Origin of the sequence: Pediococcus acidilactici (genome assembly GCF_016127815.1) — a bacterium.
Lineage (GTDB): Bacteria > Bacillota > Bacilli > Lactobacillales > Lactobacillaceae > Pediococcus > Pediococcus acidilactici.
Genome location: NZ_CP066046.1, coordinates 519,043 through 634,385 on the forward strand (window position 1 = coordinate 519,043; position 115,343 = coordinate 634,385).

The 115,343-nt window shown below is 41.8% G+C and carries 108 protein-coding genes and 1 tRNA gene (2 of these 109 only partly in view); 96 read left to right on the plus strand and 13 right to left on the minus strand.

Going from position 1 to position 115,343, the window contains the following annotated elements; all coding sequences use genetic code 11:
- Positions 1 to 207 carry the 5' portion of a 30S ribosomal protein S20 gene (rpsT, locus tag I6H64_RS02620; RefSeq protein ID WP_002830471.1) on the minus strand. 48 nt of this gene lie to the left of the window's left edge, so the window shows 207 of its 255 coding nt (coding positions 1-207); the start codon lies at positions 205 to 207; its stop codon lies off the left edge, out of view.
- 203 nt (positions 208 to 410) lie between these two features.
- Between rpsT and rpsO the strand changes: the two genes are divergently transcribed.
- The 8 genes from rpsO to I6H64_RS02660 all read left to right on the plus strand — a co-directional run bounded on the left by rpsO (position 411) and on the right by I6H64_RS02660 (position 8,989).
- Complete coding sequence (rpsO, locus tag I6H64_RS02625) at positions 411 to 680, plus strand: 30S ribosomal protein S15 (RefSeq protein WP_002830470.1); 270 nt, start codon at positions 411 to 413, stop codon at positions 678 to 680.
- A 453-nt stretch (positions 681 to 1,133) separates the two neighbouring features.
- Entirely contained in the window at positions 1,134 to 2,837 is a 1,704-nt protein-coding gene (locus I6H64_RS02630; RefSeq protein ID WP_008841327.1) for a ribonuclease J, read from the plus strand.
- Entirely contained in the window at positions 2,837 to 3,706 is an 870-nt protein-coding gene (locus I6H64_RS02635) for a hypothetical protein (protein WP_008841326.1), read from the plus strand. The genes I6H64_RS02630 and I6H64_RS02635 overlap by 1 nt, the downstream gene beginning before the upstream one ends.
- 182 nt (positions 3,707 to 3,888) lie before the next feature.
- Positions 3,889 to 5,076 carry an elongation factor Tu gene (gene tuf, locus I6H64_RS02640; RefSeq protein WP_002830466.1) on the plus strand — a complete coding sequence of 396 codons (1,188 nt, stop codon included), beginning with the start codon at positions 3,889 to 3,891 and terminating at the stop codon, positions 5,074 to 5,076.
- A gap of 145 nt (positions 5,077 to 5,221) precedes the next feature.
- Entirely contained in the window at positions 5,222 to 6,538 is a 1,317-nt protein-coding gene (gene tig, locus I6H64_RS02645; RefSeq protein WP_008841325.1) for a trigger factor, read from the plus strand.
- A gap of 219 nt (positions 6,539 to 6,757) precedes the next feature.
- Positions 6,758 to 8,014, plus strand: a complete 1,257-nt coding sequence (gene clpX, locus I6H64_RS02650) for an ATP-dependent Clp protease ATP-binding subunit ClpX (protein ID WP_008841324.1) — start codon at positions 6,758 to 6,760, stop codon at positions 8,012 to 8,014.
- 94 nt (positions 8,015 to 8,108) lie between these two features.
- Positions 8,109 to 8,696, plus strand: coding sequence for a ribosome biogenesis GTP-binding protein YihA/YsxC (gene yihA / locus I6H64_RS02655; RefSeq protein WP_002830460.1), 588 nt, complete (start codon positions 8,109 to 8,111; stop codon positions 8,694 to 8,696).
- A 2-nt stretch (positions 8,697 to 8,698) separates the two neighbouring features.
- Positions 8,699 to 8,989 (plus strand): nucleoside triphosphate pyrophosphohydrolase family protein, encoded by a 291-nt coding sequence (locus tag I6H64_RS02660; RefSeq protein ID WP_002830457.1) that lies wholly within the window; start codon positions 8,699 to 8,701, stop codon positions 8,987 to 8,989.
- A 58-nt stretch (positions 8,990 to 9,047) separates the two neighbouring features.
- On the opposite strand, the gene I6H64_RS02665 is transcribed toward I6H64_RS02660, so the two are convergent.
- Positions 9,048 to 9,188 carry an SPJ_0845 family protein gene (locus I6H64_RS02665; protein WP_002831946.1) on the minus strand — a complete coding sequence of 47 codons (141 nt, stop codon included), beginning with the start codon at positions 9,186 to 9,188 and terminating at the stop codon, positions 9,048 to 9,050.
- A gap of 178 nt (positions 9,189 to 9,366) precedes the next feature.
- On the opposite strand from I6H64_RS02665, the gene I6H64_RS02670 reads away from it, so the two are divergent.
- The 4 genes from I6H64_RS02670 (at position 9,367) to obgE (ending at position 14,863) form a co-directional block, all read left to right on the plus strand.
- Entirely contained in the window at positions 9,367 to 10,836 is a 1,470-nt protein-coding gene (locus I6H64_RS02670; protein ID WP_036685251.1) for an ABC transporter substrate-binding protein/permease, read from the plus strand.
- The gene (locus tag I6H64_RS02675; RefSeq protein ID WP_005917362.1) at positions 10,836 to 11,579 is read left to right on the plus strand and encodes an amino acid ABC transporter ATP-binding protein; all 744 of its coding nucleotides are present in this window, start codon (positions 10,836 to 10,838) and stop codon (positions 11,577 to 11,579) included. The genes I6H64_RS02670 and I6H64_RS02675 overlap by 1 nt, the downstream gene beginning before the upstream one ends.
- A 164-nt stretch (positions 11,580 to 11,743) precedes the next feature.
- The gene (uvrC, locus tag I6H64_RS02680) at positions 11,744 to 13,528 is read left to right on the plus strand and encodes an excinuclease ABC subunit UvrC (protein ID WP_036685248.1); all 1,785 of its coding nucleotides are present in this window, start codon (positions 11,744 to 11,746) and stop codon (positions 13,526 to 13,528) included.
- 39 nt (positions 13,529 to 13,567) lie between these two features.
- Positions 13,568 to 14,863 (plus strand): GTPase ObgE, encoded by a 1,296-nt coding sequence (gene obgE / locus I6H64_RS02685; RefSeq protein WP_002831941.1) that lies wholly within the window; start codon positions 13,568 to 13,570, stop codon positions 14,861 to 14,863.
- Positions 14,864 to 14,930: 67 nt separating this feature from the next.
- Here obgE and I6H64_RS02690 read toward each other — a convergent pair whose 3' ends face one another.
- On the minus strand, positions 14,931 to 15,233 hold the full coding sequence (locus I6H64_RS02690; RefSeq protein WP_008841320.1) for a hypothetical protein: 303 nt from the start codon (positions 15,231 to 15,233) through the stop codon (positions 14,931 to 14,933).
- Positions 15,234 to 15,363: 130 nt separating this feature from the next.
- Between I6H64_RS02690 and rnz the strand changes: the two genes are divergently transcribed.
- The 13 genes from rnz (at position 15,364) to I6H64_RS02755 (ending at position 34,961) form a co-directional block, all read left to right on the plus strand.
- The gene (gene rnz / locus I6H64_RS02695; RefSeq protein WP_002830452.1) at positions 15,364 to 16,290 is read left to right on the plus strand and encodes a ribonuclease Z; all 927 of its coding nucleotides are present in this window, start codon (positions 15,364 to 15,366) and stop codon (positions 16,288 to 16,290) included.
- 58 nt (positions 16,291 to 16,348) lie between these two features.
- A complete protein-coding gene (locus tag I6H64_RS02700) occupies positions 16,349 to 17,134 on the plus strand; it encodes an SDR family NAD(P)-dependent oxidoreductase (protein WP_008841319.1) in 786 nt (261 codons plus the stop codon).
- A 17-nt stretch (positions 17,135 to 17,151) separates the two neighbouring features.
- Complete coding sequence (gene recJ, locus I6H64_RS02705) at positions 17,152 to 19,473, plus strand: single-stranded-DNA-specific exonuclease RecJ (RefSeq protein WP_036685244.1); 2,322 nt, start codon at positions 17,152 to 17,154, stop codon at positions 19,471 to 19,473.
- Entirely contained in the window at positions 19,474 to 19,992 is a 519-nt protein-coding gene (locus tag I6H64_RS02710; protein ID WP_008841317.1) for an adenine phosphoribosyltransferase, read from the plus strand.
- 623 nt (positions 19,993 to 20,615) lie between these two features.
- On the plus strand, positions 20,616 to 27,023 hold the full coding sequence (locus I6H64_RS02715) for a mucin-binding protein (protein WP_198458924.1): 6,408 nt from the start codon (positions 20,616 to 20,618) through the stop codon (positions 27,021 to 27,023).
- A gap of 347 nt (positions 27,024 to 27,370) precedes the next feature.
- A complete protein-coding gene (locus I6H64_RS02720) occupies positions 27,371 to 27,565 on the plus strand; it encodes a hypothetical protein (protein ID WP_008841314.1) in 195 nt (64 codons plus the stop codon).
- 1 nt (position 27,566) lies between these two features.
- Entirely contained in the window at positions 27,567 to 28,463 is an 897-nt protein-coding gene (locus tag I6H64_RS02725) for an ABC transporter ATP-binding protein (protein WP_008841313.1), read from the plus strand.
- Entirely contained in the window at positions 28,460 to 29,236 is a 777-nt protein-coding gene (locus tag I6H64_RS02730; protein ID WP_008841312.1) for an ABC superfamily ATP-binding cassette transporter membrane-spanning subunit, read from the plus strand. The genes I6H64_RS02725 and I6H64_RS02730 overlap by 4 nt, the downstream gene beginning before the upstream one ends.
- 183 nt (positions 29,237 to 29,419) lie before the next feature.
- Positions 29,420 to 30,880, plus strand: a complete 1,461-nt coding sequence (locus I6H64_RS02735) for a catalase (protein WP_056984951.1) — start codon at positions 29,420 to 29,422, stop codon at positions 30,878 to 30,880.
- Between the two features lie 212 nt (positions 30,881 to 31,092).
- Positions 31,093 to 31,536, plus strand: a complete 444-nt coding sequence (locus tag I6H64_RS02740; protein ID WP_005917330.1) for a LytTR family DNA-binding domain-containing protein — start codon at positions 31,093 to 31,095, stop codon at positions 31,534 to 31,536.
- Positions 31,533 to 31,949: a hypothetical protein gene (locus I6H64_RS02745; RefSeq protein WP_005917328.1), complete on the plus strand. Its 417-nt coding sequence runs from the start codon at positions 31,533 to 31,535 to the stop codon at positions 31,947 to 31,949. Before I6H64_RS02740 ends, I6H64_RS02745 begins: the two co-directional genes overlap by 4 nt.
- A 105-nt stretch (positions 31,950 to 32,054) precedes the next feature.
- Positions 32,055 to 33,230, plus strand: a complete 1,176-nt coding sequence (locus tag I6H64_RS02750; protein WP_008841309.1) for an ArgE/DapE family deacylase — start codon at positions 32,055 to 32,057, stop codon at positions 33,228 to 33,230.
- Positions 33,231 to 33,635: 405 nt separating this feature from the next.
- Entirely contained in the window at positions 33,636 to 34,961 is a 1,326-nt protein-coding gene (locus I6H64_RS02755) for a Na+/H+ antiporter NhaC family protein (RefSeq protein ID WP_005917323.1), read from the plus strand.
- A 317-nt stretch (positions 34,962 to 35,278) separates the two neighbouring features.
- On the opposite strand, the gene I6H64_RS02760 is transcribed toward I6H64_RS02755, so the two are convergent.
- A complete protein-coding gene (locus I6H64_RS02760) occupies positions 35,279 to 35,875 on the minus strand; it encodes a TMEM175 family protein (RefSeq protein ID WP_008841306.1) in 597 nt (198 codons plus the stop codon).
- Positions 35,876 to 36,083: 208 nt separating this feature from the next.
- Here I6H64_RS02760 and I6H64_RS02765 point away from each other — a divergent pair, with 208 nt between their 5' ends.
- The gene (locus tag I6H64_RS02765; RefSeq protein ID WP_005917319.1) at positions 36,084 to 36,332 is read left to right on the plus strand and encodes a GlsB/YeaQ/YmgE family stress response membrane protein; all 249 of its coding nucleotides are present in this window, start codon (positions 36,084 to 36,086) and stop codon (positions 36,330 to 36,332) included.
- Between the two features lie 228 nt (positions 36,333 to 36,560).
- Positions 36,561 to 36,944: a YxeA family protein gene (locus tag I6H64_RS02770; protein ID WP_008841303.1), complete on the plus strand. Its 384-nt coding sequence runs from the start codon at positions 36,561 to 36,563 to the stop codon at positions 36,942 to 36,944.
- A gap of 232 nt (positions 36,945 to 37,176) precedes the next feature.
- Here I6H64_RS02770 and I6H64_RS02775 read toward each other — a convergent pair whose 3' ends face one another.
- Positions 37,177 to 38,625, minus strand: coding sequence for a BglG family transcription antiterminator (locus I6H64_RS02775; RefSeq protein ID WP_008841302.1), 1,449 nt, complete (start codon positions 38,623 to 38,625; stop codon positions 37,177 to 37,179).
- Positions 38,626 to 39,010: 385 nt separating this feature from the next.
- On the opposite strand from I6H64_RS02775, the gene I6H64_RS02780 reads away from it, so the two are divergent.
- From I6H64_RS02780 to I6H64_RS02790, 3 genes are all read left to right on the plus strand, one after another.
- Positions 39,011 to 39,098 (plus strand) — tRNA-Ser (locus I6H64_RS02780).
- A gap of 382 nt (positions 39,099 to 39,480) precedes the next feature.
- On the plus strand, positions 39,481 to 40,590 hold the full coding sequence (locus tag I6H64_RS02785; RefSeq protein WP_036685243.1) for a lactate oxidase: 1,110 nt from the start codon (positions 39,481 to 39,483) through the stop codon (positions 40,588 to 40,590).
- Between the two features lie 403 nt (positions 40,591 to 40,993).
- Positions 40,994 to 41,632, plus strand: a complete 639-nt coding sequence (locus tag I6H64_RS02790; protein WP_036685241.1) for a carbonic anhydrase family protein — start codon at positions 40,994 to 40,996, stop codon at positions 41,630 to 41,632.
- Positions 41,633 to 41,798: 166 nt separating this feature from the next.
- On the opposite strand, the gene I6H64_RS02795 is transcribed toward I6H64_RS02790, so the two are convergent.
- A complete protein-coding gene (locus tag I6H64_RS02795; RefSeq protein ID WP_002831927.1) occupies positions 41,799 to 42,065 on the minus strand; it encodes a SemiSWEET family transporter in 267 nt (88 codons plus the stop codon).
- Between the two features lie 122 nt (positions 42,066 to 42,187).
- Complete coding sequence (locus tag I6H64_RS02800) at positions 42,188 to 42,697, minus strand: HdeD family acid-resistance protein (RefSeq protein ID WP_002830378.1); 510 nt, start codon at positions 42,695 to 42,697, stop codon at positions 42,188 to 42,190.
- 593 nt (positions 42,698 to 43,290) lie between these two features.
- On the opposite strand from I6H64_RS02800, the gene I6H64_RS02805 reads away from it, so the two are divergent.
- The 7 genes from I6H64_RS02805 (at position 43,291) to rfbB (ending at position 49,039) form a co-directional block, all read left to right on the plus strand.
- Positions 43,291 to 43,668: a KGG domain-containing protein gene (locus I6H64_RS02805; RefSeq protein WP_002830377.1), complete on the plus strand. Its 378-nt coding sequence runs from the start codon at positions 43,291 to 43,293 to the stop codon at positions 43,666 to 43,668.
- A gap of 211 nt (positions 43,669 to 43,879) precedes the next feature.
- Positions 43,880 to 44,617, plus strand: coding sequence for an NADPH-dependent oxidoreductase (locus I6H64_RS02810; RefSeq protein ID WP_008841298.1), 738 nt, complete (start codon positions 43,880 to 43,882; stop codon positions 44,615 to 44,617).
- Positions 44,618 to 44,949: 332 nt separating this feature from the next.
- Positions 44,950 to 46,017, plus strand: coding sequence for an ABC transporter transmembrane domain-containing protein (locus tag I6H64_RS02815; protein WP_008841297.1), 1,068 nt, complete (start codon positions 44,950 to 44,952; stop codon positions 46,015 to 46,017).
- Positions 46,017 to 46,586 carry an ATP-binding cassette domain-containing protein gene (locus I6H64_RS02820; protein WP_232623521.1) on the plus strand — a complete coding sequence of 190 codons (570 nt, stop codon included), beginning with the start codon at positions 46,017 to 46,019 and terminating at the stop codon, positions 46,584 to 46,586. The genes I6H64_RS02815 and I6H64_RS02820 overlap by 1 nt, the downstream gene beginning before the upstream one ends.
- A gap of 102 nt (positions 46,587 to 46,688) precedes the next feature.
- On the plus strand, positions 46,689 to 47,138 hold the full coding sequence (locus tag I6H64_RS02825) for a GNAT family N-acetyltransferase (RefSeq protein WP_008841295.1): 450 nt from the start codon (positions 46,689 to 46,691) through the stop codon (positions 47,136 to 47,138).
- 101 nt (positions 47,139 to 47,239) lie between these two features.
- Positions 47,240 to 47,698 (plus strand): flavodoxin, encoded by a 459-nt coding sequence (locus I6H64_RS02830; protein WP_008841294.1) that lies wholly within the window; start codon positions 47,240 to 47,242, stop codon positions 47,696 to 47,698.
- Positions 47,699 to 48,043: 345 nt separating this feature from the next.
- Complete coding sequence (gene rfbB, locus I6H64_RS02835) at positions 48,044 to 49,039, plus strand: dTDP-glucose 4,6-dehydratase (RefSeq protein WP_008841293.1); 996 nt, start codon at positions 48,044 to 48,046, stop codon at positions 49,037 to 49,039.
- Between the two features lie 233 nt (positions 49,040 to 49,272).
- Here the strand turns inward: rfbB and I6H64_RS02840 are convergent, their stop codons facing one another.
- Complete coding sequence (locus I6H64_RS02840; RefSeq protein ID WP_008841292.1) at positions 49,273 to 50,457, minus strand: aminotransferase class I/II-fold pyridoxal phosphate-dependent enzyme; 1,185 nt, start codon at positions 50,455 to 50,457, stop codon at positions 49,273 to 49,275.
- A gap of 536 nt (positions 50,458 to 50,993) precedes the next feature.
- Between I6H64_RS02840 and I6H64_RS02845 the strand changes: the two genes are divergently transcribed.
- The 10 genes from I6H64_RS02845 to I6H64_RS02890 all read left to right on the plus strand — a co-directional run bounded on the left by I6H64_RS02845 (position 50,994) and on the right by I6H64_RS02890 (position 59,639).
- Positions 50,994 to 51,194 carry a helix-turn-helix transcriptional regulator gene (locus I6H64_RS02845; RefSeq protein WP_002830367.1) on the plus strand — a complete coding sequence of 67 codons (201 nt, stop codon included), beginning with the start codon at positions 50,994 to 50,996 and terminating at the stop codon, positions 51,192 to 51,194.
- Positions 51,191 to 51,655 carry a DUF6773 family protein gene (locus tag I6H64_RS02850; RefSeq protein ID WP_008841291.1) on the plus strand — a complete coding sequence of 155 codons (465 nt, stop codon included), beginning with the start codon at positions 51,191 to 51,193 and terminating at the stop codon, positions 51,653 to 51,655. The genes I6H64_RS02845 and I6H64_RS02850 overlap by 4 nt, the downstream gene beginning before the upstream one ends.
- A gap of 285 nt (positions 51,656 to 51,940) precedes the next feature.
- Positions 51,941 to 52,240, plus strand: a complete 300-nt coding sequence (locus I6H64_RS02855; protein WP_171030834.1) for a hypothetical protein — start codon at positions 51,941 to 51,943, stop codon at positions 52,238 to 52,240.
- A 223-nt stretch (positions 52,241 to 52,463) separates the two neighbouring features.
- On the plus strand, positions 52,464 to 53,762 hold the full coding sequence (locus tag I6H64_RS02860; RefSeq protein ID WP_024862297.1) for a uracil-xanthine permease family protein: 1,299 nt from the start codon (positions 52,464 to 52,466) through the stop codon (positions 53,760 to 53,762).
- 326 nt (positions 53,763 to 54,088) lie between these two features.
- The gene (prmA, locus tag I6H64_RS02865; protein WP_008841288.1) at positions 54,089 to 55,036 is read left to right on the plus strand and encodes a 50S ribosomal protein L11 methyltransferase; all 948 of its coding nucleotides are present in this window, start codon (positions 54,089 to 54,091) and stop codon (positions 55,034 to 55,036) included.
- A gap of 9 nt (positions 55,037 to 55,045) precedes the next feature.
- Complete coding sequence (locus tag I6H64_RS02870; protein WP_008841287.1) at positions 55,046 to 55,783, plus strand: 16S rRNA (uracil(1498)-N(3))-methyltransferase; 738 nt, start codon at positions 55,046 to 55,048, stop codon at positions 55,781 to 55,783.
- 14 nt (positions 55,784 to 55,797) lie between these two features.
- A complete protein-coding gene (locus I6H64_RS02875; protein WP_002830362.1) occupies positions 55,798 to 56,127 on the plus strand; it encodes a hypothetical protein in 330 nt (109 codons plus the stop codon).
- 107 nt (positions 56,128 to 56,234) lie between these two features.
- On the plus strand, positions 56,235 to 58,466 hold the full coding sequence (locus I6H64_RS02880) for a RelA/SpoT family protein (RefSeq protein WP_002830361.1): 2,232 nt from the start codon (positions 56,235 to 56,237) through the stop codon (positions 58,464 to 58,466).
- A 9-nt stretch (positions 58,467 to 58,475) separates the two neighbouring features.
- Positions 58,476 to 58,925, plus strand: a complete 450-nt coding sequence (gene dtd, locus I6H64_RS02885) for a D-aminoacyl-tRNA deacylase (protein ID WP_002830354.1) — start codon at positions 58,476 to 58,478, stop codon at positions 58,923 to 58,925.
- A 90-nt stretch (positions 58,926 to 59,015) separates the two neighbouring features.
- Complete coding sequence (locus tag I6H64_RS02890; RefSeq protein WP_008841285.1) at positions 59,016 to 59,639, plus strand: HAD-IA family hydrolase; 624 nt, start codon at positions 59,016 to 59,018, stop codon at positions 59,637 to 59,639.
- Here I6H64_RS02890 and I6H64_RS02895 read toward each other — a convergent pair.
- A complete protein-coding gene (locus I6H64_RS02895; protein WP_036685239.1) occupies positions 59,624 to 60,493 on the minus strand; it encodes an N-acetylmuramoyl-L-alanine amidase family protein in 870 nt (289 codons plus the stop codon). The two genes, I6H64_RS02890 and I6H64_RS02895, sit on opposite strands and share 16 nt — an antisense overlap.
- A 413-nt stretch (positions 60,494 to 60,906) precedes the next feature.
- On the opposite strand from I6H64_RS02895, the gene hisS reads away from it, so the two are divergent.
- The 6 genes from hisS (at position 60,907) to I6H64_RS02925 (ending at position 68,399) form a co-directional block, all read left to right on the plus strand.
- A complete protein-coding gene (gene hisS, locus I6H64_RS02900; RefSeq protein ID WP_005917130.1) occupies positions 60,907 to 62,181 on the plus strand; it encodes a histidine--tRNA ligase in 1,275 nt (424 codons plus the stop codon).
- 15 nt (positions 62,182 to 62,196) lie between these two features.
- Positions 62,197 to 63,978, plus strand: coding sequence for an aspartate--tRNA ligase (gene aspS / locus I6H64_RS02905; protein ID WP_056984953.1), 1,782 nt, complete (start codon positions 62,197 to 62,199; stop codon positions 63,976 to 63,978).
- 281 nt (positions 63,979 to 64,259) lie between these two features.
- On the plus strand, positions 64,260 to 65,138 hold the full coding sequence (locus I6H64_RS02910) for a YitT family protein (RefSeq protein WP_002830347.1): 879 nt from the start codon (positions 64,260 to 64,262) through the stop codon (positions 65,136 to 65,138).
- A 12-nt stretch (positions 65,139 to 65,150) separates the two neighbouring features.
- Positions 65,151 to 66,308 carry a CDP-glycerol--poly(glycerophosphate) glycerophosphotransferase gene (locus I6H64_RS02915; protein ID WP_008842165.1) on the plus strand — a complete coding sequence of 386 codons (1,158 nt, stop codon included), beginning with the start codon at positions 65,151 to 65,153 and terminating at the stop codon, positions 66,306 to 66,308.
- Positions 66,301 to 67,506: a CDP-glycerol glycerophosphotransferase family protein gene (locus I6H64_RS02920; RefSeq protein WP_005917122.1), complete on the plus strand. Its 1,206-nt coding sequence runs from the start codon at positions 66,301 to 66,303 to the stop codon at positions 67,504 to 67,506. Before I6H64_RS02915 ends, I6H64_RS02920 begins: the two co-directional genes overlap by 8 nt.
- 2 nt (positions 67,507 to 67,508) lie before the next feature.
- Positions 67,509 to 68,399: a deoxyribonuclease IV gene (locus tag I6H64_RS02925; protein WP_036685745.1), complete on the plus strand. Its 891-nt coding sequence runs from the start codon at positions 67,509 to 67,511 to the stop codon at positions 68,397 to 68,399.
- A 230-nt stretch (positions 68,400 to 68,629) separates the two neighbouring features.
- Here I6H64_RS02925 and I6H64_RS02930 read toward each other — a convergent pair whose 3' ends face one another.
- Together I6H64_RS02930 and I6H64_RS02935 are read right to left on the minus strand one after the other, a co-directional pair.
- The gene (locus I6H64_RS02930) at positions 68,630 to 69,034 is read right to left on the minus strand and encodes a hypothetical protein (RefSeq protein WP_005917118.1); all 405 of its coding nucleotides are present in this window, start codon (positions 69,032 to 69,034) and stop codon (positions 68,630 to 68,632) included.
- A 22-nt stretch (positions 69,035 to 69,056) separates the two neighbouring features.
- Positions 69,057 to 69,866: a pyruvate, water dikinase regulatory protein gene (locus tag I6H64_RS02935; protein WP_024862306.1), complete on the minus strand. Its 810-nt coding sequence runs from the start codon at positions 69,864 to 69,866 to the stop codon at positions 69,057 to 69,059.
- 199 nt (positions 69,867 to 70,065) lie between these two features.
- On the opposite strand from I6H64_RS02935, the gene rpsU reads away from it, so the two are divergent.
- From rpsU to clpB, 14 genes are all read left to right on the plus strand, one after another.
- Positions 70,066 to 70,251: a 30S ribosomal protein S21 gene (gene rpsU / locus I6H64_RS02940; protein ID WP_002830340.1), complete on the plus strand. Its 186-nt coding sequence runs from the start codon at positions 70,066 to 70,068 to the stop codon at positions 70,249 to 70,251.
- A gap of 58 nt (positions 70,252 to 70,309) precedes the next feature.
- Positions 70,310 to 70,753 carry a GatB/YqeY domain-containing protein gene (locus I6H64_RS02945; protein WP_002830339.1) on the plus strand — a complete coding sequence of 148 codons (444 nt, stop codon included), beginning with the start codon at positions 70,310 to 70,312 and terminating at the stop codon, positions 70,751 to 70,753.
- An 11-nt stretch (positions 70,754 to 70,764) separates the two neighbouring features.
- A complete protein-coding gene (locus I6H64_RS02950) occupies positions 70,765 to 71,733 on the plus strand; it encodes a PhoH family protein (RefSeq protein ID WP_002831901.1) in 969 nt (322 codons plus the stop codon).
- A gap of 4 nt (positions 71,734 to 71,737) precedes the next feature.
- Positions 71,738 to 72,208: an rRNA maturation RNase YbeY gene (gene ybeY, locus I6H64_RS02955; RefSeq protein WP_005917107.1), complete on the plus strand. Its 471-nt coding sequence runs from the start codon at positions 71,738 to 71,740 to the stop codon at positions 72,206 to 72,208.
- Positions 72,192 to 72,575: a diacylglycerol kinase family protein gene (locus tag I6H64_RS02960; RefSeq protein WP_056984955.1), complete on the plus strand. Its 384-nt coding sequence runs from the start codon at positions 72,192 to 72,194 to the stop codon at positions 72,573 to 72,575. The genes ybeY and I6H64_RS02960 overlap by 17 nt, the downstream gene beginning before the upstream one ends.
- 24 nt (positions 72,576 to 72,599) lie before the next feature.
- Positions 72,600 to 73,514, plus strand: a complete 915-nt coding sequence (era, locus tag I6H64_RS02965; protein ID WP_002830335.1) for a GTPase Era — start codon at positions 72,600 to 72,602, stop codon at positions 73,512 to 73,514.
- A 2-nt stretch (positions 73,515 to 73,516) separates the two neighbouring features.
- Positions 73,517 to 74,278, plus strand: coding sequence for a DNA repair protein RecO (gene recO, locus I6H64_RS02970; protein WP_002830334.1), 762 nt, complete (start codon positions 73,517 to 73,519; stop codon positions 74,276 to 74,278).
- A gap of 285 nt (positions 74,279 to 74,563) precedes the next feature.
- The gene (glyQ, locus tag I6H64_RS02975; protein WP_002830333.1) at positions 74,564 to 75,463 is read left to right on the plus strand and encodes a glycine--tRNA ligase subunit alpha; all 900 of its coding nucleotides are present in this window, start codon (positions 74,564 to 74,566) and stop codon (positions 75,461 to 75,463) included.
- Complete coding sequence (gene glyS / locus I6H64_RS02980; RefSeq protein ID WP_008842155.1) at positions 75,463 to 77,535, plus strand: glycine--tRNA ligase subunit beta; 2,073 nt, start codon at positions 75,463 to 75,465, stop codon at positions 77,533 to 77,535. The genes glyQ and glyS overlap by 1 nt, the downstream gene beginning before the upstream one ends.
- A gap of 345 nt (positions 77,536 to 77,880) precedes the next feature.
- Positions 77,881 to 79,737, plus strand: coding sequence for a DNA primase (dnaG, locus tag I6H64_RS02985; RefSeq protein ID WP_056984957.1), 1,857 nt, complete (start codon positions 77,881 to 77,883; stop codon positions 79,735 to 79,737).
- Between the two features lie 17 nt (positions 79,738 to 79,754).
- On the plus strand, positions 79,755 to 80,894 hold the full coding sequence (gene rpoD / locus I6H64_RS02990; protein ID WP_002830329.1) for an RNA polymerase sigma factor RpoD: 1,140 nt from the start codon (positions 79,755 to 79,757) through the stop codon (positions 80,892 to 80,894).
- 95 nt (positions 80,895 to 80,989) lie between these two features.
- On the plus strand, positions 80,990 to 81,700 hold the full coding sequence (locus tag I6H64_RS02995; RefSeq protein WP_008842152.1) for a tRNA (adenine(22)-N(1))-methyltransferase: 711 nt from the start codon (positions 80,990 to 80,992) through the stop codon (positions 81,698 to 81,700).
- The gene (locus I6H64_RS03000) at positions 81,678 to 82,469 is read left to right on the plus strand and encodes a Nif3-like dinuclear metal center hexameric protein (protein WP_008842151.1); all 792 of its coding nucleotides are present in this window, start codon (positions 81,678 to 81,680) and stop codon (positions 82,467 to 82,469) included. Before I6H64_RS02995 ends, I6H64_RS03000 begins: the two co-directional genes overlap by 23 nt.
- A gap of 11 nt (positions 82,470 to 82,480) precedes the next feature.
- Positions 82,481 to 85,084: an ATP-dependent chaperone ClpB gene (gene clpB / locus I6H64_RS03005; RefSeq protein WP_002830326.1), complete on the plus strand. Its 2,604-nt coding sequence runs from the start codon at positions 82,481 to 82,483 to the stop codon at positions 85,082 to 85,084.
- Positions 85,085 to 85,191: 107 nt separating this feature from the next.
- On the opposite strand, the gene I6H64_RS03010 is transcribed toward clpB, so the two are convergent.
- On the minus strand, positions 85,192 to 85,368 hold the full coding sequence (locus I6H64_RS03010) for a YjzD family protein (RefSeq protein WP_002831889.1): 177 nt from the start codon (positions 85,366 to 85,368) through the stop codon (positions 85,192 to 85,194).
- A 126-nt stretch (positions 85,369 to 85,494) separates the two neighbouring features.
- Between I6H64_RS03010 and dnaE the strand changes: the two genes are divergently transcribed.
- The 20 genes from dnaE (at position 85,495) to I6H64_RS03110 (ending at position 106,011) form a co-directional block, all read left to right on the plus strand.
- On the plus strand, positions 85,495 to 88,830 hold the full coding sequence (gene dnaE, locus I6H64_RS03015; protein WP_056984959.1) for a DNA polymerase III subunit alpha: 3,336 nt from the start codon (positions 85,495 to 85,497) through the stop codon (positions 88,828 to 88,830).
- Between the two features lie 123 nt (positions 88,831 to 88,953).
- Positions 88,954 to 89,922: a 6-phosphofructokinase gene (gene pfkA / locus I6H64_RS03020; RefSeq protein WP_002830324.1), complete on the plus strand. Its 969-nt coding sequence runs from the start codon at positions 88,954 to 88,956 to the stop codon at positions 89,920 to 89,922.
- A 76-nt stretch (positions 89,923 to 89,998) separates the two neighbouring features.
- Complete coding sequence (gene pyk, locus I6H64_RS03025) at positions 89,999 to 91,762, plus strand: pyruvate kinase (protein ID WP_008842147.1); 1,764 nt, start codon at positions 89,999 to 90,001, stop codon at positions 91,760 to 91,762.
- A gap of 301 nt (positions 91,763 to 92,063) precedes the next feature.
- Positions 92,064 to 92,522: a DUF441 domain-containing protein gene (locus I6H64_RS03030; protein ID WP_005917085.1), complete on the plus strand. Its 459-nt coding sequence runs from the start codon at positions 92,064 to 92,066 to the stop codon at positions 92,520 to 92,522.
- Between the two features lie 12 nt (positions 92,523 to 92,534).
- Positions 92,535 to 93,401 (plus strand): CvfB family protein, encoded by an 867-nt coding sequence (locus I6H64_RS03035; RefSeq protein WP_005917083.1) that lies wholly within the window; start codon positions 92,535 to 92,537, stop codon positions 93,399 to 93,401.
- Positions 93,402 to 93,404: 3 nt separating this feature from the next.
- Positions 93,405 to 94,292 (plus strand): site-specific tyrosine recombinase XerD, encoded by an 888-nt coding sequence (xerD, locus tag I6H64_RS03040; RefSeq protein ID WP_036685743.1) that lies wholly within the window; start codon positions 93,405 to 93,407, stop codon positions 94,290 to 94,292.
- 15 nt (positions 94,293 to 94,307) lie between these two features.
- Positions 94,308 to 94,667, plus strand: coding sequence for a hypothetical protein (locus tag I6H64_RS03045; protein WP_002830319.1), 360 nt, complete (start codon positions 94,308 to 94,310; stop codon positions 94,665 to 94,667).
- A complete protein-coding gene (locus tag I6H64_RS03050; protein WP_005917079.1) occupies positions 94,657 to 95,409 on the plus strand; it encodes a segregation/condensation protein A in 753 nt (250 codons plus the stop codon). Before I6H64_RS03045 ends, I6H64_RS03050 begins: the two co-directional genes overlap by 11 nt.
- Positions 95,387 to 95,977, plus strand: a complete 591-nt coding sequence (gene scpB, locus I6H64_RS03055; protein WP_005917076.1) for an SMC-Scp complex subunit ScpB — start codon at positions 95,387 to 95,389, stop codon at positions 95,975 to 95,977. The genes I6H64_RS03050 and scpB overlap by 23 nt, the downstream gene beginning before the upstream one ends.
- Positions 95,978 to 95,979: 2 nt before the next feature.
- Positions 95,980 to 96,693, plus strand: a complete 714-nt coding sequence (locus I6H64_RS03060; RefSeq protein WP_002830316.1) for a pseudouridine synthase — start codon at positions 95,980 to 95,982, stop codon at positions 96,691 to 96,693.
- Positions 96,694 to 96,701: 8 nt separating this feature from the next.
- Positions 96,702 to 97,715 (plus strand): helix-turn-helix domain-containing protein, encoded by a 1,014-nt coding sequence (locus I6H64_RS03065; RefSeq protein WP_008841063.1) that lies wholly within the window; start codon positions 96,702 to 96,704, stop codon positions 97,713 to 97,715.
- Positions 97,712 to 99,136 carry a RecQ family ATP-dependent DNA helicase gene (locus tag I6H64_RS03070; RefSeq protein ID WP_005917070.1) on the plus strand — a complete coding sequence of 475 codons (1,425 nt, stop codon included), beginning with the start codon at positions 97,712 to 97,714 and terminating at the stop codon, positions 99,134 to 99,136. Before I6H64_RS03065 ends, I6H64_RS03070 begins: the two co-directional genes overlap by 4 nt.
- Positions 99,137 to 99,209: 73 nt before the next feature.
- Positions 99,210 to 99,938 (plus strand): LysM peptidoglycan-binding domain-containing protein, encoded by a 729-nt coding sequence (locus I6H64_RS03075; RefSeq protein ID WP_008841062.1) that lies wholly within the window; start codon positions 99,210 to 99,212, stop codon positions 99,936 to 99,938.
- 15 nt (positions 99,939 to 99,953) lie between these two features.
- On the plus strand, positions 99,954 to 100,634 hold the full coding sequence (cmk, locus tag I6H64_RS03080; RefSeq protein ID WP_005917065.1) for a (d)CMP kinase: 681 nt from the start codon (positions 99,954 to 99,956) through the stop codon (positions 100,632 to 100,634).
- Between the two features lie 74 nt (positions 100,635 to 100,708).
- Entirely contained in the window at positions 100,709 to 101,920 is a 1,212-nt protein-coding gene (rpsA, locus tag I6H64_RS03085) for a 30S ribosomal protein S1 (RefSeq protein ID WP_005917063.1), read from the plus strand.
- 139 nt (positions 101,921 to 102,059) lie between these two features.
- A complete protein-coding gene (der, locus tag I6H64_RS03090; protein ID WP_008841061.1) occupies positions 102,060 to 103,367 on the plus strand; it encodes a ribosome biogenesis GTPase Der in 1,308 nt (435 codons plus the stop codon).
- Between the two features lie 184 nt (positions 103,368 to 103,551).
- Positions 103,552 to 103,827 (plus strand): HU family DNA-binding protein, encoded by a 276-nt coding sequence (locus tag I6H64_RS03095; protein WP_002830307.1) that lies wholly within the window; start codon positions 103,552 to 103,554, stop codon positions 103,825 to 103,827.
- A gap of 65 nt (positions 103,828 to 103,892) precedes the next feature.
- Positions 103,893 to 105,164: a tetratricopeptide repeat protein gene (locus I6H64_RS03100; protein WP_036685121.1), complete on the plus strand. Its 1,272-nt coding sequence runs from the start codon at positions 103,893 to 103,895 to the stop codon at positions 105,162 to 105,164.
- A 67-nt stretch (positions 105,165 to 105,231) separates the two neighbouring features.
- The gene (locus I6H64_RS03105; RefSeq protein WP_002831868.1) at positions 105,232 to 105,483 is read left to right on the plus strand and encodes a hypothetical protein; all 252 of its coding nucleotides are present in this window, start codon (positions 105,232 to 105,234) and stop codon (positions 105,481 to 105,483) included.
- A 57-nt stretch (positions 105,484 to 105,540) separates the two neighbouring features.
- Complete coding sequence (locus I6H64_RS03110) at positions 105,541 to 106,011, plus strand: nucleoside 2-deoxyribosyltransferase (protein WP_002830304.1); 471 nt, start codon at positions 105,541 to 105,543, stop codon at positions 106,009 to 106,011.
- A gap of 62 nt (positions 106,012 to 106,073) precedes the next feature.
- On the opposite strand, the gene I6H64_RS03115 is transcribed toward I6H64_RS03110, so the two are convergent.
- On the minus strand, positions 106,074 to 106,943 hold the full coding sequence (locus I6H64_RS03115; protein WP_008841059.1) for a YitT family protein: 870 nt from the start codon (positions 106,941 to 106,943) through the stop codon (positions 106,074 to 106,076).
- A gap of 115 nt (positions 106,944 to 107,058) precedes the next feature.
- Between I6H64_RS03115 and I6H64_RS03120 the strand changes: the two genes are divergently transcribed.
- From I6H64_RS03120 to I6H64_RS03165, 9 genes are all read left to right on the plus strand, one after another.
- A complete protein-coding gene (locus tag I6H64_RS03120; RefSeq protein ID WP_008841058.1) occupies positions 107,059 to 108,267 on the plus strand; it encodes a CCA tRNA nucleotidyltransferase in 1,209 nt (402 codons plus the stop codon).
- Between the two features lie 2 nt (positions 108,268 to 108,269).
- Complete coding sequence (locus I6H64_RS03125) at positions 108,270 to 110,165, plus strand: ABC-F family ATP-binding cassette domain-containing protein (RefSeq protein WP_008841057.1); 1,896 nt, start codon at positions 108,270 to 108,272, stop codon at positions 110,163 to 110,165.
- Between the two features lie 4 nt (positions 110,166 to 110,169).
- Positions 110,170 to 111,120, plus strand: a complete 951-nt coding sequence (locus I6H64_RS03130) for a thymidylate synthase (RefSeq protein WP_005917050.1) — start codon at positions 110,170 to 110,172, stop codon at positions 111,118 to 111,120.
- A 17-nt stretch (positions 111,121 to 111,137) separates the two neighbouring features.
- Entirely contained in the window at positions 111,138 to 111,620 is a 483-nt protein-coding gene (locus I6H64_RS03135) for a dihydrofolate reductase (RefSeq protein WP_008841056.1), read from the plus strand.
- A gap of 396 nt (positions 111,621 to 112,016) precedes the next feature.
- Positions 112,017 to 112,862, plus strand: a complete 846-nt coding sequence (locus I6H64_RS03145; RefSeq protein ID WP_008841054.1) for a DegV family protein — start codon at positions 112,017 to 112,019, stop codon at positions 112,860 to 112,862.
- Positions 112,863 to 112,923: 61 nt separating this feature from the next.
- Complete coding sequence (locus I6H64_RS03150; protein WP_056984961.1) at positions 112,924 to 113,874, plus strand: SGNH/GDSL hydrolase family protein; 951 nt, start codon at positions 112,924 to 112,926, stop codon at positions 113,872 to 113,874.
- A 9-nt stretch (positions 113,875 to 113,883) separates the two neighbouring features.
- Positions 113,884 to 114,474 carry a YpmS family protein gene (locus I6H64_RS03155; RefSeq protein ID WP_008841050.1) on the plus strand — a complete coding sequence of 197 codons (591 nt, stop codon included), beginning with the start codon at positions 113,884 to 113,886 and terminating at the stop codon, positions 114,472 to 114,474.
- A gap of 58 nt (positions 114,475 to 114,532) precedes the next feature.
- Positions 114,533 to 114,730: a YozE family protein gene (locus I6H64_RS03160; protein WP_008841049.1), complete on the plus strand. Its 198-nt coding sequence runs from the start codon at positions 114,533 to 114,535 to the stop codon at positions 114,728 to 114,730.
- On the plus strand, positions 114,730 to 115,343 hold the 5' end (the start) of the coding sequence (locus I6H64_RS03165; protein ID WP_056984964.1) for a S41 family peptidase. The gene runs 805 nt beyond the window's last position; only the first 614 of its 1,419 coding nucleotides appear in the window; the start codon lies at positions 114,730 to 114,732; its stop codon lies beyond the right edge, outside the window. Before I6H64_RS03160 ends, I6H64_RS03165 begins: the two co-directional genes overlap by 1 nt.

Here is a 115,343-nt window from a genome sequence, read left to right on the forward strand (position 1 = left end):
GTTAGCCTTGATAAGACCCTTTGTTTTAGCACGGTCAATACGGCTGTAAGCTGTGTTTAAAAGTTCATTAGCGTTTTCAGCGTTGTTCTTAGCAGCAATTTCAAATGCTTTGATGCTGGTACGCATTGCGCTCAATTGCGAACGGTTGCGAGCAGCAGCTTTTTCGTTTGTACGAACACGTTTCATTGCAGATTTGATAACTGGCATATTATTCACCTCCAGAGTATGCTTAATACAACAGTAGTATTATACAGAAAGTACGTTATTAATGCAATGCTCGAATAAACTTGAAAAAAGTTTTGAGTTTCGGTAAACTAGGATGTGCTTATAAAAGCAAACCCATTACTTAGTCTATCGATCTGCCGACGATTTACTCAGTCTTGGGCAATTTAAAGAATGAGGTGGATAAAATGGCAATTTCACAAGCAAAGAAGAACGAAATTATTGCAAAATACGCTCGTCACGAAGGCGATACAGGTTCTGCAGAAGTACAAATCGCAGTTTTGACAGCAGACATTAACGAAATCAACGAACACATCCGTGTTCACCGGAAAGACTTCCATTCACAACGTGGATTGATGAAGAAGATCGGTCATCGTCGTAACTTACTTGCTTACCTACGTAAGACAGACGTACAACGTTACCGTGAATTAATCAAGAGTCTTGGCCTTCGTCGTTAAGATTGGTCAGATAAAGCCCTCTGCATCTCGATGCGGGGCTTTTTTGTTTGCCTTAAAAAAATACGAGGGAGTTCTGCTTAATAATTAAGTTGACTTAATCAGCTGGTTAATAAATTATTGAAATCCTAAAATAGTTAGTTAAATTGGAGCAGTCTCCAGAGCGCGAGACTGCTTTTTATTTGGAAGCGAAAAGTAAATTTTTAAATAAAAAACCTCCTAATTGCTAAATGAGCGGCATTAAAAATGGGGGGTGTTTTACTAATGTGTTAACGGCAGACCAAGCACTGGCCGTAGTCAATTTAGAGAAATTTGTTAGATAAATTTTACCGTATAGATAAAGTGAACGCCAAAGTCTTCCTGCGTGCTTTTTGTTTTTGACAATTAATCTATGCTAAAATTAAAGCAGTATATAAATTGTGCGGAAACTAAAGAATATTTAATGTAGGTGAAAAAATGAGTGATGTTATAAAAATCATTCCGTTTGGCGGCGTTCGCGAAAACGGAAAAAATATGTATGCAGTTGAAATCCATAATGATATTTATATTTTGGATTGTGGGCTTAAGTACCCAGAAAACGAGTTATTGGGAATTGACATAGTAATTCCGGATTTCTCGTATCTAGTTGAAAATAAAGACCGAATTGTCGGGGTGTTCTTGACCCACGGCCATGCGGATGCCATTGGAGCATTACCTTACTTTTTGAAGGAAATTGAGGTGCCGGTATTCGGTTCGGAAATGACAATTGCGTTGGCAAAAATTACGGTCAATGATGACCCCGACTTACGCAAATTTAAAAACTTCCACGTGGTGGACGAGAAGAAGGAAATTGATTTTGGGGACGTGACGGTCTCGTTTTTCAAAACTACGCATACCATTCCAGATTCATTAGGAATCGTCTTGGATTGTGATGAAGGACGAATCGTATACACCGGAGATTTCAAGTTTGATCAAACCGCTACAGATGGATACGCGACTGATTTTGGACGGTTAGCCCAAATTGGTACTAAGAAGGTAATTGCGTTATTGAGTGATTCAGCTAACGCAGAAAACTTTGAACGGCCTTCTAACGAAACCGAAATTGCAGCAAGCATCGCTGAAATCATCAAGTATCACGAAGGCCGGGTAGTGGTCGCTTCCGTAGCATCGAATATTTTACGAATTCAGCAAGTAATCGACGCGGCTGTTCAGTCGGGACGCAAAGTTGTTTTGACGGGTCACGATTTAGAAAAAATCGTTAATACGGCGATTAAATTGAATAAGATTAATATTCCAGACGATGACTTAATCGTTCCGTTAAATAAACTTGATAAGCTTGCTCCAGAAGAAACCATCGTTTTAGAAACGGGTAAGTTAGGCGAGCCAATCAAAGCCTTACAAAAAATGGCTTCTCGTCGTCGAGGAAAATTACGAATTGAGCAGGGTGATTTAGTTTTAATTGCTACCAACCCTTCCCACGCAATGGAAACAACCTTTGCGAAGACTAAGGATATGCTCTACCGGGCGGGAGCCGAAGTTAAGTCGATTTCTGACCGCGCTAATGCAAACGGGCACGCAAGTCGTAACGATTTACAGTTGATGCTGAATTTAATTAAGCCCCAGATTTTGATTCCAATTCAGGGTGAGTACCGTTTGTTGGCGGCTCACCAAGAACTAGCTGAACAGGTTGGAATGAAACCAGAACAAATTTTCATCGTCAATAAAGGTGACGTTTTAGAGTACCAGGATGGTGAAATGTTCCATGGTAAGGGTATTGAAGTTGGCAATACAATGATCGATGGAATCGGGGTCGGTGACATTGGTAACATTGTGCTAAGGGACCGAAAAATCCTTTCCGAAGATGGAGTGTTTGTTGCGGTAGTTACCATTGATCGGAAGAAGAAAATTATTATTAAGGAACCTAAGATCACTTCAAAAGGGTTTGTGTATGTTAAAGCAAGCGGCGATCTAATTGAAGAAAGTTCTAAACTGGTTAAGAAAACCGTGCAAGCTAACTTAGATAACAAAGAATTTGATTGGGGGCATTTGAAACAAGATGTCCGCGACAAATTAGGTAAGTACCTTTACGACCAAACTAAGCGGCGTCCGGTAATTTTGCCAGTGATTATGGAAGTTAATCAGCACCATAAAAAAGCTAAAAAGGTTAGTAAGAAAAAATAATGAAGGAAATTGATGAACAACTCACCCAGGCTAAAGAACTCTGGGATGATGGTAAACAAGCCCAAGCGATCCAAATTTTGGAAGAACTTGACGAAAAGACGCCTACCACCCAGGTTGCGGAATTATTAAACCATTTTTACGTTGCTAATCAACAATATTCTGAAGCATTACAATTGGTCGCAAATCAGTCGACCAATTTTTTGCATCATCCGGGAGTTTTTGCGGATTATTTAGGGGCGTTAATTGCTACTAATAATTTCATTGTGGCGTGGAAAACTTTAGCGTCAGCCGATCAGCAGATGAAAATACCGGCGATGGTGACGCGCCTCGAAGAAGCCGAAGTCCGCTATCAGGAAGATTTTCCGCAAAGCGTGCGGGCCGATGAACGCCATTTTTATCATCTCGGTGATCGTCAATTAGCGGATCAGATAAAAGCAATTAAGCAAGCATACCACTTGCCACAAAAAAACTATATTCGGGCAGCAAGTTTTAACTTAGTCGACCCGTACTTAAACCAACTTACCCGCGTTTCAATTCTAAAAGACCTGGTTGATTTACGGGTTGAACGCGAATTAGATTTTATTTGGCTTGACGAAAAAAGCTATCGGGTGGTCCCAGCCCAAATTGATGTCGGTCGTTTACGTAAAGAACTTATGCGATTAATTGAACAAAGTGCAGATCCGGTTCAGGCAGAGTTATTGATTCAGCAAGCGGGGCTAATGTACGATTTAGCATTTCCCTTTCCAGAGCGGGTTTTTGCCACGGCTACGGGATGGCTGGCGGCATTGCAGGCCCAGTTTCTGGCTGGAAAAGAGGTGAAACAATTTCACAGCTTAAACAAAATCATGAACAGTATTATGACTAGTTAATAAAAAAGCCAAATAATTATAATATTTTAGTTTACAAAATAAAGGCGATTATTATACAATACTAGAGGATTCTCTGAGGGTGCTTTGCCTTTCGTGGAGGATGTAGTATAATATTTTTTAAAGGATCCAGTTATTCATTTGAATGCTGAGTGATTCTTACGACATACAGGAGGTTCGTATTAATGGCAAAAGAACATTACGAAAGAACAAAACCCCATGTAAATATTGGTACAATTGGCCACGTTGACCATGGGAAGACTACTTTGACAGCTGCTATTACAAAAGTGTTGTCAGAAAAGGGATTAGCTCAAGCTTCAGATTACGCTGATATTGATGCTGCTCCTGAAGAAAAGGAACGTGGGATTACAATCAACACAGCTCACGTTGAATACGAAACAGAAAAGCGTCACTACGCTCATATTGACGCCCCAGGACATGCTGACTACGTTAAGAACATGATCACTGGTGCTGCTCAAATGGATGGTGCTATCTTGGTTGTTGCTGCAACTGATGGTCCTATGCCACAAACTCGTGAACACATTCTTCTTGCTCACCAAGTTGGTGTTGACTACATCGTTGTATTCTTGAACAAGACTGACCTTGTTGATGACGACGAATTGGTTGACCTTGTTGAAATGGAAGTTCGTGAACTTCTATCTGAATATGATTTCCCTGGTGACGATGTTCCTGTTCTCCGCGGTTCAGCTTTGAAGGCTCTTGAAGGCGACCCAGAACAAGAAAAAGTTATCATGGAACTTATGGACACAATTGATGAATACATTCCAACACCAGAACGTTCAACTGACAAGCCATTCTTGATGCCTGTTGAAGACGTATTTACGATTACTGGTCGTGGTACAGTTGCTTCAGGTCGTATCGACCGTGGTGAAGTTAAAGTTGGTGACGAAGTAGAAATCATCGGTCTTAAGGATGACGTTAAGAAGACTACAATTACTGGTCTTGAAATGTTCCGTAAGACTCTTGACGTTGGTGAAGCCGGCGATAACGTTGGTGCACTTCTACGTGGTATCAACCGTGACGAAGTTGTTCGTGGTCAAGTATTGGCTGCTCCTGGCTCAATCCAAACTCACAAGAAGTTCAAGGGTGAAGTTTATGTTCTATCAAAAGAAGAAGGTGGACGTCATACTCCATTCTTCTCAAACTACCGCCCACAATTCTACTTCCATACAACTGACGTAACAGGTGTTATCGAATTGCCTGACAACGTTGAAATGGTTATGCCTGGTGATAACGTTACATTTACTGTAGAACTTATCGAACCAGTTGCTATTGAAAAAGGTACTAAGTTCACTGTTCGTGAAGGTGGACACACTGTTGGTGCCGGTGTTGTATCAGAAATCGACGACTAATATTTACATTAGTCCCGCGAAAAACCCGCTATTTGCGGGTTTTTTTGTTATATTCATATTTACTTTTTGAATTATATACGTTAAGATTATAAGCGTATGCAATCCAGAATTGTAATGAAATAAATCATTTGTCGGAGGGAACACAATGACTGCAAAGTGGGAAAAAACAGGTACTAACGAAGGTAAATTAACTTTCGAAGTTGGTACTGATATGATTAAAGAAGGCGTTGACAAAGCATTTCAACGTACTAAGAAGAGTTTAAATGTTCCAGGATTCCGTAAGGGACATGTACCACGCCAAATTTTTAATAAACTTTATGGTGAAGAAGCTTTATACCAAGATGCTTTAAACATCGTATTGCCAGATGCTTATTCAGCAGCAATTAAGGAAGCTGGTATTGAACCAGTTTACCAACCACAAGTTGACGTTGAAAAGCTTGAAAAGGGCGAACCTTGGGTATTGAGCGCAATTGTTACCGTTAAGCCAGAAGTTAAGCTTGGTGAATACAAGGGTGTTAAGGTAATCAAGCAAAGCACTCGCGTAACTTCAAAAGAAGTTGACGAAGAAATTGAAAAGAAACGTGAACAACAAGCTGAATTAGTCTTAAAAGAAGGCAAACCAGCTGAAAAGGGCGACACAGTGACTATCGACTTTGATGGTTCAATTGACGGCGTACCTTTTGATGGCGGTAAGGCCACTAACTACGACTTAGAACTTGGTTCAAACTCCTTTATCCCAGGTTTTGAAGATCAATTAATTGGTCACAACACGGATGACGACGTTGACGTTAAGGTAACCTTCCCAGAAGATTACCAAGCTGAAGAACTTCAAGGTAAGGAAGCGCTATTCAAGGTTAAGATTCACGAAATCAAGACTAAGGAACTTCCCGAACTTGACGATGAATTCGCTAAGGACGTTGATGAAGACGTAGATTCACTTGAAGAATTGAAGGCTAAAACTAAGGACCAAATCAAGGAACGTAAGATTCAAGCAGCTGACGAAGCTAAGGAAAGCGAAGCAATCCAAGCAGCCGTTGACAATGCTGAAATCAAAGAAATTCCTGAAGCAATGCTTCGTGAAGACGTTGACCGTCAAGTTAACCAATATCTTGCAAACATGCAACAACAAGGTATTAGCCCAGACATGTACTTCCAATTAACTGGTTCATCAGAAGACCAACTTCGCCAACAACTTAGTGAAGGTGCTGAAAACCGGGTTAAGACAACCTTAGTTCTTGAAGCAATCGTTGAAGCTGAAAAGATCGATCCTTCTGACGAAGAATTGGATGCTGAATACAAGAGCTTAGCTGAACAATACAACATGGAAGAAAAAGCAGTTCGCTCTGCATTGACTGCTGACATGGTTAAACATGATGTAGCAATTAAGCAAGCTGTTGACTTGATTAAGGATTCTGCAATTGAAGAACCTAAGTCAAAAGCTAAGAAGAGTGCTAAGAAATAATCGAATTTTTTAAAGTAGGAAGTAACCAAGTTGGCTACGAATTGTCCGCCGGTAATTTAAAGAGTTAACGGTGGTACTAGAGAGGTTGGAAAAGGTAATTTTCCAGCCTCTTTCTACTTATTTAGGATAAATGCGCCATCAGCTAGCAAAACGTTTAAATTGGCGTATCCTTAGCGATTCTGCTATGATGGTTGTATAAATATTTGAGAGGTGACAGGATTGTATGATGATCAACAGACATCTGACCAAATTGTTTGCTCTTTTTGTGGTAAAACGCAAGATCAAGTAAAAAAGATTATTGCTGGTCCAGATGTATATATCTGTAATGAATGTGTTGACCTATGTAAAGAAATCATTGACGAAGAACTTGCTTCGGAAAAGAAACCCACTGAAATCACTAACATCCCGACTCCTGCGGAAATTGTTGATTACCTCGACCAATACGTAATTGGTCAAGAAGAGGCTAAAAAGACGTTATCCGTAGCGGTATATAACCACTACAAACGGATTAACAAAATGGCCCAGGCGGATGCTAAGGATGATGGTCCTGAATTACAAAAAAGTAATATCAGTTTAATTGGACCAACTGGTTCCGGAAAAACTTTCTTGGCTCAAAGTTTGGCTAAAATCTTGAACGTGCCGTTTGCAATCGCGGATGCGACTACCTTAACCGAAGCAGGGTACGTGGGAGAAGATGTTGAGAACATCTTGCTCAAGCTTTTGCAAAATGCCGATTATGACGTTGAAGCAGCCGAACACGGGATTATCTACATCGATGAAATTGATAAAATCGCTAAGAAGAGCGAAAATGTTTCAATTACCCGGGATGTTTCGGGTGAAGGTGTCCAACAAGCTTTACTAAAGATTTTGGAAGGCACGATTGCTAACGTTCCTCCTCAGGGTGGACGGAAACATCCTCAACAAGAATTCATTCAAATTAACACTACCAACATCTTATTCATTGTCGGGGGTGCGTTTGACGGAATTGAAACAATCGTAAAGAATCGCTTAGGCGATAAGACGATTGGGTTTGGAACGAATGCAAGCACTTCGTTAGATGAAAGTAAGAGCTTGATGCAACAAGTAATCCCTGAAGACTTGTTAAAATTTGGTTTGATTCCCGAATTTATCGGTCGTTTACCAATTTTAACTGCTTTAGAAAAATTAACTGAAGAAGACTTAGTCCGGATTTTAACCGAGCCTAAGAACGCCTTAGTTAAGCAATATAAAGCCTTGCTTGCCCTTGATGGGGTTGAATTGAAGTTTACCCCACAAGCCTTGCACGCGATTGCTGAACAAGCAATCAGCCGAAATACGGGGGCGCGGGGACTGCGGTCGATTATTGAAAACGTGATGCGGGACATCATGTTTGAAATTCCGTCCCGAGATAACGTTGCTAAAGTTACGGTTAACAAGAAAACGGTGGTTGACGGCGTAGAACCAGAAGTGGAACTAACCAACGAACAAGCATCGTAATTTCAAAAATTGGAACTAGGTGAATTACTTAAGCCTGGTTCTTTTTTTTGAATCCGTGTTATGATTAAAGGCGGAATTGGAAGGTGGGAATTTAATGGAAGTCCATAATGTAGAGTTACAAATTAGTGCTGTAAAGCCTGAACAGTATCCCGAACAAGGCTACCCCGAAATTGCCTTGGTAGGGCGTTCTAACGTGGGAAAATCTTCGTTGACCAACACGTTGATCAACCGGAAGTCGTACGCGCGGACGTCTTCACAACCAGGAAAGACACAGACACTAAATTTCTACCGGGTCGAAGATCAACTCTTTTTTGTTGACGTACCCGGATACGGATATGCAAAAGTATCCCAAAAGGAACGGGAAAAATGGGGTCGGATGATTGAAAAATATTTGACTTCTCGCAAGGAACTTAAGGGAGTAATTTCACTGGTGGATGCTCGGCATGATCCAACTGATGATGATATTTCCATGTATCAATACTTACGCTACTATGATATTCCGGTATTAGTGGTTGCTACTAAGAGTGATAAAATTGCCCGCGGAAAATGGAACCAGCATGAAAGCCGGATAAAAAAAGTCCTTAATTTTGATCAGCAAGACGCGTTTCAAATGTTTTCTGCGCAAACTAAGTTTGGCAAGGACGCAATTTGGCAATGGATTGAAGATAGGATGGGTGATTAGAAATGGAATTTAACGAGTATCAAAAGAAAGCTAATAAAACCCTTTTAGGCAATGAACAAGTATTAACGAATTGTGCTTTGGGGCTAGCGGGTGAAAGCGGCCAGGTAGTTAATTTAGTTAAAAACTATACTTTCCGGGGCGCTGATTTAGATAAGGAACAGTTAACCAAGGAAATGGGCGACGTACTTTGGTATTTATCCCAAGTCGCACAGTGGGCAGACATTCCTTTTGAAGAGGTTGCCCAAAAAAACATTAAAGACTTAGCAAAACGGTACCCGCACAGCTTTAAATAAAAAATAAAAAACCATCGTACCAATGGCCTCGTGAAATGAAGCAAGTTGGTAACGATGGTTATTTTTTTTGTCCTTTTTTGTCTTTATCTTTAGCTAAAAATTTATCTTTCTTCTTTTTTTCCTCAGCGGTGGTTGCCGGATTAGTAAATTGCCCCAGCATTTTTTCTAAATCGGTCGTTCTTTTTACGGTTAATCCCATTTGATAATCACTCCCTTGCGCATATCATACCAAAAATATTAGTAATTGTCAGAAATATACATTTCCATAACTAATATTCAGATTATTATGAATAATAATTCAAAATAACGCAAACGGTCTTCCTAAATGAGTATTCATAGTGTATATTAATAAACATTACATGAATAAGGAGATTGCGATGAGAAAAGAGAAGACATTTTTTAATTGGTTATTCATTATATTTTCATTATGTTTGGTTAGTACGGGAGTTGTCATAGCGGACACGGTGCACGCTACGACGAAAGACCCCACTTATCAACGAATTAGAGAGCGGGGATATATCGTTTTGGGAACGAGCCCAGATTACGCGCCTTATGAGTTTCAAACTTCTAGTAATGGAAAAAGTAAGGACGTGGGAATGGATATCAGCGTTGCTAAAGATATTGCCCACGATCTAGGAGTAAAACTAAAAATTAAAAACATGGATTTTGATTCCTTACTAGTAGGATTACAAACTGGCAAGGTTGATATGGTTCTTTCGGGAATGAATCCTAGTGCAGCTCGGCGGAAATCGGTTGATTTTTCTAACGTTTATTATCAAGGCGGTCAAAGTATTATTATCAATCAAAAGGACGGGCATTTATTTAAGGATAAAAACTCGTTTCATCAACGGAAGGTGGCTGCCCAAACGGGGTCAATCCAATATAACCTCGCCAAAAAGCAAATTAAGGGGGCTTCGGTAAGGGGAATTGAAAAGGGAACTGATTTGATTTTGGCCTTGCAAACTAATAAGGTCGATGGAATCGTAATGGAAAAGCCCACCGCGGAGGCCTACGCCGCGAATAACCGGGGATTAAAGATTCTCAACGCCCATTTTAAATTGAATGATGACGAAACTAGCACATCAGTAGCCTTACCTAAGGACTCTCCAGTTTTAAAAGCTAAAATTAACCAGACCATTGCGCGGATAAAAAAACAAAAACGGTTACCAGAATACTTAAAAACGGCGGGAACTTATTTAAAAGGCAATACTGTAGACACCTCCATGATCCATTATTGGAAGTACTTTGCACTTGGAGTGGGATACACGATCTTAATTTCGTTAGTGGGCGTTTGTTTTGGTTCAATAATCGGAGCGCTGCTAGCCTTAATGCGCTTAAGTCGACACACTAGCCTGCGGGCAATTGCGCTGGCTTATGTAGAATTTGTTCGGGGAACTCCGCTAATGGTGCAACTGATGTTGGTTTACTTTGGTCTGGGAATTGTAGTGAATTTACCGGCGCTGACTGCTGGGATGATCGCAGTTTCCTTAAATAGCGCGGCTTACGTTGCCGAAGTGATTCGGGGAGGAATTAATTCGGTTGATGAAGGACAGGTCGAAGCTGCCCAAAGTTTAGGACTAAATTATCAAGACCGGTTGCGTTTCGTAGTTTTACCACAGGCCTTAAAAAATATTTGGCCAGCGCTTGGCAATGAATTTATTTCCCTAATCAAGGAAAGCTCGATTGTTTCCATTATTGGGGTGACGGACCTAATTTACCAGCTAAAAATTGTCCAATCGGATACTTATCGAGGCGTTGCACCAATTTTAGTAGCGATGGTCCTTTACTTCGTTTTAACTTTCTCGCTATCGCGGTTATTAAAATTTTACGAAGGGAAGTTTAACTAATGACGAAAACTATTTTTAAGATTGAAAACTTAACTAAATCGTTTGCGCAGAACGTGATTTTAAAAGACGTTTCGGCGGAGGTGAAGGAAGGTGAGGTGATTAGTGTGATTGGTCCTTCGGGAGCTGGGAAAAGCACTTTCTTGCGTTGTTTAACCTTGTTAGAAAGGCCGACTGCGGGCGCGGTGGTTTTTGAAGGACAGAACCTAGTAGAAAAAAGCTTACGTGAAATTGAAGAAGTGCGGCAAAAGGTGGGCATGGTTTTTCAAAACTTTAATTTATTTCCTAACCTTACGGTGTTGGAAAACATTACATTAGCACCACGACGGGTAAAGGAAATTCCTGAAGAAGAAGCCCGGGGCCAGGCTCAAAAACTGCTAGAAAAGGTGGGCTTGGCAGATAAAGCGGATGCGTACCCGGGAAATCTGTCAGGCGGACAAAAGCAACGGGTTGCCATCGCTCGCGCGTTAGCGATGGAACCGGCTGTAATGTTATTCGATGAACCCACTTCGGCGTTAGATCCGGAAATGGTTGGCGAAGTTTTAACAGTTATGCGGGATTTAGCCCAATCCGGTATGACAATGGTAGTGGTTACTCACGAAATGCAATTTGCTAAATCGGTCTCGGACCAGATTTGGTTTATGGATGCAGCTAATATTCAAGAAAAGGGAACTCCCGATAGCTTTTTTGCTCAGCCACAAACTAGCCGGGCCCAGGATTTTCTCTCGAAAATTAACTTGCAATAAACTAATTGGCCCGACTAATTTTTAAACCCCCAAAGTGATTTTTGCGATTAACGGCGGGGGTTTTACTATGTAATGGGAATGGTTCCTTTTGATTGATAATTATGGTTAAATCAGAGTATAATGTTATGAGTTACGAGTAATTATGTAAACTAGGAGGCAGTGATTTGGCGTCAGAGCATATTGAGCATAAATTGGCTTTGTTACCGGACAAACCCGGCTGTTACCAGATGAAAAATTTGAATAGTCAAATTATTTACGTCGGTAAGGCGAAGAATCTAAAAAACCGGGTGCGCTCGTACTTTAAAAGCAGTCATGAAGGTAAAACGGCTAAATTAGTAAGTGAAATTGCTGATTTCGACTACATCGTCACCGCCAGTGATAAGGAAGCATTTTTACTAGAAATTACGTTAATCAAGAAGTACCAGCCCTATTACAACATCAAGTTGAAAAAGGGAACCGGATATCCTTACATTAAAATTACAAATGAAAAGGATCCGCGGATGCAAATTGTTTCTAACGTCCGGCGTGATGGGGGATACTACTTTGGACCGTACCCGAATATTTACGCAGCTGAAGAAACGCTTCATTTTTTAGAAAAGGTTTATCCCTTACGGCGTTGTAATGGATATCAAGGACGGCCCTGTCTGTATTACCACATGGGGCAATGCCTGGGGGCCTGCTTTAAAGAGGTTCCTAAAGAAGAATATGACCAACAGATTGCTAAAATTAAGTCCTTTTTGCGAGGAAACGTTGCTAAGGTTAAAAAGTCGTTGCAGGCAAAAATGCAACAAGCTTCTGAGACAATGGAATTCGAACGGGCTGCTGAAATTAGGGATCAGATTCACTACATTGAAGTTACCGTTGAAAAGCAGCGGATCATTTCTAACGACCGCACCCCCCGGGACCTGTTCAACTTTTATTTGGATAAGGGATGGTTATCCATTCAGATTTTCTTCATCCGTCAATCCCGGTTGATGAAGCGCGAGAAACGGTTGTTTCCAATTGCTTCGGATGTGGCTGACGAATTTTCTTCGTTCATTTTGCAATTTTACAATAATAAAAATAAAGTGTTGCCTAATGAAATTTTGGTACCAGAAGGATTGGACAATCAAATTATTAGCGAAATTTTAGGAGTGCCGGTCCGCACGCCTAAACGAGGGGAAAAGCGGGACTTAATGAATTTGGCTCGCGAGAATGCCCAAATTACGTTAGAAGAAAAGTTCCGTTTGTTAGAGCTTGACGAAAGCAAAACCGTGGGAGCCATGAAGGAAATTACCGATGCCCTGGGAATCCCCGAGGGTCACCGGATCGAGGCTTTTGACCATTCACATATTCAAGGAGCCGATTTAGTTTCGGCGATGGTGGTCTTTACCGACGGCAAACCCGACAAGAAGATGTATCGCAAGTTTAAGCTGAATACTGTTGATCACGCGGATGAAGCTGCCAGTACCCGGGAGGTAATTCGGCGTCGGTATGTTAGACTATTAAAGGAACACCAATCGCTGCCTGATTTGATTTTAATGGATGGCGGAGATGTACAGTTAAATGCCGCGCGCGATGTGTTGGTGAATGAGCTTAGTTTGCACATTCCGGTTGCTGGAATGGTAAAGAATGATAAGCATAAAACCGCAGATTTAATCTTTGGTGATCAAGACCAGCGGGTACAGCTTGATCCTAAGAGTCAGGGATTTTACCTAGTCCAACGGATTCAAGACGAAGTGCACCGGTTTGCGATTACTTTCCACCGGCAAATGCACGCCAAAAACTCGTTATCATCGCAACTAGATTCGATTAACGGGGTTGGACCAAAAACACGTAACAAGCTTTTACGGGAATTTGGGTCACTGAATAAGATTCGGGACGCTAAAATTGAAGAAATCGAAGCATTGGGAATCTCTGCGAAGGTTGCTAAAACGATTAAAATTTCGCTAAGTGCGGTGAAGCGGTGACTAACGGTTAACGCAGTTAAAAAAGATTAGGAGAAAAACATGTTTGTAGATCAAGTTAAAATAAATATTAAGGCCGGTAACGGGGGAAACGGAATCGTTGCCTTTCGGCGTGAAAAGTACGTTCCTAATGGTGGACCTGCCGGTGGCGATGGGGGTCGCGGCGGAGACGTAATCTTAAAGGTTGATCCGGGTTTGCGCACCTTAATGGATTTCCGTTACCGTCACAAGTTTAAGGCCGAATCCGGGAAAAACGGGATGAATAAGCAAATGACCGGACGGAGTGCTGAAGATTTAGTAATTATGGTTCCGGGTGGGACAATCGTTCGGGATTTAACTACTGGCCGAGTAATCGGGGATTTAACAGAAAATGGTCAAGAACTAGTAGTTGCCAAAGGTGGCCGGGGTGGCCGGGGTAATATGCATTTTGCTAACCCACGGAATCCGGCACCAGAAATTGCCGAAAATGGTGAACCGGGCGAAGAACTGGAATTGCAGTTAGAATTGAAAGTTTTGGCAGACGTTGGACTGCTTGGCTTCCCATCAGTGGGCAAATCAACGCTGTTATCAGTAGTTACTAGTGCAAAACCTAAGATCGCTGAATACCACTTTACTACCTTAGTACCTAACTTAGGGATGGTTCAGTTAGATGACGGACGTGACTTTGTTATTGCTGATATTCCAGGACTAATTGAAGGAGCTTCTCAGGGCGTGGGGCTCGGGTTTGAATTCCTACGACACGTAGAACGAACTCGGGTGTTGCTTCACCTGGTAGATATGAGTGGGCTTACCGAAGCAGATCCGTTTACTAATTTTGAACAGATTAACGCGGAGTTAGAAAAATACAACCCCGATTTAATTAAGCGGCGGCAAATTATTGTGCCAACCAAGATGGATTTGCCGGGTGCGGACGAGCAATTAGCTGAATTCGAGAAAAAGGTTCGGGCCGATGAACGTTACCGTGATTTTGAGATCTTCCCAATTTCTTCGATTACGCATGAAGGCCTTAGCAAGCTGATTTCTCGGACAGCTGATGTCTTAGAATCGACGCCTCAGCCAACGGTAGTTAAGGATAATTCAGCCGATTCGACCGATAAGACCTACGAATTTAACGCGGACAAGGACTTTGAAATCGACAACGAAGACGGTGTCTGGGTAATTAAGGGAGCTAAAATTGAAAAGCTCTTTAAGATGACGGATACCACCCATGACGAAAGTTTGTTGCGCTTTGCACGGCAAATGCGAGGTATGGGAATCGATGATGAACTACGGCGCTTAGGTGCTCGAAATGGGGACAGCGTACAGATTTTAGACTTTGTATTTGAATTTGTAGAATAGCAAAAATCAGTGATTGAATACCATCACAAATTAACAAAACATTTGTGCGGGGTTAATCACTGATTTTTCACTTGAGAATTAAAAATTGTTTACGCAGGTAATAGCCAAAGAGGGGACTGGTTAGTCCGCTTGTGGGATTTACCAGCCAAAGCTTGGCTTGAGGCTGAGCCAACCGGGTTTGGGCGCGTAATTGGCCTAAGGTTAAGCCGGAATGACTTGACGGTCGGTTAGCCACGTGCAGTAAAATGGTTTGACCGTCATTGGTGAGGGTTAGCTTGGTGATTATGGAAACAACCTTTTGTTGTTCGCCCTTGAGAATCAGGTTGGAATGAAGTTCCACGGTGGATTTGATAAAGTTACTTAAATTCATTAGTGAAACCCTCCTCAATATTCTTTAAGCGGTTCTGCTAAAATAAGAATAGCTTAAAAGAAAAATGGATGCTAGTGATACAATTAAATTAAGTAAAAAATGGATGTTAAGGCAGTGTATAGGTGAAAGTATGCAACTTGAATTTTTAGGAACGGGAGCGGGAAGCCCCGGTCGTTTTAGAAACGTCACGAGTGTGGCATTGAAATTATTAGATGAAAGTAACGAAGTTTGGCTATTTGACTGTGGGGAAGCAACCCAACACCAAATTTTAAAAACTAATATCCGTCCGCGAAAGATTGACAAAATTTTTATTAGCCATTTGCATGGAGACCATATTTTTGGATTGCCTGGTTTTTTGAGTAGTCGCTCAAATCAAGGTGGCGATTCTGAATTAACCATTTATGGGCCAGCGGGGATTAAGGATTTTGTGATGACGGCGCTACGGATTTCGGAAACTAAACTGGCTTATCGCATCCGGTTTGTCGAAATTACGAAGGGTGGCAAGCTCTTTGAAGATGCGAACTACGTTGTAGAAGTTGCTGAACTAGATCACCGGATTAAAAGCTACGGATTCCGGGTTCGCGAAAAGGACCATCCCGGAGAACTATTGGTGGATAAGCTAAAGGAAATGGCAATTCCTGCTGGACCGATTTACGGGGAAATTAAGCAGGGTAAACAGGTTACTTTACCGGACGGAAAAGTAATTGATGGCAAAGATTTCATCGGCAAGCCGCAACCTGGTCGGGTAGTCACCATTCTTGGTGATACGCGTCAGACGGCCAATATTGAAAAATTAGCTTATCACGCCGACGTTTTGGTGCACGAAAGTACGTTTGGCAAGCAGGAGGGTAGTTTGGCAAGGAAATATTACCATTCGACCAATATGCAAGCCGCCCGAATTGCTCAAAAGTGTCGGGTAAAAAAACTATTGTTAACGCACATTTCAGCTCGTTACACTGGTAAACTCGCTAAACAGCTAGAAAAAGATGCTTGTACAATTTTTGCCAATACTAAAGTGGTTCAAGATTTTGATGAAATTGACGTTCCACTTCCGTAAAGGCCTGAGGTGGCCTATTTGGTAGGAAGTTAGGAAAAATAAAGGAGGATGATCTTTGATGAAAACTGCGGTAATTACGGGTGCTGGAAGTGGTTTGGGCCGGCAAATTGCGATTTTGAACTGCCCTTATTACGATAACTTGGTCCTTTTAGGGCGAAATTCAGATAGGTTGAAGCAAACCGCGCAGGACTGTTTCAAATGTGGCGCCCGGCAAGTATTTACGTTATCTTGTGATTTAACCCAAGAAGCGCAAATCGAAGCAACGGGGCGTTGGATTCGTAGCCATTTAGGCTCTGTGGACCTGTTGGTTAATAATGCTGGATTAGGTTATTTTAAAACGTTGTTGAATCAAGATTTTTCCGAAATTGACCGAACGTTGAGCACTGATTTAGCGGGAACCATTAAGCTAACGCGGGCGTTGCTACCGCTGATGGTTGACCACGTCGGTGAGGCGGCAGACATCGTTAACGTTGCCTCGATTGCTGGAAAAGTTGCTACCGCTAAGACCACCACTTATGCTGCGGCGAAGTTTGGACTAGTGGGCTTTTCGAACGCGTTACGCTTGGAATTAAAACGGCGGAACGTGCGGGTGCACACGATTAATCCGGGTCCAATGGATACGAACTTTTTTAACATTGCTGATCCAAGCGGTAAGTATCTTAAAGGCGTGCAAAACTTCGTCATTAGTTCTGACCGGGTTGCGTGGCTAACTCGTAGAGCAATTGAACAAAATCTGCGCGAAGTAAACGTTCCTAAGGTAATGGCTTTAGGAGCAGTATTTTATCAAATCTTTCCGCGTTTAGGTGACGGACTGGTTAACAGTCCAATCATTAACCGGAAATAACTGGAGTATGTTACTTAATGAAAGATAGTCGATTTAATTGGCAGGTACCTTCACTGCCGGATGTGGATATTGCGGGGTTAGCTAAAGCAACCCAGCTGGATCCAATCATTGTAAGAATCCTAGTTGCCCGGGGTTTCCGGACTGCCGACGAAATGACCAATTTTTTGGCAATGGATCAAAGTGTGGTACACGACCCGTTTTTACTGCACGACATGCAAAAAGCTGTCGAACGGATCATGTCCGCAATTGAAGCCAACGAAAAGATTTTGGTCTATGGAGACTACGATGCTGACGGGGTGACGAGTACGACCGTCATGTATGAAACCCTTGCTCAGTTAGGTGCGGACGTAAATTATTTTGTACCGAACCGTTTTAAGGATGGATACGGTCCAAACTTAGCGGAGTACCAGCATTTTATTAACGATGAGCAGGTTCAACTAATTGTGACGGTTGATAACGGGGTTGCGGGCAACGAAGCCATTAGTTACGCGCAAGAGCACGGTGTGGACGTGGTGGTAACTGATCACCACGAAATGCCCGATCAATTGCCTAACGCATACGCAATTGTCCATCCCCGACATCCAGAAGGAGAATATCCCTTTGGAGATTTATCTGGCGTGGGAGTTGCGTTTAAGGTGGCTTGTGCGCTATTAGAAGAAGTTCCCGAAGAGTTTTTGGACTTATACGCAATCGGTACAATTGCGGACTTAGTTTCGATGACCGACGAGAATCGCCTCTTAGTTAAGCTAGGATTGCAGCTAATCCCAGAAACGTCCCGAATCGGGTTGCAAAAATTAATCGCGGTGGCGGGCGTTGAAACTAGCCAGATTGATGAAGAAACAATCGGCTTTACCGTGGCACCCCGAATTAATGCCGTTGGTCGCTTGGGAGACGCTAGCCAAGCCGTGGAATTATTGACGACCTTTGACGAGGAACAAGCTACCGCGATTGCTAAGGACATTAACGCCACCAATACCAAACGCCAAGGGTTAGTTAACGAGATTTATGAGGTGGCGGCAGAAATTGCTAAAGATGAAGACCATCGCGATTTACAGACCTTAGTAATTAGCGGCCACGATTGGCATCAGGGAGTGCTGGGGATTGTTGCGAGCCGCTTAGTCGAACTGACTAACAAACCAACCATCGTGTTAAGCGATCAAAACCAGGATGGCGTATATAAAGGTTCCGGGCGTAGCGTGGCCAATTTAAACCTTTTTGAAGCCTTGAATCCGGCGCGTGAGCATTTTGAAGGTTTTGGCGGTCATCACATGGCAATTGGGATCACCGTTAAAGAGGCTAATTTGCCAGTTTTAGCGGACCAACTTGAAAAGGCTGCGGAACAAGCCCAACTCGATTTTCGGCAACGGCCGCAGTTGAATTTAGATGCTACGGTTGCAATTAGCGAGCTTTCCACGGACTTAGTACCCAAAATTAAGCAATTAGGTCCGTTTGGAATGGATAATCCGGTGCCTAAATTGGCAATTACCAACGTACGGGTTACCGATGTGAAGGCAATTGGTCAAAACCAAGCTCACTTAAAATTCACGGCAAATCAAGCTGGCCAACAATTAGCAGCCATTGCATTCCAACGCGGGGAGATCGCGGATAAATTAAGTCACTTATCCAACACCATTGACCTTGCCGGAACGTTGAGCATTAACGAGTGGCGGGGGAATGTAACACTACAATTAATGACCGAGGATTTGAAAATTAACGGATTGCAGGTGGTTGATCAGCGAACCACTAATTTAGCTAAGAATCTGTTCCGTGATGAGCAACAGTACATCTTTTTCAATCCCAAACTATTAAGTTTAATTGAAAAACAAAACTTGGGCCGTCAGCTTTATCTTTACGATTCCCCGGCGATTCAGGCCCATCAAGCCGTAGTACTGGTTGATTGTCCGCCTAGTTTAAAAGTTCTACGACAGGCTTTGCAAAAGTGGCAACCAACTCAAATTACAACTTACTTTTTCCACCAAACTGATTACTACGCAAGTGGGATGCCAAGTCGTACTGAATTTGCGACAGTTTTTGCGGCGGTCAAACGGCAACCATTAACTAAAGCGGCATTGTTACAGCTAGGAAAACAATTAAAAATTGACCAAGAAAAGGTTAATTTTATGGTAAAAGTATTCTTTGAACTAAATTTTGTTAAAATGGAACAAGGAAAGCTTTTGATAAATGACGAAGTTCAAACTCACCAATTATCTGAAGCTCCAATCTACCAAAAGCGTTTGGATTTAATTCAAACGCAGGAAAAACTACTTTATAGTAACGGTGATCAATTGGCAACCATGCTAACCCAGTTACTAAACGTTGAGAATGAGGGAGTGTCTTAAATGGCATTGGATTTACATGATTACATCGCAAGTATTCCGGATTTTCCAGAAAAGGGAGTTATTTTTCGGGATATTTCACCTTTAATGGGAAACGGAGAAGCTTTCCGAGAAGCTACTAATCAAATCATTGACTTTGCTAAAGAAAAAAAGGTTGAAATGGTTGTAGGACCCGAAGCACGCGGTTTTATTGTTGGCTGCCCAGTCGCGTACGCCTTGGGGGTGGGCTTTGCTCCCGCACGGAAGAAGGGTAAATTGCCAACTGAAACGGTTAAAGCTTCCTACGGACTTGAATACGGAAAGTCGTCGTTATATTTGGAAAAATCTGCCATCAAACCAGGGCAACGGGTTTTAATTACCGATGATTTACTAGCCACCGGCGGAACTATTGCCGCAACCATCAAGCTAGTTGAACAGCTTGGCGGGGTAATAGTCGGCACTGCCTTCTTAATTGAACTTAAAGACTTGCATGGACGCGAAAAGATTCGTGATTACGACATGCTTAGTTTAATGGAGTACTAAAGAACTTAGAATAAATAAACTTAGCTTACAAGAGTATTGAATTTGCTTTAATAAATGTTAAAACAAAGCGCCTACGGAGAAAAATCCGTAGGCGCTTTGTTGTGTTTAAAAAATATCAGATGCTAAGACGGTAAGCAAAATGCAATAAGTAAAGATCGATCAGCTAAGTAATGCGATGGTATAGGGCTTGAATAAAGAGGCCAAAATAGTTTTTATCCGAAATAGTGTTTTTTTAAAGTAGACCCTAAAAATACATTATTTATTGTATACGCCCTAATAATTTTACCATATTTTAAGTAACGAGTATAAATTAATTTCACGGTGAAAACAAGCTCAGAAGTACTGGTTTTAGTGCTTTTTTATGTAAAAGCATCGCGTTCTGCAAAAATATTTTTTTCACGTAACAGTACCTATATCCTTAATAATTTCCTTAAAAATTGATGTTTTTTTAGAGTCTACCTTAAAAATACATTTTCTCAATAAGTAATGGGGTTTAAATTTTCAATTTAAAATATAAATTCGTGGTTAGAAGTATGCGTGTACTTATCTGACTTATAAAAAAATAGCTACAACTAGAGAGCGGAGATTAAGTAACAGCGGAAATTTTTTGGAGGATTAAGCTAATGAAGTACGAAGTCAAGCAACATTATAAAATGTATAAAGATGGCAAATTCTGGGTTTTTAGCGGATTAGCTATTGTGGGATTAGTGGCTGGTTTGAATGTTACGGCACCAAGTGCATCTGCAGACACAACGGCTCAATCATCCGCTCTGACACCGGCCGTTACCAAGGAAGTCAAATCTCGACCAAGTGATGCAGTACAAAGTCCGGAGAAGGCAGTAACTACTAAAAGTCAAGTAACCGAAAATCAAACGGGAACCCAACCTTCGCGGGTGACTAGCAGTGATGTAACGACAAAATCGGTTAAGCAGACTGAGGCTGATGCGCAAACAAACTTAGACAGCGATTCGAAAGCGGATACAAAAGCGGTCAATTCAGATGCAACATCAGAAACAAAAACGGATTCGAAAGCCATTCCAAATTCAAAAGTATCGGATAGCTCAAAAAAGCAGGCAGACACTCCCACCACAGCCGATAACACGGTTAACAAGTCCAATTCGACGGGGCATGTAACTACTCCGGATTCTAGTTCGAATAATAAAGTGACCAGTTCAGAAAACACTTTAAGCAAGGATGAAAAACAAGTTAATTCAGTCACAAAAACCAAGACGCCTGGTGATAATCGACAATCGCCAAAAAGGGATGTGAAGAAAGAACCTAAAAATGTTAGCAGCAACGTCGCTAGCGGAACCTTTGGTACAAGCGCTTGGTATATCGATGCGGATGGTATGCTACATTTTGGTGAGGGCGAATTTGATTCAACCAATAATCGGTCGATGTGGCTTGACTATAAGGACAACATCACTAACATTTCATTTGATGGTAAAGTTAAGGCTAACAAAGAAGTTGGTCATTTATTTGGCGGTTTAACTAAGCTAAAAAATGTATACAAAATTGAAAATTTTGATGTATCGAACGCTAACAATTTTAGCTATATGTTCTCAAAGGATAGTTCATTAGAAAGCATTGGCGACGTTTCCGGCTGGAATACGGCCAATGTAAACAAAGCGGAATCAATGTTTGAAGGATGTATTCGTTTAAAAAAAATTGATGTTTCTAAATGGAATACGTCTAATATGGCTAGCATGAAACGGATGTTTGATTTTTGTAACGATCTCACGGAGCTTGACGTTTCCCATTGGGATGTATCAAGTGCTACTACTTTAGAAAGTATGTTTGATAGTTGCGCAAATTTAAAAAACTTGGATTTATCGCATTGGAACACGTCCAACGTAACTAACATGAATTATATGTTTGAAGCTTGTGGAGTTTCAAGATTAGATCTTTCACATATTGATATGTCTAATGTTACTAGATACGATAGAATGCTTACCGCTATGTCTAACTTGAGAGTACTGGTTTTAGGCAAGAAGACTAAAATTGCCGGTGCACATTTAAGTGAGCCCTCTTTTATATATACTTTTAACCGGTGGGTCGCGGTCGCCGGGGGAACAGAAGATAATCCTCTAGGTAAGCAACAATATACATCACACGAATTGATGGATCTTTATAATCCAAGCATGGCAGATACGTACGTAATTAGGCCATTTAAAACAATCAATGAAGACCAAGACGTTACCCAGACCATCCATTACGTAAACAAAAATGGCGGCCAGATGCTTCCAGACCATACCGAGACTCGGCATTACAGTCGGAAAGGACATCAAAATCCGGATACTGGTGAAATTTATTGGGAACCGTGGAAAATTGCTGATGGCGAAAATACTTATTTTGACCCAGTATATTCTCCTAAAATTTCCGGTTATACACCCGATATTAGGGTGGTTGATAAAACAATCATCGACGACGAACTCAGAGAAAAGGGCGGAATTGAAGTGACGGTGACGTACTCACCCAATGCTTTAACGGGTTCGGTCACCTATTGGGATGATGAAGATAATAAGAAAGTTAGTACGGGTAGCCTAAACGGTTCTACTGACGAAGACGGCAATTTTGTAATCAATGTGCCAGCACATTATGAAATCGATCCGGAAAATAATCCGAATGGGTACGTTGATGGGCAAACGGTTCATTTTACTTGGTCGGCTAAAGATGGTGCTAATGACTTTACGATTTATTTGAGACATAAACACCGGACGGTCAATGAAACGGTGCATTACATAGACAATCAAGGGAAAACTGTTTACCCGGATACCAGTGCGACGTTAACATACCACCGTGAAGTGGTAATTGATGAAGTGAACAACTCTGTAATTTCACGAGGTGAATGGCAACCAGACACCAGCAATAAATTTGTGGAATTCGACACCCCCATAGTTGATGGTTACGTGGCTGATCACGCGCACATTGAAGCACAAACCGTTGCTAAACCAGGGGAACCGAATCAAGACATTACCTTGACGGTGGTTTATTATCCAAGTGACGTAGATGTCGATCCAGAATATCCAATTGTGCCAGGCACACCGGTTGATCCGGTAAATCCAGATAGTCCAGAATATCCTGCTGGCATGGACGTTAACGATTTAAATAAGGATCTTACGGAGACTATCCATTACGTAGACAAGGATGGCAAACAAGTAGCTCCAGATCGGACGATTATGGTGCATTACACGCGGAAAGGTCATGTGCACTTTAACCAGGATGGTACGGCAACGATTAGCTACGATCCATGGAAAGCTGACGGAAACTATCCAGCGGTAGATTCACCGGTAATTGACGGGATGGTTCCGGATAAGCCAACGGTTGCGGAAGTCGATGGCAATAGTAAAGATGACGACTTTGAAGTGAAAGTAACTTACTATCCATCTGACGTGGATGTCGACCCAGACAATCCGATTGCACCCGATACACCGGTCGATCCGGATAATCCAAATAGTCCAGATTATCCAAGTGGTATGGACGCAAATAATTTGAATAAGGACGTTACCGAAACGATTCACTACGTGGATAAGGACGGTAAGCAAGTGGCACCGGATAAAACCGTCACGGTACATTACACCCGTAAAGGCCATATTCACTTCAATCAAGATGGGTCGGCTAAAATATCATATGATCCATGGGTAGCTGATGAAAATTACCCAGCGGTAGATTCGCCAGTAATTGACGATATGTTCCCCGATAAACCAACGGTTGCGGAAGTTGATGGTAATAGTAAGGCTGACGATTTTGAAGAAACAGTAACTTACTATCCATCTGACGTGGATGTCAATCCAGACCATCCAATTGCGCCAGATACTCCGGTAGATCCAGCAAATCCGGATAGTCCAGATTATCCAGCTGGCGTGAATGTAAACAACTTGAATAAAGACGTCACTGAAACCATCCATTACGTAGACAAGGATGGTAAACAAGTGGCACCCGACCAGACAATCACGGTGCATTACAAGCGGAAAGGCCATGTCCACTTTAACCAAGATGGTACGGCAGAAGTAATCTATGATCCATGGGAAGCTGACGGAAACTATCCAGCGGTAGACTCGCCAGTAATCGATGGGATGGTTCCCGATAAACCAACGGTTAAAGAAGTCGATGGAAACAGCGTGAAGGGTGATTTTGAGGCAACGGTAACTTACTATCCATCTGACGTGGACGTCGACCCGGATCATCCAATATCTCCAGATACACCGGTTGATCCGTCTAATCCAGATAGCCCAGATTATCCAAGTGGCGTAGATGTGGACGACTTAAATAAAGACGTCACCGAAACGATCCACTACGTGGATAAAGAGGGCAAACAGGTAGCACCTGATAAGACGGTTACGATCCATTACACCCGGAAAGCGCACGTGCACTTTAGCCAAGATGGTACGGCAGAAGTAACTTATGACTCATGGAAAGCTGACGGAAACTATCCAGCGATAGACTCACCGGTAATTGACGGGATGGTTCCGGATAAGCCAACGGTTGCGGAAGTCGACGGCAATAGTAAGAATGACGACTTTGAAGTGAAAGTAACTTACTATCCATCTGACGTGGATGTCGACCCAGATCATCCGATTGCACCGGATACACCAGTCGATCCATCAGATCCAGATAGTCCAGATTATCCAAGCGGTATGGATGTGGATGACTTGAACAAGGACGTCACCGAAACGATCCACTACGTGGATAAAGATGGTAAGCAAGTTGCCCCGGATAAGACGGTCACAGTGCATTACACCCGGAAAGGCCACGTGCACTTCAACCAAGATGGTACGGCGACGGTAACTTATGATCCATGGGAAGCTGATAGTGACTACCCAGCAGTGGACTCGCCAGTAGTTGATGGGATGGTACCGGATACGCCAACGGTTAAAGAAGTTGACGGAGACAGTGTGAGTGCTGATTTTGAAGTCACAGTAATTTACCATGGTTCCGATATTGATGTCGACCCAGACCATCCGATCACACCAGATACACCAGTCGATCCATCAGATCCAGATAGTCCGGATTATCCAAGTGGCGTAGATGTGGACGACTTGAATAAAGACATTACCGAAACGATTCATTATGTGGATAAGAACGGTAAGCAAGTTGCTCCGGATAAGACGGTCACAGTGCATTACACCCGGAAAGGCCACGTGCACTTTAACCAAGATGGTACGGCGACGGTAACTTATGATCCATGGAAAGCTGACAGTGACTACCCAGCAGTGGACTCGCCAGTAGTTGATGGGATGGTACCGGATTTGCCAACGGTTAAAGAAGTTGATGGAGACAGTGTGAGTGCTGATTTTGAAGTCACAGTAATTTACCATGGTTCCGATATTGATGTCGACCCATCGAACCCGGTATCTCCAGATACACCGGTCGATCCATCTGACCCAGACAGTCCAGATTATCCAAGCGGTGTGGATGTGGATGACTTAAACAAGGACGTCACCGAAACGATTCATTACGTGGATAAGAATGGTAAGCAAGTATCTCCAGATCAAACGGTCACAGTGCATTACACCCGGAAGGGCCACGTGCACTTCAACCAAGATGGTACAGCGACGGTAACTTACGATCCGTGGAAGGCGGATGGTGATTATCCGGCAGTGGATTCACCAGTGATTGATGGCATGGTTCCAGATACGTCAACGGTTCCAGGCGTCAAGGGAAATGATGTGACAAAAGACTTTGATGTGACGGTCATTTACCATGCTTCGGATATTGATATTGATCCGGATCATCCATACGAACCAGATACACCAGTGGATCCATCTGACCCAGACAGTCCAGATTACCCAGCTGGGGTAGACGTAAACGACTTGAACAAGGACGTCACCGAAACAATTCATTACGTGGATAAGAACGGTAAGCAAGTTGCCCCGGATAAGACGGTCACGGTGCATTACACCCGGAAAGGCCACGTGCACTTTAACCAAGATGGTACGGCAGAAGTAACTTACGATCCGTGGAAAGCGGATGGTGATTATCCGGCAGTGGATTCGCCGGTAGTTGATGGCATGGTACCTGATGAGTCAACAGTTGCCGAAGTTGACGGGGACAGCGTGAGTGCTGATTTTGAAATTACGGTTATTTACCACGATTCTAATTATGATATAGATCCATCAAATCCGGCATCACCGGATACGCCAGTGGATCCATCTGACCCAGATAGCCCCGACTATCCAGCGGGAGTGGACGTAAACGATTTGAATAGGGACGTCACCGAAACCATCCATTACGTGGATGAAGATGGTAAGCAAGTTGCCCCGGATAAGACGGTCACAGTGCATTACACCCGGAAAGGCCACGTGCACTTCAACCAAGATGGTACGACAACGATAACCTATGATCCTTGGGTAGCGGATGGAAACTTCCCTGAAGTGGATTCGCCAGTGGTTGATGGCTACGAACCAGATCAGCCAGAAGTTCCAGCGATGGATGCGAATAGTGTTGGAAATGATTTTGTTGTCAACGTTATTTATCACGTAACTGACGACGATCATCAAGTGACACCACCAGACGATGATCATGATAATCCGACACCAGATCATCCAGAAACTCCGGATGATAATAACAACGATAGCCAAGTTCCAGTCGATCCGGAAACTCCAGATGATGACAATAATAACCAGGTTCCAGCTAACCCAGAAGTTCCAAATGGTGATAATGGAAATTCAGTGCCAAATCAGCCAGAAATTCCAAATGGTGATCATAATGAAAACCAGGGCTCGGAAGATCCAGTGCTTCCTGCGGATAACAGCGGAGAAGTTGACGGGACAGCGGCTACTCCAGACACTTCGAATGGATATAATAAGAGTGATCAATTTCCAGGTGAACCAGTCAGCGCGGTGAGAACCAATGAGGATAACCAGATATCGGCTAAGGAACGGACGACGCTTGTGAAACGTGGTCGGTTACCACAAACTAACGAAGCAGATTCTAATATTATGAGTGAAGTTGGGGTACTTAGTTTGCTGACAATTTTGTTTGGATTCTTCGGATGGGGTAGAAAACGGAAGCGTGATGGCGAAGAGTAATTTATTTACGCATCTAATTTGATTACGAATCAAAAATAATTAGTGCTTCGCTTATTAATGATATTTTCTGGTCCCTTACACGTAGAGTTAAAAATGAATAACTAGTCACGCCGTTTAAACCGAAAAGACCATTATGCCAAATTCAGGCATAGTGGTCTTTTTAGTTAATATCCAAAAACGAGCTGCCTTTTGGCGCACTTTCTGGTTTGGTTTAAGAACGACTTAACGCCTTTTTTGGAGAAAAAACAGTTGAATAGTATTTTTTGAGTAAAAATGTTTGCTAACAACCCAACGTCATCATTTATAAAGGAGGTAGGCAATTAGTTTTAGGAAAAGGAGAACCAATAATGGCTTATTTAAAGATTATTGTTCCGCTAATTTTAGTTGGTGGGATTTATCTGTTTTGGACAATTAATGATATTTGTCGGATTTCACGAACGCATTACTTACCTAAATGGGGTTGGATAGTGGCGACATTGTTAGCAATTCCGGTAGGCGGGATCGCATATTATCTATTAGAGCGACGGGAAGGGAGTTGGTAGAATGGGTAATTTAGTAGAAATTCATGATTTAACGGTCCGCTTCAAGGATTTCGCAGCTTTAAAAAAGGTGAACGGTAAAATTACTAACCGACCGGGAGTGGTGGGTCTGATTGGGCCAAATGGAGCAGGAAAAACAACCCTCATCCACGCTATTTTTGGTCAAGAACCAGTAGGGCATGGACAAATCTTAATCGACCAGATGGCAAAATTGGCATATTGCCCAGATACTCCCGAGTTTGAAAAATATTTAACTGCTCGTGAGATTTTACAACAGTCACTTCGCTTGGATAATCAACGCATAAATGAGAAACAAATTTTAACTGCGTTGCAACAAGTTGGCTTAGCGGAACACCAAAACCGGTTAGTAGGTGGATTTTCTCGAGGAATGAAGCAACGATTAGGAATCGCCGCTGCCAACATCTTAAAACCCCAACTGCTATTTTTAGATGAACCTACCAGTGCACTGGACCCGTTCGGTCGACAGGCAATGTTGGGTCTGATTAATGAAATAGCACAAACTACGACGGTGGTAATTTCGAGCCATCTACTTAATGATATCCAGCAAATTGCCGAACGATTGCTCGTACTTAATCGTGGAGAAATGATTTTTTCAGGAGCGTTGACAGATTTTATCGCAGGAACGGATGATTCGGTTGAAATATTAGTTAAATCGGTTAACGCTAAGGATCGGGTAGTGGCTGCCTTACAGCAATGTCAAATTGTGGTAAAGGAGATTCAACGACATCAAATTGAGTTTCCAGCACAAGATTTTGAAAAAGGGCTAGGCGAATTAAGTAGGTTAGCTGATGATGTGGTAATGATTAATCGAAGTAGTCAAGACCTTAACCATGCTTTTGAGCGGTGGATTCACTCAAAAGATAAGGAGAAAGTTAAATGAAATTAGAATTACGACAGTGGACTCGAAAACAGCGGATGTTTTTAATATTACTCATTGCTGCATTAATGGGGATTGTAGCACCATTATCGGCATATTATAGTGATCAACTGATAGAAAAATTTGGTGGCGGCAGTGTTGCCAGTATTCAGCTTCCATCTCCGACTTGGGATAGTTTGATGACTTCTTACTTCCAAAGTACGGAGCAAGTAGTACTTTTTATCATGGCATATTTGGTTGCGGATGCCTGTACTTTAGGAAAAAATCCCGCACAACAACTTTTTTATTTAACGCGTGCCAAAAAGGCTGGACCAATTTATTTTCCAAAAATGGCGGCAGGATTAATTTGTGTGGTTTTAGGCACGGTAATGGGGGCTGGTTGGGCAGTTTATGTGGATTGGGCTTTCTTTAGCAGCACCATTCGTTTCGACTTAGTATGGCCAAGTTTACTGTTACAAGCGTTAGGCATTGTAACGAGTGTTATTTTGGCAAGTACGATTGCCATATATTCTGGCGCACCATTTTTAGCTGCGGGAGTAATTGAAATTGGCGTTTTAATTAGCAGTTTGTTTAGCCAGCTTGAAGGATTTATAAAATGGTCGCCCACCAACCTTTTGAACCCGACAAATTGGTTAATTCATCCAGTTAGTTGGACTGATTTATGGCGACCTCTGGTACTTATTGGAATTCTAATTGTGGGATGTTTAATTTTGATAATGGTTAAACCATTACGTAACCAACATGCGGTTCGACGAGTTGAAGCAATTACGGAATAAATTACTGTAACGCTAGGTATACAAGCAGTTTGATAATGCATATCCATTGCGGGTCAAAGGTGAGAACGGAAGGCATATTGCTTCTTTATTAGGAGGACGGGTGTTATAATTCGTGGCAAATAACGTTATTAGTTTTATTGAATAGTAGATCTACTAAAATTTTTAGAGAAGGGTCGAATAGAGATGTCAGAAAAATTAACAACGGAGGCTGGACAACCGTGGGCCAATAACCAACATACGCAGACTGCTGGAAGTCGCGGTCCGGTATTGATGCAAGACTACAATTTGCTGGAGAAGTTGGCCCATTTCGATCGGGAACGGATTCCCGAACGGGTTGTGCACGCCAAAGGTGCTGGTGCGAAGGGGTATTTCAAGCTAGAAAATGACATGAGTCCGTATACTAAGGCGGACCTTTTCAACGGAATTGGCAAACAAACCCCCTTGATTGTGCGCTTTTCCCAAGTAGCTGGAGAAAAGGGCTACCCAGACACGGTTCGCGATGTGCGCGGATTTGCGGTGAAATTTTATACTCAGGAAGGTAATTACGACATTGTTGGAAATAATACTCCGGTATTCTTCGTAAACGATCCGCTCAAGTTTCCTGATTTCATCCATTCTCAAAAGCGGGATCCCCAAACTAACCGACGTACTCAGGACATGCAGTGGGACTTTTGGGCCCATTCCCCAGAATCGTTGCATCAAGTTACTTATTTAATGGGTGACCGGGGGCTCCCAGCATCTTATCGAACGATGAACGGTTATGGCTCCCATACTTTTAAATGGGTTAACCAAAAGGGCGAAGCCTTCTGGGTCAAGTACCACTTCATTTCAGATCAAGGCGTTAAAAACATGACGAATGAAGCTGCAGCCGAAGCCACGGTTAAAGACACTGACTATCTACAAGATGATTTATATGACGCCATTGCTCAAGGGGAGAACCCATCGTGGACGCTCTACGTTCAGATTTTGCCGTACGAAGCAGGCCTTCACTATAAGTGGGACATCTTTGACGTAACCAAGGTGATTTCTCATAAAGATTACCCATTGATTAAGGTTGGAAAGATGGTGCTAAATGAAAATCCAACTAATAACTTCACGGACGTGGAAGAAGCGGCAATGTCACCTGCTAACTTAGTTCCTGGAATTGAAGCTTCGCCAGATAAATTATTGCAAGGTCGGCTATTTTCATATAAAGACACGCAAAGATATCGTTTGGGAGCAAATTTTGAAGACTTGCCGATTAATCGTCCGGTAGTCCCGGTACACAATTATGAACGTGATGGCGCTATGAAGGCCACGCAGGGACCGGAAGTAAATTATGAACCCAACTCCTTTGACGGACCTACTGAAGATCGGGATGCTTCCATTAAACCTTTCAAGGTGGACGGGGAAGCGATGGCACAACCTTATGAATACCAGGTTGATTATACGACTCAAGCAGGCGACCTTTATCGCCTAATGTCCGCAGTTGAAAAAGATCGGTTAATCGACACAATTAAGGGAGCTTTAGGCCAGGTTAAATCTGACGAAATTAAACGGCTGGAAATTAGTCAATTTTATGACGCTGATCATGATTACGGCACCCGAGTTGCGAGGGCTTTAGGCATGGACATCAATAAAATTGTTGGTGAAGCAGAACGATAAAGCAAAACCGACGCTCAAATTTAAAAATATAAATAACAAAGATTGAAGGGGCTTTAATCACCATGTGGTAAAGCCTCTTTTTCGAGTGCTCTGTCTTAAACCGTACTAGTAAGGCAAGGTGGCAACTTAGGAAGCGTTTTTGCAACAAAAATTAGAAATATTGTGGATCCCCCTAAAAGACGGTAACCTTGGTCAATGAAGGGAGGCTTTTAATGATTTACCTTGAGTTTAAATGGGATTTAAAACAAGCAATTGACAAAGCTACCATTACTCTACACCCCGATAATAAAAAGTACGCTAGCAAAATAACAAGAAGTTTTAACTTCAAAGATCAGGTGGAAGTAATTAATCCCAAAAATGAACGAAGGCTTAAGATTGATATTTCTCAGATTTATCTAATTGAAGCGATGGATCATCTTTCGAAACTTTATACGGTAAATAACCAAGTCTACTATATCAGGGGAAGGTTGAAAGATTTAGAAAAATTGGCGTTGAAAAATTTAATGCGGATTAATAATTCAACGATACTGAATATGGACCAGGTTACCGAATTTAAGAAAGCGACGTATGCACGTATAGAAGTACATACTAAAAATGCGGAAAGTTTCATCGTTAGCCGGCATTATGCTAAAAAAGTGAAGGAGGGGTTAATTTGATAACTCAACTAAAACATACCTTTTTTCAGACGAGCTTTCTGTTCATGGGGTGGTTGATAGTAGTAATTGAACTATTTTGCCCGCATTTGGAAATGACACCTAGTTACCTATGGCATCTCTTATTAATCGCCATTATTGGCGGGAGTGTATTTGGCGTTATCTATCCGTACATATGGAACTACACAACATGGGGGGCGCTTAGAAATATTGGCTGCACAACATTAATAAATTTTGGCGCACTTCTTGGTGGACTAGGGCTTTTTTCTAGTAAAATTCTTAAAATGGTTTTGCCTTTCTGGTGGGAAATCTTGATACTTACTTTAATACTGCATATCCTCACGTTCTATTATTATCGTAATTACCAAAATCAAAAACTAATTCAGCAACTTAACGCACCACATTCCAGAAATTAATCCTTTAGAGGGTCTTTCTTGTAAATTAACGAGTATTAGTGATAAAATGCATTCAATTAATGATGAAGACGTTTTCACTAAGATGTGCACGCAAGGAGGAATAAAATGGACATTGAATTAAAACGACCGGTATTTACAAATGAGGATTGTATAGCGATTTTAGGGGATTTAATTGCGATTAATTCTACTAACGATCACGAAATTACGGTGGCAAAGTACTTACAAAAATTATTAAAGGAAAATGGGATTGACGCTAAAGTTCTTCGCTATAGTGACACTCGGGCAGATTTGTTAGCGGAAATTGGTTCAGGCAGCCCGGTTCTAGGAATTTCGGGACACATGGACGTGGTTGATGCAGGTGACCCAACTGAATGGACCAGTAATCCGTTTGAACTAACGGAACGTGATGGCCGTTTGTATGGACGTGGCGCGGCTGATATGAAATCTGGCTTAGCAGCTATGGTAATCGCTTTGATTGAAATTAAGCACAACCGCCTGCTGAAGAAGGGCACCATTCGGCTAATGGCCACCTTTGGTGAAGAAGTGGGCGAAGAAGGATCGCAAAAAATTGCTGAAATGGGACTGATGGACGACGTGGATGCTTTAGTGATTGGCGAACCGAGTGGCTATGATCCGGCATTTTCACATAAGGGTTCCTTAGATATTAGGTTAACTTCTAAGGGGCAGTCCGCACACAGTTCGATGCCCGAAGACGGTAAAAACGCTATTGATCCGTTAATTGAAATTTTGCACGCGGCTAATCACCATTTCCGTGATTCCGCAGTTGAAAATGAATTACTTGGGCCGTTAACCTTCCATACCACAATTTTTAAGGGTGGGAACCAGGTTAATTCGATTCCGGCAATGGCCGAAGCTGAAATTAACGTGCGAACGATTCCAAATTTTACCAATCAACAGGTGATTGCTGACCTTCAAAAATTAGTCGATCAGCAAAACGACGCGGGCGCGCAAGTTAAATTGGAAGCCTACATGACTCAGGATGCGGTGGAAACAACTGGAAAAAGCCGGCTGATGGAATTAATTCAACGAGTCGGTAGCGAATTTCGTGGTGCGCCAATTAAACCAGGGGTGATTCCGGCGGTCACCGATGCTTCTAATTTGCTAAGGGATAAGGATGAAGGTTTTCCATTTGCGATTTGGGGGCCGACCGGTGACGGAGTTCACCAAGTTGATGAATACGTTGAAAAGGACTTATATTTAAACTTTATTAAGATGTATATTACGGTATTTACGCAGTATCTAAATGCCCAAAAAGACTAGCCAATTAAGTAAAGAGGAAGACAAAAGTTGGGTAGTTTAGGAACATTTACTGAAAACTGACCATTAAGCCTGAATTTGGTTTAATGGTCGTTTTTGGGTTGAACCGAAAAATTGACTTTTGCTTCTATAATAGTAAAGGCAACATTCCAGCCTGATTTTCCAAAAAATCCATCCTTAAAAAGGATTACTTTAATCTTTCTCAGCCTCTTTTTATTGAAAAAATTACTTGACGATTCAGGAGAAAAGAGCGCCTTTCTCGGAACTACCTGTTACAGAGGGTTTTTATTTGAAAAATTTACTTATTAATGGTAACCTCTAACTTTAGTTTAGTAGTTATGTTAATTGAACGGGATTTTGGTATTATAGATAAGTGCTAGACCAATAAATGTTTAAGGGGATTTGAGAATGGAAAAGAAAACGCGCAAAGATTATGGCGCGGCTGGTTTGTTACCATTACTGATTTTTTTGGTGCTGTACGTAGGCTGCTTAGCGGTCTTTACGATTAAAGGTGCCAAGGATCCGTCTTCGTACATGCCACGACAGGTAGCAATTTTAGTGGCGTTGTTGTTTGCTTTAATTTTCTTCGAACCGCGGGCAAAGTTTGCCAAGAAAATGAACATCTACCTAAACAACGCCGGAAATGCAGGAGTAATGAACCTTTCTTTGATTGTAATGATGGCGGGGGGCTTTTCTTCAGCCGTAGCAATTTCGGGAGGACAGTCTTCAATCGTTAATTTAGGAACTTCGTTGATTCCAAGCCAATTTCTGGTACCAGGAATCTTCTTGATTGCGGCAATCATTTCACTGTGTATCGGAACTTCTACGGGGACGATCGTAACCATGGCGCCAGTGACCTTTTCGCTAGTAGCAGCTGCACACTTAAACGCAGGAATGGCTGGGGCAGCGGTAATTACCGGTTCGTACTTTGGAGACGGACTCTCAATGATCGGTGGAACTACCATTTCAGCGGCAGCGGGAGTGGGCGCAAGAATGCGTGATAAGTTTTTATGGCAAATTAAAATCGCCGTTCCAGCAGCGGTAATCACGATTATTATTTATACTTTAATGAGTTTAAATAATAGCAGTGCTAGCAATATTCATGCTGGCAGTTATAACATAATTACCATTTTGCCTTACTTAGTAGTTTTAATTTTGGCTGTCATGGGAATGGACGTGGTACTAGTACTAGCTTTAGGCACCGTAATGGCCAGTGCAATAGGGATGGCGTTGGGTAAAGCTTCCCTGTTTGCGTGCGCAAAGGCGATTGGTAACGGAATGGAAAGCATGTTCTGGCTAGCAATCTTTGCGATGATGGTTAACGGAATGGTTGCATTAATGCGGCACTATGGCGGAATTGATTGGATGGTCCACGTGTTCACCCGGCATATCAAGAGCAAGGCAAGTTGTGAAGCCCTCATTGGAATTTTGAGTTTCTGTGTTACCGGGGCAATCGTTAATAACAATATTTCGGTTTTGATTACTTCACCGATTGCTAAGGAATTAGGTGACCAATACCAAGTTGATAAGAAGGTGCTCGCCGGAGTGATTTCCATTTTTGCGGTTACGGCTTCGATGGTCATTCCTCAAGATTCCGCGATGATGATGACCCTTCAACTTGCGGGGAAGAGTACGAACTACTTAGACTTGATTCGTTACATGGTTTACCCAGTGGTCTTGATGGGCTTGACGTTTATCGTTAACTATATCAACGCAAAACGTTCTGCAGCCTAGAAAACTACAATAAAATACTAATAAACAGCTACTTTAGATAAAGTAGGTTAAAACGAAAACGAGAGTGCGACAAAAGTCGGTTAGTTTGTGAGGATTAACTGAAAAACGACCGTTATGCCTGAATTTGGCGTAACGATCGTTTTTTTGTTAAACAGAACCAACTGACTTTTGGCGCACGTTTTGACTTTATTAAGGGCAAAACACCAGCAGATTTAGCTTTTGCAGTTTCTTTTTTATGGGTTAATTAAAAAAGGAGCAATGTAAGTTTTCATCCATGAAAATGCTAGGTTTTGCTTTGAAGGTAGGCATGACATTCTTTAAAATAATTTGTCACTATCATCATTATTCCAGATGGCGAATGCCAATATTTGCCATAAAACTACCACTAGTAAAAATTCAGGCTTAAAAACTAAGATGATAACCAGGACAGTGGTTTGGATTGTCATATATTTTATGTTTGTCAAATACCGATATATCTTCATTTTTCTTATGTCATGGGCTTTTTTATACTGTTTTCTTTTTATGTCGTCATTTGAAATTACGTAGCTTAGAACCAAGTAAGCCGCGGTCCATATAGAAAAGATAATGGCGTAAAAAATTTCCGGTCCCTGTGCTTTCAAATCTCGCCCAATCCAGGCAGTTGCCATGGGGATGAAAGAAGTCGTGAACATCCAAAAATTGTTTGCCCAATAAACTCTTTTGGAAATGCCGGCAGTCTTGCTAAACATGTAATGATGACTATACCAGGCCACTCCAATCAGGAGGTAGCCAACCGTGTATGAAAAAAGGTATGGCAACTCGCTTAAAATCGCACTTAATTGACTAGAATCGGGAACTTTAAGTTCTAAGACCATAATTGTCAAAATTATTGCCAATACAGCATCAGTAAAGGCTTCAACTCTTGATTTATTCATAATAATTTCCTTTCTTTTCTAATAAAATTATACAGCACTGGAAAGATTTTACTATTAAGACCGTTTGAAGTAGCAAACTCCCAGAAAAATAAGCATGAAACTTTAGGGGAACTCAGCAGATTTTTTTACAAAATACGTTATTAGTGCATATTGTTTGTGTATAAAATGAACATTTGTTATTATTAGTGCAATGAAGGGGGGCGTAATAATGGGAATTATTTGGACATTAATTGTAGGAGCTATTATTGGTGCAATTGCAGGTGCACTTACTAGTCGTGATTTACCAGCAGGTTGGTTAGGTAACATCGTTGCTGGTTTAATTGGTGCTTGGTTAGGCCAAAGCTTATTAGGAACATGGGGACCATCCTTAGCTGGAATGGCACTAATTCCTTCGATTATCGGAGCGGTAATCTTAGTAGCTGTTGTATCATGGTTTATTCAAAGCCGTAAGAATTAGCAATTTTTAGTTATTAATATTTAAGGAAGGACGATCTGTAAGGTCGTCCTTTTTTGTGTTCGAAAAGACTACATTCACAATTTTAAATTTGGCCAGTAAGTTTTTGATTAATCCGACAATCATTCTGGATGTCAGAAGCCATTATTTTTGTAATGGCAAACCGAGAAATGGTATCCTCATTACAAACATTAGATGTTGGTAATGACTTATTAGATAGGAGAATGCAAAATGAGAGATGCGGGACGAATTTTAGCAATTCTAGTTGCAGCAGTAGTGATTATTTTTGGATGGAAGTATTACGAAGACACCTACCAAGCAAAAACGGCGTACGCGGTGGTTCCTGCCGAAGTTCCCGTTAAAAAACAAGCTACTGATGACGATGGAAAAGCAATCACTGGCGAACACGCTTACGATTATAAATTTAAGTTCGTTTTAAAAAATGGTGAAAAGCGTACGCTAGATTACGAACTATCGGGAGAAAAGGTTAAGCCGTTTACTCCTAACGCGGTCATTAAGGCTGAGATTTCGAAAAAACGGGCAATAAAGGGACCTAACGAGATCAGCAAGGACAAGGTGCCTAACAAGGTACGTAAAATTTTGAATATCGATTAAGGATGTTTTTAACTGATGAGCTGGAGAGGGGCTTGAACAAAGTTAAAGAAATATTTTTCAAGGATTCTCAAAAAGCTATTTTGGTATTTTGGCTCCAATAGAGGCAAAATATGTGCTAAAAATCAGTTAGTTTTGCTTAATCAAAAAGCGACCGTTATGCCAATTCATAACGGTCGCTTTTTAGTTAATTCTCGCAAACTAGCCGATTTTTGTCTTACACGCTTTTAATTTGTTATTTAAAAAATTGCCGAGCTTTTGCTGATCGGGTTTCCTTGATTAGGGTAATTAAGTTGGTCCAATCTGCAACTGTTGGAAATGATTTCCAAATCAGCTGTGGAATTTTAATTTTGTAAGAATACGTATCTGATAAGAAGAGATCGGATTGTGGTTCTAAATGATTAGTCAAAATTACGTTATTTCCATATAAGGATTTTAGCGTATTATCAACGTACTGGGAATACAGGCTGCCCTTTGAAAAATCAATCACCACTCTAACTCGGTCGCGACTGTATTTAGCGGGAATGTTATTAGCTAATGCCAACATGTAACCATAGTACAAGTTGTACTTATTAAGATGGTATTTTTTAAGCTCGGGTTGAGCAGCAAGTTTTTGCCAAAATTGCTGAATTAAAATATCAAACGTAGGATAGTTTTCTCGTAAGGTATGGATTGAATTTTTGTAAGTTGCGTCTAGTAGTTCCGCGTAGTACGAAAATAATTTTAAATTGACGTTAGTAATGTCTTTTCTTAAAGATTGTTCAACTTCCAACGGAAAGTCCGCTAAAATGTTAAACGATTTGATCCAATTTAGAAAATCATCCGTAATTTTATTAATTAATTGATAGTTGCACGTATCCTCTGGGATCCCCGCATAATCCAAGTAATCTTGATTTAATAAAAAACCGTACAAAAAAAGCATTTCCGAATGGGTTAGCTTAAAGTGCCAGCCTAGGGTCTGCTTTAAGACGTGATAAATTTTATCATAGCGTTTATCATCAAGCGGATGAGGTGCTGAAAAACGAACATACTTGTGGTTATTATGGCGTAATATCCAAATCCGTAGAAATATTGATAATTTAAATTTTTCACCATGTTGTAATTGATGTTTAAAAAAGGGCGTTAAGCTATCAAAAATCCCGTTTATTAATGGATCTAGTTCGGGAAAGGGCTCTTTTAATCCCTTATAAATTTGTTCGTATAATTCAATAATTTCTAATCGAATCTGAAATTCCCGGTCTTTATCAGTTTGGATTGTTAAGTTGTTAAACTCATCAGTTAGTAATTGTTTAACTAAAGTTAGTTGACGATAAAAAACGGCGCGGCTTGAGAAAGCCCTGGGAATATATTTTTTGGGGGTAACCAAGTCGTTATAAAACAATAAATATTCCATGGCACGAAAAGCAGTCGACCGTTCAATATAATATAATTTGACTTTGTCGACAATGATTTGAAAAAGGTTATGTCCGCTCCAAATTCCCTTATATGATTTTTCACTTACGTAAACACTGTGGTCATTAGCAGTAATTGTTTGTAAATCAGCGTTCAGAGTAGCGATGGAAGCCTCAATTTTGTACGGAGTCGTGTTGAAGATTTCAGCTAACGAGGAGGTACTAATTGGTTTTACGTTATTCTGACTAAAAAATTGGAGTAATTGATACGCAAGCAAATCGCGCTTGTTCATTAATTTGGTAGAATCTATGGTTAGCTCCTCCTTAATACTTACTGTTATATATAATTATACACGATAAATGCTTTATCAACGAGAAATGTTTTCGATAACGGATATTTTAGGAGTGCTATATTTACGTCATTCGGTAAAATGTTTTAAAAATAGTACTAAATAAACTTTATATAGGCATAAAGGTCAGCTAATCTTACTTGAAGAAGGAGGTGCGATTGTATTGATTTGATGAAACCGCTAAAGAGTTTAATTAACTAGAATTAAGCGATTTTAAAATAATTAAAAGGGTGTTAATATTCATGGGTAAAGTTCATGATAAAATTTAAAAAAATACTTGATTGGTGTTGCGGGTTAATAATTCATCTGATATAATAAACTCTGTTATGGAGAGTTGGCAGAGTGGTAATGCACCGGACTCGAAATCCGGCGAACCGGTTAATACCGGCGCGCAGGTTCAAATCCTGTACTCTCCTTATTAGCACCATTAGAATAATATCCAAAAATAGAAATGCCGTTATATCGGCGTTTCTATTTTTTTATGTTTAGAAAAAACGCTAAAAAATAGATGATTTTGCACAAATTTTGCTGCATAGAGCTGATTTTTGTTTTCGTCGATACCAAACCATTTTTAGTATGTTCGTGTTGCGGATGTTTCGTTCTCACACTTAATGTCATCTTTCCCATTTTTTGCCTAAAAAATATGGTTAGGAGATCAATATCAAATTAACACTTGCATTTAACCGCCAATCTACTTACAATAAGTAAGTGAAATGACAACGGCAATGAATTATTAGCGTATTCTTTGTTATGAAGCCATTTTAGAATAGTTAGATTTTTAATCGGGGGGAAGATACCATGACAATGATTAATGGTTATGAACAAAGTGATCGGGAAGAAAAAATAGATATTTTGAATTTGGAATCCTTAGAAAAACGGGCTGAGGAGATAATTCCAGCAGGTGGATTTGGTTACATTGCTGATGGCTCTGAAGATGAGTGGACCCTTAAACAAAATAGAATGGCGTTTCATCACCGACAAATTGCCCCAAAGGCCTTAAGCGGGATTGAAAAACCAGAGCTAAACACTGAAATTTTTGGAATTCCTTTGAATACTCCGGTAATGATGGCTCCAGCTGCTGCCCAGGGGCTAGCACATTCTCAAGGAGAAAAGGATACTGCGCGCGGGCTTGCAGCCGTTGGTGGACTAATGGCGCAAAGTACCTATTCATCAGTATCTATTGCTGAAACTGCTGCCGCTGGCGGAGACGCTCCCCAATTTTTCCAGCTGTACATGAGCAAGGATTGGAATTTTAACGAGAGTCTGTTAGATGAAGCAAAAAAGGCTAACGTTAAGGCAATTATTTTGACGGTTAACGCCACCGTGGACGGATATCGGGAAGCTGACATAAAAAATAAGTTCACGTTCCCTTTGCCAATGGCGAACTTAATTAAGTTTTCTGAAGGAAACGGTCAGGGAAAGGGAATTGAAGAAATATATGCTTCTGCCGCGCAAAACATTCGGCCGGAAGATGTTAAGCGAATTGCTGATTATACGAATTTACCGGTAATCGTTAAGGGAATTCAAACTCCTGAAGATGCCATTCGAGCAATCGATGCTGGAGCTGCCGGAATTTACGTATCCAACCATGGAGGCCGCCAATTAAATGGGGGACCCGCTTCTTTTGACGTCCTAGAAGACATTGCTACCGCGGTTAACAAACAAGTACCAATTATCTTTGATAGCGGCGTGCGCCGGGGTTCAGATGTGTTTAAAGCTTTGGCCAGCGGAGCAGATTTAGTTGCTTTAGGCCGTCCAGTAATTTACGGATTAGCTTTAGGCGGAGCTAAGGGAGTGCAGTCGGTATTCGAACACCTAAACCACGAATTGGAGATTGTTATGCAACTAGCAGGCACGAAGACAATTGAAGACGTTAAAAATAATAGTTTGTTGAATATCAAATATTAGACTGTAAAATTTCCCATTTCAGGCTTAATAATCAGAAAAATATGTAATTAATAAATCAGCTTACTGAGTGCGTGTTCAACGATTTTACCGCAGCTTTTCGCTAAGATGAAGAATTAGTATTTTAGTTTTCATGATCGGCGACCTCGATAATCTGGTAGCCTGGCTAAGTGACTAAGAGGTTGATAATGCAACGCAACGCTAACAAGTACAGCAATTTTTGAATAGCTCAATATCAAGAAATATCTCAGCCGATTTGGTGGTTTTGACCAAATCGGCTTTTTGATTGTTTGTAGTCGATTATTACAATTGATAGCATTAAGCTAAATTAAAAGCGGGGGAGCAATTCTCCCTTTTAATTGCCAAAAAATAGCGCCGTACAATTGATTTGAAGAAGGGATTAACGATGCGAAAATTAAATTATAATCACCAAGACCAGTGGAAAAAAGAAGACCGGACGACACAATCACCAATCTTGATTGAAAAAGCCGAGTTAGAAGGCAAACAAAACCAAGTAATTAGTAGAACCAAACCGTACGCCGCTACAGAGGTACATAACAACCTTAATAACCTGTCTTTAACGGCTAATGGGGAAATTAAGTCTGACCGACGTCGCTTTCAATTAATGGAGGTCCACTTTCACCATCCGGCGGAACATCGTTTTGAGGGTGAAGTCGAGTCACGAGTTTTAGAAGCGCACTTTGTTCATTATGGCAGTTTGAAACAACCGCTGGTGGTTAGCGTTACATTTAAAATAGGTCCTAAAAATGAAGAGTTTGAGAAGATATTAGATGCTATGGAGGACGGAGCGGTGACCCAGCCGTTAATTTTAGAGGAATTAATCCCCCAAGACGGAAATTTTTATCGGTACATCGGTTCCCTGACGACCCCTCCGTTGACCGAGGGGGTGGAATGGCTGGTATTTGAAAATGCGCCAACGATTGACCTACAACAACTCAACCGATATACTGCCGTATTTGCCGCTCCTAATAATCGAGCGTTACAAAATTTGAATGGTCGGAGCATCGAGAAGTATGAACTTTAAGAAAGCCCCAGAAGCTAGTTTATCGATTACTAAGTACTTACGTTAGCTTTATCGCCAATAATTGTTAAGCGGATCATTCAAAACGGAATGAGGTAATCATAAAAAAGTGACTAATACCACCACTAGGATTAGTCACTTTTTATTTAACTGATAAAATATTTAAGAATTAATGTAATGCTGTATAGAACGTAAAGAATCCAAGAAAGATCCCCGGGACGTTGGCTACAATAATTGGCCAGTCGCGCTCAGCCTTGAAATAACCGTATATTGTCCAAACGGTGCAGTTAATCCCAGCAACTAGCGGTTGGATAGGATTCCCGTAATCACCATGCATATTGGAGATTATTTGGGGGATGTATGAAACGTACATCAATACGGAGAGTACGGAAGCCATCCGGCCAATAATTCGAATAACTTTAGTTTCTTCTTGCAAGAAATCATCTCCTAAAATAACTTAGCTTTTAGAGTCATCAATTTTTGGACTTATTCCCGCACACAGAATCGAACTGTGTCTGGTCACCAGAGCGGGAAAGGCGATTTAATTTAAATAGCAAATTAAATCGAATGAATAATCGCACCAATCCCAGTAATCATAAAGAATAATCCTACTAGGTAATAGATTGATAGGATTGAAAAGGCTGGATAAATTAGTAAAAGAACGCCCAAAATAATACCAATTACGGATAAAATAACGTCAACCATAAAATACTTTTCGTTAACTAATTTAATAACGTTAGAGAGCCACAATGATATTATCGAATCCATCAAAAACATAATTGCAAACGAAATTGCGACAAACAAAATCCCAAATTTTCCGTTAAACAACATTAAAATCCCGATAATAATATCAATAACTGCGTTAAAAACCACCCATCCAGAGTTTTCTAAAGCATTTCTAAGGACGGTTAATTTGTAAATCCCGGACAAAATCGCGGTAATTGCCGCAATAACGACTACCGCACTAAAGGTTGCTAGAGGATTTCTTAGAGAAATAACCGCAACGAAAATGCTTAAGATTCCAACGACAAACATGAATGGATCAAATCTGTCTAATAACTTATTCATGTAAAATTCCTCCCAAATTAATGTACAGCTTTTATAGACGTCAGATTGTTGGTCATCGAGTAGATAAGGATATAAAAATTACTTCCAGAATAAATTTTATCCCGGATCCATTACCTTTTAGACTGATGGTTCTTGATTTAATTTTAACCGTATTATACAAGCAAATAATAAATAAAAAAAGAAAAGTTAACTGATTTTGATTAATTATTTCTTATGTTACCAATATAAAAAAGCCCACAAATGCGGACTTGTCTAGTAAATTTAAAATTTTATATGTGCACACGCCGTCCATGTATCAGACTGACGTGATAAATTAATAGGCAAAATATATTAAGCAAATAAAATGATAGCTAATTATGTAAAATATAGGTAGAATGCCCCAATTTTTAACGAACGATCCCAAATTCATTCAATTAAAATGGGTGTAGCTTGTCCAAAAATACTGGTATTTCAACTAGTTTAGCAACTTGTAAGAAACTATCATTTTCTTAACTATTTTTTCTGAGCATCTGCAAGCGTTAAATTTGTAATCGCTTTAAAAAGCATTTAACATAACACTCGTAGAAAAAAACTAACTCAAGGAGGAATGAAACATGGCTAAAGAAGAAGAAAAGATGACTCGGGAAGAAGCAGGCAAGAAGGGCGGAGAAGCAACCGCTAAATCACACGACAAGGATTTCTACCAAGACATTGGTAAAAAGGGTGGCGAAGCAACTGCAGACTCGCATGACAAGGACTTTTACCAAGACATTGGTGAAAAAGGCGGGGAAGCAACTTCCGAAACTCACGACAAGGATTTCTACCAAGACATCGGCGAAAAGGGCGGAGAAGCAACTTCAGAAGCTCATGATGAAGAATTCTACCAAAAAAATGGAAAAAAAGGCGGAGAAGCAACTTCCAAATCCCATGGCAAGGACTTTTACCAAGAAATTGGTAAAAAAGGTGGAAGAGCTAACTCCGACGACGATTAATTATAATCTTGCATTCAGTATAAAACATTTTTAAAAAAAAACAAGTTTTTTTCTACAATCCAGACCTGATGATTAAGAGTAGTCACGAACACTTTTAATCATCAGGTTTTTTGTGTCTTATAAGATTGGGTATATTTTTTTGAAAGGGTAGTGCTATAATGGATTGTCGTTTTTTATTGACAAATAGTAAGCATGGATTGAGGGAAAGCTATTGGAAGACGTAATTGAATTAATGAAAAAACATACCTCTGTAAGAAATTTTGCGGACACATCACTTACGGATGAGGTTAAGGAACAACTGATAATTGCTGCGCATGCGGGTGCTTCGTCGAACTTTGTACAAGCTACCTCGATTATTGACGTGACGGATCCGTCCATCCGGGGACAACTTGCTGAAATTTCAAAGAGTGCTGCCTACGTAAAGCAAAGCGGAGCCTTTTTTGTGTTTGTGGCGGATTTGTATCGGCAATCCCAAATCTTGCAACAACAGGGTCTAGACTTAGCCGGAATTAAAAACATGGAGGCGCTAACGGTAGCGATTGTGGATACCGCCATTGCGGGGGAAAATCTGGCAGTTGCCGCAGAGTCTTTAGACTTAGGAATCTGCTATATTGGCGGAATTCGCAACGATTTAACAACCGTACGCGATTTGCTAAACCTTCCTAAATTTACGGTGCCGTTATTTGGGATAACAGTTGGAAAACCTACGCGTAAAAATGCGGTTAAGCCCCGGATGCCGCTGCATAACAATACTTTCAAAAATGGTTACGATCGGCAAGCGGCGCAAGATTTGAGTGAATACCAAAAAATTACGCAAGCTTATTATGCGAACCGGTCTTCGCATGCTCAAGAGACCGACTGGATACGGAAAATGACCGATTTTTTTGCTGAACCGCGACGTACTGATGTTGCCCCATTTTTATTAGAACAGGGCTTTACGCTAAATTAAAATAATTAGAGAGTGGGACAAAAGTCGGATAATTTGCGAGCATTAACTGAAAATTGACCATGATGCCTGAATTGGACATGATGGTCAATTTTTGGTTAAGCGGAACCAACTGACTTTTGGCACACGTTTTGACTCTATTGAAGTCAAAATACCAAAATAACTTTTTAAGGACTTTTTTATCCTTGAAAAGTTTTTTCAGCCTCTTTTGCTATTCAAAGCTTGCTAATTACCTTACGTTACCAAATATAATCGAAACTGAATTAAGTGTAACTTGGCAACGTGTCCAAGTACTGGTTGTCGGCTAAAGTAGCAAACATCATAGGAGGAATACCATGGAAATCGAAAGGCATCGAATTTTAAAGTTTTTGGCAACCGTAATGACGGCCCTTTCTTCAATAATGGTAGTTTTAGTTGCATTTTTAATGAAGATGATTTTAGATTGTGCGATGAATAAGGACTTTGGAGCTCTGGAACGTTCAATTGGCATTTCGATACTTTACATAGCAACCTATTTTTTGATTAATTATTTGAAGGAGGTCTTAGTAGCCCGGTATATTAAGAATGAAATGGAGGACTTACGGCGGAGCGTCTACCGTACCATTATGGAACGGGATTATCAAAGTTACTTTAGCAAAAGCAACGGCGAGTACATTTCCGCTTTGACTAATGACATGACCACGATCGAAGATAACTACTATAAAGCTTACTTTTTGATTGTACAAGCCGTAGTAACGTTTGTGATTGCGATTCTTTCACTAGTGGTGATTAACTGGCAATTCTCGATCGGGGTGTTAGCAATTGCTGGCTTTTTCTTAGCGACCGCGTCGTTTACTGGGATGGGATTGAATGATTTACGAACTAGTATTCAAAAGGACATGGTGAAATTTACTAGTAAGACTAAAGATTTGATTGCCGGATATGAGGTGGTCCGTTCTTTTAATGCGCAAGATAAAATGCAAGAGCAGTTTGATCGTTACAATCATAATTTAGAGGAAATGAAGCTAAAGTTTAGCGTTCGTCTGGGAATCACCAAGGTAATTAACGAAAATTTAGTACTCCTGATTATATTTTCCATTATGATTCTTGGGGGCTGGTTTGTGATCACTGGCGCATTAGTAATGGGCTCGTTAATTGCCATTGTCCAATTGTTAAACAGCGTGATGAATCCGATCAACATGATGTTGGTAGCGGTAAATAATAGTAATTCTACTAAAACCATGCGTAACCAAATCACGGAAATGCTTCAGAATACCACAATTAAAAATGATGCCAATCAAGCAACTCACGGGACATTTAACCAAGAAATTTCGTTAGCGAAGCTTAATTTTAGTTATGATGGGGCAAAGCCGGTAATTCAAAATTTTAGTTTTGCATTTCAAAAGGGAAAAAGTACGCAATAATTGGCAAAAGCGGATGTGGTAAATCCACGTTACTACGGTTAATTCAAAATTGTTATCCTAATTATGACGGTGAAATGTGGGTAGACGACCATAATTATCGGGAGATGAGCGATGCAAGTTTTTTAAATTTATTTTCTATGATCCACCAAAACGTATTTATTTTTTCAGGGACGGTCCGGGAAAACATCACCTTGTTTAAAGATTTTCCGGAACAAGAAATTGTCGCTGCGGCAAAGAGTGCGGGGCTTCAATTCCTACTTGAAAAACTTCCCCAAGGATTAGATACTCCCATTAAAGAAGCTGGAAACTCTTTATCAGGAGGAGAACGACAACGGATTTCGATTGCCCGGGCGTTAATTCGTCAAGCACCAGTATTGTTGCTTGACGAATTTACGAGTGCGCTAGATCAATTTACCGCACAGACAATTGAAAAAGAGATTATGATACTTAAAGAGCAGACTTGCATTCACGTTACTCATAAACTTAGCGAGGCTGACGAGCATTTATACGACGCAATTTTAGAAATTGACGCGGGTCAGTTAGTTAAAGTTACGCAGCCGAACGTTTAATTTTGCCAAAAGGTCGGGTAAAATTTGTTAAAATTCTGGTAGTCGATGTAGAAAGAGTATACTGGACTTGAATAATAAAAATATGCGGAAGAGGGGAACTCAATGGCAGACGATTTAACGTTATCAATCAAAACAACGGCGGAAATGACCTCCACCGAATTATGGGAAGTTTTTCAAGAACGAGTTAAAGTTTTTGTCGTGGAACAAAATTGCCCGTATCAAGAAGTTGACGAGAAAGATCAGAACGCGCGCCATGTAATGATCAAAAGAAACGGTCGGCTGGTGGCATATGCTCGAATTGTTCCGCATGACGATCCAAATTATATTAGTTTTGGCCGAGTACTTGTGGTTAAAGAGTTTCGGGGGCAGCATTTAGCACAACGTTTGGTTCAAGCAACCCTGGATGAAATTAAACGAGCGGCAGGCATTCGACCGGTTAAAATCGCTGCGCAAAGTTACTTACAAAATTTTTATGCGCAATTTGGCTTTAAACCCGTTTCAGATGTCTATTTAGAAGATAACATCCCGCACCTAGACATGGTTTTGGAATGACCAAAAGTTTGTAAAGTGTTTTACAAAAGTGCTCCGCAAAATACCTAAAAAGCGTTATAGTATAGGTGTGAAATGCTAAACAAAGAAAGGATGGTTTTTAAATGGCTAAGAAAGTTTTGATTGCAACGTATTCACGGACAGGCACGACTGCCAAAGTAGCGAAAGCACTGTACGAATTGCTTCCAGCTGCGGATCGGTTCACCATTGAAGTGGCTCCTGGGACCTTTAGTGAGGAAATGACGGAAGTTTCAGAGCAGGCAACTAAGCAAACGGAAACCGGAAATTTCCCGCCACTTTCGAAAGCGATTCCAAATGTGAGCTCGTATGATTTAATCTTGGTAGGTAGTCCAGTTTGGAACGGAGCCCCAGCAACCCCCATCCATTCCTTCCTAACGGATTTACAAGGCTATCAAGGAGTGGTAGCGCCATTCTACACGTTCGGCGGTGATCCGGGGATTTTTGAAAAGACCTTCAAAGAATGGGCTGGAGATTTGCAAGTGAAAGCTGGACATGGTGGCGAAGAAGACTTAGCTGCATGGGTTGATGAACTAGTGAAATAACCGGATTATTCAAAACAATTATGCATAAATGCGGGCGTTATCATTTTTTTGACAACGCCCGTTTAATATAATTAATAAAATTTTTTACACGCCGTATTAAGGAGTTCCATACGGATAAAAGAATGGCGTGGGAAGTCTCCTTTACTAAATTAAAGATAACGTTCTTCATTAAGAATGAACTAGGAGAGTTGACGCTTGATAAGTCGACCGGTATGCTTTAGTCAACTACTTATAGAATTAGCAAGGGCACGATGCCAACGATTCGCCATAAATTTAGGTTATTGAAATCCTTAGTGTTAGATCCACAAAATCAAATGGTTTAAACTTGGAGGCTGGAAGCAAAAAATGAGAATTTTAGTTACCGGGGGCGCAGGCTTTATTGGCGCCAATTTTATGAATATGTGGGTGCCCCGCCGCCCCAAATTTGAATTTTTGAATTTAGACAAACTAACTTACGCGGCTAATCTGGATAACCTTACCGTCTCTCAAGAAAGCAATTACCACTTTTGCCGGGGCGACATTACCGACCGGTTGCAAGTTCGCCAAATCTTTCAGGATTTTCGTCCAGAAGTGGTAATTAATTTTGCCGCCGAGTCGCACGTGGACCAGAGCATTGTCGATCCAGCAAAGTTTATCACCACCAACGTTAATGGTACGTTTAATCTCATTGAAGAGTTTAAAGAATTGTGGGCAGAGGATTACACCCACAAACGATTTCACCAAGTAAGTACGGATGAAGTTTATGGTTTCTTAGGAGCCACGGGGAGCTTTACTGAAGCGAGCCCTTATCAACCAAGTAGTCCGTATTCGGCTTCTAAGGCAAGTGCGGATCTGTTAGTTCAGTCCTACGGGCGAACTTTTGGGGTGCCCATTTCAATTACGAACGCTAGTAATAATTTTGGACCTTACCAACATCCGGAAAAATTGATTCCAAAGGTTATTTTTAACGCACTCCGTGGGGAACCAATCCCCTTATATGGAACCGGGGAGAACGTGCGCGATTGGCTCTACGTCAGTGATCACTGTGAAGCAATTTGGCAGGTGGTTTTTCAAGCAAAATCGGGTGCACGTTTTAACGTGGGTGCTGACCATCCGTTGAGCAACCAACAACTAGTGGGAGAATTGTTAGCTATTTTAGCTGAAATGACGGGCAAATCGGTCGAACAGTATACGCAGCTAGTACAGCACGTTAAGGATCGTCCCGGGCATGATTTTCGGTACGCAATTGACGCCAGCCTACTCGAACAACAATTAGGATGGCAGCCACAAACGGAGTTTCGCGCGGGATTACGAGCGACAGTTGATTTTTATTTACAGCAATATCAAAAAGGTAAGCTTTAAAACCATAATAAAAGGCAGGGGAACGGGCCCAAAATTGGATGGTTTGAGCATTAACTAAAAAGGCGACCATTATGCCTGGATTTGGCATAATGGTCGCCTTTTGGCTGAGCGGGAACATACTAACTTTTGGCGTACGTTTGCTTCTATCATCAAGGCAACGTACCAAAATTATTTTCCCCAAAATTCTATCTTTAAAAAGAATTTTTGGTGTTTCCTCAGCTCTCGATTTTTAATTATGCTCGTTTAGCTTTGAGGAATTTTTCAATCCGCGCAATTGCGTTAGTTAGATCGTCCATACTTGCTGCATAGCTAAAGCGAACGTAGCCTTCACCACCAGGACCAAAGCTAGAACCCGGGATAACGGCGACTTTAGCTTCCTTAGCAAGTTGCATACTGAATTTGAAGTCATCTTGTTCTAAGTCACCCGGAATTTTAGCCATCAGGTAGAAGGTACCTTGCGGCTTGCTGCATTCAATCCCCAACTTAACGAGGGCATCATGCAAATAATCGCGCCGTTTTTTGTATTCTACGCGCATCGGTTCGCTATCGTTGAGCCCGTTTTGAAAAGCCTCCAAGGCCGCGTATTGGGCAACCGTCGTAATGCTGGTAACCGACAGCTCGTGAATTTTTTCAATTTGCTCAACTAATGGAGCTGGTCCGGCAATGATGCCTACTCGCCAGCCAGTCATTGCATGTGACTTAGAAAGGCCGTTGAGCACAATCGTTTGATCTGGTAATAGATGAGAAATCGAGTAGTGTTTTTGATCAAAAATCAAGTCGCTATAGATTTCATCACTAATTACGAAAATATCATATTTTCGCAGAATATCTGCTAAAGCGGTCAATTGTTCTTTAGTGTAAGTCATCCCCGTTGGATTAGAAGGGAAGTTGAGAATAATTGCCTTAGCACGCGGATGTGCTTGTAGAGTATTTTCCAATTGTTCAGGGCTAAGTAGGAAATTATTTTCAGCCGTATTCATGTAGACGATTTTTCCCTGGTTAGTTTTAACGATTGGGAAGTACAATGGAAAAATTGGTGTTGGTATTAAAACTTCGTCACCTTCGCTAACGATGGACGTTAGGGTGGCGTACATTCCACCGGTAACCCCAGCCGTAATGACGAGTTCATTTTCTGGATCGTAATCTTGATCGTATTTTTGTTTTAAGTATTGGGCTGCCGCTTGACGAACTTTGGGGTCCCCAGCGGTGGCGGTGTAATGGCTTTTGTTATCCCGAATGGCTTGAACGCCAGCCTCTTTGACGTGTTCGGGGGTATTGAAGTCGGGTTCTCCAAGGGTTAGCTTAATTGCTCCTGGAATTTTAGAAATTTCTTCATTGTATTTAAAAACTTGCGCCATTTGAGTATTCTTTACAGATGGTTTGATGCGTTCTAATAGTGCGTTAACTTTATCACTCATGTGCAGTCCTCCTCGTATTAAAATGGTTAATTTTTACTAGCCGGATTGTCGCTGACTTACTGTCCAATCCTCAGATCAACGTTAATCTTGAATAGGACGCCCCCCTTTGGTAGTTAGAGATGAAAAACGAATGGCCATACCAAAGCTCAAAATTAAAGGGCTGGACTTAGCTCATGGTTTCTCAATCTCCCTCTAATGATTTATGATAACACTAAATGGAATTAGCCGAATAGGTAATCAATAAAATTAAGTTACTAGAATGTAGGAAAGTTGAAAACGGTTAATGTGACATTTTTGAAACAAATTATTGAAAATCCCTAGTTTTTCTGCCATTTTGGGGCTATACTAGCAACTTGGAAGGCTTAAGCCTCCATATATTAACTCTGATATCCCATCCAATAACTGGACATTTACGGATGTCCAACCGGCCGCTATCCAACCGATAGTGGTTTTTTTATTATTGGCCATTGAAAACGGTTTCTACGTAATGTATAATTTGCATCAAGCAATATATATATTACAAAAGGTGGTGGGTTATGAAAAATCAGCGTTTAAAAATTGCTCGTTTAGAAAAAGACCTTAGCCAAGCCGAACTGGCCAACTTGATTGGGGTAACTCGACAAACCATTGGCTTGATTGAAGCAGGTAACTATAACCCGACGCTCAAATTATGTGTAGCAATTTGTCAAGCTTTAGACAAGACATTGGATGATTTATTTTGGGAGGACCCATCATGAGAAAAAACGTTGTTGATGAACGAGTTAAACGAATCCGTAACCAAATTGCTTACGAAGCTTTAACAATCTTACTGACGCTATTGGCGATTGCAATTGCCTTACAAATGACAATTTTTAAGATGCCCTGGTCGGCTTACGTAGTAGAGGCCTTTGGATTAGTACTAGCAGGTGGTTACGTAGTGGTCCGGATGCTGTTTAACGGCATTAGAATTTTTGATGGGCGTTATGAAAAAAGTTTCCTACTATTATTTACGCTGGGATTGACTGGTTTAAATGCCTATCAGAACTACCACCGCTACCAGCATTTCTACCAGGGAAATCGAATTGGTTACTTTATTGCGGCGGCCGGAATCCTTTTTATTAGCAGTTTAATCTTGGGACTTTGGGTAATGGAGCTACTAAAGAAACTTGATTTATGGAATCAGCGACGTATTGAACGACATTTTGATAAAGATGAATAAGTTTTTAGATATCAAGCTCCTCTGATGATAGTTATGGTAACCCCAAGTGTTTATCTATGATGACTAATATAGTGTTATTAATTTGCTCGTGAAGAAAAACGTCAAGCAGCCGAACTGTTTTAGAAAAATTAGTAAATAAAATAGAGTTAAAAAACTATATTTAGCGGGATTAAATCAATAAATTTATTAGAAATGGCGTATTTTACTTTTAGACTGGAATAGGATAGAATTAGTAATCATAATCAGCGGAAACTAGAAAATAAAAAAAGGGTGAGGTGGTCAACAATTTTAAAGAAAATCAAACAATTTTTACGGAGTAACCAGTTACAATATAGCAAGAAATATATTCGCCCAATGATGACACCTGAAAGCGTGTACGTTTTTAAATTTGGTAAGGAAGAACTTAATAATCGGGTAATTATTAAGTATACCCATACCTGGACAGGGCGGATTAAAATTAATGAAATTGATTTGCGGTTACATGGACAACAAAGTCCCCGGATTTTTCACCGGGAAAATGAACTGCTTGCTTATTTGAAGAAACATTTGACGGAGCAAGACGGGGTCAAGGATATCAAACGCTAACCGAATTACAGTAAAACGAGAAATTTTTAAATAAACTATTGACGGGGTTATCGAATGTGCGTATGATTATCCCTTAAAGAAACCTTAATTTGGTCCCGTGAGGCCAAAAGGCTAATTGCTCGTTGAATACTCCGACTAATTCGGGGAAAACCATCAAAAAGCCTCTTGGATCACAGCTGGATCCAAGAGGCTTTTTGCATTAAGAAAGGGAGTAGTGCAAGTTATGTCAAAGCAAAAGCAAGGACAGTACCGCAATCCGGAAGCAATTTTGGATATTAATGAATGCCCTACGTTTCCGCATTTAGTCGGACTATCGATTCAACATATGTTTGCAATGTTTGGTTCTACAGTTCTAGTACCGATTTTGGTAGGCTTAAATCCTGGAATCGCACTTTTTAGTTCGGGGGTAGGTACATTACTGTATATTCTGATTACCAAGGCTAAGATTCCTGCTTACATGGGTTCAAGTTTCACCTTCATTGTACCGATGATGGCGCTCATGAAAACTACGGGATATGAGGGGATTGCCCAAGGAACAATTTCAGTCGGAGTGGTGTATCTGATCGTGGCCTTGATCATCAGCCAGCTAGGTTCGGACTGGTTGGACCGAATTTTACCTCCGGTAGTGGTGGGACCAATCATCATGGTAATTGGATTATCCTTGGCGGGAACGGCCGCAAAAGATGCCACCATGCGTACGGTGGGTAGTCAAAGTGTTTATGACCTTAAGTATTTTGCAATTGCGTTAATTACCCTATTGATTACGATCGTTTTCAATATGTACTTAAAGGGATTCGTTAGTTTAATTCCCATTTTGCTAGGTTTGATTACCGGATACATCGTAGCGTTGATTCTCGGAGTGGTTGATTTATCGGGAGTGGCGCACGCACATTGGCTAATCGCTCCAAGTTTTGAAATTCCTTTTGTAAGCTATCATCTACACTTGAGCTGGGGAGCAATTCTAAGTATGATGCCACTAGCCTTCGTTACGATGACCGAACACACGGGGCACATCATGGTTTTAAATACCTTGACACACCGAAATTTCTTCAAGGATCCTGGGCTGCACCGGACTCTGTCAGGGGACGGGGTTGCCTCCATCGTGGCAGGATTCATTGGCGGTCCTCCAGTAACCAGCTACGGAGAAAATATCGGGGTGTTGGCCGTTACCAAAGTACATAGCGTTTACGTGTTAATGGGTGCGGCAGTCAGCGCGATTATTTTCAGCTTTATTGGCAAGTTGAGCGCTTTGATTGAAAGCATTCCGAGTCCAGTCATTGGCGGAATTAGTTTCCTATTATTTGGAACGATTGCGGCTAATGGATTACGGATTTTGATTGATGAACACGTTGATTTTAATCAGAAACGCAATTTAATGATTGCGGCTTCGATTTTAGTAATCGGGATTGGTAATGCCAGCTTGAACTTAGGGGATCTAAGCTTTTCGGGATTAGCAGTAGCAACGGTTCTCGGAATAATTTTAAATTTAGTACTTCCCCAAAAGGCGTTAAGTGAAAGATAAATGTCAGCTTGAATAATTAAGTGGTTAGTCAGAAGGAATGCTTTTCAAGAATTGAAGTTCTTGGAAAGCATTTTTATTTACCGTCTATAAGAAAGATTTGCTAGCAGACAGTTTGTTCGGGGCTAACTTGAAAACGGCGGTAGGACTCAAATTTGGTTTGACCGCCATCTTGATAATGGTGCACACCAGCTTCCCGGTTTTAGTTTGAGTTCCTCTTTTCTAACTGCAGACTTTTTGATGGGTAAAATTAGCTTTACGTTTCGAAAATTTTAGTCAAATGCGGTATTATAGTATCTAACATGAGATAACATAGGAGCTGATCAGGTTTGAAATGGACCGAGGTAAACGTAAAAACTACTAACGAGGCCGTTGAAGCAGTAAGCAGTATTTTTGACGGGCTTGATGCTGTAGGAGTAAAAATTGAAGATGCCTTAGATTTTAAGAACTACCAGGCTTCTTATCCGAGTGAATTATATGAATTAAAAGACATTCCCCACATTACGGAAGGGGCAATTGTTTCGGCGTACTATCCGGAATCTACGGACGTTAGCAAGGTGGTTGGCCAGTTAAAAGCAAAGCTTAATGAATTACCCAGCTTTGGGTTGGACGTTGCCCCGGCTAGCGTAACCACCGTGGAGGTTCAAGACGATGATTGGGCTACCGCTTGGAAAAAATATTACCATCCGGTGCGGATTACCCGTTACCTAACGGTTAAACCGAGTTGGAGTGATTACCAAGCAAGTCAACCGGATGAAAAGGTGATTAGTTTGGATCCGGGACGGGCTTTTGGAACGGGAACCCATCCGACGACCCGGCTATGTTTGCAAGCAATGGAAATGATCATGCGTGGAAACGAAACGGTTTACGATGTGGGAACTGGTTCTGGCGTGTTGAGCATTGCAGCTAAACTATTGGGCGCAGCTAAAGTGGAAGCTTTTGATGTCGATGATGATGCAATTGCCGCTGCTCAAGAAAATTTTGACTTGAATCCAATCGCTAAGTCAATTGCGGCGCGACCTAATGACCTCCTCGAGGAAATTAAGCAACCTGTAGACCTCATCGTAGCAAATATTTTGTCTGACGTACTAGTGCCAATGATTCCTCAAGCCAAGTCGCTGTTGAATAAAAATGGCCGGTTAGTTATGTCGGGAATTATTGATGACAAGCTTCCATTGATTCAAAAGACGTTGGCGGCAAATGACTTTAAGGTTAACCAAGTGCTAACTTACGGGGAATGGCGCGGAGTAATTGCGTCACACCAACTTGAAGAGTAGGAGGCTACTATGCAAAGGTATTTTATTAACGACGCATTAGCACTCCAAGATGAATTCACACTTTCTAAGGCGGATTCGCACCATTTATTAAAGGTAATGCGAGCACAGATTGGTGAAAAAATCGAAGTAGTGGGTAGTGATCAAAGGGTTTGGCTAAGTCAGTTGCTTGATAATGCAGCGCCTGCGAGCTTAAAGGCGGTACAAGAGATCACTAAATCTGTGGAATTGCCGGTAGAAGTTACCGTTGCCTGTGGTATTTCTAAAGGGGATAAAAACGAGCAGATTATTAAGCGGGGCACGGAAATGGGTGCAAGTCATTTTCAATTTTTCACAGCACGTTATTCAGTTGCCCGCTGGAATGAAAAGAAAATTGACCGCAAATTGCAACGCTTTGAGGAAATTGCTAAGGCTGCTGCCGAACAGTCCCACCGGCAAATGATTCCAACGGTGGAAATTATTTCCTTTGTGGACTTGGTTAACTCACCAGTGCAGCATCGGATGGTGGCTTATGAGGAATCTGCGAAAGAAGGGGAGTTTGCTAATTTTAAGCGGGTTTTATCAAATACGGCTAGTGGGGATGCGCTCCTAGCAGTATTTGGCCCAGAAGGCGGACTGGCTCCTGAAGAAATCAAGTCGTTTAACGACGCTAATTTTACACTTGCCGGCCTCGGACCCCGGATTTTACGGGCCGAGAGCGCACCAATGTATGTGTTATCGGCAATTTCATATCAATTTGAACTGCAATAGTGAGGGGAAGAATTATGAAGAAAATCGCTAATTTGGAGATTTCAGCCCACTGGCGTTACGTTTTATTTGCGTTTTTAATTGGAATTGTTTTGCCAATTGTGCTGAAATTATGTCATACTCCATCGGTAATGATTGTTTTGTGGCTACTAATCGTGTTTAACTCTTTAGCAAGCTACACGTTTGGTAACCTGATTAAGTCGAATGGTTTGCACTTTATGTTTTTATTTTTATTTCCGGTATTATACTTAATCGGGGCAATAATCATCTTGCCGCATTACGCAAATTACTTTGCTATCGTATATTTCTGTATTGAAATATTATCCTATAACTTATCGAATAGCTAAACATTGCAATTTGTTTATAATAAACGTATACTTTATTCAATAAGACCGAAGCACGTTGTCACTCGATACCGTGCTTTTATTGTATTTTGAGGTTGGTGGTGATGTTAATGTCCAAAGAACCAGTATTATCGGCCAATGACGTAATGAACATGTGCCGAGAATATATGAATGAAGAGCACACGGCGTTTGTGCAAAAGGCCTGTGACTTTGCTTCCTATGTTCATAAGGAGCAGTATCGGCAATCGGGAGAACCGTATATTATGCACCCGATTCAAGTTGCCGGGATTTTAGCCAATTTAAAGATGGATCCGGAGACGGTTGCGTCTGGTTTTTTACACGATACAGTAGAAGATACGTTGATTACACTGGGAGACGTTGAGGAGCTATTTGGTCACGACGTGGCGGTCATTGTTGACGGCGTTTCTAAAATCAGCAAGATTAAGTATAAGTCCAACCAAGAACAGCTTGCCGAAAATCACCGGAAGCTTCTTTTAGCGATGTCACAAGATATACGGGTAATCATTGTTAAATTGGCTGATCGCTTGCACAATATGCGGACGTTGCGCCATTTGCGTCCGGATAAGCAACGGCGGATTTCAAACGAAACGTTGGAAATATACGCGCCACTAGCCGAACGGTTAGGAATTAGCACCATCAAATGGGAGCTAGAAGACATTGCCTTACGTTATTTGAATCCCCAACAATATTATCGGATTGTCCACCTAATGAATTCGCGGCGGGCTCAACGAGAAGAATATATTAATTCGGCAATTGGTGAGTTAGAAGACGCGATTGCTGACCTCCACTTGAAACACGTGGATATCTATGGTCGGCCGAAACACATCTATTCAATTTATCGGAAAATGGTTGACCAACATAAACAGTTTAGCCAGATTTATGATCTGTTAGCGGTGCGGGTAATCACGGATACGGTGCGGGACTGTTATGCAGTTTTAGGCGCAATCCATGCTAAATGGAAACCAATTCCAGGGCGTTTTAAAGATTACATTGCTATGCCTAAGGCTAACATGTATCAATCGTTGCATACGACCGTGGTAGGACCTGAAGGGCGCCCGCTGGAGTTCCAAATCCGGACGGAAGCCATGCATCGGGTGGCCGAATACGGGGTTGCTGCACACTGGGCGTATAAGGAAGGCATCACGGACGAAGTCAACCAAAATGCTACCGACGCTAAGTTAAATTGGTTTAAGGAAATTGTTGAATTACAGGACGAAAGCAATGACGCAGCGGACTTCATGGAAGGTGTTAAGGGTGACTTATTTGGTGACCGCGTTTACGTATTTACTCCCAAAGGCGACGTTTTTGAACTGCCTAAGGGAGCGGGTCCGCTTGATTTAGCCTACACCATCCATACCGAAGTCGGTAATCATGCCACCGGTGCGAAAGTTAATGGCAAAATTGTTCCGCTAGACTACACGATTAAAAACGGGGACATCGTTGAAATTTTAACTTCAAAAAATTCAGCAGGTCCAAGTCGGGACTGGTTGACAATGGTTTCAACCCGGCGGAGTCGTAACAAAATCAAACAATTCTTCCGCCAGGCTAATCATGAAGAAAATGTTGAAAAAGGTCGTGAAATTTTAACTAAGCAGTTAGAACAAACTGGTTACGATCCTAGCGAACTTCTGGAAGATGAAAATCTCGCTCAGGTTGCTAAACAATTGAATTTCAACCAAGTGGATGACTTGTTGGCTGCCGTTGGGTTCGGTGATTTGGCCCCCGTGGGGATTGCTAACCGACTAACTAAAGACATTCGTGAACAGGCTGAAGCTGATCACCAAAAAGAAATTCAACGGCAAATGCTTGAAAATCATCAGGCAATTTCCACTGACGACCATCGTCCGAAGAGCAAAACCAAGGCATCTTCGGAAGGCGTAGTTATTGAGGGCGCGGATAATCTACTGGTGCGCTTGAGTCATTGTTGTACGCCAGTTCCTGGTGACCCAATTGTTGGGTACATTACTAAAGGGCGGGGCGTTTCGGTTCACCGAAAAGATTGTCCGAACGTTAAGAGTGCCGAAGAACAGGGTGAACGAATTATCGAAGTTAGTTGGGAAGATCCCGACGATACTTCGGGAAACTATTCCGCTGATTTGGAAGTACAAGGATACAACCGGAACGGTTTATTAAATGACGTATTGAAATCGGTCAACAACGCGACGCGTAATCTATCGTCAATTAACGGAAAGATTAACCATAACCGAATCGTGGTAATTAGCCTATCGATGGGAGTGCATAATTTGGCCCATCTAGAACGGGTGATGGAAAGTTTGAAAAACGTTAAGGACGTTTACGTAGTTAAACGCCCGACCCATTAGGAGTGAAAAATGAGAGTAGTAGTTCAAAGAGTGAGCCGGGCTCAGGTAACGATTGCCGAGCGCTCGGTAGGAAAAATTAATCGAGGATTAATGCTGTTGGTGGCTTTTAACGATCAGGACACCGCCGCTGACCTTGATTATGCCGTGCGTAAAATTACTAACTTGCGGATTTTTGAAAATGAGGAAGGAAAGATGGACTGGTCGATCAACGAAGTTGGGGGAGCCATTCTGTCAGTTTCCCAGTTTACCTTATTTGCATCGACGAAGAAGGGTAACCGTCCTAGTTTTACCAAGTCTGGAAATCCTGAAACCGCTAGTCAGCTTTATGATGAATTTAACCAACGCCTCGCCCAAACTGGAATTCCGGTACAAACTGGAGAATTTGGTGCGGATATGCAGGTTGAGTTGGTTAATGATGGTCCGGTGACCATTCTTTTAGATACGCAAAATAAAGAATAATAAAGCAAAAGAGGCTGTGAAAATGGGGCGCACTGACAAGTAAACCCGATTTTTGCAACCTCTTTTTAAGTGTAATAAAGGAGTAATAAAATGGATATTTTTTATGATTTTGACGGGACCTTATTTAATACCTATCCGGTAATGGTGGCCGCGTTTGTGGATGCTGCTCAGCAAGCAGGAGTAACGGTAAATCCCCACCTAGTCTACGAACAAATGCGACAACATTCTTTAGGATTTGCGATTAAAACGACGGCCAAAGCTAACGGTCTCGACACTAACCAATTTAAACGGGTGTTTCGTGAAATCGAAACACCACGATTAATTGAAGCCCAGCCATTTTCCGACGTCAAAGAATTGTTGGCTCAGATTACTGCCCAAGGTGGACACAATTTCTTATTGACCCACCGTAACCAAGCCGCAATTGATTTACTACAAAAATACGGGTTGCGGGATTACTTTACCGACTTTGTGACGGGAGATCAAGATTTTCCGCGGAAGCCCAATCCGGCCTCTTTAAATTATTTGATCACCAAACATCACGTTAATCAAAAAGCAGCGTACATGATTGGCGATCGAAATTTAGATATCGATGCCGCACATCACGCTGCTATTAAAGGAATTTTATTTGATCCAGACCAACTGATTGATGTAACTAGTGCCCCAGAATTTACGACCACTAATTTTGCTGCCATTAGGGACTACTTAGCTAAGTAGTTTTCTAGCCCTTTGCGGACGGCAGTAGCAACCTTTTGAGGGTAGCTGGCACTTGAAATTAGTTTAAAGTCGTCCCTGGTGTTGATGTAGCCCCCCTCAATCAAAATGGCTGGACGGCGGTTATCCCGCAATACTTGGTAATTAGCAAATTTAACTCCGCGATTGTATAAAGGAACTGATTTAATCAACTGGTGGTTAACTGCTTCGGCTAATTGAATTGAACCATTATCATGATAATAATAGGTTGTGTCACCAGTTCCCGAATTGTTTACGTCAGCCGAATCGTAATGAATGCTAATAAATGCATCCGCCTTAACTTGGTTGGCAATTTGGGGACGTTTAGCTAGTTCCACGAAGGCATCGTCATCGCGAGTCATAATAACCTTTGCTCCAGCATTTTTTAGAGTTTGTTGGATGGTTTGCGAGGTCCGCAACGTATATTTTTTTTCTTGATGCTTTTGGTTAATGGCTAACGCTCCCGAGTCAACTCCGCCATGTCCAGGATCCAAGACAATTTTGGATTCGGCTAACGGAGTTTCTTTTTGCCCCTTTTTAAAGGTTCGGTTAGTAATCCAGGAAGGAATCCAACCGGTTTTCGTATCATCAAAACGAACCCGGTACCAGCCGTTGCTTTTGGAAACTACGGTCACCTTTTGGTATTGATCTAAGGAACCGACTTTTTTAGCCGTGCGATTAGGCGAGTTCCGAATGGCCACTTGATCGAGCCCTACGTACACGCTCTCGGCGCTGAATAGGGGGACAATCACTAAAATTGCGGCAATGAGGAAGCCGGCTGATATAATGATTTGCAAGGTATTTCTTTTAATAAAGTTAAAAATAATCTCTTTGTTCATATTCCGCTCACTTAACATTTTATTGATTCACTCTGTCCATTATATCAAAGATATGACGGAGGTTTATGAAAGAATCTAGCTTGACTAACTAGCATTTTTTTAGTACTTTTAATAATAAAGTTAATATAAATCGGTGAAAAGGACTATTAAATATTGATTACATGTTGTAGAGAGCTCGGGGGATGGAAAAGAGTACATGGATCGTATTGAAGACACCTTGGAGATGGGTTAGCAGCCGTTATGATGCTATAGAGTACAATCTAAGGTGGTACCGCGTGTTGACGCCCTTGTTTATACAAGGGCTTTTTTATTTTCTGTTGGTCCCTTAAGACTCTAAGCATTTTTCATAATAGTATTTTAAATTCGCCCAAATTCCTTATTTACTGACTTAAAAACTAGTTGAGGTGATTTATATGAAGTATCAAAAGCCTAAGGGAACGGCGGATATTTTGCCGCCATACTCTAAAGAATGGCAATTTGTAGAACAAAAAGCGCGGGAAACTTTTGCACTTTATAATTATGAAGAAATACGGACACCGATGTTTGAAAAATTCGAAGTCTTTTCGCGGAGTGCGGGGGATACTTCGGACATTGTCACTAAAGAAATGTATGATTTTGATGACAAGGGCGGCCGGCACATTGCTTTGCGCCCCGAAGGTACTGCTGGGGTAGTCCGGGCTTTCGTGGAAAACAAGTTGTATGGTCCTGAACACCAAAAACCAGTGAAGGTTTACTACATGGGACCAATGTTCCGTTATGAACGTCCCCAATCCGGACGGTTACGTGAATTCCACCAAATCGGGGTCGAAGCTTTTGGAAGTGACAGTCCTAAAATTGACGTAGACACCATTACCATGGCAATGGACTTCCTTAGCCAATTAAAGGTTGCAGGACTGAAATTGGTAATTAACACCCTTGGTGACCAAGCGAGTCGGCAGCAATACCGGCAAGCCTTAATTGATTATTTGGAACCGCACTACGATGAACTTAGCGATGATTCAAAAGAACGGCTACATAAGAATCCGCTACGGGTTTTAGATAGTAAGGATGCCACCGATCAGGAAATCGTTAAGGATGCGCCAAGTATTTTAGATTACCTAACCGAAGATGCTCAAAAGCACTTTGCCCAAGTGAAGGAACAACTTGATGCTTTGAAAATTCCTTACGTAGTGGATTCGTCAATGGTGCGTGGCTTGGATTACTATAATCACACCATCTTTGAAATTATGGTTGCTGATTCTGCTCTTGGAAAGGGCGACGTTACCATCTGCGCGGGTGGTCGTTACAACGGATTAGTACAGGAATTGGGCGGCCCCGAAGTTTCTGGAGTTGGCTTTGGCTTAGGTGTAGAGCGGCTCTTGTTACTATTAAACGAACAAACTCAAGCAGCCTTACAAGCTAGCCGGCTAGATTTCTACGTGGTTGGCATTGGGGAAGCTGTACAAACTGAGACCCTTAAGATCGTTCATGAATTACGTAAAATGAACTTTGTTACCGAACAAGATTACTTGGAACGAAAACCAAAGGCGCAATTTAAATCAGCCGATAAACTTAATGCCCGTTACGTAATTACGGTGGGCGAAGCTGAAATGCAAGCACACGTCTTCAAGCTAAAAGAAATGGCTACGGGGACGGAAAAGACCTTATCACTGGATGAACTAAAAGATATAAAAAATGATTTAAAGTAACGTGAGGAGAAAAAGATGAAGAGAACAACGTATGCGGGACTAGTTGATCAACAATACCTTGATCAAACCGTTACCCTAAAGGGATGGGTACAAAAGAGACGTAACTTAGGACAATTAATCTTTATTGATTTGCGAGATCGGGAAGGAATTGTTCAATTAGTTTTTAGTAACGAATTTTCAGCGGACGCATTGGCCGTTGCTGACCAATTGCGTAGTGAGTACGTAATTGAAGTTACTGGGGTGGTTAAACAACGCAAGCCTAAGGACGTCAACCCGAAGATGAAGACGGGGGAAATTGAAGTTGAAGTTCATGAAGCCAAAATCTTGAACAAAGCTAAAACTCCACCGTTTGACATTGAAGACGGGGTGAACGCATCTGACGAATTGAAGATGAAGTACCGTTACCTAGATTTACGTCGCCCGGAAATGTTGAAGGGTCTCAAAATTCGGAATCGGATCACTCAAGCGGTACACAGTTACCTAGATGAACAAGGTTTCTTAGATATTGAAACGCCTGACCTAACTAAGTCGACTCCAGAAGGGGCCCGTGACTATCTAGTGCCTTCACGGGTTTACCCTGGACACTTTTATGCTTTGCCACAATCACCACAACTTTTCAAACAATTGTTGATGGGAGCGGGAATTGACCGTTACTACCAATTGGCACGTTGTTTCCGTGATGAAGATTTACGTGGAGATCGGCAACCTGAATTTACCCAAATTGACTTAGAAACTAGTTTCTTGACCGCGGAAGAAATTCAAGACATTACCGAAGGATTAATTGCCCGGGTAATGAAGGACACCTTGGATATTGACGTTAAATTGCCATTTGACCGAATTTCATGGCAAGAATCGATGGATCGCTTCGGTACTGACCAACCCGACGTACGGTTTGAAATGGAATTAAAGGACATCAGTGAAATTGTTGCTGATTCTGAATTTAAAGTGTTTAGCGGAGCCGTTGCAAACGGCGGAGTGGTAAAGGCAATCGCCGTTCCTGATGGGGCTGCTAAACTTTCCCGAAAGGAAATCGACAAGCTTGCTAAGTATGTAGAACGCTTCGGTGCCAAAGGCTTGGCTTGGTTGAAGATTACTGACCAAGGCTTTAGCGGACCAGTAGCGAAGTTCTTTGATGAAGCTACCGAAAAACAAATCATGGCTAAGACAGACGCTAAAGTGGGCGACTTATTGTTGTTTGCGGCGGACCGCAAGAAAGTTGTCGCGGATACTTTGGGTTATTTGCGGGTAGAACTTGCTAAACGCTTCGACCTCATCGATGAAGACCAATTCGCCTTCCTGTGGGTTGTAGATTGGCCACTGTTTGAATATGATGAAGGTGACGAACGTTGGGTTGCGGCGCACCACCCGTTCACCATGCCTAATGAAGAAGATTTACATTACCTAGATGAAGGCGAAGATCCGCATAAAGCACATGCGCAAAGCTACGACATCATCTTAAATGGTTTGGAACTAGGGGGCGGCTCCATCCGGATTAACACCCGGGAAGTTCAAGAAAAAATGTTGAAGGCCCTTGGATTTACGCTAGAAAAAGCTAACGACCAGTTTGGCTATTTGCTAACGGCGCTAGACTACGGTTTCCCACCACACGGCGGACTCGCGATTGGATTAGACCGGTTTGCTCGCTTGCTAGCTAAACGGGATAACATTCGTGACGTGATCGCCTTTCCAAAGAACTCCAAGGCTTCAGAGCCAATGACCGAAGCACCAACTCCGGTATCGGAAGAACAGTTGGCGGAACTATCTTTGGATGTTGATATTCGTAAACCTGAAAAATAACTTTAAAAAGGTCGGGAAGACTTTTGTTGGAATGAAAATATTTAACTAGGTTAGACAATTTACTTAGTCGCTAGGATGTTTTCATAATTGCAAAGGTTTTTCCGCCTTTTTTATTTTTAAACCGGACTAATAAAATCATTAATTAATCGGTATTTAATGATAAAGGGGAAGTTATCTTAAAAATCTCCAATAACCGCTTGAAAACCTTCATTTTAACCGCGGTAAAATGTTATATTAAATGTTGAATTTAAATAAAATATGAAAGTGATTGATATAGGGAAATGGGTCATCAGATAAATAAGATTGTTAAACGACATCAGTACGTTGCACGAATTTCTACGGCGTTTATTTACGCAGTGTTAGTTTCGATTGCGATGAATTTATTTTGGACACCGGGACACATCTATGCTTCTGGAGTTACGGGAGCGGCACAGGTGGCTGCTACGGTCTTAAAACGATTTTTTTCGATGGACGTTTCGGTCGCCATCTTACTTTTTGCGTTAAACGTCCCGTTATTTGTATTAGCTTGGAAGGCAATTAGTCCGCGGTTTACTATTTTTACCATTATCTCGGTTGGATTAGCCAGTATCATGATTAAGTGGATTCACCCGGTCACGTTAACTACCGACCCGATTATCTGTGCTCTCTTTGGTGGGGCAGTTAACGGTTATGGAACCGGATTAGCCCTTAAAAGCGGGATTTCAACTGGTGGATTAGATATTTTAGGGATCACGATTCTTCGTAAAACGGGGCACAGCATTGGAAGCATCAACATCGCCTTTAACATTTTGATTGTTACGGCCGCTGGTTTCCTATACGGTTGGCCCTACGCATTTTACTCAGCAATTGGGTTGATCGTTAACGCAAAAGTGATGGACATGACCTATACGCGGCAACAAAAAATGCAAGTGATGATTATTACGGATCGGCCTAAGAGCGTGATTGATAGTATCCAAAATAATATGCGCCGGGGGATTACCATTATCCATGGTGCAGAAGGTGCGTATAACCACAAAGAAAAAACGGTTCTTTTCACGATTGTTTCGCGGTATGAGATGCCGGAATTAGAAGCAGCGATGGAAGTTTCCGATCCGCACGCTTTTGTAAGTATTACGGACACAATTAAAATTCTAGGTCACTTTTACGAGCCGACCTTATAAGGGGTTATTTTCTTGAAGAAGTTATATTTGCTGCTAGTTCGGCTAGTTGATTGGTTTTTGCGCCGACGTCCCACGCACTTTAAAATTGCGTATTTTATGAGTTTTACGGGGAACGCCAAGTTTATTAAACAATTAACCAGCCATTTTGGTACTGACGCGGTGCTGCTGGTTTATGAACCGGCTGTAAAAGCGGAGGTCCAACGTTTAAAAAGCGCGGGAGTGGTGCGCCACACGCTTGAGTTCCGCAAATTTCAAATAACCAGTTTTGTTAGGGGAATCCGGGCTGCCCGGGTTGCCCTATTTGATAATTACTATCCTGAATTAAGTGCGATTGCTAAATTGAAGGAACAATTTTTTATCCAAATCTGGCACGCTAATGGGGCAATTAAGGCTTTTGGCTGGGAAGACCCCAGCACCTATCATCGGTCAGTAGCCGACCAGCAACGATTTCAACAGGTTTATAATAGCTTTGACGAAATTGTGGTGGGGTCAGCTAAAATGGCAGAAGTCTTTGAACAAAGCTGGAAAGTTAGCTCAGCTAAACTCGCTCAAATTGGATACCCGCGCTCCGACCAATATTTTAATGAAGCCTGGGTACAAAAGGCTCGGGCCAAAGTTTTTCAGGATTATCCGCAGTTTAAAAAACAACGGGTGCTTTTATATGCGCCAACGTACCGCAAAGACGTTACGTTTGAGCTGCCCAAGGATTGGTCCCATTTGTTAGTTCCCGAAGATGCCGTTTTAGTGGTGCGACTGCATCCGCACTTAAGCGAACTGGAACAGCAGCTGGTGGCGAATTCTCCAGATCGGGTGGTGACGGTTGACCATCACGTTACCACCCAAGAGTTATTGTGTGTAGCGGATACGCTGATTACCGACTATTCTTCGATCGCATTTGACTTTAGCTTGTTAGATAACGCCAATGCGGTGATTTTCTTTACATACGATCTTGCACAATTTGAACAAACGGTTGGCATTCAAGCCAGCTTCAAACAGATGTTTTTCGACGAGCTAGTTGAAAACGTAGCCGAGCTCAACGTTGCTTTGCAAAGCCGCCATTCTAGCAAGAATAGTTTGCAAAAAATAAATCAACAGTGGAACGAGCTAAATGATGGCCATGCGGGAGCCCGACTAATTCAGCAGATTGAAGGGATTTTGACGAATGCGTAAGCTCAAACAAGTACTTAAAATTATAATTCGATACGGTTTAATACTGGTTAATGATGCGTTGATCCAGTTGCCGGTTCATAAGGGCCGCGTTTTATTTGAAAGTTTTAATGGTAAGGGGCTGACGGATAATCCTAAGGCCATTTATGATGAATTACTTAAGGAGTTTCCGGAAAACCGTTTCCAGTTAGTTTGGGGCGTTAAGGGTGAATTTTACCAAACAATGACTACTCGATTTCCGGAAGCTAAAATCGTTAAACGCTGGTCGTTAACTTGGATTTGGACTTCGGCAACCGCTGAATATTGGATTTTTAATTCGCGGATGCCAACTTGGTGGAAAAAGAACCGTCGGACCACCTACGTGCAGACTTGGCATGGAACCCCGTTAAAGCACCTTGCTTTAGATATGGATCAGGTTAAGTTTCCCGGAAATAGTCGGGAACGTTACTTAGCAGAATTTGTTAAGGAGGCGGATCGTTGGAACTATTTAGTCGCGGCCAACCAATATTCAGCAGATATTTTTGAACGCGCATTTAGTTTTCATCACCAGTTTTTAAAAACTGGTTATCCGCGTAACGACGTTCTTTTTCAAAAGAATAACGTTGCTGCAATTGCCAAATTAAAGCAAAAAATTATTGGTAAGTCGGACTGCCGGGTGGTTACCTATGCGCCAACTTGGCGGGAAGATGATTTTATTAAGGTGGGGCATTATCATTTTCGTTGGCATTTTGATTTAGGTGAGATGCTGCGCGTTTTGCCTGACGACGTTGTGCTATTGATTCGTCCGCACTACTTAGTCACGGATCGGATTGATATTTCGGGCTACGAAGACCGGGTGGTGGTGGATTCTACTAGCGACATGAACGAAATTTATTTGGTTACCGACTTATTAATTACCGACTATTCTTCAGTTATGTTTGATTTCGCCAATTTACGTCGACCAATGTTGTTTTTTGCCTACGACCTTGATTACTACCGGGATGATCTGCGTGGCTTTTACTTTGACTACTATCACGAACTACCGGGCCCCATTGCCACTACTGCGGCAGATCTGCTCCGGGAAGTTCATCAGTTAGCGCAGAATGATTTTGCTATTTTAGATCAGTCGCGGTTTAACCAATTTGCTAAACGCTTTGTGCAATGGGAGCAGGGGGACGCTGCTCAACAAATTATTAAAAAAATTCACTACGGGAGGGATTAATTTTGATTATTGGATCACACGTCAGCATGAGTGGTAAAAAAATGTTTCTGGGTTCCGTGGAAACCAGCATTGCTAACGGCGCCAACGCCTTGATGATTTATACCGGGGCTCCTCAGAATACCCGGCGTAAGCCAATTACAGAATTAAAAATTGAGGAAGGCCAGGCACTTTTTAAACAACATAACTTTCAGGCAACGGTTATTCATGCGCCATATATCGTTAACCTGGGAAATACGTTAAAACCCGCGAATTTTAAATTTGCGGTTAACTTTTTACGAGAAGAAGTGCAACGAGCAGACGCGTTGGGAGCTAGTCAATTGGTACTCCATCCAGGCGCCCACGTAGGTGCGGGAGCAGACGCGGCAATTTCTTCAATTATTGAAGGGCTTAATCAGATCATCACGCCGGAACAGCAAGTTCAAATTGCACTTGAAACGATGGCTGGAAAAGGTACTGAAGTAGCCACGAACTTTGAACAAATTCGTCAAATCATTGAAGGGGTAACCCATAACGATAAACTTTCAGTTTGTTTTGACACTTGTCACACTAACGATGCGGGCTACGACGTGAAGAATCATTTCGACGATGTGATGGCTGAATTCGATCAGGTGATCGGTTTAGACCGGATCGGAGTAATTCACCTAAACGACTCGAAAAATGAATTAGGGAGCCATAAGGACCGGCACGCCAACCTTGGATTTGGAACAATTGGTTTTGAAGCTTTATATCGCATTGCTCATGATGAACGCTTGGCGAAGATACCCAAGATTTTGGAAACTCCGCAGGTTAAGGATCCGGATGGCAAGAAGCATGCTCCTTACCGCCTTGAAATTCAAATGCTTAAATCAGGGGACTTTGTTCCGGATTTATTAACGAAGGTCCTGCAAGAATAGTGTTTGTTTAGGCGTTAAGCGCAGACTAGAACGGTGCATTGTAAAACACGCGTCAGAGAAAAGTCGAATAGTTGGTGAACGTTAACTAAAAATCGCTCATTATGCCAAACTTAGGCATAATGAGCGATTTTTAGTTAAGCAGAATAAATTGAGTTTTGGCGCACGCTTTGGCTTCATTAAAAACGATGCACCAAAATGATTTTTTTGCCTCTTTTTGCTGATCGTGAAAATTAACGTAAATGCGTTAATTTTTGATACTGCTGACTACTTAAGTGCCAGGTTCCAGAATGAACCACGGGAAGATTTTTAACCGTAATGGTGTGGTTCCGGTAGATAAAAGCGTCAATTTTGGCCGACGGATTAATTTGAACGATTTTAAAATGACGGAGCAACTGGCTGTTCTGAGGCTTTTTTGGGTGAACTCTCCGTGCTGACCCCAAATCGCCAAGGAGGTTAGATAAGTAACTAATTTTTTGATGATTAGTGATGGTGGCGATTTTACTTTGGTGTGCGTTATAAACTTGGGCGTAGTCTTGCTTAGCGGCAGAGCTAGGACGATGCGTGAGGTGCCATCCTAAAGTAATGCTTCCAATTAACACTACCGCAAATCCTAAGAACACTAATGTTTTTTTCATATTAAACCCTTCTTAAATGAGGTTACGCGAGGCTTTCCATAATAATTGTCGCGGTTTCTTCGATTGATTTATTAGCCGTATTAATTACTAAGCAGCCGATTTTTTTAAATAGGTCGTCCGCAAATTGGAGTTCTTTATTAATGCTGTCCATATCTGCGTACGAGGAATCGGGGTTCAAACCGTATGAAATCATGCGTTGCCGGCGGATTCCGTTGAGAACTTCCTTGGTGGTGGTTAAACCAAAAATTTTATCGCGATCAACCTGCCAAATTTCTTCAGGAATTTGGGTTTTAGGTACCAATGGCAGATTAGCTACTTTATACCCCTTATTAGCAAGGTAAAGTGATAACGGCGTCTTAGAAGTCCGTGAAACCCCTAGTAGAACGATGTCAGCTTTTAAGAAACCAGCGGGATCTTTACCATCATCGTAGGTTACCGCAAATTCCATTGCTGAGATCTTATCGAAATAGTTTTCATTAAGGGAGTGGCGTCTTCCTGGAGTATTGGAAGAAGTTAGGCCGGTCTCCTCGGCAAAAAGCTGGATGGCGGGGGTCAGAACGTCAAAATATTTTAAATTTTTTTCTTGGCAAAAAGCTTTAGTGCGTTGGTTAAGCTTTGGATCAACAAATGTAGAAAAAATCATTGCCTTTTCCCGTTCAGCTTTTTTTAAAATGCTATCTAGTAAAGAAATGGTCTGGGTGAAGGGGTAGCGAGAAAAACGCAAGTGGGCCTCTAAAAATTGGGCAGCGGCGGCGCGGGCTACTTGATCACCAGTATCTCCGACGGAATCGGAAATGATAAAAACGTTAGTAATTTGTTTGTTTTCTGTCATAATTAATTCGCTCCTGTTATCCTTTTATATGATAGTAACATAACTTTAAAAGGCAAGAAAACGGTTTCGATAAACAAATCGTTATGCAACTAGTTAATTATTTGTTGTTGACGGTATGGTTTAGTTCAGTTATAATGTTTAAGAAACATGAGTACTAAGTACGAATTGTTATTTCAAAGCTCGGAGGGAGGGAATCACATTGTCAAAAACAGTTGTTCGCAAAAACGAGTCACTTGATGACGCTCTTCGTCGCTTTAAACGTACGGTGTCAAAGTCTGGTACTCTACAAGAATATCGTAAACGTGAATTTTACGAAAAACCTAGCGTAAAACGCAAGTTGAAATCGGAAGCTGCAAGAAAGCGCAAGAACAAGAAACGCTTCTAATCCGATCATCGCTCCTGAATTTCAGGAGCTTTTTTTGTATACTAAAAGGAGAATAAAAATGGATTTTACAAAGCAAATTAACGACGACTTAAAAACTGCCATGAAGGCCCATGATAAATTAAGCTTAAGCGTAATTCGGATGATCAAGTCCGAACTCTTAAACGAACAAGGTCGGGTTGGTCACGAATTAACCGAAGATGATTTTGCCACGGTAATTAACCGCGCTTATAAGCAACGGAAAGATTCAATTGCCGAGTTCAAAAAGGGTAACCGCGATGACTTGGTAAAAGAAACTGAAGCTGAATTAAAGGTTGTTGAAAAGTACATGCCTAAACAACTAAGCGATGACGAATTGCAAGAAATCATTAACCAAGTAATTGAAGAGACCGGGGCAACTTCGAAGGCAGACTTTGGAAAAGTAATGTCGACATTGATGCCTAAAGTAAAGGGTAAGGCAGACGGTGCCAAAGTTAACGAAATTGTAAAAAATACCTTAGGTTAGGGGAAGGTAACGTGTCTGAAGAGTTGTTCGAAAAGAATCTCATATTATCAGATCCAAATTTAGAAATGTCACTGCTTGGTAATCAGGAACGCTTCGTGCCGATTATTGAGGAAGGGATGAACGTCAAGGTACTTCCGTTTGGCGAACGAATTACCGTAAAGGGCGCACAAACTGACGTAGAACAAACCATTGCAATTTTGAAAACGCTGGTTCAAGTTTTAAAAACCGGGGTGCAACTTAGCAGCACCGATTTCGTTAGTGCCATGAAGATGGCTGAAAAGGGAACCTTAAACTACCTGCCCGAGCTTTATTCAACGGTCTTAATTAAGGATGCGAAGGGTAAACCAGTTCGGATTAAGAATTTTGGACAGCGGCAGTACGTGGAATCAGTCAAGAATAACGACGTGACGTTTGGAATCGGTCCGGCCGGAACTGGTAAGACATACTTAGCGGTGGTGATGGCCGTAGCAGCTTTAAAGCGGGGCGACGTAGAACGAATCATTTTGACCCGGCCAGCTGTAGAAGCCGGTGAAAGTCTAGGATTTTTACCAGGTGACCTGAAAGAAAAGGTTGATCCATACCTCCGACCAGTTTATGACGCGTTGTATCAAATTATTGGGGCAGAACACACTACGCGTTTATTAGATCGTGGTGTAATTGAAATTGCGCCGTTGGCTTATATGCGCGGACGTACCCTCGATAACGCGTTCGTAATCCTTGATGAGGCCCAAAATACGACTAATCAACAGATGAAAATGTTCTTAACTCGTTTGGGATTTGGTTCTAAAATGATTGTTAATGGGGATGTGACCCAAATTGACTTACCGCGAGGCACCCGCAGTGGCTTGAAGGAAGCACAAATTGTGTTAAGTAACGTCAATAAGGTAGCGTTCGTTAACTTCACCGCTAACGACGTTATTCGCCATCCTGTAGTTGCGAAGATTGTCAAAGCTTACGACGAAAAAGAAGCGAAAGGATAATATGATGGATATTCAAATATTTGATCATACTGAAGAAGTACCCCAACAACATTTGGATTTAATTGCGAACATTTTAGACTTTGCCGGAAATTATTTAAAATTAGACGTGGCAACTGAAATTTCGGTTACCTTAATGCATAATGATGAAATTCAAAAAATTAACCGCGAATATCGCCACGTAGATCGTCCTACTGACGTAATTAGTTTTGCAATTAACGACGAAGATGAAGATATTATTATGGATCCTGAAATGGCAGAAGAAATTCCGGATAACATTGGGGATTTGATGATTTCGGTTGACAAAGTTGCTGAACAGGCGGAATTTTTGGGACATTCTTACGAACGGGAACTAGGATTTTTATGTGTCCATGGTTTCTTACATCTTAACGGCTATGACCACATGAAAAAGGAAGACCAAGAAAAAATGTTCCCGCTTCAAAAAGAAATTATGAGTGCTTATGGTCTTGAAAGATAAACGCCAAACCGAAAAGAACCGCTCACTAATCCAATCGATTGCCCACGCGATGTACGGGGTTAAAGATATTTTTCTACGGGAACGCAACTTCCGTTACCACTGTTTAATTGCGGTGTTAGTAGTTGGCTGTGGTTTAGCAATTCACTTGTCACTGATGGAATGGATTGCGATCGTGGTTTGTATCGGAGCAATGTTTGTGGCGGAAGCTTTTAATTCAGCAATTGAACGATTGGTGGACTTTGCTTGTAATGGCAAGTACCAATTTCTAGTTAAACAGGCTAAGGATGCCGCGTCAGCAGCGGTCTTACTAACCGCAGTATTCACCGTCTTGATTGGATTATTGGTTTTTGCACACCACTTTTTTTAAAATTAAGGAAACGGAATCGTGATTATGGAAGAAAATAAACAAGCTTTTCATTCGGGCTTTGTGGCAATCGTTGGCCGGCCTAACGTTGGTAAATCGACCTTTTTAAATTACGTTGTTGGTCAAAAGGTAGCGATTATGAGCGACGTCCCACAAACCACCCGGAATAAGATCCAAGGTATTTACACTACGGATCGCGAACAAATTGTCTTTATCGACACTCCAGGTATTCATAAAGCTCACAATAAACTAGGGGACTTTATGGTTCAATCCGCCATATCTTCGTTAAACGAAGTTGATGCGGTAATGTTTATGGTCAATGCGGATCAAAAACGGGGTGCCGGGGATAACTACATTATCGAACGGTTGAAGAAAATTAAGAATCGGCCAATTTATTTGGTAATTAATAAGATTGACTTAGTTCATCCAGACGAGCTGTTACCGATTGTTGATTCGTACCGGGATGCTTTAGATTGGACCGAGGTTTTCCCAATTTCAGCGTTACAAGGTAACAACATTAACGAGCTCTTAGCAACCTTGAGTAAACAGATGCCCGAAGGTCCGCAATATTACCCAAGCGACCAAGTTACCGATCATCCAGAACGGTTTGTGGTTTCTGAATTGATTCGGGAAAAAGTATTGCAGTTAACTCGGCAAGAAGTTCCCCATTCCGTAGCCGTAGTTATTGAATCCATGAAACCTGGTAAGGATGACCTCGTGGATATTAGCGCAACGATCATTGTGGACCGCCCCACCCAAAAGGGAATCATCATTGGCAAAGGCGGTCGGATGCTAAAAGAAATTGGCAGCCGGGCGCGAGTGGACATTGAACATTTACTAGGTAGCCGGGTTTATCTTGAACTATGGGTTAAAGTTTCTGAAGGATGGCGTGATAAACAAGGAATTTTGCAATCCTTCGGTTATAAAAAGGACGAATATTAAATATGAGCCAATTGGTGAACGCGGACTTTACTGGCATGGTGATGTTTGCCAAAAATCACCGGGAAAACGATTTGTTGGTTAAATTCCTTACCAGGGAATATGGTAAACGGATGTTTTTCATCAAGAATGCCAAAAAGAAGGATTTTAAGTTGCGTTCGGCAATTTTGCCGTTTACCCACGGTCGTTATTCGGGGTTAATCCGGAGCAACGGGCTGTCGTATATTAACGCTGCCCTAGACGTTAAACAGTTTGAAAATATTTTTCAGGATATTGAATTAAATGCCTACGCCACTTTTTTATTAAATTTAGTTGACGCTGCATTTGATGATAATTTTAAAATTGAAGCTTGGTTTGACCGGCTAGCCCGGGCGCTGACCCTGATTGACGCTGGTAACGATGCGGAAGTAATTACGGATCTAATTCAGATTCAATTGCTAAATTCCTTTGGGATTGCAATCGTTTGGGATCATTGTGTCGTTTGCGGACGTCGCGATTTGGCATTAGATTATTCTGAGTCGCGAGGCGGGATGCTTTGTCAAAATCACTGGCATTTAGACGAACACCGCTGGCACCTTAGCGTTAAAGCAGCTAAAACCATGGCAATGCTTAGTTTGGTCAGTATTTTTAAATTAGGCCAGATTTCGGTTTCACCAGCAACTAAGCGAGAAATTTGGCAGTTAACTGAGCGAATTTATCAAGATCAAGTCGGGATTAACCTTAAAAGTCGTCATTTTATTGATCAAATGCAAAATTGGGCGCATTAATTATATTGACAACCAATTAAAAGTTTTTTATTATTATCTCTGTTAAATCGGACAGTGAAGAACAAAGCGGATTTTCCGTACTATTAGCGAAACCAGGATAGTGGAAGCTGGTTAGGAACGGTTCCGTGGGGCATTTGGAGTCCTTAAGAGATAAATATTTCAAGCTGTCGGTGAGAAATTAACTCACCGGAAGTAGGGTGGAACCGCGATAATTATCGTCCCTACGTAGTGTGTTTTATGCTACGTAGGGGCTTTTTTTGTCCGTAAAATTTAAAGGAGGAACTTATGAATAAAAAGCTTTCGGTCCAAGAAATTATTTTAACTTTACAAAAATATTGGGCAGACCAAGGATGCATGTTGATGGAAGCCTACGATACTGAAAAGGGTGCGGGAACGATGAGTCCGTACACTTTCTTACGGGCAATTGGCCCCGAACCATGGAACGCTGCCTACGTAGAACCATCTCGGCGTCCAGCAGACGGTCGTTACGGGGAAAACCCTAATCGGCTTTACCAACATCATCAATTCCAAGTAGTGATGAAGCCGTCACCGGAAAATATCCAAGAACTTTATTTGGGTAGTTTAAAGGCTTTAGGGATTGATCCCCTCGAACACGATATTCGGTTTGTAGAAGACAACTGGGAAAATCCTTCAATGGGTTGTGCCGGTGTTGGTTGGGAAGTTTGGCTTGATGGAATGGAAGTTACCCAATTTACGTACTTCCAACAAGTGGGGGGGCTCGAAGTACACCCCGTTACCAGCGAAGTAACATACGGACTAGAACGGCTATCCTCCTATATCCAAGACGTAGAATCCGTTTTTGATTTAGAGTGGGGAAATGGCGTTTCCTACGGAGACATTTTTAAAGAACCTGAATACGAACATTCCAAGTATTCATTTGAAGAATCTAACCAAGCAATGTTGGAAACCATGTTTAACGATTTTGAAGCCGAAGCTAACCGGTTAATCGAAAAAGGCTTAGTGCACCCGGCTTACGACTACATCTTGAAATGTAGCCACACCTTCAACTTACTTGATGCTCGCGGGACGGTCTCAGTTACTGAACGAGCAGGATTCCTATCTCGAATCCGCAACATGGCGCGTAAAGTAGCCCGCGCATTTGTTGAAGAACGTGAAAAACTTGGTTTCCCATTATTAAAAAATGACGACAAGGAGGTAAAATAATGGCTCATAGTTATTTATTAGAAATTGGTTTAGAAGAAATTCCCGCACACGTGGTGACACCGAGCATCCAACAATTAGCACAAAAAGTTACTAAATTTTTGAAGGAAAACCGGCTCAGCTATGATTCTATTGAGCAATTTTCGACACCTCGTCGTCTAGCAATTCGAATCAATGGACTTGGCGATCGTCAGCCAGATATTGAAGAAGATGCTAAGGGGCCTGCCCGGAAAATTGCCCAAGATGCGGATGGCAATTGGACAAAAGCGGCGATTGGTTTTACTAAAGGACAAGGCTTAACAGTTGACGACATTACCTTTAAAACCATTAAAGGCACGGAATACGTATACGTACACAAGTTAATTCAAGGTAAAACTACCCAAGAAATTTTGCCAGGCATTAAAGACGTGGTGGAATCATTGAACTTCCCAACCATGATGAAGTGGGCGAACTACGACTTTAAATTTGTAAGACCGATTCGCTGGTTGGTGTCCATCTTGGACGACGAGGTTTTGCCTTTCCAAATTTTGGACATCAAGGCCGGACGGCAAAGCCAAGGCCACCGTTTCTTAGGTAAAACGGTCGACTTAGCTAATCCAAGTGAGTACGAAGAAAAGCTACAAGCTGAATTTGTGATTGTTGACGCAGAAAAACGCAAAGCGTTGATTCGTGAACAAATTCAAGCAATCGCCCAAGAAGAAAACTGGGAAGTGACGCCGAACGCTGACTTATTAGAAGAAGTAAATAATCTGGTAGAATGGCCAACGGCATTTAGCGGAAAATTTGATCCTAAGTACTTGGCAATTCCCGAAGAAGTTTTAATTACTTCCATGCGTGATCATCAACGGTTCTTCTTCGTGCGGAATCAGGACGGCAAGCTGTTGCCAAACTTTATTTCCGTACGGAATGGAAACAAGGAACACCTAGAAAACGTTATTCGTGGAAATGAAAAAGTGTTAACAGCTCGACTTGAAGATGCTGCCTTCTTCTACGACGAAGATCAAAAGAATTCGATTGACTACTACGTTGACCGACTTAAAAAGGTTAGCTTCCACGATAAAATCGGTACCATGGCAGAAAAGATGACGCGGGTCGGCTCCATCGCTCAAGTAATTGCTAAAATGCTCGGTTTAGATGCAGAAGCAGCTGAAGACTTGCAACGTGTTGCAGCAATTTACAAGTTTGACTTGGTTACCGGGATGGTAGGTGAGTTCCCTGAATTACAAGGGGTAATGGGTGAAAAGTATGCTCTATTGAAAGGCGAAAAACCAGCCGTAGCGCAAGCCATTCGGGAACACTACATGCCAAATAGTGCGGAAGGTGAACTTCCTGAAAGCACTGTGGGAGCAGTATTAGCTTTAGCCGATAAGTTTGACAATATCTTTAGCTTCTTTAGTGCAGGAATGATCCCAAGCGGTTCAAATGACCCGTATGCTTTACGGCGTCACGCATACGGGATTGTTCGAATCCTTGCTCAACGCGATTGGTCACTAGACTTGAACAAATTTGAAGAAGCTGTTAAGCAAGCGTTAACGGACGACCAAACTAGCTTTGGGGTAGACGTAGATAAAAACTTTGCCGAAGTGGTGGAATTCTTCAATGACCGAATTAAGCAATACCTTGATCACCAGTCGGTTAGCTATGATATTGAAGATGCCGTGCTTGCCGGAAGCCAGCACAACGTAACGACAATCATTGCGGCTGCCGAAGTGCTAACTAACTCGAAGGCTGCGGATTCCTTCAAAGATGAGATCGAGGCCTTAACCCGGGTACAACGGATTGCTACTAAAAACACCACTGCCGGTGACTTGGCAGTTGATTCGCAATTATTCAATAACGAAACTGAAGGTAAGCTCTTTGACTTGATCACTAAGATTGAAGCGATGAATGATGCGGACATGGCAGTCTTCTTTAAGGAATTGACTAGTTTGACGCCAGCAATTACCGAATATTTTGACGCTACCATGGTAATGGATAAAGATGCAAAGATTAAAGCAAACCGGTTAAACATGATGAGCCGTTTAGCAAACTTGGTTCTTCGTGTTGGAGATTTGACTAAGGTAATGGTTAAATAAAAATTGAAATTTTAAAAAAGCTGCGAGCTCGCTAGCGAGGCTGTGGCAATAGTTATTTAAAATCTGTTGACAGTGATTGAAAAGTGATTACTGCCAACAGATTTTTTGGTGGAGTGAAAAGGTTAGCAGGGCTGCCGGTGTCTGCGCTAGTTTTTAGAATTTTTTGTGAAATTTTTGGGGGAGGTTGAGGTAGCTTAGTCTATAAATGAGGTAATCCCAATATTTAAGCACTTATTTAACATACTTGACAAAAGTGTTAATTATAGGTGCGTTTTGATTGCTTATTAGTAGGGAGTGCTGTAATATACTATCGTATGAGTCTATCTTACGGAAGTGGGTGATAGAATGGCTGGTATGATTCCAGAAGAAATTATCGACAACGTCCGGTCCGCCGTGAACATTGTTGATGTAGTTAGTCGATACGTTCAGTTGAGAAAAGCTGGAAAAAATTTGTTTGGCATTTGCCCATTTCACGATGAAAAAACACCTTCTTTTTCAGTATCCGAAGATAAGCAGATTTTTCACTGTTTCAGTTGTGGACGTGGAGGAAATGTATTTAAGTTTTTGATGGATCTGGAAAAAATTAGTTTCCCAGAAGCCGTCCGGCGCGTGGCGGAGTTTGGCAACGTCCCCCTAGACGATAAGTACGTAAAAAAGTCTCCTAAGTCAGCTTATTCAGCGGCTCAAAGTGAGATGATTGGCTTATATGAAAAGGCTGCTGAACTTTATCACCACGTGTTGGTGAATACGCAACTAGGTGAAAAGGCCCTCGCGTATTTAAAAAAGCGGGGAATTACTGAAGCAGACATGCAGGATTTTGATTTAGGGTTTGCACCGGCAGACCAAGATTTGCTGTTAAGTTTTCTTAAGGAACAGCAAATCGATCAAAAACAAATGCAAGATTCAGGACTATTTATTGAAACAGCAGACGGTTCGTTAAAGGACCGGTTTTTTAATCGAATCATGTTCCCAATTAAAGATAATAATGGGAAGATTGTCGCTTTTTCCGGACGGAGCTTGGTGAAGGATGACCAACATCCGAAATATTTAAACAGTCCGGAAACTAGCATTTTTAATAAAGGAAAGGTACTCTATAACTTTTCGCAAGCCCGCCCTGAAATTGTCCAAAAGAAAACCGTTATTTTATATGAAGGGTTTATGGATGTAATTGCAGCTCACCGGGCCCAAGTGGCTAATGGAATTGCCACGATGGGAACTAGTTTGACAGAAGACCACGTGCGAGCACTTAAACGAGTTGCCTCCCGTGTAGTAATCTGCTTTGATGGCGACGAGCCCGGCCAACGTGCAATTGCGAAGGCCATTGCGTTAATTAAACAGACTAGTGATTTGCAAATCAGCGTCATTTTTATCCCGGATAACCGTGATCCTGACGAATACGTGCGGGATAAGGGCGTTGAGTCTTTTCAAAAACTAATGAATCAGACTGGGGAATCCAGTACGGCATTTTTATTGAAATTTGACCGGATGGGTTTAAACTTAGCTAACGAAAACGATCAGCTGGAATACCTAAAAAAAGCTCTCCAACGGATTGGTGAATTAAATGACGCTTTGGAACAAGACCTATATCTTAACCAACTTGCTGAAGAATTTAGTATTGATAAGCGTGATTTGAAGAACCAGTTACGGGAAAGCGTGGCTGATCGGATTGCGCATACTCCTCGGCAGTTTGATCCGAGACCGGCCCCCGCGCCGCCACCTACATTTGAAAATCAAGTTGAGAAAACCGAAAATACTCCTAAGAAACTATCAAGTGTGGATATTTCGCAGTACCGGTTGTTAGCCCGCGCACTTAATCATCACGACGTATGGTTGAAATTACAAAGCTTGCCGGATTTTTATTTTCCAAATGAGCAACTGGAAACTATTTATATGTTGGCTGGAGGATACCTAGCCAAGAATCAAGAATATGATGCGGCAGACTTCATGGATTATTTGAAGGAACCAGAGTTACAGTCGGTAGTGGCTAATATTGAGTCGATTAATTTGAGTCCCGATTACACGGAAGAAGAAATCGAAGACTATATTAGTTTGATTAAGGACGTGGCCCCGCTCAGCGAACAGATTTCAAAAGTTAAGTCGGATTTAAACGAAGCTACCAGATTAGGTAACCAAGAATTACAACAGCAATTAACGCTAAAACTTATTTCTCTTTATCAAAAACAACAACAGCTCCAAAATTAGAGGGGGAACAGCTAACTATGGCAAGTAAAAAAAGTGAAATCAAACGTAAAAAGAGTGAAAGTATCATTTCTTCACCAGAATTTAAAAAGGCAGTTAACCAAATTATTAAAGCACAAAAAAGTGAACACAAGGTTAAGTACACTAAGCTTACCCGTGATTTGATCGATAAATTCAAGTTGACTGACGAAGACGTGGATGACTTAATTCAACGGATCGAAGACGCCGGAATCAGTGTGGTTGACGAAAACGGTGACCCGAGTGAAAAGGCCTTAAAGGCACAAGAGATTTCAAAGGAAGAATTAGACGATACTAAAGCTCCGGCCGGAGTTAAAATTAACGATCCGGTTCGGATGTATCTAAAAGAAATTGGCCGGGTTTCACTGTTAACTGCCGATGAAGAAGTTGCCCTAGCCCTCCGAATCGAAAAGGGTGACGAACGTGCAAAACAAGAACTTGCCGAAGCTAACTTGCGTTTAGTAGTTTCAATTGCTAAGCGGTACGTTGGCCGGGGAATGCAGTTCCTTGACCTCATTCAAGAAGGAAATATGGGCTTAATGAAGGCCGTTGAAAAATTTGATTACCAAAAGGGATTCAAATTTTCTACCTACGCGACCTGGTGGATTCGGCAAGCAATTACGCGTGCGATTGCTGACCAAGCGCGGACAATCCGGATCCCAGTTCATATGGTAGAAACCATCAATAAATTAATCCGGATTCAACGGCAATTGCTTCAAGATTTAGGTCGTGAACCAATGCCCGAAGAAATTGGTGCAGAAATGGACATGCCTTCGGATAAGGTTCGCGAAATTCTTAAAATTGCTCAAGAACCAGTATCTTTGGAAACCCCAATTGGTGAAGAAGATGATTCACACCTAGGCGACTTCATTGAAGACCAAGAGGCAACTAGTCCTGCTGACCATGCGGCTTATGAATTGCTTAAAGAACAACTAGAAGGCGTTTTGGATACCTTGACAGACCGAGAAGAAAATGTTCTCCGGCTTCGGTTTGGGTTAGATGATGGCCGGACTCGCACCCTCGAAGAAGTGGGAAAGGTCTTCGGCGTAACTCGTGAACGGATCCGGCAAATTGAAGCAAAGGCTTTGCGGAAACTGCGCCATCCTTCACGTTCAAAACAATTAAAAGATTTCTTAGATTAGCATTTAAAGAGGTTCCATACAGGTCGCAGATTTGTATAGGGCCTCTTTTTGGGATAGCATAAAATAAATACAAAAAATACCGGGAGTTTATTTTCATGAATTCAAATAGTTTATCGCCACGACTAAAAGTAGTTGCGAGTTTAGTTCCAAAAGGATCCAAAATTGCCGATATTGGTTCGGACCATGCTTATTTAGCGATTAACCTGGTTAGAAATCAAATTGCAACGGCTGCGATTGCTGGGGAAGTTGCCCCGGGGCCGTTAACTAATTCCAAAATGGAAATTGAAAAAAATCAGGTTAGTGATTTGATTGATGCGCGGTTAGGTGACGGATTGACAGTCCTAAAACCAGAAGATCATGTTGACGTGATTTGTATCGCGGGGATGGGTGGCTTGTTGATTCGGCGGATTCTAGAAGAAGGCCAAGCAAAGTTATCTGGAGTGCAACGATTGGTTTTACAACCTAACGTTGGGGAATACGAACTGCGGGAGTGGCTCATCACCCACGGATATCAAATCACTCATGAAGACATTGTGGCTGAAGATTATCACCTTTATGAAATCATCGTTGCTGAGCCAGGACAAATGCAATTGACCGAAACCGAATTAACGTTTGGCCCATTTTTAATGCAGGCTGCTAACGCTACTTTCTTGCGAAAGTGGCAGCGGGAGTTGAAACGGCTAAAATCAATTCAGGATAATTTAGAGCGACATCCACAACATGGTGGCGAAAAATTAGCGGAAGTATCAAAAAAGATTGCGCAAATTGAGGAGATGTTGACTAATGTTGGCGAAACACTTAATTGAACGTTTTGAAGAAATGGCACCTAAAGAAAGTGCTTTTCCTAAGGATCCAGTCGGATTGCAGATTGGAGATCTTAACCAGCCCATTCACCGCGTATTAGTGACTTTAGACGTCCGTCCCGAGGTTGTGGCAGAGGCAATTACCAAAGGATGTGATTTTATATTTTCACATCATCCGTTGATTTTTCGACCGGTGCGTAATCTGGATTTGACCGTACCACAGAATCAAATGTACGCTACCTTAATTAAACATTCCATTGGGGTTTACTCCGCCCACACTAACTTAGACGTGGCCGCGGGTGGTATGAACGATTGGTTAGCACAGGCAATGTCGCTTACGGAAGTGCAACCCGTTTATTCTGCGCACTACGACCGCAATATTGGACGAATTGGCAGTTTGGCACAACCCCAAACGGTGGATGAGTTTGCCAAGACCTTAAAAGAGGTCTTCCAACTTGACGGTTTACGGGTGGTTGCTGAAGATAACCAGGCATTGGTCCGTAAAGTAGCGGTCGTAGGCGGCGACGGCGGTAAATTTTATCCAGAAATGATGGCGGCCGGTGCGGACGCGTTTGTTACTGGCGACGTGTATTACCATACTGGTCACGATATGCTGGCGGATCATCTTAATGTTTTTGACGTGGGACACAACGTAGAAAAAATCTGTATTGACGAATTAACAAAGTTATTTAACCAATGGAAGGCGACGAATCAATGGCAAGTTGAGGTTTGTCCGTCAACGGTGAATACCAATCCTTATCAATTTATGTAGGGGGTAATTGAATGAATCCTGAAAAAATGACTACTGCGTTACAAGAAGCGCTGGGTGAGGCGCAACAAATTGCGGTCAACCGTCAGCACCAAGAAATTGGGGTTCCGGAATTGTTTAAATTTTTAGCCCAACCAGATCAAACGGTGGGAACTTTGCTTTCAGAGCTCGGAGTTAGCAACCAGACGGTCCAAGCAGAACTAGACCGCGAATTAGCTCAAATTAGCATCGTTAGTGGTAGCCAAGTTAGTTATGGTCAATCAATTTCTACTGAATTAAATCAATTATTAATTCAAGCAGAACAGCGTCGCCAAAAGCTGCAGGATGAATTCATTGCGGTGGATACGGTATTCTTAGCGTTGTTTGATTTGAATAATAATGAATTTGCTAATTTTTTAAAACAGCAGGGAGTAACTGCTAAAAAAGCATTGGAGAAGATTGAAGAATTTCGTGGAGGTGAAAAAGTGACGTCCAAAGAACAGGAAAGCGGATATAAAGCACTAGAGAAATATGGTACGGACTTAGTAAAACGTGCGCATAACGAGAATCCCGATCCGGTGATTGGTCGAGATGAAGAAATTTTAGACGTAATTCGAATTTTATCACGGAAAACCAAAAATAACCCGGTTCTAATTGGAGAACCCGGAGTCGGAAAAACTGCCATTGTCGAAGGATTGGCACAACGAATTGCAAAGGGAGACGTTCCTAGTAATTTAGCCAATAAGACCATCATTTCCTTAGACATGGGGTCCTTAATCGCCGGAGCCAAGTACCGGGGAGAATTTGAAGAACGCTTAAAGACGGTCCTCAAAGAGGTCGCAAAGGCGGATGGCCAGATTATTTTATTCATCGATGAAATTCACACAATCGTTGGCGCTGGCAAGACCGAAGGCAGCATGGACGCTGGTAACTTACTCAAACCAATGTTGGCACGTGGTGAACTCCACCTAATCGGGGCTACGACGTTAGACGAATATCGCGAAAACATTGAAAAGGATAAAGCCTTAGAACGGCGGTTCCAACGGGTTTTGGTAAAGGAACCTTCGGTAGAGGACACGATTAGTATTTTACGAGGGCTAAAGGAACGTTTTGAAATTCATCACGGTGTGCGAATCCACGATAATGCATTAGTGGCGGCAGCCAAGTTATCTAGCCGGTACATTACCGACCGTTATTTGCCAGATAAGGCAATTGACCTGATTGACGAGGCTTCTGCAAAGATTAAAGTGGAAATGAACTCAAACCCTACCGAACTTGATCAAGTTAACCGCCAGTTGATGCGGCTGCAGGTTGAAGAACGGGCGTTAAAAAACGAAACGGATGAAGAATCCGCAAAACGCTTAAAGGCACTGCAAAAGGAATTGGCAACTACTAAAGAAGAAAAAGTTAAGTTAGAATCTCGTTGGGCGGCCCAAAAAGCGGAAATTAAAAAAATCAGTGATAAGAAAAACGAACTTGATAAGGCAAAGCATGACTTACAAGAAGCTGAAAGTGCCTACGACTTAGATCGGGCAGCGGTTCTCCAGCATGGTACCATTCCAACTTTGGAAAAAGAACTGCAGGATTTAGAAAATGAGTCTGAAAACACTCACCAAGAATGGCTTGTTGAAGAGTCGGTTACTGACAGAGAAATCGCCCGGGTAATTAGTCAAATGACTGGAATTCCGGTTGCGCGGTTAGTAGAAGGCGAAAGGGAGAAACTACTTCATTTAGCGGATAAATTACATCAGCGAGTAATTGGACAAGACGAAGCAGTTCAGTCCGTAGCCGATGCCGTGTTGCGCTCTCGAGCAGGTTTACAGGATCCTAACCGGCCCATTGGTTCATTTATGTTCCTAGGGCCAACTGGAGTAGGGAAAACTGAATTGTCGAAAGCTTTAGCTGAGGCTTTATTTGATTCGGAAGACAACATGGTTCGGATTGATATGTCCGAATACATGGAAAAAGAATCGGTCTCCCGGTTGGTGGGGGCGGCTCCAGGTTACGTTGGTTATGAAGAGGGTGGCCAGTTAACTGAAGCCGTTCGTCGGAACCCATATTCGATTGTTCTCTTTGATGAAATTGAAAAGGCTCATCCAGAAGTTTTCAATATTTTATTGCAAGTGCTTGATGACGGTCGTTTAACGGACGGTCAGGGGCGAACGGTTAACTTCCGAAATACTATTTTAATCATGACTTCTAATTTAGGTTCGGAATTATTGTTAAAGAACCAGTCGGAAAATTCCATTGACGCAGATATTCGGCAACAAGTTCGCGACGTCTTGCAAGGATACTTTAAGCCGGAATTTTTAAACCGGGTCGATGATATCATCATGTTCACGCCGTTAAGCAAGACGGATGTTCGCAAAATTGTTCGAAAATTAGTTACTCAATTATCTGACCGGTTGGCAGACCAAGAGATTAAGTTGAATATTTCAGAACCTGCCCAAGATTACATTGTTCAACAAGCGTATGATCCGGCATATGGCGCACGGCCGCTACGACGTTACATCGTCAAGAATGTAGAGACGCCATTGGCTAAGGAGATTATTAGCGGACGGGTAAAACCGAAGTCAGCAGTAATGATTGACGTGCTCAATGACCAATTGGTTTTTCAAAATGAAGCCCAAATTAAGTAATGGTTGATAAAACAAAAAACAGGCTGGAATGTAAGTAATTCCAACCTGTTTTTACTTTTTATAGGGTTGCTATCTGGTTAAATTTAAAAGATAGCTCTTTAGCTTAATTACCGGTATTTTTTTGAAAGCCACGGAATTAAGTTAGAGGTAATGAGGGCGGTAATGGCAGCCATCGTACCAATCTCCAGGCTACTGTATGGTAGTACTTCTAGGGCACCACCGATATAACCGAGTACTTCGCCAAAAATAAATGCCCAAAAAATAACTACGATTTGTTTCATCATTATTAATTGACCCCTTTCTCGAACAAAGCTATTCTAGCACAAACTTAAGGGAAAATAAATTAAACTTGAATTTTGGATATGCCTAATACATTTAGTATAATTAAGAAAAACACGGGAGGGAAAATGATGGCTTTTGTACCGCTACATGTCTTAAGTTCGTATAGTTTGTTGACGAGCCCAACAAAAATCGCTGAGCTGGTTAAAACTGCCAAAGATCGTGGTTATTCCGCGATGGCCCTCACTGATAATAATACGATGTATGGCGCGATTGAATTTTATCAAGCCTGTTTGAAGAATGATTTAAAACCAATCGTTGGGTTGACCATTTGGTTAGATAGTACCCGGGGCATCGACAACCAGTTTGCGTTGGTGTTGCTAGCTAAAAACATTAACGGGTATCATAATTTACTACGGATTAGTTCTGCCAAAATGACGGAAACCTCCGCAAAACCAACACTTACGTTTAATGATTTACGAGCTTATTGGAAAGATTTAGTGGTGATCGTGCCCCCAGTTCGTTCCGAAGTTAATGAATTATTGGAGCGGGGAATGGCTAACGATGCCCAAGCACTAATCGAAGAATATCAACAATCAATTGACTCCCCAGATTTATTTTTAGGAATTAATGGGCAGCAGTCTCACGTCATGCGCCAAACACTGACCCAGATGGCGCAGAAAGCAGGGATTGGTTGTTTACCGCTTCCCAGCGTTGAATATTTAAATGAAGAAGATCACTTCGCAACCCAGGTGCTGCGCGACATTGATTCGGGAAAAGTTTTGCAGCATCCGGAACTTTTAGCAAAGGGCGGCGGTAACAACTGGCTGAAGCCCGCGACTGAATTTGTTCGCGAATACGGTCAGTTGGGTGATGCCGAAATGCTAACCCAGCTGGATAGGGTGGTTGCTGGAATTAACCTTGAAATTCCAATCGTAAGTCCGCGTCTACCACAGTTTGCAACCCCTAACCAGCAGGATTCATTCACTTATTTGACCCAACTATGTCAGCAAGCATTAACCCAGTTGAAGGAAAATGTTCCGGACGCAGAACGTTATCAAGCACGGTTAGATCATGAATTAGCCGTGATTAAAGAAATGGGCTTTGCGGATTACTTTTTAATTATTCACGATGTGGTTCAATTTGCACACCAAAAGCAAATTTTAACTGGTCCAGGTCGCGGATCTGCGGCCGGTTCTTTAGTAGCTTACCTATTGAAAATTACGAGTGTGGATCCTTTGCAATACGGACTTTTATTTGAACGTTTCTTGAATCCCGAACGAGCGCAGATGCCTGATATTGATTTAGATATCCCTGATGATCAGCGGGAAGTCGTTTTACAATATGTACACGACCGCTATGGTCACCAACACGTGGGGCAGATTATTACGTTTGGTACTTTAGCTGCTAAACAGGCCATTCGGGACGTTGCCCGTGTATTTGGGGAAATGCCTAATAAAATTAACCAAATTAGCGCACTCATTCCTAATAAATTAAACATCACGTTAAAACAAGCAGCCCAAACCTCTCACCGGTTACGGGATTTTATTGAAAGTTCGCCGAAAAATCGGTTTATGTTTGAGACAGCGTGCCGGTTAGAGGGACTTCCCCGACACTTTTCAACGCATGCAGCGGGAATTGTTTTAAGTCAAGACGAACTGGTGGAAAGCGTGCCGGTTCAAGATGGTAACGAAGGGATGCTGATGAGCCAGTATTCCAAGAATTTTGTTGAGCAAGTTGGCTTATTAAAGATGGATTTCTTAGGACTTCGAAACCTTTCTTTAATGAATAACATTTTAGAACTGGTCCGCCGTACCGAACCGCAATTTGAGATTGAAAAGATTGATTTAAACGATCCGCAAACTTTACAGTTATTTCAGCGGGGGGATACTAGCGGAGTTTTTCAATTCGAATCTACAGGAATCCGTAACGTTTTGCGTAAAGTACACCCCACGAACTTCGGACTCGTTGTTGCGGTTAACGCCCTCTATCGGCCGGGACCAATGGAAAATATTGACCGGTTTGTTAAACGAAAGGATTATTTAGAACCGTATCGGTTTCCTAACCAAATTTTGGAACGGGTTTTAGGTGAGACTTATGGAATCTTGGTTTATCAAGAACAGGTAATGGAAGTGGCCTCCGCGATGGGGGGCTTGAGCCTGGGCCAAGCGGACTTGTTGCGACGGGCAATGAGCAAGAAAAAGCATGCCGTAATTGAGCAAATGCGGACGAATTTTATTCAGGGTGCTGTTCAAAAGGGTTATAGTGAAAAAATTGCCCAACAGGTGTACCGGTATATCGAAAACTTTGCTAACTATGGATTTAATAAATCCCACGCAGTTGCTTACAGTAAACTAGCCTTTCAGTTGGCGTACCTTAAAGCACACTATCCTGGTGATTTTTATACGGCATTATTAAATTCCGTGGTGGGCAATGATACGAAAACTAAGACTTACATTCAAGAATTAAAGCGGTTAGGAATTCCTACGTTAGCTCCAGATATTAATCAAAGTAGCGCAACTTATACCTACCAAAATGGTCAAATCCGAATGGGATTTACCGCAATTAAGGGGTTACGCCGCGACTTTATCCAGCATTTATTAGCGGAACGTGAACGGGGCGGACAATTTAAGACGGTTGACGACTGGTTACGCCGAATGGGCAATCAGGGGATTGACGAAGATGTAATTGATAAATTAATTTTTGCGGGGGCTTTGGACAGCTTTGGCTATAATCGGGCGGAACTAGACGAATATTTACCCGAACTGCTTAAGGGGATTACCTTTAGCGGTCAAAATGTGGACCTATTTCAAAAGCTAATGCCGACAATTAAAAGCCGTCCCGACCTACCGCTTGATGAGAAGTTGGATCGGGAAGAAGAATTACTTGGAACTTATGTTTCAGCTCATCCAGTAGAACGGTTTGCGGAATTAATTAAACAACGCCGTTTTGTCCCAATTCAGCAGTTTAAAGCTGGAGAAAAGGTAACTTCCATAGTTTATATCCGCAGCATTCGCTCAATTCGAACAAAGAAGGGCGAACCTATGGCATTTGCTAAAATCAGTGACCAGACGGATGAGTGTGAAGCGGTAATCTTCCCCCGCGTTTACCAAGCCACCCAACTTTTAGAAAGTAAACGAGTACTGCAGTTAACGGGCAAAGTTGAGCAACGGGAGGACCAGCTCCAGCTAATTGTTGATCAGATTGAAGCGCCTCGACAAATTGCACATGGGCAAACGCACTGGCTAATTAAAGTACCCAGCCGCAAAAATCCCGCTGATTTCCAAAAGAGATTATTTGGGATGTTCAAAGAGTACCATGGTAAAGTTCCGGTTACCTTGGTTTACCGAGATACCAATCAGCAACGAGCACTATCCGAAAAATTTAGTTTACAAGGAACACCCGAAGTGAAGAAAGCGTTTGAAAATTTACTTGGAACAGATCAAATTTCATTGGTTGAAAAATAAAACGTGTATTAAAGCACTTACATTGAAAGAATTGGCAAAATGGTACAGACAACTGATTTTAAAAGTGATAGAATCAACAATGAAGTTTTGAAAAAACTCAATATTTCTATTTGAGGTGAAAAAATGAAGCGTATTGGTATCATGACAAGTGGTGGGGATGCTCCGGGCATGAACGTAGCCATCCGCGCCGTTGCACGAAAGGCCATAAGCTCAGGTCTTGAAGCTTATGGAATTAATTATGGTTTCGCTGGTTTAGTAGCTGGTGATATTCATGAATTCAAGGCAACGGATTTAGATGACATGGTTTCGCAAGGCGGAACTATGCTGTACTCAGCCCGTTACCCTGAATTTGCTCAAGAAGAAAGCCAATTAAAGGGTATCGAACAACTTAAGAAGTTCGGTATTGATGCGTTGGTTGTTATTGGTGGAGATGGTTCATACCACGGTGCTCTTCGCTTAACAGAACACGGATACAATACAATCGGCCTTCCAGGAACGATCGATAATGACATTCCGTTTACCGACTTCACTATTGGTTTTGACACCGCATTGAATACTGCAGTAGACGCGATCGATAAGGTCCGGGATACTGCTAAGAGTCATCAACGGGTGTTTGCGGTTCAAGTAATGGGTCGCCACGCTGCTGATATTGCTCTTTGGGCAGGAGTTGCTTCGGGAGCTGACGCAGTGATTGCACCAGGTTTTGATTACGATGTGGAAGCAATTGCTAACAAGCTTAAGAGAAACCGTGCTAACGGTAAGGATTATGGAATCATCGTAATTGCTGAAGGCGATGCAAACTCTGAAGCTGCTCCAGAGTTTATTAAAAAGCTTAAGCAATATGGTGACTTCGACGCTCGTGCTACGGTAATTGGCCACGTTCAACGCGGGGGCGTTCCATCTGCTAAGGACCGTGTCCTAGCAAGTAAGATGGGTGCTTATGCTGTTGAACTACTTCTTGAAGGCAAGGGTGGTTTAGCGGTTGGAATCTTGGATAACAAGGTTCAAGCACACGACATCACGGACTTGTTTGATGCAAAACATCAAGCAGACGACTCACTTTACCAATTAAGTGAGGACTTATCGTTCTAATTTTTTATTTTATTAATTTGGTATAAAATGATCTAAAAGATCTTTTATAATTTAAAATCAAGGGAGAGATTCTGTAATGAAGAAAACCAAGATTGTTTCAACACTTGGTCCTGCAAGTACATCAGTTGACACGATTGTTAAGTTAATCGAAGCTGGTGCAAATATTTTCCGTTTTAACTTTTCACATGGTGACCATGAAGAACATTTAGGCCGCTACAACATGGTTAAGGAAGCAGAAAAGATTACTGGTAAATCAGTAGGTATTTTGCTTGACACAAAGGGTGCTGAAATTCGGACAACCGTCCAAAAAGATGGTAACCAAGAATATCACACAGGGGATAAGGCTCGTATCTCAATGGATGCTAGCTTAGAAACTACTAAGGAAAAGATCGCGGTTACATACCCTGGTCTTTACGACGATGTTCATGTTGGTGGACACGTTCTCTTTGATGATGGATTACTTGATTTTAAGATTGACGAAAAAGATGACGAAAACCGCGAATTAGTTGTGCATGCTACAAACAACGGTGTCCTTGGTTCACGTAAGGGTACTAACGCTCCTGGCGTATCAATCAACTTACCAGGTATTACTGAAAAAGATGCTAGCGACATTCGCTTTGGTCTTGAATCAATGAACATTAACTACATTGCTGCAAGTTTTGTTCGTAAGCCTCAAGACGTTCTTGATATTCGTGAATTACTTGAAGAAAAGAACATGGAAGATGTTCAAATCTTCCCTAAGATCGAATCCCAAGAAGGTATCGACAACACTGACGAAATCTTGAAGGTTTCTGATGGAATCATGATTGCTCGTGGTGACATGGGTGTTGAAATTCCAGCAGAAAACGTTCCGTTGGTACAAAAGACATTGATCAAGAAGTGCAACGCACTCGGTAAGCCAGTTATTACTGCTACACAAATGCTTGACTCAATGATCGAAAACCCACGCCCAACTCGTGCGGAAGCTTCTGACGTTGCTAACGCTGTTTGGGATGGTACTGATGCAACAATGCTTTCTGGTGAAAGTGCTAATGGTGACTACCCAGTTGAAGCAGTTGCTACAATGGCTAAAATCGACCAAAAAGCTGAAAATGCTATGGCTGATGACGGTAACCTTCAAATCAATACTTTTGATCAAAGTGACGTTACTGAAACAGTGGCTGCTGCCGTTGCTCGCGCTGCTAAGAACTTGGGCGTTAAGACAATCGTTGCTGCAACTCAATCAGGCTACACAGCACGGATGATTTCTAAGTACCGTCCAGATGCAGACATCTTGGCAATTACTTTCGACGAACGTGTACGTCGTGGTTTGATGGTTAACTGGGGTGTTCACCCAATCGTTGCTGAACGTCCTGCAACTACTGATGAAATGTTCGAATTGGCTGCTAACAAGGCAGTTGACCTTGGTTTTGCTAAGGAAGGCGACTTAATCCTTGTTACTGCTGGTGTACCAGTTGGTGAAAGTGGTACAACTAACATGATGAAGCTTCAATTAATCGGTTCTAAGTTGGCATCTGGTCAAGGTGTTGGCGACGAAACTGTAATTGGTAAAGCAGTTGTTGCTACATCAGCTGACGAAGCTAACCAAAAGGCTGTTGAAGGCGGAATCTTAGTTACAAAGACAACTGACAAAGATTACTTACCAGCAATTGAAAAATCAAGTGCTTTGGTTGTTGAAAATGGTGGTTTGACGTCACACGCTGCAGTTGTTGGAATCTCAATGGGTATTCCAGTAATCGTTGGTGTTCAAAACGCTACATCAATTCTTTCTGACGATGAATTAATTACGGTTGATTCACGTCGTGGAATTATCTACCACGGTGCTTCAAACTCACTTTAAGATTTAAAGTGAACCATTAAAGGCTTGGGGTCTAGGACCCTGGGTCTTTTTTTGTGCGCTGGAAAATGAGTGTTTTCTAAGTAAAAAAGCGCCCAATATGAAAAGAAAATAATTTGCTAAATCTTTTTGAAAATACGTTGAAAAACGGGGATTTGCATTTTTCGCCTAAGCCAAAATAGTGTACAATAGTATAATAAATAAACTTTTAGATAAAAAAATGAATGCGAAGCTTCGTTGGGGCTTCGTATTATAATTGAAAAGAAATTTTTTTATGTAAACTGAAAAGTTCGGAGTGAAAATATTGGAAAGCTGGCTTTTTTTAATAGGGATTTTATTAGTTTCTTGGTTGGGAAAAAACCAATCATTAATGATTGCCACAATTGCCGTTTTACTATTTAAGCTGCTGCCTAATTCTGCTAAACTCTTTAGCGTTATTGACAAGCAGGGAATCAACTGGGGAGTGACCATTATTTCAGTAGCAATTTTAGTTCCAATTGCTACGGGAAGGATTGGTATCATGGACTTGATTAACTCATTCAAGTCACCAGTTGGCTGGATTGCGGTCGCTTGTGGGATTTTAGTTTCATTATTGTCATACCAAGGGGTCGGCTTTTTATCTGCTAGCCCAGAGGTGACGGTCGCGCTAGTCATGGGAACGATCATTGGGGTGGTTTTCATGAACGGGATTGCTGCTGGACCAATTATTGCTTCTGGAATAGCGTACTTAATTATTCAATTATTACAAATCCAAATTAAATAAACGGGAGAAAACATGGAAACATTATTAGGCAAAAAGATTCAGGCGAAGGTTATTGATGAAAATGACCAATTTTATTTTGCACAGGCTGAAGATGGCCTCACTTATCGCATTGACAAAAGCGAAATAAAGAAGCCTTTAAAAAAGGATAGTAATTTCAGCGGGTTCGCTTACGAAAATGCTAACCACGAGCGTCAAATGACGCGCGAAGCCCCAAAAGCCACTACCGGAAAGTACGGTTGGGGGACGGTGGTTAAGGTTCGCAAAGACTTAGGAGTTTTTGTGGATATCGGTTTAAATAACAAGGACGTGGTGGTTTCGCTTGACGAATTACCAACGGAAACCAAGCTGTGGCCACACGTGGATGATCAGTTACTAGTTTGTCTCACGGTGGATAATAAGGAACGAATGTGGGCACATCCTGCCGATTCCACCGTTTTTAAGGCGATTTCTGTCCGGGCAAATAAAAAAATGATTAACCAGAATGTTACTGCAACGGCATACCGGCTAAAATTAGCCGGAACATTAGTAATTACTGATCAATTCCAACTAGGCTTTATCCATCCTTCAGAACGGGATCGGGAGCCACGTTTAGGTGAAAAGGTTCAAGCACGGGTGATTGGGATTCATCCGGATGGGACGTTGAACTTGTCGTTAAAGCCGCGCAATTACGAAGCGCTTGGCGACGATGCGGCGATGATTTTAGCGTTGTTGCAACACCGCTCGGATGGGCAACTACCTTTTAACGACCACAGCAATCCTAGTGATATCAAAGAACATTTTGGGATTAGCAAGAGTCGTTTTAAAATGGCGATTGGTCACTTGCTTAAGGCAGGCGTAATTGAGCAAACCACTGATGGGATTGTTTTGAAGGAGCAATAGGTGATGGATGATCTGATTAACGATTATCTCCACGCTCTAAAAGTTGAACGGGGACTTTCAGATAATACAATTGTGAGTTATCGTCAAGAATTGCGCCACTTGCAAAATTTTTTGCAGGAGCAACATATTGCGGATATTAAAGATGTTGATCGTTATACCATCTTAAACTACCTAGATGCTTTAAAACAAACTGGCCGGGCCCGCAGTTCTTCGATTCATACGATTTCAAGTTTAAGGAAATTTTTTAAGTATCTGCTGCTTAACGACCAAATCCAAACGAATCCTATGGCTAATATTGACCCGCCTAAACGGGCGCAGCATTTACCATCGGTTTTGACCACTGAAGAAGTTGAACGGCTGCTTAAAGTGCCCGATACTAGTAAACCTTTGGGAATTAGAGATCGGGCGATTTTAGAAGTGATGTATGCGACCGGTCTACGGGTTAGTGAGCTGATTGCGTTAAATCTAAATGAACTTCATTTAGGGATGGGACTTATTGAAACGGTTGGGAAAGGAAATAAGCAACGGATTATCCCAATTGGGGACGTAGCCATCCAATGGCTAGAACGTTACATTAACGGTCCGCGAAGAGCGTTGCTGGGAGCTAAGCGATACAATGAAATTTTCTTAAACCAGCATGGTCACCCGTTAACCCGACAAGGAGTTTGGAAAAATTTAAAAGCTCAAGTTCAAAAAGCAGGAATCAAGAAAAATATCACCCCGCATACGTTACGACATTCTTTTGCGACACATTTGTTAGAAAATGGTGCAGATTTGCGTATTGTTCAAGAACTACTAGGGCACGCGGATATTTCGACAACCCAAATTTATACGCACATTACTCAACAGCGGTTAGTGGATGTATACGATAAGTACCATCCGCGAGCCTGATAACAGGGGAGCAAAATGTTAGTTAAATATACAGAATCAAAAAGACAAATTGCAATGGGCTTATTGTCAACGATTGATGCATTTGGTTCAATCGACGTTGTTCAGCAAGTTCTAGAGCGATATACCAAAAAGAATCGGCAAATTTATCTGGAACGTAGAAATGGTACTTACATTGGATTGGTACTAATTGTTTTGGAGGCAGATTGCGTAGTTGTAGAACGGATGGCCTTCATCGCCAATGAAGAAACGGTTTTTAATGAAAATGAAATCTTTCGGTCATTATTGTCGATTTTTCCAGACCGGCGCTTAATGGGTTCTTTAAAAACGAGTGCAATGATTGAAAGGTTTGAAATGGGGCAAGTTGATGAAAGCTAAAGTGTATAACTTACCGGACGTGAAGCTAGCCGATTTTGAGGGGCCGCTCGATTTATTATTACACTTGATTCGTCAATCGCAGATGAGCATTTACGATATCCGTATTTCAGAAATTACAAGCCAGTATTTACAGTATTTGCATACTCAGGAAACTCTGCGATTAAATATTGCCGGAGAATATTTAGTAATGGCGGCGAAACTAACTGAAATTAAGGGAAAAATGCTGTTGCCTCACGAAGAGGATGAAGAATTAGTTGACGAAGATCCCCGAACAGATTTAGTTGACCAATTAATTGAATACCAGATTTTTAAAACGGCCTCTGAAAATTTACGGGACTTAGAAGGCGAACGGCAACGCTCGTTTTCGAGACCTGAGATGGAAATTGACCCCGCAACGGTCACTAGATTAGCACCTGGAATCGAGCTTACCGATTTGCAAAAAGCTTTACAAAAAGTACTTGCTCGGCAAGCATTGTTGGAGCCAGTTTCACGTACGGTACAGACCGAAAAAGTTTCCATCGAAGAACAAATGGATTTTGTGAAGAGAAGGATCCAACAGCGCTCGGTTTGTCGTTTTGAAGATTTGTTTACCGTCCGGGTGAACCGGGAAGTGTTGGTTACCACTTTTATGGCAATTTTAGAATTAGCCAAGAACCAGCAAATTAAATTGTCACAGGATTCGGCAGACCAATCAATTACAATCAAGATAGGTGAAGTTAATGAACAAGGAACAAAAAGTTGAAGGGCTACTTTTTGTAGCGGGAGCTGAAGGGATTGCATTGGCTAGCCTAGCTGAATTAACCGGCTACGCTAAGCCAGCGGTAACCACCATTTTGGAAAAGTTAGCCGAAAAATATCGCCAAGACCCCAATTCGGCGTTAAGCTTGATTCAAACGGGCGGAACCTATAAATTAGTTACCAAACCCGAGCTAGCTTCGCTAATTAAAAAATATTTTGCTCGTTCCAACCAAGCGGGATTATCGGCGGCAGCTTTGGAAATTTTAGCGATCGTGGCGTACCGGCAACCAATCACCCGGATTGAAATTGATCAGATTCGCGGTGTTCATAGCGGAACCACCTTACAAAATCTCGTCCTTAGAAACTTGGTTAAGGTTACGGGACGGTTGAACGAACCGGGGCGACCGAAAACATATGGAACCACCGCAGAATTTTTAGACTATTTTGGGTTACGAGATCTTACGGAACTGCCGGCGTTGCCTGAAGATACCGAAAATTCCGCAGAAGATCAAGATAATGAGGATTTATTTTTACAAGAGTTTGAATCAAAAATGACAACCAACAAGGAGTAACCATGGCAGAAGAAAGATTACAAAAAGTAATGGCTGAGGCTGGAGTAGCTTCGCGACGGAAGTCCGAAAAGCTAATCGCCGAAGGACACGTTAAAGTTAATGGACGGGTAGTAAAAGAATTGGGCACCAAAGTAGAACAGCATGACCGAATTGAAGTCGATGAGGTGCCTATTCAGCGCGAGCAAAACGTCTATTTCTTACTAAATAAACCGCGTGGAGTAATTACTTCGGTTAGCGATGATAAAAACCGAAAAACGGTCATGGACTTTTTTCCAGACGTTACCGAACGGATTTATCCCGTGGGGAGGTTGGACTACGACACTTCTGGCGCAGTTTTGATGACTAACGATGGTGAATTGGCTAACCGCTTAATGCATCCGAAGTTTAAATTTGAAAAAACGTACACTGCTAAGGTCAAGGGACTGGTCAATGGGTCAGCCTTGAAGCGTCTGGAAGAAGGAGTCGTAATCGATCACCGCAAAACTGCTAAAGCCAAGGCCAAGCTGATTAGTACCGATTTAGAAAAAAAGACATCCATCGTGCAGCTAACGATTCATGAAGGGCGGAATCACCAAGTTAAGAAAATGTTCATGGCGGTTGGCCATCCGGTGCAAAAATTACACCGCAATAGCTACTCTTTCTTATCAATTGATGATGTGCAGTCTGGAAAATGGCGCGCCTTGAAACTGAGCGAAGTTAAACGTCTGAAACGGTAAACATTCAAATGAAACCGGAAGACGGATTAATTTTTTTTGACCGCCATCAAAGTCGCCGACCAAAGGTGATTTTGAATTTGTTGAAAAACAAGCTAACGGTATCGGCACTTTATGGCGGCTTAGAATACGGGTTGCTAAATTACATTGGTTTTTGGAAAAAACTGGATCGTCAGGAATTCCTAAATAGTTTAGATCAAGCAGTTAAAATGGGTTACTTAACTGGGGAACGGGATGCGTTAAAGCTAACGGAACGGGGGGCACAGCAACAAAGTAGAGTTTTGCCGCCACCGGAAGCTAGTTTACGAGTCAAATTTGACCCCGCAATTAAGCTTTGGCTAATGGCAACCCAGGTAGTTTCGGAGTATAGTTTTAAAAATACGCGGTACATCCCAATAAGTGAAGACTCTCAGATAAACTTCATGGTAAAAAAGTGGTTTGCCAACTGGAAACAAAGTGAAACGTCCCGTCCAAAATTGGTTCAGGAATACCAACAGGCTTTGGGTGCACTTTGCGAGCAATTACCTAAAGAAGAAGCCGACTGGTTTGTAAACTACTTACCCAACCATCACGACTTGGGATTAACGGTGGAGCAGCTTGCCCGGGTTAATAACGTTAGTCCATTTCAAATGGAATTACGGTTACGCTTAATTTTTAGGAAAATTTTTAGCTCGGTAATTAATAATCAAGTGACGCCCTTTAATCAATTAATTGGAATGGTTGTGCAACCCTCTGTTTTGCCCAAAAGTACGTGGCAAACTTTGCAGCTATTACAAAAGGGTTATAATGTAGATAAAATTGCAGAATTGCGGCGGGTGAAAATTAATACTGTAAAAGAACACTTACTGATGATGGCAATCTTGCTGGATGATTTTCCCTACCAACAATTTTTAAGCCCTGGTGTTGCTCAAATGAAAATTGCGGGAATTGATTTTCAAACTGCGTTGCAGGAATATCCTGAGCTGACCTTTTTTGATTTTCGGCTTAGCCAAATTAGATTTATTAAGGAACGGCAAAGACAATGACAATTTCGGACCAATTAATTTATGATAAATTGAAGGACCGGTTTGGATTTCAGGAATTTCGGCCCGGACAGTTGGAAATTTTACATAAATTGCTGGAAGGGCGAAGTACGCTAGCAATTTTGCCGACGGGAGCCGGTAAAACCTTAATTTACCAGATGTATGGTTTACTAGTCCCCGGAACGGTAGTGGTGGTTTCCCCATTGTTATCCCTTATTAAGGACCAAATCCAACGGTTGCGTTTGAGTGGCGAGCGTCAAATTGCAGAGCTTACTTCTCAAGTAGCGTTCACCGATCAACTATACGTATTAAACCATCTGGCGGAATATAAATTTATTTTTTTATCACCAGAAAGCTTACAAAAAGCAGAGGTACAAGGGCGAATTGCCCGCTTAAAGATTGCGTTGATGGTCGTGGATGAGGCTCACTGCATTGTGCAGTGGGGGAAGTCGTTTCGTCCGGACTATTTGCGAATTGGACAAGTCCGTCAGCAGTTTGGAAATCCATTGACGTTAGCGTTAACGGCCACTGCTAGCCGGAACACTCGCTCGGAAATTTTGCGATACCTCGCCTTAAATGTTCAAACAACTGAGCAGTACGTTGCTTCCGTAGACCGCAAAAATATCTTTCTAGATTTTTTGACAACCGATAACGTCGCTGATAAGGAAGAATTGTTATTAAATCTGATCGACCAGCTACCGGGCGCGGGCATTGTATACTTTTCTAGTCGAAAGATTGCTAGCCAAGTAAGTGAACTAATTAATCGCCAACTTAGGCAAACGGCTGCGCCATACCATGCGGGGATGTCCACCTATGACCGACTACAAGTTCAAAGTCAGTTTCAAAAAAATCAGCTTGACGTGATTTGTGCAACTAGCGCTTTCGGCATGGGAATTGACAAGGCTGATATTCGTTACGTAATTCATTACCACATGCCGGGCGACATTGAAAGCTACGTTCAAGAAATTGGTCGTGCCGGACGCGACGGTAAGTCAAGCGTGGCGATTACGTTGTACGCGACGGGAGATGAAATGATTCCAACTATTTTAAATAGTTATTCACTTCCAAACACTGATGGATTGCCGCTGTCAAATGGTGAACAGCAAACTGAAGAGCAGCAAGCTTTGGTTAATTATTATCGGGAATTTGGTCTAACTGAAAGCCAATTAAAAAAATTATTTAAAAAACAAGCGCAACAAAAGGAACAACAGATTTTAGAAATGTTAAAATTAATTCGGACTACGGGATGTCACCGGCGCTTTTTATTGCAACATTTTGATGAACCATTTACGAAACACGATGAACAATGTTGCGGTTCGATAAGTGATTTCACAGAATTCGGGTTGCAAGAGTCGCATGATTCTAGTAAATTGGCGATGATGAGCTGGAAGGACAAATTAGCACAAATTTTTGCGGCTAACTAGCCTGTTTTACGTAGTCATTCTAAATAAAATATTGTAAAATACATCATATTGGTATGCATTAGGAGGACGAACATTGAGTAGCAAAAACAAGAAAAACAAAAAATCAATCAAAAAGACTTCGTCAAACGAAGTTACTGAGGAACAAGCTACTAACGAAAAGGTAGCAAACACTGAAAATAAGGCAGCTGCTTCCACAACGGATCCTAAGGAATCAGCCCATGCCGAGCAAACAGCTACGAATGAACAGGCTGCTGCTGAAGAGCAAGCGGCAAGTAAGTCGGAACGCGGCGAGTTTCATAAGCAAAAAAAGCGGACTAAAACCATTGTAGGTTCGATGATTTGGGTAGTAATCATCTTGGCAATTGCGTCGTTAGCTTATTACATGACTCAACGGCAAGATTTTCAGCAAAAAACTGCGAATACTACAACCACTCAGGTAGCTAAATCAAGTAAGAAAAATTCGGCAAGTAAAGCCAAGTCTTCATCTAAGAAGCATGAAAAGGATGCTTCGTCATCTGCTAGTTCAACATCATCAACGACGAAAAAGAACGACGACAAGTCAAAATCGTCATCAGTAGAATCGTCAGCAAGCTCGTCAACAGCATCCTCAAGCAGTGCAACAACGCAATCCTCAAGTAGCGCTAGTTCTGCAGAAGGTGCGTCTTACGCAACGGTCCAAGCTGGTCAAGGGATGTATCGGGTTGCGGTTAACAACGGAATCTCTGTTCAGAAGTTGATGGAATTAAACGGGTTGAACAGTAACTCCGAAATTGAACCTGGACAACAATTAAGAGTAAGGTAGGTCGTTAGTTAGTTTATGGACAAGAAATTACAAATTGCAATTGACGGACCCGCATCAGCAGGGAAAAGTACGGTTGCTAAAATTGTCGCTAAGGATTTAAGTTACATTTACTGCGATACGGGCGCGATGTATCGTGCAGTTACCTTAAAAGCGATGCAAAATCACTTTGATTTAAATGATGAAGAAAAGATCGCGACAATGTTGACAGAAACTAAGTTAAATTTTGAACCCGGTGATCCCGTACAAAAGGTCTTTTTGGACGGAAAAGAAGTCACGGAAGCAATTCGGCGAACGGACGTAACCAATGCGGTTTCTACGATTGCGGCTCAAGAACAAGTCCGTAAAGTATTGACGGACTGGCAACGCGACTTAGCCAAAGATGGCGGAATCGTCATGGACGGTCGCGACATTGGTTCAGCTGTATTACCAAATGCCGAAGTTAAAATTTTTCTCGTGGCTAGTGTCCAAGAACGGGCCGAACGTCGCTATAAGGAAAATATTGCAAAAGGCATGGATACAGATTTAGAACAATTGAAAAAAGAAATTGAAATTCGGGACCACAAAGATTCTACCCGAGAAATTTCGCCACTCACTAAAGCTGCCGATGCAATCGAGGTAGACACTACTGCCATGTCGATTGAAGAGGTGGTACAGAAGATTTTAGACATTGTTCATGAAACTGTATTCAGAAAGTAACAACAATTACTAGCAATTATGCAATTTTTTCGATATTATATAAGTATAAGTGCTGTAAAAGGGGGATTATTCGGATGGCCGAAAATGATGTTAATCAAAACAGTGATTTACTCAACGCAATTAATAGCGTTGAAGAAGTAAAAGTTGGTGACGTAGTTACTGGCGAAGTACTTGATATTGATGACGATCGTCAAGTGATCGTGGGAATTCAAGGTGCTGGTGTGGAAGGTGTCGTACCTTTACGTGAACTTTCTACGCAACATATCGACAATATTAATGACGAAGTAAAAATTGGTGATGAACTAGAACTTGTAGTTATTTCACGGATTGGTGACGATAAGGAAGGTGGCAGTTACCTACTTTCTCGTAAGCGTCTATTAGCTCGTAAAGTTTGGAAAGAAATTGAAGAAAAGGCTGCTAATGGCGAAGAACTTGAAGTACCAGTTACTCAAGTAGTTAAGGGTGGTTTGGTAGTTGATGCTGGAGTACGTGGATTTATTCCTGCTTCAATGATTGAAAACCGCTACGTTGATGATTTAAATGCTTATAAGGGTCAAACTCTTAAAGTTAAGATTATCGAAATCAAGCCTGAAGACAACCGTTTGATTCTTTCACACAAGGCGGTTATCAATGCTGAACGTGCTGAAAAACGCCAAGAAGTATTAAGCTCATTGCAAGAAGGCGAAGTCGTTACTGGTAAGGTAGCTCGTCTTACAAACTTTGGTGCCTTTGTTGACCTTGGTGGAATTGACGGACTTGTTCATATTTCAGAAATTTCATACGAACGGGTTGAAAAACCTTCTGACGTTCTTAAGCCTGGTGAAGAAGTTCAAGTTAAGGTTTTAAGTGTTGATCCAGAAAGAGAACGGATTTCACTTTCAATCAAACAAACCCAACCAGGACCTTGGGAAAATATTGCTGAAAAAGCTCCAGTAGGTGCTGTTTTAGATGGTAAAGTAAAACGGTTAACGGATTTCGGTGCATTCGTTGAAGTCTTCCCTGGTGTTGAAGGATTAGTTCACATTTCTCAAATTTCTCACAAGCACATCGCTACTCCAGCAGATGTACTTGAAGAAGGTCAAGACATTAAGGTTAAAGTACTTGAAGTACATCCAGAAGAACGCCGTTTGGCATTATCAATCAAAGCTTTAGAAGAAGCTCCAAAGAGTGAAAAGAAAGTTTCTAAGGCTCCAGCAACTGACTACAGCAAGGATATGCCAGAAGAAACAACTGGTTTCACACTAGGTGATATCATTGGTGATAGCCTTAAAGATTCAGATAAATAATTCAAAAAATTGTTAGGATTAATAATTTAACATGTCGAGTGCTAGATTATGCCTATCAACTCAGTTAGAAAGGCCTTGGCGGAGAATGATAGTCTGTCCAAGACCTTTTTAATGTTGTATTTAGAAAGGGGGCCAATTGATGGGAAATCCAACTGTAGCAATTGTCGGCCGACCAAACGTCGGAAAGTCAACAATTTTTAACCGAATTGCGGGGGAACGAATCTCCATTGTGGAAGATACTCCGGGAGTAACCCGAGACCGAATTTATACCCATAGCGAATGGCTAGGCCGGAAATTCAACTTAATTGATACTGGCGGAATTCAAATTGGTGAAGAACCATTTTTAGAAGAAATTCGAGATCAAGCCGAATTGGCAATTAACGAAGCGGACGTAATCATTTTTATCGTAAGTGTCCGGGAAGGCGTCAGTGACGCGGACGAAGCGGTTGCTAAAATTTTATATAAAGCCGATAAGCCGGTTATTTTAGCGGTTAACAAAGTTGATAACCCGGAATTACGCCAAGACATTTATGACTTTTACAGCTTAGGTTTTGGTGACCCGTACCCATTATCCGGAAGTCACGGACTAGGTTTAGGGGACTTACTGGACGCAGTTATCGCTAATTTTCCAGAAAAAGAAGAGCAAGAAGATGACGAGGCAATCCGCTTTAGTTTAATTGGGCGGCCTAACGTTGGGAAATCTTCACTCGTTAACGCAATTTTAGGCGAACAACGGGTGATTGTTTCTGACATTGCGGGAACGACCCGGGATGCAATCGATACGCGTTTCACAAGTAATGGTGACGAATTTGTAATGGTCGACACCGCCGGAATGCGAAAAAAAGGAAAAATTTACGAAAATACCGAACGTTATAGTGTGATGCGGGCAATGAAAGCCATCGACAACAGTAACGTAGTTTTGGTAGTACTAAATGCTGAGGAAGGTATTCGGGAACAGGATAAACGGATTGCGGGTTATGCCCACGAAGCGGGCCGGGCAATCGTAATCGTGGTAAATAAGTGGGATAAGCTAAAAAAGGATAACCATAGTTTATCTAACTTTGAACAGTCAATTCGCCAAGAGTTTGCTTACCTCAGCTATGCACCAATTATCTTTGTTTCTGCCGTTACAAAACAACGTTTATCGCAACTTCCCGCATTGATCAAGCGGGTCGATGAAAATCACCGTCGTCGAGTGCAATCATCCACCTTAAACGACGTGTTGATGGATGCCATTGCAGTTAACCCTACACCTAGTGAGAACGGCAAACGTCTACGGGTTTACTACGGTACGCAAGTTAGCATACAGCCGCCAACCTTCGTGATTTTCGTTAACGATCCGGACTTAATGCATTTCTCGTACGAACGCTTCTTAGAAAACAAAATTCGCGAAGCATTCGACTTTGAGGGAACACCTGTGCATTTAATTGAACGTCGTCGGAAGTAATTCTTAAATAAGTATTATAGATGCCGTTTTTAATGCAAAAAGCGCAAAAAAGCTTGTCACAGCAGACTCTGTGTGATATATTTCAAGTTGAAATAATAACAGATTATTGTTTCACCGTTTTTGATTTTTCAAAAATGACAAAACACCTTGTTTTGATAAACAAAATTCAGGAGGTGAAATATACATGGCAAACAAAGCAGAATTAGTTGAAAATGTTGCTAAGAAGACTGGTTTAACCAAGAAGGATGCAACAGCGGCTGTTGAAGCTGTATTTGGCTCAATTCAAGATGACTTGAAGAAGGGCGACAAAGTTCAATTGATCGGTTTCGGTACTTTCGAAGTACGTAATCGTGCAGCTCGTAAGGGTCGCAACCCACAAACTGGTAAAGAAATTGAAATCGCAGCAAGCAAAGTTCCAGCATTCAAGCCTGGTAAGGCTTTGAAGGACGCTGTTAAATAAGCGGATTTCTGAACTTGGGTCAGCATAGCTCTGTTATGCTGGCTTTTTGTTTGCCTGTAAAAATTATGAATAACGAAGAAGCAAATTACTCTAAAAGAGCATTAGATGCCTTAGAATCGGGACAAATTGACGAATTCAACCGATTATACGGTTGGGCGTTGAGAAAAGACGATGACGAGACCCTTTATAACCTAGCTGGGGAACTGTATGCTTTGGGGTTTGATGGCAAGGCACTCCGGATTTATGAAAAATTGATCGAACGATATCCTGGTGATCATGAATTACCGGTATTGGCTGCTGAAATTTTGGTGGACCAAGGAGAAAATGATCGTGCTCTAGCGAACCTAGAAAAGATTCCTGAAGATTCGGAATTTTACGTGTCGGCATTAATGGTGGAAGCCGACCTTTATCAAACTGAAGAATTATACGAGGTTTCGGAAAGAAAACTTTTAGCTGCTGAGCAACTTGCCCCAGACGAACCGGCAATTCAATTAGCCTTAGGGGAGTTGTACTACACAATGCAAGACTATCCTAAAGCCGTCACGTACTACCTCAGGCTGATTAAGCAAGGGATCCCTATGATGAGCCAAATCAACATTGTCGAGCGTTTAGCGGCTTCCTATGCGGCTTCTGGCAAGTTTGAAAAGGCAATCGCTTATTATGAACAGATTCATGATGAAGACTTGACTCCCGATATTTTAATGCAGGAGGGAATTACCTATCTGCAGCTTAATGAAGTGCAACGCGCGCAGACGGTGTTAGAAAAAGTTGTCGACATGGACTCATCGTACAGCAGTGTCTATCCATACTTGATTGATGCGTACCGCCGCGATGAGGAATGGGATAAGGGCTTAACCGCTGCACAAGAGGGGTTAGCGGCTGACCAATATAACCCGGACCTGTATTTGCTGGCTGCTGAAATGGCTGAGCACGCCCATGATGACGAGTTAGTTGAGAAGTACCTACAAAAAGCTGTAGAATTGGCCCCGGATAATCAAGCGGCCATAATTCGGATCACCGATTTTTATAATCGTCAAGGTTGTTACGCAGAAACATTAAATTACGCGACGGACGAAATCACGGATGCCCAATTAAATTGGAACGTGGCGCTTGCCGAGTGGAAAACGGAAGACTTTGCGGGAGCACAGAAGCATTTTAGTGCTGCTGCGAATGATTTGGCTGATTCTGCGCCGTTCTTGCTAGATTGGTACCACTTCAGTAAAGAAAATGGTCAACTTGAACAGGCGGTAGACGTAGCGCGGAAGTATGTCAAATTGGTCCCAACCGATTTGAATATGCAAGATGAATTAGCAGATTTGGAGGTGCAGGGTTATTAATCGTTGGCAAGATAACTTTAAGATTAAAGATTGGGCGCCTAAATTTAACAAAAAGATGGTCGAGGTTATGCGTAAAAATCAATTTACGGCAGAACAACCGGCGGACTTTACGAAATTTAACGACGCAAGTTTTAATGAACAACAAACGTTAATGAAAAATGTGATTGCCAAAAATTACCAAATTAAACTACTCACTAGTTTTAACGAACGAACCGTTTACGGAGTCGTTGGTAAAAACGCAACCGGTCAGTTTTTCTATGCGCTAGACAAGAATCTTCCGGAAAAAATTTCGACTGCGGAGTTAAAAACATTGCTCTAAAATGCTCTTAGCTATGTTATAGTTTTATTACACAAGGCTAAAGGAGTGATTGGAAGAATGGCAAATTCGGTATATTTAGCAGCACCTTTCTTCAGTGATTTACAAATTGAACGGGTACGGAAGGTTGAAGAACTTTTAAAGAAAAATTCGACGATCGACGGTGATAACATCTACGTTCCAATGGATCACCAATACGAAGCAGAAAAGTTTGGTACTTTTAAGTGGCAAGTTGGCGTATTTGAAGCTGACGTTCGTCAAGTTCGTAAATCAGACGTGGTGGTTGCAATTCTTGATTATGCTAAACAAGATGAAGAAGTGATTTCAGATCCTGGAACGGTATTTGAAATTGGCGCCGCATTTGAAAATGGCAAACCAGTTATTTTAGTTCAATTTGACGACACCGACAAGATTAACCTCATGTTGGCTCGTAGTCACGCAGCATTCTTCCATGGAGAAGATATTAAAAATTTAGCTACCTATGATTTTAATGAGTTAACTCCGAAATATTCTGATTTAACGGTATTTTAAAGGTTAGGCAGCGTTAATAAAAATGCAGAAATTGCCAATTGGCGACTTCTGCATTTTTTGTATTATTCAGGTTGTTTATCGGAATCGTAAGTGAATCCTTCACCAATGGCTTCGTGAACGTCGATTACGGAAGTAAACGCGCGGGGGTCGACGCGTTCAATAATTCGTTTAGCTAAGTTGAGTTCGTTAGGACCGATTACGCAATAAACCATCTGGTGTTCGTTATTGGAATACGCGCCCGTCATTTTTATGTAACTGGCACCACGACCGAGCTCGTCCATAAGGGCTTCTGCAATTTCTTCATTTTGATCACTGATAATGATTAAGCCGTGGCCGGCGTAAGCTCCGACCTGGGTCAGGGAAACTAAGCGGGAGAAAACGTAGGCAGCTAGTAACGTGTACATCATGTGCAAGACGTCAATGTAGCAAAGCGAAATGGTTAAGACAACCGCATCAAGCGCGAAAAGGGTGTGTCCCATTGCAATTCCGCGGCGCTTTTCCAAAATTCGGGCAACGACGTCGGTTCCACCGGTAGTTCCACCAAAACGGTAAACGACCCCGCTCCCGAAACCACCGGCGATCCCGGCGAGAATTCCGGCAATGAACATGTCGTGATGAATATCCAAGCTAATGGGGATGCGTTGCCAAAAGTACAACCAAAATGAAAGTGCTAACGTTCCAAAAATTGTGTAAATTAAGGAACGCTTACCCAAAAAGCGGTAACCAATCAAAATTAAGGGAACGTTGATTAACAGCGTGGAAAGCGCGGGATCAATCCCAAACAAGGCCCGCAGTATCAGAGTTACCCCGGTGATCCCACCCTCCGCGAGGTGATTGGGGATGTTAACCACGGCAAGGCCGAGCCCGTACAGACAACAGCCTAGCGTAATCATGACGAAATCTAACAACCGAATTGATTCATCTTTTTGCATAAACAACCTCCTTATTCCTTATGCAGTACTTGCAAATATCATACCATAGAAGTGGAACTTCCTTTTCAAAATCAGGGTGGTTTCTGGTAGTATTAAATGTGGATTGGATGTGAGAATGGTGCAGTTAGAAAAAATGCCACAAGAGTTTGAAGAAGCACGAAACGTGTTACAACAAATCGAAGAAGCTGGATATGAAGCTTATTTTGTGGGCGGTAGCGTCCGGGATACGTTACTTGGTAAGCCCATTCACGACGTGGACATTGCGACGAGTGCTTATCCCGCTGAAATTAAACAAATTTTTAAACGAACCGTTGATACGGGAATCGAACACGGAACCGTAATGGTTTTAACTGGAGAACATAGTTACGAAATCACCACTTTTCGAACGGAAAGTGGTTACCAAGATTTTCGGCGGCCTGATCAGGTTACGTTCGTCCGGTCACTAAAGGAAGACTTAATGAGGCGCGATTTTACCATTAACGCCTTTGCCTTACGGGAAGATCGAACCGTTATTGACGTTTTTGACGGTTTAACCGACCTTAAACAGCATAAAATTCGCGCCGTTGGGGATCCTAAGGCGCGTTTTCACGAAGATGCTTTGCGAATGATGCGCGGAGTCCGGTTTGCTAGTCAATTAGATTTTGTGATCGAACCGCAAACGTTAGCGGCCATTAAAATGAATAGCAGTTTGTTGGCTAAAATCTCGGTGGAACGAACCCTAGTAGAGTTTCAAAAGATGATGCTAGGAACTAACCCTAACCGAGGGCTAGCTGATATGGTTGCCACGCGGCTCAATGAATACTGTCCAGGATTAGCCGGTAAGGGAGCCGTACTGCAGGAATTACTGGCTTATCCGCTAAGCCAGTTAGAAAACGAAACCCAAGTTTGGGCGCTTTTAGCGCGGATGTTGCAGCTACGCGGCGCACAAATTAACCGCTTTTTAAAACAGTGGAAGACCTCTAACGAATTGATTCGCCACGTTACGGCAACCGTTCGGGTACTTAGCATGCTGGATAGTCCCGGGGTGGATCGGATAATTTTATTTGAAGCTGGTGCTGATAGCGTTGCTAACGCAGTCCGGGTGGCGCAAATTTTAGGCCATGACGAACGGGGATGGTTGGATACTTACCAAACGCTACAAATCAAATCACCTAAAGAATTAGCGGTGACCGGTAAGGACTTGATTGCAAACCAGATCGTCACTCCGGGACCCCAAATGGGGCGGATTTTAAACTCCTTAAAAACTATGGTAATTAACGATCAATTACCGAACCAACCAGAAGCATTGTTTACAGCAGCACGAAAATTAGGGAAAGATGATTGAGAATGAAAACATTAAAGGCTAAAAATTTAACCAAAACATATGGGGAAAAGCAACTCTTTCAGTCGATTAATTTCACCATTAACGAAAATGATCGGATTGGGTTGATCGGGACGAACGGGTCAGGAAAAACCAATCTCTTAAACGCGGTCGCTGGGATTGATCCGGCCGATAGCGGCGAGTTTGAAGCTCCCAACGATTACCGGATTGCCTACTTAAAGCAAAGCTCGGAGATTAACCAATATGAAACGGTTCGAGATTTTATTTATAGCGGTGACCAAGAAGTTTTTCGGGTCATCAAACGTTACGAGCAAGTTTTAGCTCAATATACTGATAATCCCACTTCAAGCACGATTTTTGAGAAGTTTACCAAAGCCGAAGATGAAATGAACCGGCTGGACGCCTGGAATACCGAAAGCAATATCAAGACAATCCTAACGCAACTCCACGTGGATATGCTGGATGCCCCAATTAACCAACTATCAGGGGGCCAGGTAAAGCGAATTGCGCTAGCGCAGGCTTTATTAGAACCCGCGGATTTATTGCTACTGGACGAACCCACTAACCACTTGGATTTTGACTCAATTGAGTGGCTAGAAAAGTATTTAGCCGATTACAAGGGTGCCCTTTTACTAGTCACCCACGACCGGTATTTCTTAGATCGGGTAACCAACCACATCTGGGAACTAAGCTTCGGTCACCTGTACGAATATGAAGGTAATTATGCTAAATACGTGGAACAAAAGGCGTTACGCGAACAGCAAAATGAAGCTAGCCAAGAAAAGAAGTACAAGCTTTATAAGCAAGAGCTGGAATGGATTAAGCGGGGTCCTAAAGCCCGGGGAACAAAGCAACAGGCTCGAATTAACAAGTTTGAGAAACTTGATCAAGACGTGCATGCGCCTAAGGAAATTGACCAAGACGTTGAGATTGGACTAACCCAACAACGATTGGGAAAAAAAGTTATTGAAATCAAGCACCTTGATTTGCAGGTGGGGGACCACCCGATTGCCCGTGACTTTACCAAGTTGATTCAAGCTGGCGATCGAATTGGAATTACCGGGGCCAATGGTGCGGGTAAATCTTCCTTCTTGAACGCGATTGCTGGAAAGCTCCCCATTCAAGGCGGGACGATTGACATTGGTGAAACGGTTAAAATTGGCTATTATACTCAGAAGATGGAACCCATTCCAGAAGACAAACGGGTAATTAATTACATCAAGGAAATTGGTCAAGAAGTTGTTAACCGGGACGGTGAAAAAATTAGCGTTACCAGTTTATTAGAGCAATTTCTCTTTCCAAAGTTTATGCATGGAAGTTTAATTAAAAAACTTTCGGGTGGTGAAAAGCGCCGGTTGTACTTAATTAAGGTTCTCATGCAGCAACCCAACGTCTTATTACTAGACGAACCGACGAACGACTTAGACATTGCCACCTTAACCGTATTAGAAAACTACCTTGAACATTTCAACGGGACCGTTTTAACGGTTTCTCACGACCGCTATTTCCTTGATAAGGTTAGCGATCAATTATTGATTTTTGATGGTAACGGGCAGATTGAACAATACACTGGTCAAATTAGCGACTACCTTAAACAGCGGGCGCAAACCACGTCCACTAGCGCTACCACGGCTAAGCCCCGGACGGAACCAACTCCCGTAGCTAAACCAAAAAAGAAGAAAAAAAGAACCTATGCCGAAGAAAAAGAATGGCAGACAATTGAAGCAGAAATTGATAAACTAGAACAAAAATCTAAAACAATTACCGAACAAATGAACGAATACGCTGCGGATTATGGCAAACTATCGGAACTTCAGGCTGAACTCAACCAGGTATCCGATGAGTTAGAGAATAAAATGGCGCGCTGGGAGTATTTGGAAAGTTTTGAAGAAGGGGAGTAACGGGATGCTCGAAGAACAATACCTGAACCTAGAAAGATACGTCTTAGAAAATGGTCACCAAAAAAATGACCGGACACAAACGGGAACCTTGAGTACCTTTGGCTACCAAATGCGGTTTGACCTCAGTGAAGGGTTCCCCCTGCTGACTACCAAACGGGTGCCGTTTGGCTTAATTAAAAGCGAGTTGATGTGGTTTTTGAAGGGTGATACGAATATTCGCTATTTGTTACAACACAAGAACCACATTTGGGACGAATGGGCCTTTAAAAAATGGGTAGAGAGCGCCGAATACGATGGGCCAGATATGACCAATTTTGGGCACCGTGCCTTGACTGATCCAGATTTTAACGCACAGTATCAAGTGCAAAAGGATCGTTTTACCAAGTTGATCTTGGAAGACGACGCCTTTGCTGCTAAGTACGGCGATTTGGGGAATGTATACGGTAGTCAATGGCGGGCTTGGAAAACCAGTACTGGAGAAACTATTGACCAAATTGAAAACGTGATTGATTTGATTAAGAACCATCCTGACTCGCGCCGGATGATCGTGACCGCTTGGAATCCAGAGGATGTCCCAACGGCTGCTTTGCCACCGTGTCACTCGTTATTCCAATTTTACGTGGCTGATGGCAAGCTGAGTTGTCAACTTTATCAACGTAGCGGGGATATTTTCCTCGGGGTGCCGTTTAACATTGCTAGTTACGCATTGCTAACGGCGATGATTGCTAAAACTTGTGGTCTAGAAGTTGGTGAATTTGTGCATACCCTTGGAGACGCGCACATTTACAGCAACCATATTGCCCAAGTTAAGGAACAATTAACTCGGGACCCTCGTCCGGCTCCGCGGTTGAAGTTTAACCAAGTTCACGAAAATATCTTTGATTACGAACCAGCCGACATTGTGGTAGAAGGCTACGATCCACATCCTACCATCAAGGCTCCGGTAGCTGTTTAAGAAATTAGGAGATTTACATGATTACAATGATTTGGGCGGAAGATGACCGTCATGGAATTGGTCGGCAGCAATCCATCCCGTGGCATATACCGGATGATATGGCTTTTTTCCGACAAACTACGCTGGACCATTCGGTAATTATGGGTCGCAAGACTTTTGAGTCGATTGGCCGTCCGTTACCGCGTCGAACAAATCTGGTACTAACTCACCATCCGGAACATTTGCCCTCGGAAGTTCGGGGATTTTCTTCTTACGAAGAACTGTTAGCTAGCCTTACGAAAACGGAAAAGCATTTCGTAATTGGTGGGTCAGCGGTATATCATAAGTTAATGCCGGTTGCGGATGAATTATTGATCACTAAAGTAACTGGCGACTTTCAATGCGACGTATTTGCTCCCGTGGTGGATAAACAAAAGTTTACTTTACAGGAAGAACGTCCGGGAAAAAGTGTACCTGGAGTTCCAGACCACGTTTTTCAGCAATGGGTCAAGCGTAATTAATTTTGGGTGAAATTAACTATGAAAAAGCCATGACGAAAGAGAGTGGGACAAAAGTCGGGTAATTTGCGAGCATTAACTGAAAATTGACCATGATGCCTGAATTGGGCATGATGGTCAATTTTTGGTTAAGCGGAACAAACTGACTTTTGGCGCACGTTTTGGCTCTATTGAAGACAAAACACCAAGACAACTTTTTAAGATCCTTTTCATCCTTGAAAAGCATTTTATTAGTTTTTTCCCAACCTTTTTATTAAAAAACGGCATTATTCAGCCAAAAATCAACAGAGATTGTTATAATAATATTATTAAGCAAGCGAGTTTTACTAACTTAATTGAAAGTGTTAATTGACGTTGGTTGGCTCGTAATAATTATGATACAAGGGAAAGTGGAAGCATATGACTCAAATTAAAATTGTCACCGATTCATCCTGTGGTGTAACGGATGAAGAAATCAAAAAATATAATATTTCAATCGTACCATTGAGCGTGATGATTGATGACACCGTATACGTGGAAAGGGAGACCATTTCTAACGAAGAATTTATTCAAAAGATGGCCGAGTCAAATTCACTCCCTAAAACTAGCCAACCACCGCTAGGTAAATTCGTTGAGATGTTTGATCGGTTAGGTGCGGATGGCAGCCAGGTGATTAGTTTTAATATGCTTGCGGCCATTAGTGGGACGGTACACACTGCGCAACAAGCTGCTGAACTAAGTAAGTCCGACGTGACGGTGGTGGATAGCCAATTTACCGATCGGGCACTAGCCTTTCAAGTTATTGAAGCGGCTAAGATGGCTCAGGCTGGAGCAACCAAAGAAGAAATTCTAGAACGAGCTGCCTACATTCGCGACCACACTAAACTTTATTTAGGTATCGTTAACCTTGAAAACTTAGTTAAGGGTGGCCGACTTAGTAAGGTTAGTGGAATGCTTGGCGGATTGTTAAATATCAAGCTGCTTTTGCAGGTAAAAGATGGTAAATTAGACGTTGCTAACAAAGTTCGTGGTATGAAGGCCATGAAGAAGATCTGGCTTGATATTTACGAAGAAATGAAACAAAGCGGTAAAATTAAGTCAGTCGGGATTTCACATGTGCATGCTGATGAAATGGTTGAAGATATGAAGAAGCACGTTGGCGAACTTTTCCCTGTGAAGGATATTGTGGTTCGTGAAACGGTGCCAATCATTGCTACCCACACTGGCATGGGCGCATTTTGTTTACTATATTACAGTGAAGACTAACCTTTAGGGCTAAAATCGAATAAGCGGTTTTGGCCCTAATTTGGTTTAAGAGTGAGGAAAAATGAAAAAAGTTTTAAAGGAAATTGTGTTTAGCATCGTGGGGGTGCTTTTAATCACAACGGTTTTTTTGTGGGCCATGGGTTTTTTCAAAAGCTCGCAGCCTAGCCACTCGCCAAATCCTACCCCAACTGCCGTTAAAAAGAGCGTGAAGCTCAAAGCTAAGCAGCCACAGCCTGCAACGTCGCAAGTAAAGATTCTGGCGCTAGGAGACTCGCTAACCCAGGGTGTGGGAGACACTCAGGACAAGGATGGGTACCAAAAGCGACTAAAAAAGCAAATTGTGCAAAAAAACCTTGCAGGTAAAGCAACCGTTTATGATGAAGGGATTAGTGGCGAACGTAGTGACCAAATTTTACACCGGTTGCAGAATACAAAACGGATTCAAAAAGAAGCGGCTAAAAGTGATGTTTTGGTGGTTACTGCGGGAGGCAACGACCTTTTCCAGAACTTACAAAAAAACGTTAGTGAATCAGAAAGTCAAATTTTAGTACGGGTTAATAAAGTTAGCCTAGAATATCAAAATAATTTACGGAAAATTTTTGAAATTGCCCGGAAGAATAATCCTAAGATAAAAATCGTGATGGTGGGCATTTATAATCCATTTTACGTGTACTTCCCCAACGTAACTAGCATTACCCAAGCGGTAACGACTTTTAATACAACTGCTAAGGCGACGACTGATGAATTTGACGACGCTACTTTTGTGAACATCAACGCTTTATCCAAAGGGCAGTTTACTACTAAACAACAAATCAAAAAATTAAAGAAACAAAGTACCGAAGATGACATTGCGGTAGTGGAAAAGAGTCGGGTGGAAGCTCGGAAAGTGGACAGTAAAGAAAAGAACGCATACCTTTCAAATGAAGATCATTTTCACCCAAATGACAAGGGGTATGATATGATGACAAGTAAAATAAAATCCGCTTTGCAAAAATTGGAAGTTTTTGATTAGGAGGGCGGAATGAACAAGTATTTATATAATTTTTGGAAATGGGGATTTTTAACTCTGGTAGCGTTATTATTGGCGGGGAGTGTTTACGTGGGCTTTAAAGCGAGCTTACCAGTCCCCCAGTTTGAAAAAACGGCTAAGAAGGATCCTCATAAGTTTGACCAAGTACCAATCATGTTGAATAAAACGCAGTTAAATGACTTAAGTGCGGCCTATTTGAACCAGTTTCAAAAAAGCAAAGACTTTACCTACCAATTTAGAATTGGAAAACATTACGCGATTTTAGGCGGCCAAATTGAAGTCCTAGGGCAAAAAGTTCAATTTGCGTTAACGATGGTGCCTTCAGTTACTAAGGGGGGCAATATTAGGCTTAAAGCACACAGCTTGTCAGTGGGAACGTTAAAATTGCCAGCTAAGGTGGTTTTGAAATATATTTCCCGCAACTATGAATTACCTAAATGGGTAATTATTAATGGGGATCAGGCACTGCTACGTTTAGACCAGATCAAAACCACAAATAAAGTTAGTTTCCAAGTTGAAAAGATTGATATTGCACACGACCAGTTTAAATTCATTATCAACGTGCCTAAATCAGCAAACTAGCCGAGTTGTCGTGAAGTAGAGGAGGAATATTTTGAGAAAAACATTTTACCAGTTTTTAATGACCCAACGGAATCCGGAACCTAATGACGAAGTTGAAGAGTTTGCAAACCAAGCTTTTTTCGACCAATCATTTCCTAAACAAGACCGGGATTTTGAAGAAATCAGTAAGTATCTAGAGCTCAACGGGAGCTATTTGCAAAACATGACCATTTTTGATCAGGCTTGGCAACGATACTTGGAAAGTGAACAGAATTAATGAAAAAATTTATTAATCGACACCCGTACCTTACCGTGGTTGGGTCGGTAATTTTAGGGAGTGTTATTACCTTGGCGGGGGTGATGACTTTTCTACTGGGTTTCACTAATTCATCAGCAGACCGCCAAACCAATTTAAACCGGATTGCGAGCGTTTATAATCAAATTGATGCTAATTATTACCGGAACGTTGATTCTAACAAGTTAGCTACCGGGGCAATTAACGGGATGCTGGCAACCTTAGACGATCCGTTTTCAAACTACCTTACCGATAGCGACGCTTCCTCCTTAAATGATAGCGTGGCGGGATCGTTTGGCGGAATTGGGATCCAAGTAATTAAAAAGAATGGTCATATCGAAATCATGTCCACGATTGACGGGACCCCCGCACAAAAAGCGAAGCTGAAGGCCGGCGATCAGATTATTAAGGTTAACGGTAAATCAGTTGCTAGTCAGTCGTTGTCCAAAACGATGAGCATTATGCGTGGTAAGGTGGGAACCACGGTGGAATTGGAACTACAGCGCGGAGACACCACCTTTACTAAAAAGCTTAAGCGCGCCAAAATTCCGGTCGAAACGGTGACCGGGAAGCTATTGAAGAATAAGGTGGGATA

Coding starts and splice junctions, on each gene's coding strand:
- rpsO (WP_002830470.1), top strand. CDS start 411: ATGGCAATTTCACAAGCAAAGAAGAACGAAATTATTGCAAAATACGCT.
- I6H64_RS02630 (WP_008841327.1), top strand. CDS start 1,134: ATGAGTGATGTTATAAAAATCATTCCGTTTGGCGGCGTTCGCGAAAAC.
- I6H64_RS02635 (WP_008841326.1), top strand. CDS start 2,837: ATGAAGGAAATTGATGAACAACTCACCCAGGCTAAAGAACTCTGGGAT.
- tuf (WP_002830466.1), top strand. CDS start 3,889: ATGGCAAAAGAACATTACGAAAGAACAAAACCCCATGTAAATATTGGT.
- tig (WP_008841325.1), top strand. CDS start 5,222: ATGACTGCAAAGTGGGAAAAAACAGGTACTAACGAAGGTAAATTAACT.
- yihA (WP_002830460.1), top strand. CDS start 8,109: ATGGAAGTCCATAATGTAGAGTTACAAATTAGTGCTGTAAAGCCTGAA.
- I6H64_RS02660 (WP_002830457.1), top strand. CDS start 8,699: ATGGAATTTAACGAGTATCAAAAGAAAGCTAATAAAACCCTTTTAGGC.
- I6H64_RS02665 (WP_002831946.1), bottom strand. CDS start 9,188: ATGGGATTAACCGTAAAAAGAACGACCGATTTAGAAAAAATGCTGGGG.
- I6H64_RS02670 (WP_036685251.1), top strand. CDS start 9,367: ATGAGAAAAGAGAAGACATTTTTTAATTGGTTATTCATTATATTTTCA.
- I6H64_RS02675 (WP_005917362.1), top strand. CDS start 10,836: ATGACGAAAACTATTTTTAAGATTGAAAACTTAACTAAATCGTTTGCG.
- obgE (WP_002831941.1), top strand. CDS start 13,568: ATGTTTGTAGATCAAGTTAAAATAAATATTAAGGCCGGTAACGGGGGA.
- I6H64_RS02690 (WP_008841320.1), bottom strand. CDS start 15,233: ATGAATTTAAGTAACTTTATCAAATCCACCGTGGAACTTCATTCCAAC.
- rnz (WP_002830452.1), top strand. CDS start 15,364: ATGCAACTTGAATTTTTAGGAACGGGAGCGGGAAGCCCCGGTCGTTTT.
- I6H64_RS02700 (WP_008841319.1), top strand. CDS start 16,349: ATGAAAACTGCGGTAATTACGGGTGCTGGAAGTGGTTTGGGCCGGCAA.
- recJ (WP_036685244.1), top strand. CDS start 17,152: ATGAAAGATAGTCGATTTAATTGGCAGGTACCTTCACTGCCGGATGTG.
- I6H64_RS02710 (WP_008841317.1), top strand. CDS start 19,474: ATGGCATTGGATTTACATGATTACATCGCAAGTATTCCGGATTTTCCA.
- I6H64_RS02715 (WP_198458924.1), top strand. CDS start 20,616: ATGAAGTACGAAGTCAAGCAACATTATAAAATGTATAAAGATGGCAAA.
- I6H64_RS02720 (WP_008841314.1), top strand. CDS start 27,371: ATGGCTTATTTAAAGATTATTGTTCCGCTAATTTTAGTTGGTGGGATT.
- I6H64_RS02725 (WP_008841313.1), top strand. CDS start 27,567: ATGGGTAATTTAGTAGAAATTCATGATTTAACGGTCCGCTTCAAGGAT.
- I6H64_RS02730 (WP_008841312.1), top strand. CDS start 28,460: ATGAAATTAGAATTACGACAGTGGACTCGAAAACAGCGGATGTTTTTA.
- I6H64_RS02735 (WP_056984951.1), top strand. CDS start 29,420: ATGTCAGAAAAATTAACAACGGAGGCTGGACAACCGTGGGCCAATAAC.
- I6H64_RS02740 (WP_005917330.1), top strand. CDS start 31,093: ATGATTTACCTTGAGTTTAAATGGGATTTAAAACAAGCAATTGACAAA.
- I6H64_RS02750 (WP_008841309.1), top strand. CDS start 32,055: ATGGACATTGAATTAAAACGACCGGTATTTACAAATGAGGATTGTATA.
- I6H64_RS02755 (WP_005917323.1), top strand. CDS start 33,636: ATGGAAAAGAAAACGCGCAAAGATTATGGCGCGGCTGGTTTGTTACCA.
- I6H64_RS02760 (WP_008841306.1), bottom strand. CDS start 35,875: ATGAATAAATCAAGAGTTGAAGCCTTTACTGATGCTGTATTGGCAATA.
- I6H64_RS02765 (WP_005917319.1), top strand. CDS start 36,084: ATGGGAATTATTTGGACATTAATTGTAGGAGCTATTATTGGTGCAATT.
- I6H64_RS02770 (WP_008841303.1), top strand. CDS start 36,561: ATGAGAGATGCGGGACGAATTTTAGCAATTCTAGTTGCAGCAGTAGTG.
- I6H64_RS02775 (WP_008841302.1), bottom strand. CDS start 38,625: ATGAACAAGCGCGATTTGCTTGCGTATCAATTACTCCAATTTTTTAGT.
- I6H64_RS02785 (WP_036685243.1), top strand. CDS start 39,481: ATGACAATGATTAATGGTTATGAACAAAGTGATCGGGAAGAAAAAATA.
- I6H64_RS02790 (WP_036685241.1), top strand. CDS start 40,994: ATGCGAAAATTAAATTATAATCACCAAGACCAGTGGAAAAAAGAAGAC.
- I6H64_RS02800 (WP_002830378.1), bottom strand. CDS start 42,697: ATGAATAAGTTATTAGACAGATTTGATCCATTCATGTTTGTCGTTGGA.
- I6H64_RS02805 (WP_002830377.1), top strand. CDS start 43,291: ATGGCTAAAGAAGAAGAAAAGATGACTCGGGAAGAAGCAGGCAAGAAG.
- I6H64_RS02815 (WP_008841297.1), top strand. CDS start 44,950: ATGGAAATCGAAAGGCATCGAATTTTAAAGTTTTTGGCAACCGTAATG.
- I6H64_RS02825 (WP_008841295.1), top strand. CDS start 46,689: ATGGCAGACGATTTAACGTTATCAATCAAAACAACGGCGGAAATGACC.
- I6H64_RS02830 (WP_008841294.1), top strand. CDS start 47,240: ATGGCTAAGAAAGTTTTGATTGCAACGTATTCACGGACAGGCACGACT.
- rfbB (WP_008841293.1), top strand. CDS start 48,044: ATGAGAATTTTAGTTACCGGGGGCGCAGGCTTTATTGGCGCCAATTTT.
- I6H64_RS02840 (WP_008841292.1), bottom strand. CDS start 50,457: ATGAGTGATAAAGTTAACGCACTATTAGAACGCATCAAACCATCTGTA.
- I6H64_RS02845 (WP_002830367.1), top strand. CDS start 50,994: ATGAAAAATCAGCGTTTAAAAATTGCTCGTTTAGAAAAAGACCTTAGC.
- I6H64_RS02850 (WP_008841291.1), top strand. CDS start 51,191: ATGAGAAAAAACGTTGTTGATGAACGAGTTAAACGAATCCGTAACCAA.
- I6H64_RS02860 (WP_024862297.1), top strand. CDS start 52,464: ATGTCAAAGCAAAAGCAAGGACAGTACCGCAATCCGGAAGCAATTTTG.
- I6H64_RS02870 (WP_008841287.1), top strand. CDS start 55,046: ATGCAAAGGTATTTTATTAACGACGCATTAGCACTCCAAGATGAATTC.
- I6H64_RS02875 (WP_002830362.1), top strand. CDS start 55,798: ATGAAGAAAATCGCTAATTTGGAGATTTCAGCCCACTGGCGTTACGTT.
- I6H64_RS02880 (WP_002830361.1), top strand. CDS start 56,235: ATGTCCAAAGAACCAGTATTATCGGCCAATGACGTAATGAACATGTGC.
- dtd (WP_002830354.1), top strand. CDS start 58,476: ATGAGAGTAGTAGTTCAAAGAGTGAGCCGGGCTCAGGTAACGATTGCC.
- I6H64_RS02890 (WP_008841285.1), top strand. CDS start 59,016: ATGGATATTTTTTATGATTTTGACGGGACCTTATTTAATACCTATCCG.
- I6H64_RS02895 (WP_036685239.1), bottom strand. CDS start 60,493: ATGAACAAAGAGATTATTTTTAACTTTATTAAAAGAAATACCTTGCAA.
- hisS (WP_005917130.1), top strand. CDS start 60,907: ATGAAGTATCAAAAGCCTAAGGGAACGGCGGATATTTTGCCGCCATAC.
- aspS (WP_056984953.1), top strand. CDS start 62,197: ATGAAGAGAACAACGTATGCGGGACTAGTTGATCAACAATACCTTGAT.
- I6H64_RS02910 (WP_002830347.1), top strand. CDS start 64,260: ATGGGTCATCAGATAAATAAGATTGTTAAACGACATCAGTACGTTGCA.
- I6H64_RS02920 (WP_005917122.1), top strand. CDS start 66,301: ATGCGTAAGCTCAAACAAGTACTTAAAATTATAATTCGATACGGTTTA.
- I6H64_RS02930 (WP_005917118.1), bottom strand. CDS start 69,034: ATGAAAAAAACATTAGTGTTCTTAGGATTTGCGGTAGTGTTAATTGGA.
- I6H64_RS02935 (WP_024862306.1), bottom strand. CDS start 69,866: ATGACAGAAAACAAACAAATTACTAACGTTTTTATCATTTCCGATTCC.
- I6H64_RS02945 (WP_002830339.1), top strand. CDS start 70,310: ATGGATTTTACAAAGCAAATTAACGACGACTTAAAAACTGCCATGAAG.
- ybeY (WP_005917107.1), top strand. CDS start 71,738: ATGGATATTCAAATATTTGATCATACTGAAGAAGTACCCCAACAACAT.
- I6H64_RS02960 (WP_056984955.1), top strand. CDS start 72,192: ATGGTCTTGAAAGATAAACGCCAAACCGAAAAGAACCGCTCACTAATC.
- era (WP_002830335.1), top strand. CDS start 72,600: ATGGAAGAAAATAAACAAGCTTTTCATTCGGGCTTTGTGGCAATCGTT.
- recO (WP_002830334.1), top strand. CDS start 73,517: ATGAGCCAATTGGTGAACGCGGACTTTACTGGCATGGTGATGTTTGCC.
- glyQ (WP_002830333.1), top strand. CDS start 74,564: ATGAATAAAAAGCTTTCGGTCCAAGAAATTATTTTAACTTTACAAAAA.
- glyS (WP_008842155.1), top strand. CDS start 75,463: ATGGCTCATAGTTATTTATTAGAAATTGGTTTAGAAGAAATTCCCGCA.
- dnaG (WP_056984957.1), top strand. CDS start 77,881: ATGGCTGGTATGATTCCAGAAGAAATTATCGACAACGTCCGGTCCGCC.
- rpoD (WP_002830329.1), top strand. CDS start 79,755: ATGGCAAGTAAAAAAAGTGAAATCAAACGTAAAAAGAGTGAAAGTATC.
- I6H64_RS02995 (WP_008842152.1), top strand. CDS start 80,990: ATGAATTCAAATAGTTTATCGCCACGACTAAAAGTAGTTGCGAGTTTA.
- I6H64_RS03000 (WP_008842151.1), top strand. CDS start 81,678: ATGTTGGCGAAACACTTAATTGAACGTTTTGAAGAAATGGCACCTAAA.
- clpB (WP_002830326.1), top strand. CDS start 82,481: ATGAATCCTGAAAAAATGACTACTGCGTTACAAGAAGCGCTGGGTGAG.
- I6H64_RS03010 (WP_002831889.1), bottom strand. CDS start 85,368: ATGATGAAACAAATCGTAGTTATTTTTTGGGCATTTATTTTTGGCGAA.
- dnaE (WP_056984959.1), top strand. CDS start 85,495: ATGGCTTTTGTACCGCTACATGTCTTAAGTTCGTATAGTTTGTTGACG.
- pfkA (WP_002830324.1), top strand. CDS start 88,954: ATGAAGCGTATTGGTATCATGACAAGTGGTGGGGATGCTCCGGGCATG.
- pyk (WP_008842147.1), top strand. CDS start 89,999: ATGAAGAAAACCAAGATTGTTTCAACACTTGGTCCTGCAAGTACATCA.
- I6H64_RS03035 (WP_005917083.1), top strand. CDS start 92,535: ATGGAAACATTATTAGGCAAAAAGATTCAGGCGAAGGTTATTGATGAA.
- xerD (WP_036685743.1), top strand. CDS start 93,405: ATGGATGATCTGATTAACGATTATCTCCACGCTCTAAAAGTTGAACGG.
- I6H64_RS03045 (WP_002830319.1), top strand. CDS start 94,308: ATGTTAGTTAAATATACAGAATCAAAAAGACAAATTGCAATGGGCTTA.
- I6H64_RS03050 (WP_005917079.1), top strand. CDS start 94,657: ATGAAAGCTAAAGTGTATAACTTACCGGACGTGAAGCTAGCCGATTTT.
- scpB (WP_005917076.1), top strand. CDS start 95,387: ATGAACAAGGAACAAAAAGTTGAAGGGCTACTTTTTGTAGCGGGAGCT.
- I6H64_RS03060 (WP_002830316.1), top strand. CDS start 95,980: ATGGCAGAAGAAAGATTACAAAAAGTAATGGCTGAGGCTGGAGTAGCT.
- I6H64_RS03065 (WP_008841063.1), top strand. CDS start 96,702: ATGAAACCGGAAGACGGATTAATTTTTTTTGACCGCCATCAAAGTCGC.
- I6H64_RS03070 (WP_005917070.1), top strand. CDS start 97,712: ATGACAATTTCGGACCAATTAATTTATGATAAATTGAAGGACCGGTTT.
- cmk (WP_005917065.1), top strand. CDS start 99,954: ATGGACAAGAAATTACAAATTGCAATTGACGGACCCGCATCAGCAGGG.
- rpsA (WP_005917063.1), top strand. CDS start 100,709: ATGGCCGAAAATGATGTTAATCAAAACAGTGATTTACTCAACGCAATT.
- der (WP_008841061.1), top strand. CDS start 102,060: ATGGGAAATCCAACTGTAGCAATTGTCGGCCGACCAAACGTCGGAAAG.
- I6H64_RS03095 (WP_002830307.1), top strand. CDS start 103,552: ATGGCAAACAAAGCAGAATTAGTTGAAAATGTTGCTAAGAAGACTGGT.
- I6H64_RS03100 (WP_036685121.1), top strand. CDS start 103,893: ATGAATAACGAAGAAGCAAATTACTCTAAAAGAGCATTAGATGCCTTA.
- I6H64_RS03105 (WP_002831868.1), top strand. CDS start 105,232: ATGCGTAAAAATCAATTTACGGCAGAACAACCGGCGGACTTTACGAAA.
- I6H64_RS03110 (WP_002830304.1), top strand. CDS start 105,541: ATGGCAAATTCGGTATATTTAGCAGCACCTTTCTTCAGTGATTTACAA.
- I6H64_RS03115 (WP_008841059.1), bottom strand. CDS start 106,943: ATGCAAAAAGATGAATCAATTCGGTTGTTAGATTTCGTCATGATTACG.
- I6H64_RS03120 (WP_008841058.1), top strand. CDS start 107,059: ATGGTGCAGTTAGAAAAAATGCCACAAGAGTTTGAAGAAGCACGAAAC.
- I6H64_RS03125 (WP_008841057.1), top strand. CDS start 108,270: ATGAAAACATTAAAGGCTAAAAATTTAACCAAAACATATGGGGAAAAG.
- I6H64_RS03130 (WP_005917050.1), top strand. CDS start 110,170: ATGCTCGAAGAACAATACCTGAACCTAGAAAGATACGTCTTAGAAAAT.
- I6H64_RS03135 (WP_008841056.1), top strand. CDS start 111,138: ATGATTACAATGATTTGGGCGGAAGATGACCGTCATGGAATTGGTCGG.
- I6H64_RS03145 (WP_008841054.1), top strand. CDS start 112,017: ATGACTCAAATTAAAATTGTCACCGATTCATCCTGTGGTGTAACGGAT.
- I6H64_RS03150 (WP_056984961.1), top strand. CDS start 112,924: ATGAAAAAAGTTTTAAAGGAAATTGTGTTTAGCATCGTGGGGGTGCTT.
- I6H64_RS03155 (WP_008841050.1), top strand. CDS start 113,884: ATGAACAAGTATTTATATAATTTTTGGAAATGGGGATTTTTAACTCTG.
- I6H64_RS03160 (WP_008841049.1), top strand. CDS start 114,533: ATGACCCAACGGAATCCGGAACCTAATGACGAAGTTGAAGAGTTTGCA.